The 111631-nt window shown below is 63.1% G+C and carries 107 protein-coding genes and 4 rRNA genes (2 of these 111 only partly in view); 48 read left to right on the top strand and 63 right to left on the bottom strand.

Annotation, left to right across the window (positions count from 1 at the left end; all coding sequences use genetic code 11):
• Window positions 1–283: ribosomal RNA gene (locus N5P29_RS00840) — 16S ribosomal RNA — on the bottom strand (it extends 1237 nt beyond the left edge of the window).
• Between the two features lie 470 nt (window positions 284–753).
• Here N5P29_RS00840 and N5P29_RS00835 point away from each other — a divergent pair.
• A complete protein-coding gene (locus tag N5P29_RS00835) occupies window positions 754–1347 on the top strand; it encodes an HhH-GPD-type base excision DNA repair protein (RefSeq protein WP_262276823.1) in 594 nt (197 codons plus the stop codon).
• 283 nt (window positions 1348–1630) lie between these two features.
• Here the strand turns inward: N5P29_RS00835 and rrf are convergent.
• From rrf to ftsH, 14 genes are all read right to left on the bottom strand, one after another.
• Window positions 1631–1747: ribosomal RNA gene (rrf, locus tag N5P29_RS00830) — 5S ribosomal RNA — on the bottom strand.
• Between the two features lie 150 nt (window positions 1748–1897).
• Window positions 1898–5044 (bottom strand): 23S ribosomal RNA (locus N5P29_RS00825).
• Window positions 5045–5559: 515 nt separating this feature from the next.
• Window positions 5560–7076: ribosomal RNA gene (locus tag N5P29_RS00820) — 16S ribosomal RNA — on the bottom strand.
• The 16S, 23S and 5S rRNA genes sit together here, the layout of an rRNA operon.
• Window positions 7077–7905: 829 nt before the next feature.
• Window positions 7906–9399 carry a DHA2 family efflux MFS transporter permease subunit gene (locus N5P29_RS00815; protein ID WP_262276822.1) on the bottom strand — a complete coding sequence of 498 codons (1494 nt, stop codon included), beginning with the start codon at window positions 9397–9399 and terminating at the stop codon, window positions 7906–7908.
• 108 nt (window positions 9400–9507) lie between these two features.
• The gene (gene panC / locus N5P29_RS00810; RefSeq protein WP_262276821.1) at window positions 9508–10410 is read right to left on the bottom strand and encodes a pantoate--beta-alanine ligase; all 903 of its coding nucleotides are present in this window, start codon (window positions 10408–10410) and stop codon (window positions 9508–9510) included.
• Between the two features lie 5 nt (window positions 10411–10415).
• The gene (locus tag N5P29_RS00805) at window positions 10416–11324 is read right to left on the bottom strand and encodes a Rossmann-like and DUF2520 domain-containing protein (RefSeq protein WP_262276820.1); all 909 of its coding nucleotides are present in this window, start codon (window positions 11322–11324) and stop codon (window positions 10416–10418) included.
• A complete protein-coding gene (locus N5P29_RS00800) occupies window positions 11317–12828 on the bottom strand; it encodes a PH domain-containing protein (RefSeq protein ID WP_262278634.1) in 1512 nt (503 codons plus the stop codon). The genes N5P29_RS00805 and N5P29_RS00800 overlap by 8 nt, the downstream gene beginning before the upstream one ends.
• A 17-nt stretch (window positions 12829–12845) precedes the next feature.
• Window positions 12846–13358, bottom strand: a complete 513-nt coding sequence (locus N5P29_RS00795; protein ID WP_262276819.1) for a PH domain-containing protein — start codon at window positions 13356–13358, stop codon at window positions 12846–12848.
• Window positions 13339–13860: a DUF3180 domain-containing protein gene (locus tag N5P29_RS00790; RefSeq protein ID WP_262276818.1), complete on the bottom strand. Its 522-nt coding sequence runs from the start codon at window positions 13858–13860 to the stop codon at window positions 13339–13341. Before N5P29_RS00790 ends, N5P29_RS00795 begins: the two co-directional genes overlap by 20 nt.
• On the bottom strand, window positions 13857–14402 hold the full coding sequence (folK, locus tag N5P29_RS00785; protein WP_262276817.1) for a 2-amino-4-hydroxy-6-hydroxymethyldihydropteridine diphosphokinase: 546 nt from the start codon (window positions 14400–14402) through the stop codon (window positions 13857–13859). Before folK ends, N5P29_RS00790 begins: the two co-directional genes overlap by 4 nt.
• Window positions 14399–14758 (bottom strand): dihydroneopterin aldolase, encoded by a 360-nt coding sequence (folB, locus tag N5P29_RS00780; RefSeq protein ID WP_262276816.1) that lies wholly within the window; start codon window positions 14756–14758, stop codon window positions 14399–14401. The genes folK and folB overlap by 4 nt, the downstream gene beginning before the upstream one ends.
• Before the next feature lie 12 nt (window positions 14759–14770).
• A complete protein-coding gene (folP, locus tag N5P29_RS00775) occupies window positions 14771–15676 on the bottom strand; it encodes a dihydropteroate synthase (protein ID WP_262276815.1) in 906 nt (301 codons plus the stop codon).
• 5 nt (window positions 15677–15681) lie between these two features.
• Window positions 15682–16314 carry a GTP cyclohydrolase I FolE gene (folE, locus tag N5P29_RS00770; RefSeq protein ID WP_144663402.1) on the bottom strand — a complete coding sequence of 211 codons (633 nt, stop codon included), beginning with the start codon at window positions 16312–16314 and terminating at the stop codon, window positions 15682–15684.
• 10 nt (window positions 16315–16324) lie between these two features.
• Window positions 16325–18394, bottom strand: coding sequence for an ATP-dependent zinc metalloprotease FtsH (gene ftsH, locus N5P29_RS00765; protein ID WP_262276814.1), 2070 nt, complete (start codon window positions 18392–18394; stop codon window positions 16325–16327).
• A 408-nt stretch (window positions 18395–18802) separates the two neighbouring features.
• Here ftsH and N5P29_RS00760 point away from each other — a divergent pair, with 408 nt between their 5' ends.
• Window positions 18803–19780, top strand: a complete 978-nt coding sequence (locus tag N5P29_RS00760) for a type IV toxin-antitoxin system AbiEi family antitoxin domain-containing protein (protein WP_262276813.1) — start codon at window positions 18803–18805, stop codon at window positions 19778–19780.
• Window positions 19781–19864: 84 nt separating this feature from the next.
• Here N5P29_RS00760 and N5P29_RS00755 read toward each other — a convergent pair whose 3' ends face one another.
• The 5 genes from N5P29_RS00755 to dacB all read right to left on the bottom strand — a co-directional run bounded on the left by N5P29_RS00755 (window position 19865) and on the right by dacB (window position 25264).
• The gene (locus tag N5P29_RS00755) at window positions 19865–20662 is read right to left on the bottom strand and encodes a hypothetical protein (protein ID WP_315973370.1); all 798 of its coding nucleotides are present in this window, start codon (window positions 20660–20662) and stop codon (window positions 19865–19867) included.
• A 214-nt stretch (window positions 20663–20876) separates the two neighbouring features.
• The gene (gene hpt / locus N5P29_RS00750; protein WP_011772910.1) at window positions 20877–21428 is read right to left on the bottom strand and encodes a hypoxanthine phosphoribosyltransferase; all 552 of its coding nucleotides are present in this window, start codon (window positions 21426–21428) and stop codon (window positions 20877–20879) included.
• Window positions 21429–21459: 31 nt separating this feature from the next.
• The gene (tilS, locus tag N5P29_RS00745) at window positions 21460–22518 is read right to left on the bottom strand and encodes a tRNA lysidine(34) synthetase TilS (protein ID WP_315973394.1); all 1059 of its coding nucleotides are present in this window, start codon (window positions 22516–22518) and stop codon (window positions 21460–21462) included.
• Between the two features lie 92 nt (window positions 22519–22610).
• Window positions 22611–23732 carry an Rv3626c family coenzyme F420 biosynthesis-associated protein gene (locus N5P29_RS00740; RefSeq protein WP_262276810.1) on the bottom strand — a complete coding sequence of 374 codons (1122 nt, stop codon included), beginning with the start codon at window positions 23730–23732 and terminating at the stop codon, window positions 22611–22613.
• Between the two features lie 83 nt (window positions 23733–23815).
• Entirely contained in the window at window positions 23816–25264 is a 1449-nt protein-coding gene (gene dacB, locus N5P29_RS00735) for a D-alanyl-D-alanine carboxypeptidase/D-alanyl-D-alanine endopeptidase (protein ID WP_262276809.1), read from the bottom strand.
• Between the two features lie 194 nt (window positions 25265–25458).
• Here dacB and N5P29_RS00730 point away from each other — a divergent pair, with 194 nt between their 5' ends.
• From N5P29_RS00730 to N5P29_RS00705, 6 genes are all read left to right on the top strand, one after another.
• Window positions 25459–25947: an inorganic diphosphatase gene (locus tag N5P29_RS00730; RefSeq protein WP_144663396.1), complete on the top strand. Its 489-nt coding sequence runs from the start codon at window positions 25459–25461 to the stop codon at window positions 25945–25947.
• Between the two features lie 220 nt (window positions 25948–26167).
• Window positions 26168–27181, top strand: coding sequence for a hypothetical protein (locus N5P29_RS00725; RefSeq protein ID WP_262276808.1), 1014 nt, complete (start codon window positions 26168–26170; stop codon window positions 27179–27181).
• Window positions 27178–28002 (top strand): hypothetical protein, encoded by an 825-nt coding sequence (locus N5P29_RS00720; protein ID WP_262276807.1) that lies wholly within the window; start codon window positions 27178–27180, stop codon window positions 28000–28002. Before N5P29_RS00725 ends, N5P29_RS00720 begins: the two co-directional genes overlap by 4 nt.
• Before the next feature lie 46 nt (window positions 28003–28048).
• On the top strand, window positions 28049–28684 hold the full coding sequence (locus tag N5P29_RS00715; RefSeq protein ID WP_262276806.1) for a hypothetical protein: 636 nt from the start codon (window positions 28049–28051) through the stop codon (window positions 28682–28684).
• Window positions 28656–29315: a hypothetical protein gene (locus tag N5P29_RS00710; RefSeq protein WP_262276805.1), complete on the top strand. Its 660-nt coding sequence runs from the start codon at window positions 28656–28658 to the stop codon at window positions 29313–29315. Before N5P29_RS00715 ends, N5P29_RS00710 begins: the two co-directional genes overlap by 29 nt.
• Before the next feature lie 90 nt (window positions 29316–29405).
• Entirely contained in the window at window positions 29406–30005 is a 600-nt protein-coding gene (locus tag N5P29_RS00705; protein WP_262276804.1) for a hypothetical protein, read from the top strand.
• Between the two features lie 100 nt (window positions 30006–30105).
• Here N5P29_RS00705 and N5P29_RS00700 read toward each other — a convergent pair whose 3' ends face one another.
• Genes N5P29_RS00700 through N5P29_RS00690 form a run of 3 tightly spaced genes read right to left on the bottom strand, consistent with a single transcriptional unit; the run spans window position 30106 to window position 32086 of the window.
• Window positions 30106–30681, bottom strand: a complete 576-nt coding sequence (locus N5P29_RS00700) for a DUF3618 domain-containing protein (protein WP_262276803.1) — start codon at window positions 30679–30681, stop codon at window positions 30106–30108.
• Window positions 30678–31109 carry a phage holin family protein gene (locus N5P29_RS00695; protein WP_262276802.1) on the bottom strand — a complete coding sequence of 144 codons (432 nt, stop codon included), beginning with the start codon at window positions 31107–31109 and terminating at the stop codon, window positions 30678–30680. The genes N5P29_RS00700 and N5P29_RS00695 overlap by 4 nt, the downstream gene beginning before the upstream one ends.
• A complete protein-coding gene (locus tag N5P29_RS00690) occupies window positions 31106–32086 on the bottom strand; it encodes a hypothetical protein (protein WP_262276801.1) in 981 nt (326 codons plus the stop codon). Before N5P29_RS00690 ends, N5P29_RS00695 begins: the two co-directional genes overlap by 4 nt.
• A 185-nt stretch (window positions 32087–32271) precedes the next feature.
• Here N5P29_RS00690 and N5P29_RS00685 point away from each other — a divergent pair, with 185 nt between their 5' ends.
• Window positions 32272–33354 carry an FUSC family protein gene (locus N5P29_RS00685; protein WP_262276800.1) on the top strand — a complete coding sequence of 361 codons (1083 nt, stop codon included), beginning with the start codon at window positions 32272–32274 and terminating at the stop codon, window positions 33352–33354.
• A 3-nt stretch (window positions 33355–33357) separates the two neighbouring features.
• Here N5P29_RS00685 and N5P29_RS00680 read toward each other — a convergent pair whose 3' ends face one another.
• Together N5P29_RS00680 and rfaE2 are read right to left on the bottom strand one after the other, a co-directional pair.
• Entirely contained in the window at window positions 33358–34392 is a 1035-nt protein-coding gene (locus N5P29_RS00680) for an NAD-dependent epimerase/dehydratase family protein (RefSeq protein ID WP_262276799.1), read from the bottom strand.
• An 11-nt stretch (window positions 34393–34403) separates the two neighbouring features.
• Window positions 34404–35945 (bottom strand): D-glycero-beta-D-manno-heptose 1-phosphate adenylyltransferase, encoded by a 1542-nt coding sequence (gene rfaE2, locus N5P29_RS00675; protein ID WP_262276798.1) that lies wholly within the window; start codon window positions 35943–35945, stop codon window positions 34404–34406.
• Between the two features lie 91 nt (window positions 35946–36036).
• Here rfaE2 and N5P29_RS00670 point away from each other — a divergent pair, with 91 nt between their 5' ends.
• The gene (locus N5P29_RS00670) at window positions 36037–37209 is read left to right on the top strand and encodes a glycosyltransferase family 9 protein (protein ID WP_262276797.1); all 1173 of its coding nucleotides are present in this window, start codon (window positions 36037–36039) and stop codon (window positions 37207–37209) included.
• On the opposite strand, the gene N5P29_RS00665 is transcribed toward N5P29_RS00670, so the two are convergent.
• Genes N5P29_RS00665 through N5P29_RS00635 form a run of 7 tightly spaced genes read right to left on the bottom strand, consistent with a single transcriptional unit; the run spans window position 37178 to window position 43951 of the window.
• Complete coding sequence (locus N5P29_RS00665; RefSeq protein WP_144660030.1) at window positions 37178–37873, bottom strand: SDR family oxidoreductase; 696 nt, start codon at window positions 37871–37873, stop codon at window positions 37178–37180. The genes N5P29_RS00670 and N5P29_RS00665 overlap by 32 nt on opposite strands.
• Before the next feature lie 29 nt (window positions 37874–37902).
• Entirely contained in the window at window positions 37903–39309 is a 1407-nt protein-coding gene (locus tag N5P29_RS00660) for a PfkB family carbohydrate kinase (RefSeq protein ID WP_262276796.1), read from the bottom strand.
• A complete protein-coding gene (locus N5P29_RS00655; RefSeq protein ID WP_262276795.1) occupies window positions 39306–39983 on the bottom strand; it encodes a D-sedoheptulose-7-phosphate isomerase in 678 nt (225 codons plus the stop codon). Before N5P29_RS00655 ends, N5P29_RS00660 begins: the two co-directional genes overlap by 4 nt.
• A gap of 14 nt (window positions 39984–39997) precedes the next feature.
• Complete coding sequence (locus N5P29_RS00650) at window positions 39998–41266, bottom strand: glycosyltransferase (protein ID WP_262276794.1); 1269 nt, start codon at window positions 41264–41266, stop codon at window positions 39998–40000.
• On the bottom strand, window positions 41263–42297 hold the full coding sequence (locus N5P29_RS00645) for a glycosyltransferase (protein WP_262276793.1): 1035 nt from the start codon (window positions 42295–42297) through the stop codon (window positions 41263–41265). The genes N5P29_RS00650 and N5P29_RS00645 overlap by 4 nt, the downstream gene beginning before the upstream one ends.
• Window positions 42294–43382: a glycosyltransferase family 9 protein gene (locus tag N5P29_RS00640; protein WP_262276792.1), complete on the bottom strand. Its 1089-nt coding sequence runs from the start codon at window positions 43380–43382 to the stop codon at window positions 42294–42296. Before N5P29_RS00640 ends, N5P29_RS00645 begins: the two co-directional genes overlap by 4 nt.
• The gene (locus N5P29_RS00635; protein WP_262276791.1) at window positions 43379–43951 is read right to left on the bottom strand and encodes a D-glycero-alpha-D-manno-heptose-1,7-bisphosphate 7-phosphatase; all 573 of its coding nucleotides are present in this window, start codon (window positions 43949–43951) and stop codon (window positions 43379–43381) included. The genes N5P29_RS00640 and N5P29_RS00635 overlap by 4 nt, the downstream gene beginning before the upstream one ends.
• 86 nt (window positions 43952–44037) lie before the next feature.
• Between N5P29_RS00635 and N5P29_RS00630 the strand changes: the two genes are divergently transcribed.
• Window positions 44038–45000, top strand: a complete 963-nt coding sequence (locus N5P29_RS00630; protein WP_262276790.1) for a glycosyltransferase family 9 protein — start codon at window positions 44038–44040, stop codon at window positions 44998–45000.
• A gap of 1 nt (window position 45001) precedes the next feature.
• On the opposite strand, the gene N5P29_RS00625 is transcribed toward N5P29_RS00630, so the two are convergent.
• A complete protein-coding gene (locus N5P29_RS00625; RefSeq protein WP_262276789.1) occupies window positions 45002–45775 on the bottom strand; it encodes a sigma-70 family RNA polymerase sigma factor in 774 nt (257 codons plus the stop codon).
• A gap of 140 nt (window positions 45776–45915) precedes the next feature.
• Here N5P29_RS00625 and N5P29_RS00620 point away from each other — a divergent pair, with 140 nt between their 5' ends.
• Window positions 45916–46656, top strand: coding sequence for a GAF and ANTAR domain-containing protein (locus N5P29_RS00620; RefSeq protein WP_262276788.1), 741 nt, complete (start codon window positions 45916–45918; stop codon window positions 46654–46656).
• A 55-nt stretch (window positions 46657–46711) separates the two neighbouring features.
• Here the strand turns inward: N5P29_RS00620 and N5P29_RS00615 are convergent, their stop codons facing one another.
• From N5P29_RS00615 to helR, 3 genes are all read right to left on the bottom strand, one after another.
• Entirely contained in the window at window positions 46712–47020 is a 309-nt protein-coding gene (locus N5P29_RS00615; RefSeq protein ID WP_262276787.1) for a putative quinol monooxygenase, read from the bottom strand.
• Window positions 47021–47347: 327 nt separating this feature from the next.
• Window positions 47348–48193, bottom strand: coding sequence for an HAD family hydrolase (locus N5P29_RS00610; RefSeq protein ID WP_262276786.1), 846 nt, complete (start codon window positions 48191–48193; stop codon window positions 47348–47350).
• An 81-nt stretch (window positions 48194–48274) separates the two neighbouring features.
• A complete protein-coding gene (helR, locus tag N5P29_RS00605) occupies window positions 48275–50458 on the bottom strand; it encodes an RNA polymerase recycling motor ATPase HelR (RefSeq protein WP_262276785.1) in 2184 nt (727 codons plus the stop codon).
• A 180-nt stretch (window positions 50459–50638) separates the two neighbouring features.
• Here helR and N5P29_RS00600 point away from each other — a divergent pair, with 180 nt between their 5' ends.
• Window positions 50639–51379 (top strand): class I SAM-dependent methyltransferase, encoded by a 741-nt coding sequence (locus tag N5P29_RS00600; RefSeq protein ID WP_262276784.1) that lies wholly within the window; start codon window positions 50639–50641, stop codon window positions 51377–51379.
• Here N5P29_RS00600 and serS read toward each other — a convergent pair.
• A complete protein-coding gene (serS, locus tag N5P29_RS00595; RefSeq protein WP_262276783.1) occupies window positions 51376–52656 on the bottom strand; it encodes a serine--tRNA ligase in 1281 nt (426 codons plus the stop codon). The two genes, N5P29_RS00600 and serS, sit on opposite strands and share 4 nt — an antisense overlap.
• Before the next feature lie 32 nt (window positions 52657–52688).
• Between serS and N5P29_RS00590 the strand changes: the two genes are divergently transcribed.
• Window positions 52689–53750: a diacylglycerol/lipid kinase family protein gene (locus N5P29_RS00590; RefSeq protein ID WP_262276782.1), complete on the top strand. Its 1062-nt coding sequence runs from the start codon at window positions 52689–52691 to the stop codon at window positions 53748–53750.
• Here the strand turns inward: N5P29_RS00590 and N5P29_RS00585 are convergent.
• From N5P29_RS00585 to N5P29_RS00575, 3 genes are all read right to left on the bottom strand, one after another.
• The gene (locus tag N5P29_RS00585) at window positions 53747–53977 is read right to left on the bottom strand and encodes a hypothetical protein (protein ID WP_144660049.1); all 231 of its coding nucleotides are present in this window, start codon (window positions 53975–53977) and stop codon (window positions 53747–53749) included. The two genes, N5P29_RS00590 and N5P29_RS00585, sit on opposite strands and share 4 nt — an antisense overlap.
• 106 nt (window positions 53978–54083) lie before the next feature.
• Entirely contained in the window at window positions 54084–55016 is a 933-nt protein-coding gene (gene pheA, locus N5P29_RS00580) for a prephenate dehydratase (protein ID WP_262276781.1), read from the bottom strand.
• A 32-nt stretch (window positions 55017–55048) separates the two neighbouring features.
• Entirely contained in the window at window positions 55049–55375 is a 327-nt protein-coding gene (locus N5P29_RS00575; RefSeq protein WP_144660051.1) for a rhodanese-like domain-containing protein, read from the bottom strand.
• Between the two features lie 153 nt (window positions 55376–55528).
• On the opposite strand from N5P29_RS00575, the gene N5P29_RS00570 reads away from it, so the two are divergent.
• From N5P29_RS00570 to N5P29_RS00560, 3 genes are read left to right on the top strand one after another with little or no spacing between them, the layout of a single operon-like run.
• Window positions 55529–56272 (top strand): Type 1 glutamine amidotransferase-like domain-containing protein, encoded by a 744-nt coding sequence (locus tag N5P29_RS00570; RefSeq protein ID WP_262276780.1) that lies wholly within the window; start codon window positions 55529–55531, stop codon window positions 56270–56272.
• Window positions 56273–56279: 7 nt separating this feature from the next.
• Complete coding sequence (locus N5P29_RS00565; RefSeq protein ID WP_262278633.1) at window positions 56280–57713, top strand: amidase; 1434 nt, start codon at window positions 56280–56282, stop codon at window positions 57711–57713.
• Window positions 57714–57754: 41 nt separating this feature from the next.
• The gene (locus N5P29_RS00560) at window positions 57755–59254 is read left to right on the top strand and encodes a peptide MFS transporter (protein WP_262278632.1); all 1500 of its coding nucleotides are present in this window, start codon (window positions 57755–57757) and stop codon (window positions 59252–59254) included.
• A gap of 78 nt (window positions 59255–59332) precedes the next feature.
• Here N5P29_RS00560 and N5P29_RS00555 read toward each other — a convergent pair whose 3' ends face one another.
• Window positions 59333–59953 (bottom strand): DUF4190 domain-containing protein, encoded by a 621-nt coding sequence (locus N5P29_RS00555; RefSeq protein ID WP_262276779.1) that lies wholly within the window; start codon window positions 59951–59953, stop codon window positions 59333–59335.
• 245 nt (window positions 59954–60198) lie between these two features.
• Between N5P29_RS00555 and pgm the strand changes: the two genes are divergently transcribed.
• Window positions 60199–61860, top strand: a complete 1662-nt coding sequence (gene pgm / locus N5P29_RS00550) for a phosphoglucomutase (alpha-D-glucose-1,6-bisphosphate-dependent) (RefSeq protein ID WP_262276778.1) — start codon at window positions 60199–60201, stop codon at window positions 61858–61860.
• A gap of 145 nt (window positions 61861–62005) precedes the next feature.
• On the opposite strand, the gene N5P29_RS00545 is transcribed toward pgm, so the two are convergent.
• Window positions 62006–62611, bottom strand: coding sequence for a malonic semialdehyde reductase (locus N5P29_RS00545; RefSeq protein ID WP_262276777.1), 606 nt, complete (start codon window positions 62609–62611; stop codon window positions 62006–62008).
• Between the two features lie 205 nt (window positions 62612–62816).
• Between N5P29_RS00545 and opgC the strand changes: the two genes are divergently transcribed.
• Both opgC and N5P29_RS00535 read left to right on the top strand, forming a co-directional pair.
• A complete protein-coding gene (gene opgC, locus N5P29_RS00540) occupies window positions 62817–65288 on the top strand; it encodes an OpgC domain-containing protein (RefSeq protein ID WP_262276776.1) in 2472 nt (823 codons plus the stop codon).
• Window positions 65289–65370: 82 nt separating this feature from the next.
• Window positions 65371–66723, top strand: coding sequence for a uracil-xanthine permease family protein (locus N5P29_RS00535; RefSeq protein ID WP_262276775.1), 1353 nt, complete (start codon window positions 65371–65373; stop codon window positions 66721–66723).
• A gap of 15 nt (window positions 66724–66738) precedes the next feature.
• On the opposite strand, the gene N5P29_RS00530 is transcribed toward N5P29_RS00535, so the two are convergent.
• Genes N5P29_RS00530 through N5P29_RS00520 form a run of 3 tightly spaced genes read right to left on the bottom strand, consistent with a single transcriptional unit; the run spans window position 66739 to window position 69234 of the window.
• Window positions 66739–67518 (bottom strand): SDR family oxidoreductase, encoded by a 780-nt coding sequence (locus tag N5P29_RS00530; RefSeq protein ID WP_262276774.1) that lies wholly within the window; start codon window positions 67516–67518, stop codon window positions 66739–66741.
• On the bottom strand, window positions 67508–68413 hold the full coding sequence (locus tag N5P29_RS00525; protein ID WP_262276773.1) for an aldose 1-epimerase family protein: 906 nt from the start codon (window positions 68411–68413) through the stop codon (window positions 67508–67510). Before N5P29_RS00525 ends, N5P29_RS00530 begins: the two co-directional genes overlap by 11 nt.
• Complete coding sequence (locus N5P29_RS00520) at window positions 68410–69234, bottom strand: class II fructose-bisphosphate aldolase (protein ID WP_262276772.1); 825 nt, start codon at window positions 69232–69234, stop codon at window positions 68410–68412. The genes N5P29_RS00525 and N5P29_RS00520 overlap by 4 nt, the downstream gene beginning before the upstream one ends.
• Window positions 69235–69396: 162 nt before the next feature.
• Between N5P29_RS00520 and N5P29_RS00515 the strand changes: the two genes are divergently transcribed.
• The 13 genes from N5P29_RS00515 (at window position 69397) to N5P29_RS00455 (ending at window position 84068) form a co-directional block, all read left to right on the top strand.
• Window positions 69397–70767: an FGGY-family carbohydrate kinase gene (locus N5P29_RS00515; protein WP_262276771.1), complete on the top strand. Its 1371-nt coding sequence runs from the start codon at window positions 69397–69399 to the stop codon at window positions 70765–70767.
• Window positions 70764–71570, top strand: coding sequence for a DeoR/GlpR family DNA-binding transcription regulator (locus N5P29_RS00510; RefSeq protein WP_262276770.1), 807 nt, complete (start codon window positions 70764–70766; stop codon window positions 71568–71570). The genes N5P29_RS00515 and N5P29_RS00510 overlap by 4 nt, the downstream gene beginning before the upstream one ends.
• Window positions 71567–72538, top strand: a complete 972-nt coding sequence (locus N5P29_RS00505) for a 1-phosphofructokinase family hexose kinase (protein WP_262276769.1) — start codon at window positions 71567–71569, stop codon at window positions 72536–72538. The genes N5P29_RS00510 and N5P29_RS00505 overlap by 4 nt, the downstream gene beginning before the upstream one ends.
• Before the next feature lie 85 nt (window positions 72539–72623).
• A complete protein-coding gene (locus N5P29_RS00500) occupies window positions 72624–73697 on the top strand; it encodes a sugar ABC transporter substrate-binding protein (protein ID WP_262276768.1) in 1074 nt (357 codons plus the stop codon).
• A 13-nt stretch (window positions 73698–73710) separates the two neighbouring features.
• Window positions 73711–75255, top strand: a complete 1545-nt coding sequence (locus N5P29_RS00495) for a sugar ABC transporter ATP-binding protein (RefSeq protein ID WP_262276767.1) — start codon at window positions 73711–73713, stop codon at window positions 75253–75255.
• Window positions 75256–75288: 33 nt separating this feature from the next.
• Window positions 75289–76416 carry an ABC transporter permease gene (locus tag N5P29_RS00490; protein ID WP_262276766.1) on the top strand — a complete coding sequence of 376 codons (1128 nt, stop codon included), beginning with the start codon at window positions 75289–75291 and terminating at the stop codon, window positions 76414–76416.
• Entirely contained in the window at window positions 76403–76981 is a 579-nt protein-coding gene (locus N5P29_RS00485) for a gluconate 2-dehydrogenase subunit 3 family protein (protein WP_262276765.1), read from the top strand. The genes N5P29_RS00490 and N5P29_RS00485 overlap by 14 nt, the downstream gene beginning before the upstream one ends.
• Window positions 76974–78671 (top strand): GMC family oxidoreductase, encoded by a 1698-nt coding sequence (locus N5P29_RS00480; protein WP_262276764.1) that lies wholly within the window; start codon window positions 76974–76976, stop codon window positions 78669–78671. The genes N5P29_RS00485 and N5P29_RS00480 overlap by 8 nt, the downstream gene beginning before the upstream one ends.
• A gap of 100 nt (window positions 78672–78771) precedes the next feature.
• The gene (locus N5P29_RS00475; RefSeq protein WP_262276763.1) at window positions 78772–79860 is read left to right on the top strand and encodes a nitrilase-related carbon-nitrogen hydrolase; all 1089 of its coding nucleotides are present in this window, start codon (window positions 78772–78774) and stop codon (window positions 79858–79860) included.
• 97 nt (window positions 79861–79957) lie between these two features.
• Complete coding sequence (locus N5P29_RS00470) at window positions 79958–80971, top strand: zinc-dependent alcohol dehydrogenase family protein (RefSeq protein WP_262276762.1); 1014 nt, start codon at window positions 79958–79960, stop codon at window positions 80969–80971.
• A complete protein-coding gene (locus tag N5P29_RS00465) occupies window positions 80968–82059 on the top strand; it encodes a Gfo/Idh/MocA family protein (RefSeq protein ID WP_262276761.1) in 1092 nt (363 codons plus the stop codon). Before N5P29_RS00470 ends, N5P29_RS00465 begins: the two co-directional genes overlap by 4 nt.
• Window positions 82060–82148: 89 nt before the next feature.
• Window positions 82149–83090 carry an aldo/keto reductase gene (locus tag N5P29_RS00460; protein WP_262276760.1) on the top strand — a complete coding sequence of 314 codons (942 nt, stop codon included), beginning with the start codon at window positions 82149–82151 and terminating at the stop codon, window positions 83088–83090.
• Between the two features lie 171 nt (window positions 83091–83261).
• Window positions 83262–84068, top strand: coding sequence for a DeoR/GlpR family DNA-binding transcription regulator (locus N5P29_RS00455; RefSeq protein WP_262276759.1), 807 nt, complete (start codon window positions 83262–83264; stop codon window positions 84066–84068).
• Window positions 84069–84742: 674 nt separating this feature from the next.
• Here the strand turns inward: N5P29_RS00455 and N5P29_RS00450 are convergent.
• Window positions 84743–85798: an AraC family transcriptional regulator gene (locus tag N5P29_RS00450; RefSeq protein WP_262276758.1), complete on the bottom strand. Its 1056-nt coding sequence runs from the start codon at window positions 85796–85798 to the stop codon at window positions 84743–84745.
• A gap of 287 nt (window positions 85799–86085) precedes the next feature.
• Between N5P29_RS00450 and N5P29_RS00445 the strand changes: the two genes are divergently transcribed.
• Window positions 86086–86652: a type 1 glutamine amidotransferase domain-containing protein gene (locus tag N5P29_RS00445; RefSeq protein WP_262276757.1), complete on the top strand. Its 567-nt coding sequence runs from the start codon at window positions 86086–86088 to the stop codon at window positions 86650–86652.
• A gap of 559 nt (window positions 86653–87211) precedes the next feature.
• On the opposite strand, the gene N5P29_RS00440 is transcribed toward N5P29_RS00445, so the two are convergent.
• Window positions 87212–87550 (bottom strand): NUDIX hydrolase, encoded by a 339-nt coding sequence (locus tag N5P29_RS00440; RefSeq protein WP_262276756.1) that lies wholly within the window; start codon window positions 87548–87550, stop codon window positions 87212–87214.
• Window positions 87551–87982: 432 nt separating this feature from the next.
• Window positions 87983–88444 (bottom strand): DUF6188 family protein, encoded by a 462-nt coding sequence (locus N5P29_RS00435; protein ID WP_262276755.1) that lies wholly within the window; start codon window positions 88442–88444, stop codon window positions 87983–87985.
• A 140-nt stretch (window positions 88445–88584) separates the two neighbouring features.
• Between N5P29_RS00435 and N5P29_RS00430 the strand changes: the two genes are divergently transcribed.
• Window positions 88585–89100: a DUF4265 domain-containing protein gene (locus N5P29_RS00430; RefSeq protein ID WP_262276754.1), complete on the top strand. Its 516-nt coding sequence runs from the start codon at window positions 88585–88587 to the stop codon at window positions 89098–89100.
• A 395-nt stretch (window positions 89101–89495) separates the two neighbouring features.
• Here N5P29_RS00430 and N5P29_RS00425 read toward each other — a convergent pair whose 3' ends face one another.
• The 3 genes from N5P29_RS00425 to N5P29_RS00415 form a co-directional block, all read right to left on the bottom strand.
• Window positions 89496–89882, bottom strand: coding sequence for an Imm10 family immunity protein (locus tag N5P29_RS00425; RefSeq protein ID WP_262276753.1), 387 nt, complete (start codon window positions 89880–89882; stop codon window positions 89496–89498).
• Window positions 89883–90014: 132 nt separating this feature from the next.
• Window positions 90015–90494: a hypothetical protein gene (locus N5P29_RS00420; protein WP_262276752.1), complete on the bottom strand. Its 480-nt coding sequence runs from the start codon at window positions 90492–90494 to the stop codon at window positions 90015–90017.
• A gap of 48 nt (window positions 90495–90542) precedes the next feature.
• Complete coding sequence (locus tag N5P29_RS00415; protein ID WP_262276751.1) at window positions 90543–90890, bottom strand: hypothetical protein; 348 nt, start codon at window positions 90888–90890, stop codon at window positions 90543–90545.
• Window positions 90891–91005: 115 nt separating this feature from the next.
• On the opposite strand from N5P29_RS00415, the gene N5P29_RS00410 reads away from it, so the two are divergent.
• From N5P29_RS00410 to N5P29_RS00400, 3 genes are all read left to right on the top strand, one after another.
• Complete coding sequence (locus tag N5P29_RS00410) at window positions 91006–91521, top strand: hypothetical protein (RefSeq protein ID WP_262276750.1); 516 nt, start codon at window positions 91006–91008, stop codon at window positions 91519–91521.
• A gap of 112 nt (window positions 91522–91633) precedes the next feature.
• The gene (locus N5P29_RS00405) at window positions 91634–91933 is read left to right on the top strand and encodes a hypothetical protein (protein ID WP_262276749.1); all 300 of its coding nucleotides are present in this window, start codon (window positions 91634–91636) and stop codon (window positions 91931–91933) included.
• Window positions 91934–92171: 238 nt separating this feature from the next.
• Window positions 92172–92519 (top strand): hypothetical protein, encoded by a 348-nt coding sequence (locus N5P29_RS00400; protein ID WP_262276748.1) that lies wholly within the window; start codon window positions 92172–92174, stop codon window positions 92517–92519.
• Between the two features lie 78 nt (window positions 92520–92597).
• Here N5P29_RS00400 and N5P29_RS00395 read toward each other — a convergent pair whose 3' ends face one another.
• The 3 genes from N5P29_RS00395 to N5P29_RS00385 form a co-directional block, all read right to left on the bottom strand.
• Window positions 92598–92942: a hypothetical protein gene (locus N5P29_RS00395; protein WP_262276747.1), complete on the bottom strand. Its 345-nt coding sequence runs from the start codon at window positions 92940–92942 to the stop codon at window positions 92598–92600.
• 89 nt (window positions 92943–93031) lie between these two features.
• Window positions 93032–93556 (bottom strand): barstar family protein, encoded by a 525-nt coding sequence (locus N5P29_RS00390; protein ID WP_262276746.1) that lies wholly within the window; start codon window positions 93554–93556, stop codon window positions 93032–93034.
• A gap of 67 nt (window positions 93557–93623) precedes the next feature.
• Window positions 93624–93920, bottom strand: coding sequence for a hypothetical protein (locus N5P29_RS00385; protein ID WP_262276745.1), 297 nt, complete (start codon window positions 93918–93920; stop codon window positions 93624–93626).
• A 604-nt stretch (window positions 93921–94524) separates the two neighbouring features.
• On the opposite strand from N5P29_RS00385, the gene N5P29_RS00380 reads away from it, so the two are divergent.
• Both N5P29_RS00380 and N5P29_RS00375 read left to right on the top strand, forming a co-directional pair.
• The gene (locus tag N5P29_RS00380) at window positions 94525–94833 is read left to right on the top strand and encodes a hypothetical protein (RefSeq protein WP_262276744.1); all 309 of its coding nucleotides are present in this window, start codon (window positions 94525–94527) and stop codon (window positions 94831–94833) included.
• Between the two features lie 26 nt (window positions 94834–94859).
• A complete protein-coding gene (locus N5P29_RS00375; RefSeq protein WP_262276743.1) occupies window positions 94860–95411 on the top strand; it encodes a dihydrofolate reductase family protein in 552 nt (183 codons plus the stop codon).
• Between the two features lie 49 nt (window positions 95412–95460).
• Here N5P29_RS00375 and N5P29_RS00370 read toward each other — a convergent pair whose 3' ends face one another.
• On the bottom strand, window positions 95461–96414 hold the full coding sequence (locus tag N5P29_RS00370) for an ArsR/SmtB family transcription factor (protein ID WP_262276742.1): 954 nt from the start codon (window positions 96412–96414) through the stop codon (window positions 95461–95463).
• A 55-nt stretch (window positions 96415–96469) separates the two neighbouring features.
• Here N5P29_RS00370 and N5P29_RS00365 point away from each other — a divergent pair, with 55 nt between their 5' ends.
• Window positions 96470–97759, top strand: a complete 1290-nt coding sequence (locus N5P29_RS00365; protein WP_262276741.1) for an MFS transporter — start codon at window positions 96470–96472, stop codon at window positions 97757–97759.
• 435 nt (window positions 97760–98194) lie between these two features.
• Here N5P29_RS00365 and N5P29_RS00360 read toward each other — a convergent pair whose 3' ends face one another.
• Window positions 98195–98638: a YdeI/OmpD-associated family protein gene (locus tag N5P29_RS00360; RefSeq protein WP_262276740.1), complete on the bottom strand. Its 444-nt coding sequence runs from the start codon at window positions 98636–98638 to the stop codon at window positions 98195–98197.
• 94 nt (window positions 98639–98732) lie between these two features.
• Here N5P29_RS00360 and N5P29_RS00355 point away from each other — a divergent pair, with 94 nt between their 5' ends.
• Window positions 98733–98969, top strand: a complete 237-nt coding sequence (locus tag N5P29_RS00355; protein WP_262276739.1) for a DUF2630 family protein — start codon at window positions 98733–98735, stop codon at window positions 98967–98969.
• Between the two features lie 15 nt (window positions 98970–98984).
• Here N5P29_RS00355 and N5P29_RS00350 read toward each other — a convergent pair whose 3' ends face one another.
• On the bottom strand, window positions 98985–100127 hold the full coding sequence (locus tag N5P29_RS00350; protein WP_262276738.1) for a glycerate kinase: 1143 nt from the start codon (window positions 100125–100127) through the stop codon (window positions 98985–98987).
• 60 nt (window positions 100128–100187) lie between these two features.
• Window positions 100188–101150, bottom strand: coding sequence for a D-2-hydroxyacid dehydrogenase family protein (locus tag N5P29_RS00345; protein ID WP_262276737.1), 963 nt, complete (start codon window positions 101148–101150; stop codon window positions 100188–100190).
• A gap of 152 nt (window positions 101151–101302) precedes the next feature.
• Here N5P29_RS00345 and N5P29_RS00340 point away from each other — a divergent pair, with 152 nt between their 5' ends.
• A complete protein-coding gene (locus N5P29_RS00340) occupies window positions 101303–103129 on the top strand; it encodes a glycoside hydrolase family 2 protein (protein ID WP_262276736.1) in 1827 nt (608 codons plus the stop codon).
• Window positions 103130–103141: 12 nt separating this feature from the next.
• Here N5P29_RS00340 and N5P29_RS00335 read toward each other — a convergent pair whose 3' ends face one another.
• Both N5P29_RS00335 and N5P29_RS00330 read right to left on the bottom strand, forming a co-directional pair.
• Entirely contained in the window at window positions 103142–103939 is a 798-nt protein-coding gene (locus tag N5P29_RS00335; protein WP_262276735.1) for a glycerophosphodiester phosphodiesterase family protein, read from the bottom strand.
• Window positions 103940–103952: 13 nt separating this feature from the next.
• Window positions 103953–104222, bottom strand: coding sequence for a hypothetical protein (locus N5P29_RS00330; protein ID WP_262276734.1), 270 nt, complete (start codon window positions 104220–104222; stop codon window positions 103953–103955).
• A 136-nt stretch (window positions 104223–104358) separates the two neighbouring features.
• Here N5P29_RS00330 and N5P29_RS00325 point away from each other — a divergent pair, with 136 nt between their 5' ends.
• Complete coding sequence (locus tag N5P29_RS00325) at window positions 104359–105210, top strand: SDR family oxidoreductase (protein WP_262276733.1); 852 nt, start codon at window positions 104359–104361, stop codon at window positions 105208–105210.
• Window positions 105207–106103: a methyltransferase family protein gene (locus N5P29_RS00320; protein WP_262276732.1), complete on the top strand. Its 897-nt coding sequence runs from the start codon at window positions 105207–105209 to the stop codon at window positions 106101–106103. Before N5P29_RS00325 ends, N5P29_RS00320 begins: the two co-directional genes overlap by 4 nt.
• Here the strand turns inward: N5P29_RS00320 and N5P29_RS00315 are convergent.
• On the bottom strand, window positions 106100–106909 hold the full coding sequence (locus N5P29_RS00315) for an HAD family hydrolase (protein ID WP_262276731.1): 810 nt from the start codon (window positions 106907–106909) through the stop codon (window positions 106100–106102). The two genes, N5P29_RS00320 and N5P29_RS00315, sit on opposite strands and share 4 nt — an antisense overlap.
• An 81-nt stretch (window positions 106910–106990) precedes the next feature.
• On the opposite strand from N5P29_RS00315, the gene N5P29_RS00310 reads away from it, so the two are divergent.
• A complete protein-coding gene (locus N5P29_RS00310) occupies window positions 106991–108052 on the top strand; it encodes a glutathione S-transferase family protein (protein WP_262276730.1) in 1062 nt (353 codons plus the stop codon).
• On the opposite strand, the gene N5P29_RS00305 is transcribed toward N5P29_RS00310, so the two are convergent.
• Entirely contained in the window at window positions 108049–108984 is a 936-nt protein-coding gene (locus N5P29_RS00305; RefSeq protein WP_262276729.1) for a carbohydrate kinase family protein, read from the bottom strand. The two genes, N5P29_RS00310 and N5P29_RS00305, sit on opposite strands and share 4 nt — an antisense overlap.
• A gap of 40 nt (window positions 108985–109024) precedes the next feature.
• On the bottom strand, window positions 109025–109846 hold the full coding sequence (locus N5P29_RS00300; protein ID WP_144660094.1) for an alpha/beta hydrolase fold domain-containing protein: 822 nt from the start codon (window positions 109844–109846) through the stop codon (window positions 109025–109027).
• A 110-nt stretch (window positions 109847–109956) separates the two neighbouring features.
• On the opposite strand from N5P29_RS00300, the gene N5P29_RS00295 reads away from it, so the two are divergent.
• Together N5P29_RS00295 and N5P29_RS00290 are read left to right on the top strand one after the other, a co-directional pair.
• The gene (locus N5P29_RS00295; protein WP_262276728.1) at window positions 109957–111063 is read left to right on the top strand and encodes a GTP pyrophosphokinase; all 1107 of its coding nucleotides are present in this window, start codon (window positions 109957–109959) and stop codon (window positions 111061–111063) included.
• Window positions 111064–111087: 24 nt separating this feature from the next.
• Window positions 111088–111631, top strand: the start of a protein-coding gene (locus N5P29_RS00290) for a SulP family inorganic anion transporter (protein WP_262278631.1). 953 nt of this gene lie beyond the right edge of the window; the window shows 544 of its 1497 coding nt (coding positions 1–544); the start codon lies at window positions 111088–111090; its stop codon lies off the right edge, out of view.

Below are 111631 nucleotides of genomic sequence, written 5' to 3'. Positions count from 1 at the left end.
ACCCGTCGTCGCGCGCTTGGTAGGCCATTACCCCACCAACAAGCTGATAGGCCGCGAGTCCATCCAAAACCACAAAAGCTTTCCACCCCCACCATGCGATGAGGAGTCATATCCGGTATTAGACCCAGTTTCCCAGGCTTATCCCAGAGTCAAGGGCAGGTTACTCACGTGTTACTCACCCGTTCGCCACTAATCCCCCAGCAAGCTGGGATCATCGTTCGACTTGCATGTGTTAAGCACGCCGCCAGCGTTCATCCTGAGCCAGGATCAAACTCTCCGTTGAAGTAAAACAAATCAAACAGACACAACCACACCCACCGGAAATAACGGCAAGAACATGGCTGCACAAAATTCGAAACCAGCTGAAAACCAGACCACCACACACGGGGGTGCGCGACAGTACTGGCATAAATTTCAACCAATCAAAAAACAATCGGTATCAACAAACTTGGCACACTATTGAGTTCTCAAACAACAGACCCCCCAAAACATCACCCCGACCGGAACACCACACAAAGCAGCGCACCACAACAGGGCCATTGGAAAAGAAGAGTTATTTTTGGCCGCCTACCGAACCGTACACACCTTCCGGCTTTCCGTTTCGCACCCGGCGACTCAGAAAACAATACACGCCCCACAACCCCAACGCAAATCCACCACCCAACACCCACACACCCACCCCCAAAACCCCACCACACCGCCGTCGAACACCACCCCAACACTGCCGTGACTGGGCTGCCCACCGGTGGGAGGATGGGACGCATGGAACTGCACATCACCGGCGATGCCGCCGCGGATCAACTGCTCAGTGAAGACTCGTTTGCCCTGCTGACGGGCATGCTGCTGGATCAACAGGTCACCATGGAGTCCGCGTTTGCCGGTCCGGAAAAGATCCGCACCCGGCTCGGGACCCTGGAACCGCGCGTTGTCGCAGAGCAGGATCCGGCCGGCTTTGTTGAACTGTTCAAGGAGAGGCCGGCAGTGCATCGATTCCCCGGCTCGATGGCAGGAAGGGTCCAGGCCCTCGCGGCCGCGGTGGACAGCGACTGGGGCGGAGATGCGTCCGCGATCTGGACGAGGGGGAACCCCGACGGCCCGGAAGTGCTGCGCCGGCTCCGGTCCCTGCCAGGCTATGGCGAGCAGAAGGCCAAGATCTTCCTGGCGCTGCTGGGCAAGCAGTGCGGCCTCAGAGCTGCGGGATGGCAAGAAGCCGCCGGCCACTACGGTGAGGAAGGTTCCTACCTGTCCGTAGCCGACATCGTGGACCCGGGGTCCCTGGCCAAGGTGCGTGCCAGCAAGCAGGCAGCAAAGGCAGCCGCCAAAGCGGCAAAGGCCCCGGCCTCCTGATCAGGCTTCGGCCGGCCCTCAGTAACAGCTTCTCTTCAGGCCTTGCCTCGACGCCGGAGCGGGAGCCTTGCAGCACCGTTCACGGCAGATGCAGCGAGGCCTTCAGCCGGGAGAGCCTTAAATGCGTGAGGCCCCTACCTGCCTGGTTGGGGCCCTACGTGTGTATGGGGTCGTTAAATGCGTGTGGCCCCTGACCGGTGTGGTGGGGGGCCTTGTGCGTGTTTGTGGTCTTTTATGTGGGAGACCCCCCAACCGTGGGTTGGGGGGTCTCGACCTAATGGTTGTCCGGCGGTGTCCTACTCTCCCACACCCTCCCGGGTGCAGTACCATCGGCGCTGTGGGTCTTAGCTTCCGGGTTCGGAATGGGACCGGGCGTTTCCCCCACGCTATGACCGCCGTAACCTTGTTACCCGTTCCCCCGCTCTTGTGTGGTGGGGGTGGGAAGACTGTTGGTTACAACTGTGGTGTTGTTATTTAGTTGTTGGTTCCTGTTTCAACTGGTGGGTTGTTGGTTGGGAACCACATAGTGGACGCGTGCAGTGTGTTGTGTGTGGTGTAAGTTGTTGGCCTATTAGTACCGGTCAGCTTCACGAGTCGTTAGTCCTCGCTTCCACATCCGGCCTATCAACCCAGTGGTCTGGCTGGGGGCCTCTCACACAAATTGTGTGTATGGAAATCTCATCTTGAAGCGAGCTTCCCGCTTAGATGCTTTCAGCGGTTATCCCATCCGAACGTAGCTAATCAGCGGTGCACTTGGCAGTACAACTGACACACCAGAGGTTCGTCCGTCCCGGTCCTCTCGTACTAAGGACAGCCCTTCTCAAATTTCCTGCGCGCGCAGCGGATAGGGACCGAACTGTCTCACGACGTTCTAAACCCAGCTCGCGTACCGCTTTAATGGGCGAACAGCCCAACCCTTGGGACCTACTCCAGCCCCAGGATGCGACGAGCCGACATCGAGGTGCCAAACCATGCCGTCGATATGGACTCTTGGGCAAGATCAGCCTGTTATCCCCGAGGTACCTTTTATCCGTTGAGCGACGGCCATTCCACAATGTACCGCCGGATCACTAGTCCCGACTTTCGTCCCTGCTCGAGATGTCTCTCTCACAGTCAAGCTCCCTTGTGCACTTACACTCGACACCTGATTGCCAACCAGGCTGAGGGAACCTTTGGGCGCCTCCGTTACTTTTTAGGAGGCAACCGCCCCAGTTAAACTACCCATCAGGCACTGTCCCTGACCCGGATCACGGGCCGAAGTTAGATGTCCAAAGTGACCAGAGTGGTATTTCAACGATGACTCCACCCGAACTGGCGTCCGGGCTTCAACGTCTCCCACCTATCCTACACAAGCCACTCCGAACACCAATACCAAACTATAGTAAAGGTCTCGGGGTCTTTCCGTCCTGCTGCGCGTAACGAGCATCTTTACTCGTACTGCAATTTCGCCGAGTTTATGGTTGAGACAGCGGGGAAGTCGTTACTCCATTCGTGCAGGTCGGAACTTACCCGACAAGGAATTTCGCTACCTTAGGATGGTTATAGTTACCACCGCCGTTTACTGGGGCTTAAATTCTCAGCTTCGCTCCGAAGAGCTAACCGGTCCTCTTAACCTTCCAGCACCGGGCAGGAGTCAGTCCGTATACATCGTCTTGCGACTTCGCACGGACCTGTGTTTTTAGTAAACAGTCGCTTCCCCCTGGTCTCTGCGGCCCACACCCGCTCACGGAGAGCAAGTCTCCATCACGGGGCAGGCCCCCCTTCTCCCGAAGTTACGGGGGCATTTTGCCGAGTTCCTTAACCATAATTCTCTCGATCGCCTTGGTATTCTCTACCTGATCACCTGTGTCGGTTTGGGGTACGGGCGGCTAAAACCTCGCGTCGATGCTTTTCTAGGCAGCATAGGATCACCGGATCCCCCCGAACGGGGGTCCCATCAGATCTCAGGATCGTGCTCGAAACACACAGGAACGGATTTGCCTATCCCTGACCCTACATCCTTAGACCGGGGCAACCATCGCCCGGCCCGGCTACCTTCCTGCGTCACACCTGTTAATACGCTTACCTCCCGGGATCAGGTCCCGCGCTCGGCCAAAACCCACAACACCACAAGGGTGAGCGGGCAGGCTCCGGGCGGTTAGTATCCCCCGCTTGGCATGGGCGGTTTTTCGCCGGTACGGGAATATCAACCCGTTGTCCATCGACTACGCCTGTCGGCCTCGCCTTAGGTCCCGACTTACCCAGGGCAGATTAGCTTGACCCTGGAACCCTTGATCATTCGGCGGACGGGTTTCTCACCCGTCTTTCGCTACTCATGCCTGCATTCTCACTCGTGTAGGCTCCACCGCTGGTTTCCACCGCGACTTCACTGCCCACACGACGCTCCCCTACCACTCCACACCCCTGAACCACGAAGGCTAGGGTACTGTGTGAAATCCACAACTTCGGCGGTGTACTTGAGCCCCGCTACATTGTCGGCGCGGAATCACTTGACCAGTGAGCTATTACGCACTCTTTCAAGGATGGCTGCTTCTAAGCCAACCTCCTGGTTGTCTTCGCAACTCCACATCCTTTCCCACTTAGCACACGCTTAGGGGCCTTAGTTGGTGGTCTGGGCTGTTTCCCTCTCGACTATGAAGCTTATCCCCCACAGTCTCACTGCTGCGCTCTGACTTACCGGCATTCGGAGTTTGGCTGACGTCAGTAACCTTGTAGGGCCCATCGGCCATCCAGTAGCTCTACCTCCGGCAAGAAACACGCAACGCTGCACCTAAATGCATTTCGGGGAGAACCAGCTATCACGGAGTTTGATTGGCCTTTCACCCCTACCCACAGCTCATCCCCTCCATTTTCAACTGAAGTGGGTTCGGTCCTCCACGACGTCTTACCGTCGCTTCAACCTGGCCATGGGTAGATCACTCCGCTTCGGGTCTAGATCACGCCACTACACTCGCCCTGTTCAGACTCGCTTTCGCTACGGCTACCCCACACGGGTTAACCTCGCGACGTAACACTAACTCGCAGGCTCATTCTTCAAAAGGCACGCCGTCACAACTACAAAGGCTGCTCCGACGGATTGTAAGCACACGGTTTCAGGTACTGTTTCACTCCCCTCCCGGGGTACTTTTCACCTTTCCCTCACGGTACTGGTCCGCTATCGGTCATTAGGAAGTATTTAGGCTTATCAGGTGGTCCTGACAGATTCGCACGGGATTTCTCGGGCCCCGTGCTACTTGGGATACTCTCCAGGCGGCACACAACATTACGGTTACGGGGCTCACACCCTCTCTGGCCGGCCTTTCAAGACCGTTCACCTATGCACGCACTCTCACCTCACTGGCCCGGCAGAACCAGAACGGAAAGTCCCACAACCCCGCCCATGCAACGCCCGCCGGCTATCACACATGGAAACGGTTTAGCCTGATCCGCGTTCGCTCGCCACTACTAACGGAATCACTCTTGTTTTCTCTTCCTGCGGGTACTGAGATGTTTCACTTCCCCGCGTTCCCCCCACGCACCCTATGTGTTCAGATGCGGGTCACACAATCACCTTGCAGCGTTGTGCGGGGTTTCCCCATTCGGACATCCTGGGATCAACGCTCGGTTATCAACTCCCCCAGGCTTATCGCAGATTCCTACGTCCTTCTTCGGCTCCTAATGCCAAGGCATCCACCGTGTGCCCTTAAAAAACTTGACCACACACATCGAACAAAACGCCCGATCATGATGCATCAACTACTCGAGAGAACCACGACCACAAAAGGCCAGGTTCATCAAAAAGAAATTGCTGTAGAAACACACACACAAGTGCGTGTGTCTCAGATGCTCGCGTCCACTATGTAGTTCTCAAACAACAACCCCATCAACCAGACCACCACACCCCCAACAAGGGAACACGGCAGTACCGGAAGCAGGAACAAAAGAAACACCAGTCTCCAATGCATTGCTGCAAAAAGGTCCTGTTGCCTCAGGACCCAACAGTGCGCCAAACACAACCCCCACAACCAACACCCCGGACACGTTCCCAACAACCCCGAAGGACCGCCGTACTAGCACCAGGACACCACCGCAAAGGCCATGCCAAAAAAATGATTCGTTGATATTCCACCCATGAGCACCCACCGCAGAACAAACGCCTGCGCAATGGGCAACACTGACAACCACACCCCCACCCATGCAGGCAGGGACAACAGATTGTAAGCAGCTCCTTAGAAAGGAGGTGATCCAGCCGCACCTTCCGGTACGGCTACCTTGTTACGACTTAGTCCCAATCGCCGGTCCCACCTTCGACGGCTCCCCCACAAGGGTTAGGCCACCGGCTTCGGGTGTTACCAACTTTCGTGACTTGACGGGCGGTGTGTACAAGGCCCGGGAACGTATTCACCGCAGCGTTGCTGATCTGCGATTACTAGCGACTCCGACTTCATGGGGTCGAGTTGCAGACCCCAATCCGAACTGAGACCGGCTTTTTGGGATTAGCTCCACCTCACAGTATCGCAACCCTTTGTACCGGCCATTGTAGCATGCGTGAAGCCCAAGACATAAGGGGCATGATGATTTGACGTCGTCCCCACCTTCCTCCGAGTTGACCCCGGCAGTCTCCTATGAGTCCCCGGCCGAACCGCTGGCAACATAGAACGAGGGTTGCGCTCGTTGCGGGACTTAACCCAACATCTCACGACACGAGCTGACGACAACCATGCACCACCTGTAAACCGACCGCAAGCGGGGCACCTGTTTCCAGGTATTACCGGTTCATGTCAAGCCTTGGTAAGGTTCTTCGCGTTGCATCGAATTAATCCGCATGCTCCGCCGCTTGTGCGGGCCCCCGTCAATTCCTTTGAGTTTTAGCCTTGCGGCCGTACTCCCCAGGCGGGGCACTTAATGCGTTAGCTACGGCGCGGAAAACGTGGAATGTCCCCCACACCTAGTGCCCAACGTTTACGGCATGGACTACCAGGGTATCTAATCCTGTTCGCTCCCCATGCTTTCGCTCCTCAGCGTCAGTTACAGCCCAGAGACCTGCCTTCGCCATCGGTGTTCCTCCTGATATCTGCGCATTTCACCGCTACACCAGGAATTCCAGTCTCCCCTACTGCACTCTAGTCTGCCCGTACCCACTGCAGAACCGGAGTTGAGCCCCGGTCTTTCACAGCAGACGCGACAAACCGCCTACGAGCTCTTTACGCCCAATAATTCCGGATAACGCTTGCGCCCTACGTATTACCGCGGCTGCTGGCACGTAGTTAGCCGGCGCTTCTTCTGCAGGTACCGTCACTTACGCTTCTTCCCTACTGAAAGAGGTTTACAACCCGAAGGCCGTCATCCCTCACGCGGCGTCGCTGCATCAGGCTTTCGCCCATTGTGCAATATTCCCCACTGCTGCCTCCCGTAGGAGTCTGGGCCGTGTCTCAGTCCCAGTGTGGCCGGTCACCCTCTCAGGCCGGCTACCCGTCGTCGCCTTGGTAGGCCATTACCCCACCAACAAGCTGATAGGCCGCGAGTCCATCCAAAACCACAAAAGCTTTCCACCCCCACCATGCGATGAGGAGTCATATCCGGTATTAGACCCAGTTTCCCAGGCTTATCCCAGAGTCAAGGGCAGGTTACTCACGTGTTACTCACCCGTTCGCCACTAATCCCCCAGCAAGCTGGGATCATCGTTCGACTTGCATGTGTTAAGCACGCCGCCAGCGTTCATCCTGAGCCAGGATCAAACTCTCCGTTGAAGTAAAACAAATCAAACAGACACAACCACACCCACCGGAAATAACGGCAAGAACGCGGCTGCACAAAATTCGAAACCAGCTGAAAACCAGACCACCACACACGGGGGTGCGCGACAGTACTGGCATAAATTTCAACCAATCAAAAAACAATCGGTATCAACAAACTTGGCACACTATTGAGTTCTCAAACAACAGACACTACCGGCACCACCACCAACCCCACAGGGCCACTGGATCGCTCCGAAGCAACTTTTCAAACTTACCCGAACCGGCCGCTCAAAGCAAACCAAACCCCGGGCCTCCCCCACCAACCAGAAGCACACAAAAGCACCACCGGAACCGGTAATTTGAAGGGAGTCGGTCGCCATCATCCCGCATCAGCGGCGGCGACTCGAATAACTTTACACGCGCCCCACCCCCACACCAAATCCACCCCAACCCCACCCAAAAACCCCGCAAACACAAGGAAAACCCGCCAAAACAACCAACCAAACCCCCCAAAACACCCACAAACCACCCAAGTGAAGCCCATCACACACCCCAACCACCCGCCGTCGAACACCCAACCGAGCGAGCGAACCCACCAAACCCCGGGAACGTGAGCGAGCGACCCCACCAAACCCCCGGGGATGTGAGCGAGCATCGGTATCCGGCCTGGGACTTGGAGCAACCCCGAAAGCAACAACGCTCCCCCACCGACAAGGTGAGAGAGCGTTGAGGTGAAACGGTTGTTATGTGAGCGAGCGACCGGACCCAACCCATGGGATGTGAGCGAGGGGCCGGGCCAAACGGGAGGGATGTGAGAGAGGGTTGCAGACGCGCAAGGACGTCAGTGGCCTCCGTGGGCTCCGGCGCCTTCGGTCTTCCGCATCATGGCGCTGAGCACCACGGCGATTACTGCGATCACCGTGGCGGCCAGGAACGCTGCCTGCATGCCGGCAACAAGTCCGGACGATGCAGAGACCACGGCGTAAATGGACACCAGCAGTGCGGTGCCGGCTGCGCCCGAAACCTGCTGGGCCGTGCTGATGATCGCCGAACCATGCGAATAGAGATGCGGCGGCAGCGGGTTCAGTCCGGTGGTGAACGCGGGCGTGAACAGCAGCGCCAAGCCAAAGCTCAAGGCTACGTGGAGGGCAATCACCCAACCGAGCGCACTTCCCTCGTCGAGCCGGGAGAACTGCCATAGCGTCAGGACCATCAGGATGGAGCCGGACAGGGTCAGGGGCAGGGGGCCAACCTTGTCGAAGATCCTGCCGATGACAGGGCCCAGCAGACCCATGGCCAATCCACCGGGCAACAATGCCAGGCCGGTCTCCAGTGGCTGCAGGTGCAGGGTGTTCTGCAGGTACAGCGGCAGCAGGATCACTCCGCCGAAGAGGGCCATCATCGCTACCACCATCAACAGCGTGGACACGGTGAACATACGGAACTTGAAGGCACGCAGATCCAGCAGCGGAGCGTCCGACTTCTGGAGCTTGAGCTGCCGGAAGACAAACAAGGCCAGGCACAGGAGTCCGACCACCAGCGCGATCACCGGAACAACACCTGCGTTGGAGCCACCGATCTGGCTGAGCCCATAGACCAGGCCACCGAACGCAGGGACAGTGAGGATCACGGAGGTCAGGTCAAGAGTGGTCTTTTCCCGCTCACCCACGTTGGTCAGGTACTTGGCACCAATCGCGAAAGCGGCCAAGGCAACGGGCAGCACGAATACGAACATGAAACGCCAGGAAAAGTGGTCAAGGATGATGCCCGAGACAGTCGGGCCCATCGCCGGTGCCACTGAAATGGCGATGCTCACGTTGCCCATCACCGCTCCGCGCCTGGACAAGGGAACCAGGGTCAGGATGGTGGTCATCAACAACGGAAGCATGATCGCCGTGCCGCCGGCCTGAACGATACGGGCGAGCAGCAGGACCAGGAATCCCGGTGCAAGCGCTGCCAGCAGGGTGCCACCGCTGAAGAGTCCCATGGCCAGCATGAAGGCCCCGCGGGTACTCATGCGCTGCAGGATGAAGCCAGTGGTGGGAATGACCACAGCCATGGTGAGCATAAAGCCGGTAGCCAGCCACTGCACCGTGGAGGCACTCACCTGAAGGTCCGTCATCAACCGCTGCAGCGCAACGTTCATGATGGTTTCGTTGAGGATCACCACAAAGGTCGCCACCAGCAGCGTGACGATGACCGTCACGGACTCGCGGGACATCTTGTCAGAGCCCCGCGCCTCAGAGGCCGCCGCCTGCGTGGACGTTGTCCCTGCCGAGGCGGGCGCTCCGGAGCCGGGCTTGCCGTTTGCGTCGGACGTGACGTCGGTAGACATGAAGGTTCCCCAAGGTGGTTTGGCTGTGATGTCCGGCGGTCAGTGCCGGTGAAGACTAGAACAGTCTAGACGCCAGGCCAATTCCCGTCACCGGAAAAAAATCAAACCTTAGGAAAACAATGGCGCGTTGTCGATGAGCCGCACAGGACCCACCTTCGCAGCGATGATCGCCAGCCCTTCGCCCCGGAACGGAGTTTCCTTGCAGTTCTCGGCGAGCGGTTCCAGCGTGGCGGGATCGACGACGTCGAAATAGTCCAGTTCTACCAGCGGCTGGGACTCAACAAGCGCGACGGCGGACTCCAAGTCGAGCGGCTCGTGCGCCTTTGCGCGGGTCTCGATAAGGCGCAGGGCCCGCGACAATACGAGGGCGGCCTCGTGCTCCTCGGCTGACAGAAAACGGTTCCGGCTTGAAAGGGCCAATCCGTCCTCACTGCGGACGATCGGCACGGGAACAATCTCCACAGGGAAGTTCAGGTCCGAGACCATCCGCTTCACAAGGGCCAACTGCTGCGCGTCCTTCTGGCCAAAGTAGGCCCGGTAGGCCGCCGTCGTGCCGTCCGCTGCAGCACCTCCAGGCAGGCCGTAATGCAGCAGCTTGGCCACCACGGTGAGGGCGCCGTCGAAATGCCCGGGGCGTGACGCTCCTTCCCACTTTTCGCCCAGCGGCCCGGACGTGACGCGAACCAGCGGCTGCCCGCCCGGATAGACCTCGTCCACCGACGGGGCAAAGACGAGGTCCACGCCTTCGGCATCCAGCAGTGCCATATCGGCATCCAAGGTGCGGGGGTACCGGTCCAGATCCACGGCGTCGCCGAACTGCAGCGGGTTCACGAAGATGGTTGCGACCACAACGTCGTTCTCAGCTACCGCCGTCCTGGCCAAGGCAGCATGGCCCTGGTGCAGGGCGCCCATCGTGGGGACGAGGCCCTGGGAACTCCCGCGCTTTTCAGCAAGCAGCCGGGCGCTTTCGGCGCGCAACTCCGCCGCGGTGGTCACGAGTTTGATGGCCATGTGGTTCAGTTTCCTTCCGTCGCTTTGGGTTCGGCATCCAAAGCCGCGTCAATATCCGTCAGTTGTTCGGGGCGCAGGAGGCCGCGGTTTCCGGCCCTGCGCGCTGTTGCCCGCGCCATCGCCTGGTAGGCGGCAAGGACGTCGCCGCCCGCGCCGGCGTCGTACTCTTTCAACGCCTGGGCGTGCGCAGTAACAGTACCCACATCTCCGCGGGCCACCGGCCCGGTCAGCGCGGATTCGCCCGATGCAAGGGCGTTTTCAAGCGTCGCCCGCAACAGCGGACCCAGCATCGACTCAGGACTTTCGACGCCGATCTCCCGCAGCAGCTGTGACGCCTGGGCCACCAGGGTGACCATGTGGTTGGAGCTGTGCGCCAAGGCTGCGTGGTACAGGGTGCGATCGGCTTCGGCGATGGCGACGGGCTCGGCGCCCATTTCCACCACGAGTGCCTGCGCGATCGGAAGCATGGCTGCGTCCGCGGTGACGCCGAAAGTGCAATCCATGAGGCGGCTCAGGTCAAGGCTCATGCCGGTGAAGGTCATGGCCGGGTGCAGGGCCAGCGGAATCGCTCCTGCGGCCCGCACGGGATTGAGAATGCCGACGCCATACCGGCCCGACGTGTGCGCCACGAGTTGCCCCGGTTGCCAGGCGCCCAAGGTGGCCAACCCCGTCACGAGTTCACCGAGTGCGTCATCCGGCACGGCCAACAGCACCAGCTCCGAACGTTCCACGATGTCCTGGATCTCGAGGATCGGGACGCCGGGTAGCAGGTTTTCGGCCCGCTCGCGGCTCGCTTCGGACACGGCGGAAACCCCGACGACGGCGTGCTCGGCCGCGCGCAAAGCCGCGCCCAAGACGGCGCCCACCTTGCCGGCGCCGACGATTCCGACTCCGAGTCGTCCTGGCTTAGCCATCCTGTCGGTCCTCCTGGTTGGTGTGTTGGGGTCGGGCTGCCGCCGCAACTTCGGGAGCCTGCGGCGCTACCTGCGCCAGCCACTGCTCACTGGTCTGCCGCTTGCGTGCCTCCCGGGCACGGGCCGCCTGCTGGTCGAAAAGTTCCACTGCCTGCGGCACTCCCGCTTGGAACACCCTTGGCATGACTGGACCCGCCGTGGTGTGCAGGACAAGATCGGCCACGCCGAAATGGCGGGCCAGGGGACCTTGTTGCAAGGCCATGGATTGGGTGCGCTGATGCGGAACCACCACCAGGGTGCGCCACCACCGGCCGGACCGGATCAGCAGCGCCGTACCTGTGGCGAGGAAGCCGTTCCGGCGCCACCCCAGCGGAGCCAGCAGCCAGGCGCGACGCGGCGTAGTGACGAATCCGTCGGTACCGGAAGCGCTGCCAGAGGCCGGCGCGAGACCCTCCAATCCGGTGACAAACACTTCCTCGGGGTTATCAATGCCGGGATCCGGCAAAACCAACGACAGCATCCGCAGGGCGTCGGACTTCAAGCCCACAGGGAGCAACATGGTCCGCGCTGCGCCCTCGCCGGTGCCCGCCGCACCGTAACCGGCCACGTTCACGTGCATGCGGTACCAGCCGAAAATCCTCCAGATGGGTGGCTGCCTCACCATCACGGCCTGGATACGGCCGGGAGGCAACGTCTGCGCCTGCGTATCCAGCAGACCGTAGCGGAGCCGGATGCCGTCCGGGGAGATGGCGGCGGTGAAGTTGTAGCCCTTGTTGAACGCATTCCAATATGAGGCGCCAATGCCCAGAATGGCAGGAATGAGGGCCAGGAAAATCGCGGTGTTATCCAGCAGGACAGACGTGGACACCACAGCTGCGGCTCCGAGGAGGATGCCCACGGTCTGTTCGCTCAGCAACAGCGAACCGAGCAGGCGTCCGGGCGGGACCGATAACACCACATGTTCGGGCGCTTCCGGGACTTCCTGGGGCGAGCCGGGTTCGCTGACCACACCGGCCGCACGGGCCAGTATGGTGGCGCGCAACTGCTTGGCCTGCTCCACCGGAAGGTAAGCCAGCCGCACCGCCGACTCACCGGCGTCGGCCACTTCGAACTTGAGTTCAGCGAGACCGAAAATCCGCGCCAAAAGGGGCTGCACGATGTCGATGGCCTGCACGCGGTCCAGGCGGGCCTGCCGCTGCTGCTTGAACAGGAAGCCGGTGTTCACGCGGACGAAGCCCTCGGCCACCTGGTATCGCGTGAAGTACCAGCTGAGGATGAAGCCACCCACCGTCAGCAGCAGCACAACACCGCCTCCAGCAAGCAGCCAAGGGGCCCTGCCGCTCAACGCCGGGTCAACAAAGTCCCGCCCCTGCAGCAGGCGCTCGAAGGCATCGCGCCCAAAGAAGAAGCCGACGGCGGCCAGGGCCACCCAGCCGCGCACGAAAGGTGAGGCAGGATGGACGCGCTTCCACCCGCCGTCGACGGCCTGGTCCGGCAACACCATCACAGGCTCTCCAGGGCTCACAGCCCGGCCAGCCTGGCTTCTCCGCGGGCCGAAAGCTGCTCACGCAGGCGGGCGCCTTCCTGTGCCGGAAGACCGGGGAGATGGGCGTTTGTTCCTGTCGAAGCGGTGTGCAGCTTCAGGGTGCACAGCCCCAGGCTGCGCTCAACAGGCCCGACGGCAACATCGACGTATTGCATCCGGCCGTAAGGAACCACCATGGTGCGCTGGAAGAAGATGCCACGGCGGATGAGCAGATCATCGTCGCGTTCTGCGTAACCGATGGCCCGTACTTGCCGCGGAATCAGCACCAAGCGCCACAGCGCCAACACCAACATCACCGCGGGCACGGCGATGGCCAGCCAGAGCGGCGGCCAACGCCACCAGCCCAAAAGCACGAACACAAGCGGCAGGCTAAGCGCGGCCAGCATCACCAGGTTGCCGATGGCCCACTCCACCAAGCGGACAGTGACGTACTTCGGGGAAACCCGCAGCCACTGGACGCCGGGAGGGTCAATCGCCTCGGTATGCATACTCGCCTTCGCCTTTGGTCTCTCCGCGGCGGGTTTCCGGACCGGAAGTGCCGCCCTCGATGTCCTCCGGCGGAATGCGGCAAAAACGCTCCACCACCAGGCCGACAACAATCATCACTACGCCGCCTCCGCCCATGAGGAGCGCGTTCCACAAAATGCCTTCACCGCTGCGAAGGGTGCCGATCCGCAGGAGGTCCACAGCAATTCCGGCATGCCAGCCAAGGAGGAGTGTTCCCGCGTAGGCGCACGCCTGGGCAAGGATCAGCGTCCGGGCAGCAAGGATCGGATTCAGCAGGTTCTTCTTCTTGCCGTTCCGCCAGCGCAGGACCCGTACGCCCATGACAAGCGTGAGTCCGGCAATGACGCCCATGGTGACCAGGGCCGACGTCGGCAGGACCGGGGTGGGCATGCTGAAGCGGTTGGTGCTCAACGTCGCCAACCAACCAACAACGGCAGCAATGACCGCGATGAGCACCAAAACCACTGGGCGCATGGCTTTCACGGCTGCTCCACCGCCCCCGTCGCCGGGATGCCGGCGACATCGCCGTATCCGTCAAACCTGCGGATGTCAGGCATGTCAGCCGCGACGGCAGCCAGTTCAGCCACGCCCCGGCCGTTCAGCTGTGCGTGCGGTTCAAGCAGCGACCACGGGTACAACACGAACGCCCGCTCTGCTGCCCTGGGGTGCGGAAGGGTAAGGACGGGGTCGTCGCTCACAACGTCTCCGAACACGATGATGTCCACGTCCAGCGTCCGTGGACCCCAGCGCACTTCACGCGTACGGTGATGCTTTTCTTCCACCTCGTTGCAGTGCTTGAGGAGCTCCAGCGGCGTAAGCGTGGTTTCCACCGCCATGACCATGTTCAAAAAATCAGGCTGGCCCTCCGGCCCACCGACGGGCTTGGTCTGAACCACCGGCGAAACCCCCAGGAGGCGGACCTCCGGCGGGTCAACCAGATCCGCGACAGCAGTGGACAGGGTGTCGTTGCGCTCCCCCAGGTTGCTGCCCAACGCCAAAATGGCCTTGGTATAGCCAGAGGTCATGACCGCTCCCGGTGGACGCTGACAGTCACATCGCCGAACGGCACCTCAATCGGCGCCTTGGGCTTGTGGACAGTGACGTCGACGGCGGCCACGTTGTAGTTCTCGAGGATGCCCTCGGCGATCCTCACGGCCAAGCCTTCAATCAGGTTCAAGGGCTCGCCCTCGATGTGCTTGGTGATCAGCTCCGCGACCTGGCCGTAATGCGCTGTGTACTGCAGATCATCAGTCTCGGCAGCCCGGGTGAAATCCGTGTGCAGCACGGCATCCACCACAAAGGGCTGCCCGTCCCGGCGCTCGAAATCGAACACTCCGTGATAACCGACGGCGGTGACGCCGGTCAGCGTGATCCTGTCCACAGCTTTATCCAATCAACGGGCGATACGGGCGGCAACCTTGACGGCGTCAAGGCTGGGACCGACGTCGTGGACGCGGACAGCCCAGGCGCCCTTGGCTGCGCTCAAAGCGGTGATGGCGGCGGTAGCGGCGTCGCGTTCCAAGGGAGCAGCCGACTTGCCGGCCACGGTAAGAAGCGAACCCAGGAAGCGCTTGCGGGAAGCGGCCACCATCACCTTGTGGCCAAGCGTGAAGAGCTGGTCCAGGTTCTTCAGCAGCTCCCAGTTCTGGTCCTCGTTCTTGGAGAACCCGATGCCGGGATCGACGATGATCTGCTCCGGAGCAACGCCTGCGGCATACAGTTTGTCGCGGACGCCGCTGAGTTCGGCCACCACGTCCTCGGTTACGTTCTCGTAGTCCGTCAAGCTGTCCATGGTCCGGGCGTCCCCACGGCGGTGCGTGAGGATGTACGGGACCTTGGTGCGTGCCACGAGCTCCGGCATGCCGGGTTCGATGGTCAGGCCGGACACATCGTTGATGATGGCGGCTCCGGCCTCGACAGCTGCCGCGGCAGTGGAGGTGTGCATCGTGTCGATGCTGACCAGGGCCCCGGCCTTCACCAGCGCCTGGACCACCGGCAGGACACGGCGTTGTTCTTCTTCGGGGTCCACGGGCTCAGCGCCCGACCGCGTCGACTCGCCGCCGACGTCGATGATGTCAGCTCCGGCGTAGAACATCCGCAGGCCCAGCGCTATTGCCGAGTCGGGCGTGCGGTGGTTGCCGCCGTCGCTGAAGGAATCCGGGGTGACGTTGAGGATTCCCATGACGAGCGTGCGGTCCGTTGGCAGGTCCTCGAACCTGGCCGCCGGCCGCGGCTTACGGAGAACCGGCAGCGGGCTCGTAGCCGGGCCGGTTCCGGGTGCTGCAGCGAGGGAGTCCATAATGCTTACCTTCCGATGATGAGGCTCATGGCCTCGGCGCGGGTGGCCGGGTCATGGAGCTGACCGCGCACCGCGCTGGTGACGGTCTTGGCGCCCGGCTTGCGGATGCCGCGCATGGACATGCACATGTGTTCACATTCGACGACGACAATCGCCCCGCGCGGGTTGAGGTGCTGCACCAGGGCCTCCACGATCTGCGTGGTGAGGCGTTCCTGCACCTGCGGCCGGCGTGCGTAGATGTCCACCAGCCGTGCCAGCTTGCTGAGGCCGGTCACCTTGCCGTCATGTGACGGAATGTAACCGACGTGGGCTACTCCGTGGAACGGCACCAGGTGGTGTTCGCACGTGGAGTAGAAGGGGATGTCCTTCACCAGGACAAGCTCTTCATGGTCGAGGTCGAACGTGGTGGACAGGACATCAGCCGGGTGCTGGTGGAGCCCGGCGAAGACCTCCGCGTAGGCCTTGGCCACGCGCTTGGGCGTGTCCTGGAGGCCGCCACGGTCAGGGTCTTCGCCAATGGCCAGAAGGATTTCCCGGACAGCCGCTTCGATGCGCGGGCGGTCCACTTTGGAGTGGGCCTTGGAGCCCGCGGCGGAACCGTGGGCGGCGGCGAGGTCGTCGTCGTCGAAATGAGTCACAGCAGAAAGCTTAGCCGTGATGCGGGTGGTCGTTGCCGCCGTCGGGCTGCGGGGCCTGGAAGGATTCCTGGCTGCTGACACCTTGGGCGTGCGGAGCTACGACGTCCAGCGGCTCGTCCAAACGGGCCTTCTTGGCTTCCTCCTGGGCTTCGCGCTCGGCCTTTTCTGCCCGGGTTTCCACCGGCGGAATCGACTGGACCGGCCGGGATTCCTTGGACAGCCAGATCTCGCGGAAGTCGCGCTTGCGGATGTCGTGGAAGATCTCGGCGATCTCGGCCTGGTTCAGGGTTTCCCGCTCAAGCAGTTCCAGCGCCAGACGGTCCAGGATGTCCCGGTTTTCCGTGAGGATGGCATAGGCCTCGTCGTGGGCCTGGTCGATCAGGCGACGAACTTCTTCGTCCACGACATATGCGATCTGGTCAGAGAAGTTCCGCTCCTGGGCAGCGTCACGTCCAAGGAACGGCTCGCCGCCGCCTTGTCCCAGTTTCACGGCACCAACGCGTTCGCTCATGCCGTACTGGGTGACCATCTTGCGGGCCGTGGAGGTGGCCTTTTCGATGTCGTTGGACGCACCCGTGGAGGGGTCGTGGAAGACGATTTCCTCGGCGACGCGGCCGCCCATGGCATAGGCCATCTGGTCCAGCAGTTCGTTGCGGGTGACCGAGTACTTGTCGTCCTCGGGGATCACCATGGTGTAGCCGAGGGCACGGCCGCGGGGAAGGATGGTGATCTTGGTGACCGGAGCGGAGTTCCGCAGTGCCGCTGCCACCAGCGCGTGGCCACCTTCGTGGTACGCCGTGATCTTGCGCTCGAGTTCCTTCATCACGCGGCTGCGCTTCTGGGGGCCGGCCATGACGCGGTCGATGGCCTCGTCCAGTGCGCGGTCGTCGATCAGGTTGGCGTTTGAACGTGCAGTCAGCAGCGCGGCCTCGTTCAGGACGTTGGCCAGGTCGGCACCGGTGTAGCCCGGGGTCTTCTTGGCAACAGCCCTGAGGTCGATGCCGGGAGCCATGGGCTTGCCCTTGGCATGGACATTGAGGATCTGTTCGCGGCCGATCATGTCCGGAGCTTCCACGGTGATCTGGCGGTCAAAACGGCCCGGGCGCAACAGTGCGGGGTCCAGGACGTCGGGACGGTTGGTGGCTGCGATCAGGATGACGTTGGTCTTGACGTCAAAGCCGTCCATCTCCACAAGGAGCTGGTTCAGGGTTTGCTCGCGCTCGTCGTTACCGCCACCGATGCCGGCGCCACGGTGACGGCCTACGGCGTCGATCTCGTCCACGAAGATGATGGCGGGCGAACTTGCCTTGGCCTGCTCAAAGAGGTCGCGGACACGGGACGCACCCACACCGACGAACATTTCAACGAAGTCCGAGCCCGAAATGGAGAAGAAGGGAACACCGGCTTCACCGGCCACGGCGCGGGCCAGCAACGTCTTACCGGTACCTGGAGGGCCGTAGAGCAGCACGCCCTTGGGGATCTTTGCGCCAACGGCCTGGAACTTGGACGGTTCCTGGAGGAACTCCTTGATTTCCTGGAGTTCTTCCACAGCCTCGTCGGCGCCGGCGACATCGGCGAACGTCACCTGGGGCATGTCTTTGTTGACCAGCTTGGCCTTGGACTTGCCGAACTGCATCACCTTGGAGCCGCCACCCTGCATACGGGAGAGCAGGAACCAGAAGAGCACACCCAGCAGCAGCACCGGAATGAGGAGCGAGAACAGGCCGGAGAACCAGTTGTTCTCGACGGGCTGGTCAGTGAAGCCCTTGTCCGGGTTGGCGTTGGTGACAGCCTTCACGACGTCCGGACCGCGGTCCGTGACGTAGAAGAACTGGACGTTCTTGCCCTTGTCCTGGCCATCGAGGTTCAGGTTGTCCTTGAGCACCAGGTCAACACGGTTCTCGGCGTCGAAAATCTTGGCCTGTTCCACCTTCCCGCTCTGGGAAAGGAGGTCAAGTCCGTCCTTGGTGTCAATGCGTGTGGAACCGCCCGGAGCCAGTGTTGCGAATGCCACCAGGAGCAAGCCAACGACGACAACAATCCAGATGCCCGGGCCCTTGAAGAAACTCTTAGCTTTCATCTGATCGGGGTTTTGCCCCGTCCCTCCTGGTAGTGCTGCAAGGCGCAACTTCTGCGCGCGAGTGGTGCTGCTTCGGTTTCAAGCTATACACCGTTCCCAGTAATTCACGCACTGGAAAGTCCAAAAGTTCCCTCTGGGCGTACACAGGATACTCGCGGCGGGCTTGCCGGGACAGGGTTGTTGGGCGCGTTTTCCAGGAGCGTTACTCAGGCCGCGCTCCGGACCGCCTTCCAGGACCGCGCACCCCTTCGCGCCAAACGCACCCGTAACCACTGGTGCGAACTGACGCAAGGGGCGCGGAGAGAGTGAACAAAGGGCGCGATTGGCGGAAAAGGCCGCGGTGGCGCTTTTCCACATAGACCATGCTGCAGCTTTCGGCCCGGGACGACTGGGGGAAGCGTAAGACCCATGGCCTTACAAGAACTCATACTCGCCACGGATGCGACTCGTATTGGACACGACCCTCGCCAACTCGCCAAGCGTGCCAAACGAGGCGAGCTTGTCCGCGTCCGACGAGGCACTTATGTCCGGGCGGCTTACTGGGCAGGGCTCAATAGCCGTCAGCGGCACGGGCTCCACGCAGCGGCACTGGTCAACACGGCAAGGTTAACGCCCGTTTTCAACCTGCAGACGGCGGCACTCCTCTGGGGGCTCGGCGTAGTGGGAGTTCCAAAGCACCTGTGCACCGTCACTGACGATCCCACAGGTGGTCGATCAAAACACGGGATCCGTAGAAGCTTCGGATCCCGTGACGTCGCCATCGCCAGGCTCGGCGACTTCCAGGTCACTGACAAAGTGCGCACGACGGCGGAGCTGGCTGCCACCCTGAATTTTGCCGAGGCATTGGCGGTTGTGGACTCCAGCAGACGGGAATCAGCACGGGGCAAAGCTCCCGACGTCGACGATTGGGACAAGGAAAGGGCCTGGGGTCAGCCATCGAGCGTTGACGAACTTGCTGACGGTATGGCCGTGCTCACGAGTCAGTCACGACGGCGTCGGGCCAGCACGGTCCTCGAATTGTCCACAGACAAGTCGGAGTCAGTAGGGGAATCCATGAGCCGGGCCCGGATGATCTTGCTCAACTTCCCCGTCCCCACTCTTCAAGGCTCTTTTACGTTGCGGAACGGACGAACAGCACGAACCGACTTCTGGTGGCCGGAACTCGACCTCGTGGGGGAATTTGACGGCAACGGCAAGTACCTGAGGAACAGACTGCGGGGAAACCAGACCATCCAGCAGGCAGTCATGGCCGAAAAGGCCCGCGAAAATGGTCTGCGGGCTCTGGGCTTGACCGTCATCCGGTGGGGCTGGGCAGAGATGATGGACCCCCGCGTGTTTGCGCGCATATTGAACGACGGCGGTCTCACGTCCTTGCGTCCTGCCTGACAAGGATTCTCGGGGCTGCGGCCCACCGCAGCTCAGCGCCTGTCAGACCAAGTTGCGGTTGGGTCGCGCCAGACTTCGGTTATCTCAGGCCGAAGCAACAGGGAGCACCAACAAGTAGCCGGCCGGCAAGCCGCTGCTCCATCGCCGGGGTTCCCGGATCACGAACTGCGTCGCCAGCTGAGCCGGGGTGAGCAGGCTGTTCGGTTCCGGGGACGGTCCCCATTGCCCGCTGCCGTAGGGGTAGAGCGGATCCATGACCCGGATGCCCGTGACCTGGAACTCCGGAAACACTCCGGGATCACCCATGGACTCAAATCCGCTCATGACCCAAGCGTGGCGGCCGCTCCACATGACCAGGCCCACCGGCCTCCCGGTATTGGCCATGGCTCCTGCCGCTGTTTGCAATGCGGCCTCATAGTTGGCGACGCTCACTACGGCGTATGGCCCCATCCCGGACTCGGTCAGCACCTGCGCCCAACCGAAAGGATTCGCTCCGTTGAAGGAGTCCGAGGACCGCGCCCGTGCCATCTCCCACAGCTGGCCCTGCTGCGCAGGATCAGTCCAGGAAGCACCGCCGGTGTCATCGATCAGGTTATGGGCCATTTGAATGCTCGCTGCCACGCACCAATCAAAGGTGTACTGAGGTACGAAGTCGCCCGTTTGGTACAGGTTCAGGGCAAATGGCTGGGGCGAGGCGGGGGGTGCCGGCACAGGCGGCGGCACAGCTTGCGGCTGCGCAGAAGTTTGTGTGGCACCACCCGTGGCCGGGATCGTGGCAACCCCGCCTGCAGTTGGCCCGTAGGAAGATGTCGCCACTGGTTGACCGACGTCGGTACCGGGACGGTCGACGGCGGGTGTGCAGGCCGTGAGCAGAGTCGCCATGACGGCAAGACTTGTCAAAACACGGGCAGAAGCACCGGTCATGGCTTAGTTTAGCCCCGGCGGATGGAGAGATGGCAGGTCCAGCGATCCCTTGGTTGCAACCACACACGCTCGGCGCACCCGTTAAGCAGCAACGCCGCACCACCTCCCGCCAAGCGCACCAGAGATCACGGGTGCAAACGGCGGAAAGGGGTGCGGCGAAGCGAAAAGCGGTTTACTCGTAAACGTGCGGAGCCAGGGTGCCCACGAAGTCGAGGTTGCGGTACTTCTCGGCGTAGTCCAGGCCATAGCCGACAACGAATTCGTTGGGGATGTCGTAGCCGACGTACTTGACGTCGATTTCAACCTTGGCGGCAGTCGGCTTGCGGAAGGCCGTGCAGATCTCCACGCTGGCCGTGCCACGGGACTCCAGGTTGGACTTCAACCAGGAAAGTGTGAGGCCGGAATCGATGATGTCCTCAACGATCAGGACGTCCTTGCCCATGAGGTCGGTGTCGAGGTCCTTGAGGATCCGGACAACACCGGAGGACTGGGTACCCGAGCCGTAGGACGAGACAGCCATCCAGTCCATGCTGACGTGGCTGTGGAGGGCACGGGCCAGGTCAGCCATGACCATGACCGCACCCTTCAGCACACCGACAATGAGGATGTCGCGGCCTTCGTAGTCCTTGTCGATCTGCGCCGCGAGTTCCGCGATACGCGTTTGGATCTGCTCTTTGGTGTAAAGAACGTGCTTGAGATCTGCCTGGACGTCGTTTGAATCCACCAATGGCTCCTGTTTTGATGCTCGGGTGCGGCTACTGCTGGGACGGTTTCTGGTGCCGGAATACTAGCTTCCCACAGCGTGCGGCTTCACGGGGAACGGCCTTGGCCGAATCACCAGTCGATGCGCCGGTCGCAATTGGCCGTTCCTGCGCCAAATCGCTTAGGGACAGGCGGGAAACGCTGACATGTCCGGGAAGCTGCACCGGACCCGCCGAGCCCTGCCGGCGAAGCAGCGCTTCGGCCGCCTGGAGCCGACCGTAGCCGGGTTGTTGACCGCCGACGTCGGCCGCAGCCTTCGCGATGACCCGGAACCTTAGCGCTGCGGGCAGCTCGCGGACGGCGCCTTCCGGCAACCAGGTGACGCCTTCCTCCCGCTGCACCAATGAGAGATAGGTCTCGTTGGCCAAATCCTCCAGGAAATCCGCATCCTGCTGCAGGATGGCCGCGGTCCGGGCCAGGGATTCAGCCACCCCGGGGCCCAGTTTTTCTTCCAGGACGGGCATGACTTCCACACGCGTCCTGGACCGGGCAAAGACGGGATCGGAGTTGCTGGGATCATGCCAGGGCTCCAGTTCCTCAACCTCGCAGATCTCCACCGTTTCTTCGCGACGGAGGCCCAGGAACGGCCGGAGCAATCGCCCACGGGCTGGCCTCATACCAGCAAGGGAACGGGTCCCCGAGCCGCGGGCCAACCCCAGCAGCACCTGTTCGGCCTGGTCATCCAGGGTATGGCCGAGGAGGATCGCATCGCAGCCAAGGTCATCGGCCGCCGACTCCAGCGCGGCATGGCGCGCGTCCCGGGCGGCAGCTTCCGGGCCGAAACCCGTGGAAGCGACGTCAACCGTTCGCACCTCCACTGGAGAAAGCCCCAGCTCACGCAACACCGACGCCGTCCTGGCAGCTACTTCTGCCGAACCGGCCTGCAGTTGGTGGTCCACGACGACGCCGGCGACCGACACCGGGTGCCCGTCCACGTGGCCGCGACGCCCGAAATAGCCAGCAATGGCAGCAAGCGCCAATGAATCCGGCCCGCCACTGCAGGCTACGAGCACCTTCGATGGGTAGCCCGCAGCGGCCAAGGCGTTCTGCAACTGTTTCCGCGCCTTGCCGACGACAGGCGCCAAGCGGCCTGGCCGTCGTCGTCCCTTGCCTGCTGAACCAGAACCGGATCCGGCGGGAAAGCTCAAAGGCCCATCCGCTCAAGCCACAGCCGGGAGTTGTGGATTTCTTCCTCCGTGGGCAGGTACTCCGCTGATTCCCATACCCTGTTGAAGCCCTCCATACCGGCCGCAGCAACAACTTCGCGGACGAATTTGGCGCCGTCGGTGTACTGGCGCATCTTGGCGTCCAAACCGAGAACACTGCGGATGAACTTCTCCACCACCCCGCGGTCCTTGCCGCGATCGTTGAAGCGCTGGCGAATGGTCTTCACGGACGGAACAATGCTGGAATCCACAGCGTCCATCACCACGTTGGCATGGCCCTCAAGGAGGCTCATGACCGCGGTGATGTGGGACAGGGACGCCTTTTCCTCGGGGTTCTGCAGGAGGTCCAGTATGGCGCCTCGGTTCGGGGTTTTCTCCGAAGGATTCCGGTCACGCAAGGACTTGGCCACCGCGCCGGCCCGCTCAACCAGCGAGTCCATGTTGCCCAGCAGGTTGCCGCTGAGTTTCTCGATTTCCTCGAGCATGTGGTGCCGCAGCCACGGCGCAGCCGCGAACTGCACGCGGTGGGTTTGCTCGTGCAGGCAGACCCAGAGGCGGAAGTCGTCCGGGTGGACGTTGAGTTCGCGCTCCACGGAGATGATGTTGGGGGCCACCAGGAGCAGCCGACCGCCCGGGGGAACGTTGGAGTTGGGGGCGAGGGCAGCGAAGGGATCGTACTGGCCAAGGACCTTGCTGGACAGGAAAGCAAGGACGGCGCCCAGCTGGGTCCCTGTAATGGCGCCGCTTGCCGCAGCCGCCCCCGGGCTCATGGCGCTCCCGCCGCGGCTTTCGAGCATCTTCGCCAGCGCAGGTTGCAGCATCACCGAGAAGCTTTGGGTGTTGGCCTTGGACCACGAGGCCCTGTCCACCACCAGGACGTGGGAATCACGCAGGTCCCGTGCGGCATCCAGTCCGGTGATGTCGTGCACGTGCGGAACGGAGACATCGGCGTTGAAGCGCAGGTTCTCCACCGCCTTGCCGATCTCCCCGGCGCTGAGTTCAGGGCCGGGAGGAGCAAGCCGGGCAGCCGTAGCGGCGGCCAGATCCCAATTGATCAGGGACTGGGCCCCTGCTGACGATTCGCGTGCAGATGACACCATACGGTCCATCACACCACACGTGACTGACAGTGAACCTTAAGTTCGCTCCACGCGGAGCACTCTGCGGAACACGCCGCGCCGCATCAACCCCGGCAGCCGCATGAGGCCAGCACGGACGCGGATCGGTCCATGGCCACTTTGTTGCCGGCTGCACCCGGATCCAGGCCATTGCCAATGAACGAAAACACCAACAGCCTGCCATCCGCGTCCACCACATATCCGCTCAGGGCGATGACTGTATTGAGCGTTCCGGTCTTGGCACGGACCAGTCCGGCACCTCCGGCAGTGCTCGGATCCACGTACCTGTCGTTCAGGGTGCCGCTCAGGCCGGCTATGGGGAAACCGTCCAGGGCGGCCCGCAGTGCCGGGTCCGGGCCGCTGGTGATGGCCCGGACGACGTCGGCGAACTGCCGGGCGCTGACCTGGTTCTCCAGTGCCAGGCCCGATACGTCAGCCAACAGCATCGAATCCGTGGCGATCCCCAACTCCCCCAGCCTTTGCCGCACGGCTGAAGTGGCGCCGTCGTACGTGGATTCCTTGCCGCTGGCGGCAGCGGTCATCCGCCCGAGAGCCTCCGCCAGGAAGTTATCGGAGGTCTGCAGCATCAGGTCCACCTGCTCGCTGACCGTGGCCGACTCCGCGGTGGCCAGCACTTTGGCGGGGAGGCCCTTGCCGCGCTCGGCGCCGGGACTCACCGCGACGCCGGCCGCCGCCAACTGGTCGGCAAACGCTTTGGCGGTGGTCATGGCGGAGTCCTGCGGCCGGGGGCCTGTCTCAACGCCGGGTGAGTAACGGCCGGAGTTCATGGCCAGCGAATACAAGGGGGCGGTCTCTCCGGCCGCGACGTCGTCGAGGCTCCAGGCCGGGTTCAGCGCCGGCCCGGTGAAGAGGGAGTCGTCAACCTGGACCGTGACGGGACCCTGCACGCCGCTGGAGGCCAAGGCTGCTGCGGTGTCCTTGGCCAGCGAAGCGAGTCCGGCGTGCCCAAGAACGGCGGCACGGTCGGAACCGGAAGCCCCCAACAGCACGTCCCCGCCGCCAGTCAGGACCACGGTGGAGGGTTTGTCGGATCCGAGCACCCGGGTAGTGAAACGCGATTCGGGACCCAGCGCCTTCAGTGAGGCAACGGCCGTCAGCAGTTTCATGTTCGAAGCCGGGATGCGGTTGGAGTTCGCGTCGCGGTCAAACAGGACTTGCCCAGTGGCGGCATCCAGCACCACGCCACTGATATTGCCTGACCCGTCCGGCTTGAGGTTGCCGTCAAGGAGCCGCGCCACTTCAACAGGCAGGGGGACGGGCGCCTTCGGATCCAAGGGAAGGAGCGCACTGGAACCGGACAACTGCGAAGGTTCCTGCTGCCAGGAAGGGATTGACGGTGCAGGCTTGGGCAAGCTGAGCAATCCGGGCATCATTCCCGAGGCCACGACCGCGGCCACGCACAGCAAGACCACCGCCAACAGCAACGGCCACGTCAAGCGCCCCCACGCCGTGGATCCCCTCTTCCGGGCACCCCCGTTTTTAACGCCCTTCATGCAGCTGCTTGGTCCTGTCAGTCCTGAAATGTCCCCGCCGGTTCAAGAAACCCGGGTCTCTCGCTATATCCTCAATAGTAGTCGGCGGCACCGGCTGTACTTCTGCCTGCCGCCAGCCCCGGGCCAAGCAGCCTGCCACCCGTGGCGGCCGCTTCTGCGGAGCGACGCCCCACCCACCCGTCAAGGAGCATTCCATGAAGCACGACGTGACCATTGAGATCCCCAAGGGATCGCGCGTCAAGTACGAAGTTGACCACGAAACCGGCCGTGTCCGCCTGGACCGCGTCCTGTTCACCTCCATGCAGTACCCCACGCACTACGGCTTCTTCGAGAACACGCTGGGTGAAGATGGCGATCCGCTGGACGCACTGGTGCTCCTGCAGGACTTCGACCTCCACCCGGGCGTCATCGTTGAGTCCCGCCCCATTGGCGTCTTCAACATGACCGACGACGGCGGCGGAGACGCCAAGGTTCTCTGCGTCCCGGTTGACGCACGCTTCGACCACATCCAGGAAGTCAGCGACGTCAGCGAATTCCTGATCAAGGAAATCGAGCACTTCTTCACCCGCTACAAGGACCTCGAGCCCGGCAAGTGGGTCAAGGCTGAGGGCTGGGGCGACCGTGCTGCCGCCGAGGCCGAGCTGGAAGCTTCCATCAAGCGTTTCTCGGCAGAAGGCCACTGACGCAGACCACGACGGCGGTTGGCGGAGTTCCCTTGGAACCCCACCAACCGCCGTCGTGCTTTAAAGCAACGCGGGGTCACTTATGGCCCATCCGGAAGTCGAACATGGGCCATAAGTGACCCCGCGTTGCGTTGATGGGCATGTCTCCCCATCGCGGCAGCACAGGTCTCCGCCTAGGCTGGGACGAGACTTTTCATTGCTTGTACACAGGGGGTTCCACATGGCTGGGTTCTACGGCGCCGATATCGCGCAGCTTCGCAGTCTGGCCGGCGTCATGGGCAAGGCCGCCGACGCCATCAGCCTGCAAAGTACGCAGCTGTCCAACGCGATCAATTCCACGGCTGCCTGGCAAGGCCGCGACGCCACCGTTTTCAAGGGCGACTGGAACAGCCAGCACCGGCAAAGCCTGGTCAAAGCCGCCAACATGTTGCGGGAGAACGCCAGCCAGCTGAAGAAGCACGCAAACCAGCAGGAGTTTGCCAGCCACAACGACGGATCGGGCTCGTCGGTGGGTGTGCTCAAGGACGTTTATGACACCGCGATGGGGGCCAAGGGCGTGGGTTCCCCGCTCTGGACGGCCTTCAAGTACCTCCTGCCGGTCAAGGCGGACGAAGCCGGAAATATCATCCCCCGGCACCTCCGCTACGGCCAGACCAAGGAGATCCTGACTGACTGGCGCGCCGGAGGCACGGTGCTCCGCGACGGCATCACGGCCCTGCGGAACGGCGAAAAGGTCACTGACGTAATCACCGACCTCAAAGCCAACATCCCCTACAGCACCGCGTTCCAGGAGGCGAGCAAGTTCTCCAAGGGGCTCCGCATCGCCGGTGCCGTGGCTGCACCGCTGAACATCGTCAGCGGCATCGGCGACATGATCAGCCCGGAACACGACGGTTGGCGAGGCACCGGCGACCGCGTGGCCGGCGGCCTTTCCGTGGTGGGCGGCGTCGGCAGCATCATGCTCATGACAGCCGGCGGCGCCGCCCTCCTGGGACCCATCGGTGCGCCGATCGTCATCGGCGCCGGACTGGTGGCAGGCGCCTGGGCCTTGGGCAACCTGGTGGCAGACAACTGGGATTCCATCACCAACTTCGCGCGCAACCCCGGCAGTTATATTGCCGACGGCGCCAAGGAGGTGGGCAATTTCGCCAAGGATGTAGGCAGTAAGGTGGCAGACGGAGTCAGTAACGCCGCCAAGTCGGTCGGAAACTTTGTCGGAGGGATATTCGGATGACAACGAGCACCATGAAATGGACCCAACGGGATGTTGAGGCTGCAGCCAAGGTTCTGGCATCGGCCAGCGCCGTTGGAGCGCCTCTGCCCACGCTGACCGACGAAGAAGTTGTGGCTTTGGACGGCGTCCAGCACGAACAGCTGGTGGCACTGCCCTGGCTCTCAACCCAGGACACCAACAATGAAATCCTGTGTGCTGTCGCCCTGCGTGGACTTCTCGCCAAGGAACTGGTGTACCCGGTGATCTTTGAAGGCGAAACCGAACCCTCCCGCCTGCACGCAACCGACGAAATCACCGGCGCCCTGACCTTGCGCCGCAGCGGCAAGAATGTTGTCTCCGTCGAACGCACGGTCTCCACCGGCAGGCGCTGGCTTTACGGCTACGTTCACGACGAAGGCGTCCTGCTCGAAGAAGTGGACGAGGGCGGACTTCACGGTTTTACCGTCATTACGCGGGACCAGTTGGTGCCGCGCCTGGCCGAATTCGTGGACCCCGAGCAGTCGGCCGCCCGCGACACGGACCCGACGGTGTACAGCGAAGCGGAGTTCGAGGCCCACGCGGCAACGGCCCTGGCCGACACCCAAGCGGCCAGCAATGTGGTGGCTTTCAATTCCGACACCAACGAGTTCCCCACCGTGACGGTCTACACCGGGCCCTCGGGAGTGCACGTCCTGACGCCGCGCGTTGAAGGTTCGTCCGACGCCGGCCTGCCGGAACAGGGTGGCGCTGTTTCCTTCGAGTTGAAGGAAACCTCGGCTCCTTCCCTGGCCCGGGTCCTGGGTGGCTTGGCCGGGTTGGGCGGTTCGGCCGGCCAGGCCTAAGCATTCGCACCCAAGCCGCAACCCGCCGTCGAACCGAAAGCCCCTCATGAGCACTTCGAATCCCAAGACCTCAACCGGCCTGGTCGACCCCCTCAACGGCCGCCCCGTACGCCGCCACCCTGATACCGGCGCGTACTTCGTCAAGGCTTCGGGAGCTGCCCATTTCTGGGGCCGTGTACTGGACGCGATTGTGTTCCTGGCGGGCTACTTCATCCTGGCGGCGATTGCGGCGGTGCTGCGTGAGTCCATGATGAACAGCGGCTCGGAGCTGGGATACAACGACGGGTTCTGGCTGGTCCTCTACGGTGTCCTGTGGTTTGTTGGCCTGTACGTCTACGGCATGATCTGGGGCACGGCCGGCAGTGTTGGCGACGCCGCTGCGGGCATGCGCTCGGTACGGATCAAGAACGGCACGACGGCGGGAGCCTGGCTGGGCGGCTGGCGCGCCATCTGCTGGTCCTTCTTCCCGTTCTTCGTTGTCATGGTCATTGCCTCGGCCCTCAGTGGCGGCGGAGATGACACGTGGGATCCGAAGTTTGTGGCCATCGACCGCCGTTCGGGCATCGCCAAGGGCCAGCAGCCCATCCCGGACCCCAAGGCCGTCGCAGCGGAGCAAGCCGCTGCGGCCCAACAGCAGAACCTGCCCAACCTCTATGGCCAGCACCCGGATGCGCGGCCGTAACTGGCTGGTTCGTCGGGTTGAGCGTCGGCTCAGCCCGGGCTTGGGACGGCTCCGATATGTAGCTTGCTCCCGGCGCATCTTTTGGAAGGCACTTCTCCCGTGCCTGGTGGTGGGCTTCGTGTTCGGGACCATCGCCGAGTTTGTCAGCCCCCTTCGCTCCACCAGGGAACCAGGACATTTCAGTGATCCCGGGCTGTTCGTCCTCGCCAGTACGCTGACGGGTTTGCTGCTGTGGTCCACGACCCTGCTGGGCAGCTACCGGAAACTGCTGGTTTTTGATGGCGGAATCGTGGCCAAGTACTCGCAGAAGCACACCCTGTTGGAGTTTCCCTGGCGTGATGTAGTGCCGGGGACACTCAGGGCTGTCACTACGAATGACCGCAGGGACCCCGACAGGCTGCTGGTTGCGCGGCATAAGGTCTCTCTTGGTGCCGGTGGCCACAACGCCGTGGTGTTCCAGGCCCGCGACACCTTTTGGGTATTTGCCGGCGATGAGGACCCGGCCCCGATGGTCAAAGCCATCCAGGGAGCCATGCGTGATTCCGGGCTGCCCGGCCCCGCCCTTGAGGCGGCAGGTGCGCTTCCCGCCGTCGTACTGACGGGGCCCACGGGGCTGGACCGATCCGCTTAACCGGTACCCCGGCGCCTTCCGTTACGTATCGAGTAACAGGCGAAACTTCCCCTTGCAGAGCCGCTACCAGCCGGTAGCATGTGATCCACGATGTTCACTCTCACCATCAACCAACGCGACAGCCGGCGCGACGGCGATCTTGTGCCGCAGCTGCTAAAAGACCTGCGGCACATTCCGGCGCGCCTGGATTTCGACCGGTCTGTCGAGGATGAGGTGCAGGGCATCGTCGAATCCAGCCATCAGGCCGTGGAGAGCGCCTTGATCGCGCTTCGTTCCGGCCAGTGGTATGTCGGGATCGGCGTCGGACCTATTAATGAGCCGCTGCCCAACCTGGTGAAGGACGCCTCGGGCCACGGCCTGGTATACGCCCGGCGGGCAGTGGACAGGCTGCGCAGCAGCAACGACCGGATCCCCGTCGCGGTGGATGGCCCTTTGGCGGTGCTGGCATCCGAGGCAGAAGCCGTGCTGCGCCTTCTCGGACACATTGTCCAGCACCGCAGTGCCGCAGAGTGGCGGGTGCTCGACCTTCTCACCCCTGGCGTCCGCGGCCAGCAAAAAGCAGTCGCCCAGGAACTGGGAATCAGCACGCAGGCAGTGAGCAAAGCGTTGGCCCGCGCACAGTGGGCGGAGGAGCACGCAGCGCGCCCGGCCGCTGCCCGGCTGCTGCAAATGATCCTCGAGGTTCGCTGACCCTATCCGGGACACAGCAAACCCAACTAGGGGACAGCAAACGTCGCAATGAGGGTTCAATGCGACAAGTGCTGTCCCCTAGTTGGGTCAGAAGGGGGCGTTACTGGTTGCTGATGTTGTCCTTGGCCGTGTTGGCACGGTCCTGTACATCGGCAGCTGCAGCCTGGCCCTCTTCCTTGACGTTGGAGGCAGCTTCAGTAGCAGTCTCCTTGACGTTCTGCACAGCTTCCTGCGCGGGTTCGCGCAGGTGCTCGGCAACTTCCTGGGCTGCGTGGCTCAGCTCTTCGGTCAACGGCTGCGCCGCTTCCTTCAGCGCCTGGGCTGCCTCGCGCTCCTTGTCCGACGGCGGGATCAAAGCCGAAACCAACAGGCCCGCGCCGAAGGCGATCAGGCCGGCAGCGATCGGGCTGCCCTGCGCCTTGCGGGTGATCACCTGCGGCGCGTCGCCGATGTCCGATACGACGCCGGACACGGCATCGTGCGCTTGGTGGGCCGCGTTGCCGGCGCGGTCCTGGGCCTCGTCACGCGCGCCGAAGACAGCTGCCTTGATCTTGTCGACCCGGCGGTTGACGATGTGCGAAGGCGTGACCTTGTCGGCCACGGCATCAACGTTGGTGCTAAGCCGCCGGCGGGTTTCTTCGATATCGGCGCGCAGGGCGTCGGGGTTCTGCGTCATCGTGTCTCCTCGGTGTTCGGTTTCAAAGCGGGGGGTATTTCCTTGACAGTCTCAGCGGTCCGCGGCAAGCCCTTGATGGCGTTCAGTTCCTTGCGGCCCATGACCGCCAGGACTGCCGCGATAATTCCCCAGATGACCGCGACGATCACGGCGGACCACCCGAGGCCAACCAGCTGGCCCAGTGCCCACCAAAGGGCGATGGACAGGAACAGCACGGTGATGTGGCCGGCCCACGCGGCGCCAGCCAACATGCCGGCGCCCTTTCCTGCTTTGGTGGCGGACTCCTTGAGCTCCACCTTGGCCAGCTCCACTTCCTGGCGCATCAACGTGGAGACGTCACGCGTCAGGTCGCTCAGCAGCTCCCCAAGGGGAAGGGTTTCCGCCTTTACGTGAGCCTCTGTGGGAGGCAGGTCGGCGGGACTGCTCATCGGTGACCTCCGTACTGGGGGTCGTCCGGATCAAGGGGTCCAGCGAGGGGATCACCCTGGGCTTTGACTCCACCTGCGTCGGTTTCCGGATACGGCAGCTTGGAGCCGTCGTAGCCGCCGGTGGTCCCGGCGTCGTATCCGGTCGTATCTGCGCCGTATCCGGCGGCGGCGGAACCCGTGGTGGCGCTGCCGTAGCCGGCCGTGGTGGTGGTCGGTCCCGGAAGGTCCACTGGCGGAGGCGTCACTGCGCCGCCCTGTGCCGGGTAGCCCTGCGTCGGGTAGTACGCGGCGCGAGGTGTCTCGGCAGTGGTCCGGTCGCTTCCGCCCGTGGTTCCACCAGCAGGTGAGTTGTCCGCCATACCCCGGCCAAGACGGCCTGCGAGGACACCCGCGCCGGCGGCCAGCAACAGGAACGTTCCCGGCTTGCGGCGGGCGAAGCCCTTGACCTCATCAAGGAGAGAACCCGGATCCCGGCCTTCCAGCCAGTGGGCCACAGCGGAGGAACGCTGGGCTGCCTGCTGGACCAGGTCCGTGGCAACTCCGCCATCCTGGCTTGAGTTTGCCATGGTGTGCAGTTCGTCGGAGATGGACCGCAAGCCCTCGGCGACGCGCTGTTGCTGCACCTGGGCCTGGTCGGCCAACTCACCCTTGGTCTGGGTGAGCAGTTGGCGCGCATTCACCTTCACTTCACGGGCCACGTGGCCGGCCTCGGACTTTGCCGTGTCAACAACACCACCGGCGGCGTCCGATACGGTTTCGGCAACACCCGCAGCTTCTTCCTTGGCGGTGTCTACCTTGCCGGAGCCTGCAGAGCCGGTTCCCGAGCCAGTGGGAGTTCCACCGATTCCAGTGGTTCCGGCGGTCCGGGCATCAACGTCCGAGTCGAGGTAGTTTCCGGCGAAAGGTTCGGTGCCTGCATGGGCACCAGTGGTTGGTGCCGCGAAGCTTCCGTCCTGCGGCGATTGGCTCTCAGTCATTGTCGCTCTCTTTCCACAGTTGGCAGGCTGCGGACAGCAGCCGGGATAGTAAGTATCGTTACTATCAAATGGGTGAGTACCCGGTTGTCCTGGTTCTAATCACACCTTTTTTCGAAAAGTGTGATGCCCCGCAATCCGGCGGCGGCAGCTCGACACAACACCGGATACCTGCAAACGTAGATTCCATGAGCCAACTGCCCACAAGGCGACGGCTGATTCCCGCGCTTCGTAAAACCGTGACCCGTCACCGCCTGCTCTTCGCCGCCAAAACAGCGGTGGCGGCAGGACTGGCCTGGTACCTTGCACCGTTCATGCCCGGCCCTGCCGCCGAGTACCCGTACTACGCACCGCTGGGCGCCCTGGTCAGCATGCACCCAACAGTGGCCGACTCCGCCAAGCACGGGCTCCAAAGCCTGGCCGGACTGGTCCTGGGGATCGGCATGGCCTTTGCCGTCACCACAGTTGCGGCACCCACAGTCCTTTCCGTGGCCGTAGTGGTGGGCCTGGGCGTGCTGATCGGCGGCCTTCCGCGACTGGGAAGTGCGTCCGAGTGGATCCCCATGGCGGCATTGTTCGTGCTGGTGCTGGGCGACTCAAATGCAGAAGGGTTCTCCTTCGCCTACGTTCTCCAGATGGCCCTGGGAGTCACAGTGGGTTTCGCGATCAACTGGCTGATCTTCCCGCCCCTGCACCTGGACGACATCGACCCGGCCATCGCGGGCCACCAAGGCGCGTTGTCCCGCCAGCTCAAGGACATGGCGCAGGCCATGAACGAGTCCTGGCCGCCGAACCATGAAGCCTGGGCCAGCCGCAGCGACGAACTGTCCATGACCGCGGCGGCCGTGCGGACTGCGGTGCACCAAGCGGAGCTAAGCGCCAAAGCGAACCCCAGGTCCCGGCGTCGTGCCACCCGCCTGCCGTCGGACCTTGCAGGTTTGCGAACCCTTGAGCGGCTGACGTTCCACGTCCAGGACGTCACCGACGTCCTGGCCAGCGCCATCTGGGAAGAAGGCGCCGGGACGGTCATTCCGGACACCGCGATCAAGCCGCTTTCCGACGCACTGGAGTCCGTGGCCGCCGTGGTGGACCACTGGCGCGACGAAGGATCCGGGGAGCTCTCGAACAGCCTGGCCCACGCCCAGGACAGCATCAACGCGCTCAGCGATGCCGTGACCGAAGCCGCCGCCCAACAGTCCCCGGTGAACGCACCGGCGTCGGTGGCCATGAGCCTGCGCCGGATTTTGACCGTGGTGATGACCGCGGAGTAGCCCTCAACGTGGCCTGAGTGGGGGCGAACCCCTCCGCCCCTTCCCCGCGCCGATTCCCTCCAGCATTTCCGCCAGGGACTCCAGCGAAGAGTGCTTCGGCGACCAGCCCAACAGGCTGTGCGCCCGCGCGCAATCCATGATCGGTGCGTTCGCCGCCATGTCCACCCAACCGCCGTCGGTCACCTGGAGGCGCAAGCGCCAGGAGACCTCGACGACGGCGCGGAGCACCGGAAGCGGGAACGGCAGCAAGCGCCTGGCCCTGAAGATCCAGGCGAGCGCGTTGGGATCGATGACCGGCTCCGCTGCAATGTTGAACGCACCTTCGGCCCTGTGTTGCAGCACTTTCCAATAGGCATCCGCGACGTCGGCGGTATGCACGCCCTGGAACACCAGCTCCTTGGGAACGGCCAGCACCGGAAGCCATGGTTTCCGCGGTACCAGCCTGGGCAGGATCCGGCCCAGGAAATAGCGTCCCACCTCGCTTCCGCCCCCTGAACTGAACATCAGTGCCGGGCGGAGACGGGCCACAACGATGTCCGGGTTCTCTTTGGCGAACTGGTCCAGGAGCCGTTCCTGTTCCGCTTTGTCCGCACTGTAATGCGATCTCTTGATCCCACCGGTCGGCCAGCCCTCCTTGGTCCGCTGGTCCTTGGGCGCAGGTGAGTAGGCGCCAACCGAGGACGCACATACAAAGTGCCGCACTCCGGCTTTGCGTGCTGCGGCCAGGACCTTCGCTGTTCCCTCCACGTTGGTCCGGTGCAGCAGTTCCCGGTTGTGGTTGGGCTGGATGAGCCACGCCAGATGCACCACGGCGTCGGCTCCGGCGAGCGCTGCTTCGAGGTCGGGCTGGTCTGTGGCGGCTCCGATGTCCAGGGTGTGCCACTCAACGCCGTGATAGGGCGCGGCGTCCGGGTCCGGCTCGCGGCGCACGACGCCCACAAGTTCCAGGTCCGCGCCCTCTTCCGAACGCGCCCGTTGAAGGCGTTTGAGCAGTTCAGTCCCGCCGTGCCCGGTGGCTCCAATGATCGCGACGCGCATAAGGTGCCTCCTCAGCCCTGCGGGGTCTCGCCGCTTGAACGGATGCGTTCCAGTACCGCGGTGGTTGAATGCTCCGGAACGTAGTCCAGGATGGTGACCGTGCCGCCGTACAGCTCGACCGCTTCGGTTTCCTGGAGCATTTCCGGCGTGTAGTCCCCGCCCTTGGCGTAGACATCGGGCTGCAGGAGCTCGATAAGCGGTATGGGCGTTGGGGTGTCGAAGATGGTCACGTGGTCGACGCAGCTCAGGGCGGCGATGACGGCGGCGCGGTCGGCTTCGTGGTTCACCGGGCGGTCCGGGCCTTTGAGTTGCCGGACCGACGAGTCGCTGTTGAGGGCAACCACCAAGACGTCCCCCAGTTGCTTGGCCTGATTCAGGTAGCGGGTATGGCCACGGTGCAGAACATCGAAGCACCCGTTGGTCAGCACGATCCTGCGCCCTTCACTGCGATGCTCCTGGATGTGCCTGGCCAGCTCCTTGTCCGTCAGTGCCGTATCTGCGAAGCCGCGGAGGTGCGTGGCCAGTTCCTCGGTGGTGCACACGGAGGTGCCCGGCCTGTGGACTACGACGTCGGCGGCGGCCTGAGCCAGATCCACGCTGGTGGTCAGCGGCAAGCCGGCGGCACGGGCAAGGGTCAGCGCGGCAACGAACGTGTCTCCGGCCCCCGAAGCCTGCTTCTCGGCCTGCGGCCGGGCCCAGGTTCTGTGGGTTGCGGCTTGCGGCGGGCTGCCCTGCGGACGGATGGTCAGCGTCCCCTCCCGGTCTAAGGTCACGACGACGGCGGCCGCACCCGAGGCGCGAAGGAGCTGGCCCGCGTGTGCCTCCACGAAGGGGCATCGGGCAGCACCGCCCGGGAAGTCCGTGCCGAGCAGTCTCGCTGCTTCCTGGGCGTTGGGCGTGGCGAGATCCGGTTGGAGACCGGCCCACCGGCCAGGGTGGTGGGCGTCCACCACAACCAGCATGTTCTGGCGGGACGCAGGCATTGCGCCGTCATCGCCTGGGCCCAAACGGTCAAGAATCGCGCTCCGGACGGGGCCTTCCAATGCCCCTGCGCCGTAATCACACAGCACCACGGCAGCGGAACCGCGCAGGGCTTCGGAGAGCGTCGCGGCCATGTCCGAGAGGCCTTCCCCGGGGACATCGTTGGCGGCGTCATCCAGACGCAGCATCACTTGGCCGCCGCTGCTGACCCGGAATTTGGTGGTGGTGGTCATGTCCGGGTGGGAGACCATGTGGGTGACGTCCACGCCTGCCGCTTCCAGTGCTTCTTTCAACGTTGTCGCGGCCTCGTCCTCACCCGTCAACGAGACGAAGCGGACGTCAGCGCCCAACGCCGCAAGGTTCATCGCTGTGTTGGCCGCCCCTCCGGGAGCAAAGTCCCGGCGCTGGACCTGGACTACGGGCGCCGGGGCTTCGCGACAGAAACGGTCAATGGTTCCATCCCACCAGCCGTCCAGGATTGAATCGCCGACTACCGTCACAACAGGACGTTCCTCGGCCAAGCGGCCAGGCAGCCAGTCGGCCAGGCCTTCTTGATTGGATAGGCGTGCCATGGGGTACCTTCCGGTTGGGCAACAATTCCTGTTCCCCTCAGGTACCCCGCGGATCGTGCTTCACACGCGTGCACCGGAAGGAAAAGTATCCATGGAAAAACCGCTGGTTGACCTGACGTCCGGCATAGGACCCGTGCTTGGAAAATTCAGTGACGTGCAGCGGATCGCGGTGCTCAGGGGCGGCGGTCTGGGCGATTTGATCTACACCTACCCGGCCTTGAACGCGCTGAAGAGGGCCTACCCGGGTGCCAGTCTGACGCTGCTCGGCGCGCCGGTTCACGCGGCACTGGTGGCGGCAACGGACGGTCCGGTGGACGACGTCGAACTTCTCCCGGTGGCGCGTGGCGTACATGACGGTCCCCGCAACGGCGAGCGCTTCGAAGATGATGCGCAAGACGTGGCGGCACAGGAAGCTTTCTTTGAGGCCATGCGGGCACGGAAGTTCGATATCGCAGTCCAAATGCATGGCGGCGGCCGGTACTCCAACCCTTTCCTGCTCCGGCTGGGGGCACGGCACACGGCAGGAACCCGCACCAGGGACGCCGAGCCGTTGGATCGGAATCTGGACTACGTCTACTACCAGAACGAGCCCGACCGCTGGCTGGAAGTGGCTGGCTTGGCTGGAGCTCCCACCATCATCTTCCCTCCCCTGCTCCCCAAGCCTGAGCACCAACAGGGCATCAAGGGGTTGAAGGACCCTGACCGCTCGTCGCTGGTGGTTGTCCACCCGGGTGCCACCGATCCGCGGAGGCGGTGGCCGGCGTCGTACTTTGCCGAAGCTGCGGCGGGCATAGCCGCCGAAGGTGCGCAGGTGCTGATCGTTGGGGACAGATCGGAAAAGGCCTTAGCACGGGAGGTCGCGGAGCTTGCCGGCCGCCATCTCCCGGAGGGACAGCGCCAGGCCGTACGGTCTGTAGCCGGAGAGCTGGAGATCGGTGAGCTGGCCGCTCTCCTGGCCGAGGCCACGGTGATGCTGGCCAGCGACAGCGGTCCCCGGCATTTGGCGCAGGCCATGGGAACTGCCACTGTGGGGATCTTCTGGGTGGGAAACGTGTTCAACGCAGGCCCACGCGGCCGCGGCTTTCACCGCATCCACATGTCCTGGCTGACCCGATGCCCGCGCTGCGGTGCGGACGTGACCCAGGTTGGCTGGACCGCTCCGCACTGCGGCCACGACGACACCCTCATCAAGGGCATCGCCGTGGCCGATGTTGTTCAGGACGTGCTGGACCTTACGGCCACGAGCCTTCTTCTGCGGGGGTGATGAGGAGTTCGCGGACCTCGCTGCCGAACGGCTGTGAGAGGGCGAACACCACGGCCTGCGCCACATTGGCGGGATCGTTGAGCTTGGAGTCGTCCTGCGGCTTGTATTGTTCGTCGCGGTCGTCGAAGAAGTGGGTCTTCATGCCACCCGGGATGATCGTAGTGACGCCAATGACCCCGCCCGTTTCCGCGGCCAGGGCACGGCTGAAGCCGATGACTCCGAACTTGGAGGCGCAGTAGGCCGTGGCGTCAGGGAGTGCCCGGAGCCCCAGTGTGGAGGCGATGGTGATGGCCCGGCCACGGGATCCCTTGAGGTACGGCAGTGCCGCACGGATGGTGGAAACGGTGCCCAGGAGGTTTACTCCGATGACCTTTTCCCATTCCTCGGCGGCGACGTCGCCCAGCTTGCCGCAGCGGTCGATGCCCGCGGCCGTCACAACCCCGTCAAGGCCGCCAAGGCTTTCCGCGGCTTCCTTCACTGCTGCTTCCACAGCCTCACGGTTGGAGACATCCACTTCCAGGGCTTTGGCGCCCGAGACGTTGCTGACGTCCCGGTCGAAAACGAATGGCGTGCCACCGGCGTCGCGGATGGCCTCCACGATCGCAGCGCCCAAGCCGGACCCGCCTCCGGTGACGATGACGCGTCCAGGTGTTTGCGTGTTCATGCGGTTCCTTTCGTTGATTCCAACAAGGTTCAGCTGACCTTGGCCAATGCTGCTGCCAGGCCGCTGGTGGAGCGTGCCGGGTGGAAGGGCACAGTGACGCATCGCCCTCCCCAACCCGCCAGGAGGCGGGCTTCCGGCAATTCTTCGGGGGTGTAGTCGCCGCCCTTGACCCAGATGTCGGGACTTATTTGGGTGAGGCAGGCTTCGGGGGTGTCCTCGCCAAAAATCACGACGGCGTCGACGCATTCGAGGGCGAGCAGCAACTCTGCGCGGTCTTCCACACTGACAATCGGTCGATGCGCGCCCTTGAGCCGGCGGACGGATTGGTCCGAGTTCAGGCACACGATCAGGCAATCGCCCATGCTGCGCGCTGCTGCCAGCGTCCGTGCGTGGCCTGCGTGCAGGAGGTCGAAACATCCTCCTGTGGCCACCACTGTCCCTCCGGACTCGCGGACGAAGCGGGCAAGTCGGACGCCGTCGGGGTGAAGGTCTGCGGTGTCCACCAGTTCCAGGCCTCTAAGTTCGACGACGGAACCTACTTCGGACGGGTCCGCCGGGTCCGCTCCGGCCAGTGCGGCAGCTCCCCCGGCGGCCAGGAACGCAGACGCGTCCTCCACAGCCCGGGCAGCGGCCTGTGCAAGGTCCAAGCCTGTGGCAAGGTGCACGGCGAGGCTGCCTGCGAGGCGGTCACCTGCCCCGCACAGATCGCTCACGTTGGTGGTGGGCGCGGGGATGCTCTCGGCTGAGCCGTCCGAGCACAACAGCAGCGCACCGTCCTCGCCCCTGGTGACCAGCACGGACGCACTTCCCCACTTGTCCAGGAGGTAGCGGCCGGCTTCTTCAGCCCCGGTGCCGGATCCGCCTGCCTTCGCGGACGCGGTGGCTTCGGCGAGGTTGGGCGTCACTACGGACACTCCTGCCACGGGATCGGAACCGGAAGGGTGCGGATCCCACACAACGGGGATGCGCCGGGCGGCATCCGTCAGGGCTGCCCGGATGTCGGTGTTGGCGGTGATCCCACGCCCATAATCGGCCACCACTACGGCGTCTGCCGATGTGATGGCGGCAAGCATCTCCCCCGTACTGGACGGGACCGGGGCCGCTGCGCACCCTTGATCGAAGCGGACCATCGGATGCGTCCCGATCCGAACACGGGTCTTGGTGGGCGTGTGAGCCAGCGGGGCTCCGGCGAGTACCGACACGCCGGCCAGTGCGCGCCTGAGGTGGCTTGCGCCGTCGTCGTCCGATACCGCGGTGACCAGCGAGACGTCGTGGCCGTCCCGCGCCAGTACGGTGGCGACCAGCCCGGCGCCGCCCGCCCGACGCCGGACATCACCGACGTCGACCACCGGCACAGGCGCGTCGGGACTGAGCCGGGTGGCGGTCCCGTTGATGTCGACGTCCAGGAGAAGGTCGCCAACTACCGTGATCCTCATGGCTGACCGCCCCCAAACAACCCCGGTCCCCTGTCGGTGCGCCTTGCAACCTCTGCATCAAAAGCGCGGCACACAGCGTGAATGGCGATCAAATGGCCTTCCTGGGCGTTGGCCGCGATGGCTTCGACGGTTATGGCTTGATCGCAGGCTTCGGACAGGGGATTGGGACCGGCGCCTGTCAGGGCCCACGTGATGACGCCGCGTTCCTTCGCAGCCCGGACAGCGTTGAGCAGGTTGGGGCTGCGCCCGCTGGTTGAGAGCAGCATGAGCACGTCGCCAGCCCGGCCATGCGCCCTGACTTGGCGGGCGAAGACCTCGTCGTAGCCGTAGTCGTTGGACAACGCTGTGACCGCGGAGGACTCGGAGTGCAATGAGATGGCCGAAAACGGGGCGCGTTCTTCGTCAAAACGGCCTACGAGTTCGGCCGTCAGGTGCTGCGCCTCGGCAGCCGAGCCGCCGTTGCCTGCCGCGAGCAGACGCTGCCCGGAGAGCAGTCTGGTGGCGAGCTCGGTTCCCCATGCGGACAACATGTGTGATTGCGAGCGCAGGGAATCAAGCGCCGGCAGGACGTTGTCCAGATGAGTGGTGACGGCGTCGTTGTGGGTGGGGCCTGATCCCCAACGCGCCGGCAGGGTATCCGGAATGAGGCCCGGCAGGGTGGTTTCGGTGGTCATGCGGCCTTGAATTGTCACAGCGCCGTTCCTTCCAATGGTTCCAAACCTTCGTCGGCCTGCCGGGACAATCCGGCGGCAAGAACGGACCTGTACGCTTTCTCGGTGTCAGCTGCGATGCGTTCCCAGGAGTACCGTGAGCGGGCCCGGCGGGAACCGGCCCGGCCCATGTCCGCGCGGAGTTCCGGGTCTGCCAGCAGTTTCTGCAACGCTTCGGCAAGGGCTTCCGGGTCACGGGGCGGGACGTGGAGCCCCGTCTTCTGGTCCACTACGGTTTCCCGCAGTCCACCTACCGCCGCCGCCACCACGGGCACACCGCACGCCATCGCCTCAAGCGGGACGATGCCGAAGGGCTCATACCAAGGCGTGCAGACCACGGCGTCAGCGCTGCGGAAAATCGCGGGCATGGCATCACGCGGGACCTGTCCACGCATGGTCACCCTGTCCTCAACGCCGAGCTCCTTGGACAAGGACCTGAGCCGTTGGGCTTCCGGATCTTCTTCCAGGTTGAGCGCGTCACCGGAACCGCCAACAATCAGCAGCTCCACGTCGTCGAAGCCGGCCTCCGCCAGGAGCGGCAGTGCCCGGATGATCAGGTCCACGCCCTTGCGTTGCACGAGGCGCCCGACGCTGAGTATCCGATGCGTGCGGGACTTGGGCTCGGCGTCGGCCGTTCCCGGGAAGAGGTCGAGGTCCACACCGCAGGGGGCTATGGAGATCTTCGACCTGCTGATGCCCAGGGCCTTGAGTTCGAAGACCTCATCCGGGCAGGTCGCGATGACCCAGTCCGCGGCGCGGCCGACCCATGGTTCCAGCCACTCGCGGGCAGGCGGGCTGGTGTCCGCGGCGCCTTGGTGCCTGCGCTTGACCGATCCCAGGGCGTGGAAGGTCTGGACCACTGGCACGGGGTTGGCGGCGCCGGCCCTGCGCGAGGCCTGGATGGCTGCGAGGCCGGACATCCAGAAGTGTGCGTGGACCACGTCCGGCAGTTGACCGGCCCAGTCCGCGCAGATTCCGTCCGCCAGCTCACCCATGTACGGCAGAAGCTCATCCTTGGGGACCCTTCGGGCCGGACCCGCATCCACGTGGACCACGGTGAGCCCTGGACCAACCTTGACCCTGGTCGGCAAGTCGGGGTCATCGCGCCGCGTGTACACAGTGACCTGGTGGCCACGGTCTGCCAGCGCGGAGGACAGCGCGGCAACGTGGACGTTCTGCCCTCCGGCGTCAACGCCTCCCAATGCAGCCAGCGGACTGGCGTGTTCGGAAACCATGGAGATCTTCATGGGTGTGCCCTCTCAGTGTCATGGTTTGCTGGAGCATTGCCGGCAGGAACCCGCGCGGCCGGAAGGTCGGCCAGCAGTTCGTCCCAGGCACGGAGGAACTTGTCCAGCCCGTATCGTTCCAGCGCGGCCTCACGCGCCACCATGCCCATGGCAAAGGCGTCATCGGGATCGTCCAGCAGGCGCTTGGCGAACCTTTGGAGATCGTCGACGTCGTTGGACACCAAGCCGGCGCCGTGCGGTATGGCGCGGGTTGCCTCGGTGGTGGCCAGGGCCAGTACGGGCATGCCAAGGTGCATGGCTTCGAGCAAAGCCAACCCCAGCGACGTCCACCTCAGGGGGTGGAGGTAGAGTCGGCAACGGGCCAATTGCTGGTGCATTTGCGGGGCGGGCACATCACCGGCGATGCGGAGCCTTTCATCGCTAAGGCCCAGGCCCCTCAGGTTCAGGGCTTGCGCCAGCGCTTCCGTTCCCATGCCGAACACCCGCAACGGCCCCACCCCGGCGAATCCGGGCAGCAGGTCCGTCCCCGTGACCCGGCCACGCCGAACGGGTTCGTTGACCACCACGCCCATCTCTTCGTGTTCACCGGTGTAGAGCCGGCCTGGGTCAGGGATGCCGTGTTCAATGACCGTGGTGCCCGCCGAGCCGGTGTCCCAGAAAAGCTGGTTGAAATGGGTCACGTGGACCACGGGAATGGAGCTTTGGTCCGCCATGGGGTGCAGCGTGAAGGGAACGTCGCCTTTTGGCGTGTTGTGTTCGAGGTAGACGGCCGGCAGGTCGACACCGGGCCGCCGTCCCAGAGCCCGGGCAACTGCCGCGATTTCCTCGGGCCTTTGGAGCAGCACTGCGTCGACGCTCTCGGGGTCCAGGGTGTCCAGGTCCACTTCCTGCGCCGCGGCAGGCCAGTCACGGCCACCGCGCCCCAAACCCCAGGCGCCGCCGTCGGGCGTTTTCGGGAGCAAGTATTCATGCCGGCCGCGGACGAAGGCCTCCATCCACCCGCCGTGCACGTGCCACACCAGAATCCTCATGGTTTCCACACCTTTCGTCGGGTTGCCAGGGAGGAAACGCCTCCGATGAGCCTTTCGACCGCTTCCACCACCTGTTCCGGGGTTACCGAACTGAGGCAGGGATGGCCGGGGACGGGGCAAACGCGTGCCCGGGAGTTTTTGCAGGGCGCTTCCTGATCGCCGAGCAGTTCCAGGGGGACCCCGTACGGAGCCCAGCGGATGGCCGGGACGACGGGTGCGAACAGACACACCACGGGCGTGCCTACCGCTGCCGCGAGGTGGGCGGGTCCGGTATTGCCGGTAACCACGACGGCGGCCCCGGCCAGTACCGCTGCCAGCGTCCGAAGGTCCGTGCCACCGCCGAGGTTCCGGGCGGAGGGGCCGGCGACCGTGGCCGTGAGGGACGCTTCGCTGGGCCCCCCTGTGACCACAACCCGATGCCCGTAGGCTTCCAGCAGCTCCACAGCCGCTGCGTGGTGGAGGGCGGGCCACGCCCTGGCCGGCACCGCGGCGCCCGGGTGGACCACGATGTACGGTCCCTCTTCGGCAAGTTCATCGGCCGGGCCATCAGGGTCCTGGCCAGGGGCGACGCGTAGTTTTCCGTCGTCGCCGTTGGGCAGGACGTACCCGCCTGCCTCAGCAATGGTGAGGGCACGCACCGCTTCCGGTTGGTCTTCGGGAAAGTCCTCGCCCGGTTTGAGGCGGACGTCCAGGAGCGAGCCCGCGTAATCCGTCGATGCCCCGGTGATCTTCCGGACGCCGGCCAGCCGCAGGAGCAGCGCCAGCGGAAGCGGGGATTGGTGGAAGGACGTGAGGATCACGGCCTCCTCGATACGGGAACTCCGGACGAAGTTGACCAGTCCGTTGGTCGTTTCCTCCGTGACCTGTGGGGCAGGATTCACTATCCATGGGGAGGCCCAGGTGTGCACTTGGGTTACCCCGGGCAGCATCTCCGCCGCGGCTGCACCTTCGGGGCCGCACAGGAGAACGACGTCGTTGGAGCGGCTTCCGTCGGGCCGGTTTCCGTTCGCCACTGCACGAACAGCGGGCCCTGAGAGCAGGACATCTCCCATGCTGTCCAAGCGGGCTACCAGGACGCGGCTCATGCAGGGGCTTCCTGTCCGGCGGTGGTCTTTTCCGGCGCGATGTGGCCTCGGAGCAGGAGTTCCACGGCATGGCTGAGGTCCCGAGCCACTACGTCAGCTGAGTCGATTTCCTCTTGCCTGGTAACGGGCGTGGGCACCAGCACGGCACGGGAGCCGGCCGCCGTCGCAGCCTCAACGTCGGCGCCGATATCGCCCACGAAAGCAGTTTCCTCCGGCGCGATGCCCAACGTTTCGCAGGCGGACAGGATCATTCCGGGAGCGGGCTTGCGGCATGCGCAGCCGTCTGCCGGTCCATGCGGGCAGACTTCCCACACATCGAACGGCCCCAACAACTGATCCACCCGCCGGTTCACGGATGCCACTTGGTCCAGGGTCAACAGCCCACGAGCCACGCCCGACTGGTTGCTCACCACTCCCGTAGCCAACCCGGCCTTCCGGACTTTCCGCAGCGCCGCAACAGCGCCGTCCATGGGCCGCACCAGCTGCGGATCGCCGTTGTATGGCGCGTCAACAACGAGTGTTCCATCGCGGTCAAACAGGACCGCCTTCAACGTTCCGGTTCCTCCCATACCCGCAACGTTCCCCAGTTCTCCGGACGCTAAACAACGCGGCCGTGAGAAGTTTCATGCCGCTAGACTCTCAGCGGGAGGCCACTATGGACACAGCATTGAACAGCCAGGACCACCAGGACCAACCCCTGTTGCTCGCCCTGCGCGCCCTGAAACTCGGCGATCTTTTGGTCGCGGTTCCGGCGCTGCGGGGCTTGCGGAGGGCGTTTCCGAAGCACCGGATTGTGTACGCTGGGCCGGCGTGGATCGCCGAGGCACTTGAGTTGGTTGGCGGAATCGGCCACTTGCCCACGCCTGGGCTCGATGACCCCCTGAAGGTGCCTCACGGCGCCGTGGACGTGGCGGTCAACCTGCACGGAAACGGGCCTGAGAGCCGGCTCCGGATCAAGGAACTGGGCGCCAACCGGGTGATCGCGCACGCTTCCGACGGCCTCGACGGGCCTTCGTGGATCACGGGCGTTAACGAACGCGAACGGTGGACCCGGCTGCTCAATTGGCATGGAATCGACGCCGATCCCCTGAACTACCGCCTCAACCGCCCGGCGGTTTCCCCGCCGCGTCCCGGAGCCACCGTGATCCATGTGGGTGCCGCCTACGGCAGCAGGCTGTGGCCCGTGGAACGGTTCGCGGACGTTGCCGTCCAGCTCGCGGCTGCCGGTCACGACATCGTCCTCACCGGGGGCACCTCGGAGCGCGCCCGGGCGGAGGAGACAGCCGCCTTGGCGAAACTCAAGGGAGCAAACCTCGACGACGGCGTGCTGGCCGGGCGGCAAAGCCTCGCCGAATTCGCGGCAACCATCGCCGAAGCCCGCCTGGTGATTTCGGCCGATACGGGCGCGGCGCATCTGGCCTCCGCATATGAGCGCCCATCCGTGGTCTTGTTCGGTCCCGCACCTGCGGAAGAGTGGGGACCGCCGCCCGGACCGCACGTGGTGCTGACCGCCGTCGAACTCCGCCGCGGTGATGTGTTCTCAGCCGAGCCCGACCCGGCACTGATGGCCGTTACCGTCCACGATGTCCTGGAGGCCGTGGAGCAGCTCGGCTGCTAGGTCAGTGGACCGCCCAGTCCTGTTGATGGGCTTCGTCGTCCAGCAACTGGGTTTGGAGCGAGACCAGGATCTTGGAGAGCTTCCGCGAAACCTGCATCTGGGAGACACCCAGGGCCTCGGCGATGGTGGACTGCGTCTCTTCCCGGTAGTAGCGCCGGTACAGCAGGTGCCGGTCCTCGGCGTTCAGCCCTCGGATGGCGTTCCGCAGGGCCAGCACATCTTCAAGCCGGTCCGTCGGGCAGCCGAAGGCGGACAAGGAGCCTTGCAGGCCGTCACGGCCTTCCCCCGCCGGAGCGTCCAGGGAATCGGGGCGCTTGCTGGTGCCTGCCATGAGTGCTTCGCGGACCTGACCTGGTTCCAGGCTCAGATCCTCCGCTACTTCTTCCGCCGAGGGCGTCCGTTGCAGCGATTGGGTCAGTTCCTCCGTCCGCGCCAGTACTTGGCGCCGGACGTCCTGGATAGTCCTGGGCGGCCGGACCACCCAGCAATGATCACGAAGGTAGCGCTTGACTTCGCCGGCAATGGTTGGGGCGGCATAGGCCGGGAAGCTGACGCCCCGTGACTCGTCAAAGCCGCGGGAAGCCTTGATGAGGCCCATGTACGCGACTTGCCTGACGTCGTCGAGATCGTGGGTGTGGGCGGAATATCTGGCCGCAATCGACTTGGCCAGATTGAGATGGTCCAGGACGAGGCCGTCCTGGAAACTCTGTCTGATGCTGCCCTCCGGCGCGCACGTGGGCGCAAAATGGATGGCGAGGGACCGGGTTTGACGCATGGGCTTCAATCCTTAACCGGCTGGTGAGGGTGAGCCCACGGCAAGACTCCTTAAAAAGAGAAGCACACTTACTATTAGCTTTCAACGGGTCCCCGGGGTTAGTCTCGAAGAGTAGTCATAACCATGGATCGGAGTTCCTCATGGAAGACCCGCTTACTGCCGGGCCGACAACAGTGGTGGCCGACATCCAGGATTTGTTGCTCGATACCCCCGACGTTGAGGTGTTCCTGGAGGAACTGGCCAGGCACTCCGCCGCCATGTTCAGCACGCCCGGCAACGAGGTTTTCTGCGGCATCACCCTCATGCGTCGCCGCTCCGCCGGCACCGTGGCCAGCAGCGGCGAGCGAGCCCGGATGCTCGATGAACTGCAGTACAACTTCGACGACGGCCCCTGCCTTCGCGCCTGCCGCGAAATAACGCAGGTCCACATTCCGGATTTCGCCAAAGACAACACTTGGCCGGAGTACAACGAACTGGTCACCAAGCACGGAATACGGTCCGTGCTGGCCGTCCCCTTCCCCTTGAGAGACTCCGCCGCAACCGCCGGACTCAACCTCTACTCAGAACACCCGAACGCGTTCGACCAGTCAGCCGTTCAGCGCGCCAACGATTACGTGGAACAGTCGTCCAAGGGACTTCGCCTTGCCGTGCGCATCGCCGAACATATGCAGACAGCCGCCAATCTCCGGGCCGCCATGGAGTCACGCACAGTCATAGACGTGGCGACCGGAATCATCATCGCCCAGAACCGGTGCACGCAGGAAGACGCCATCGAGCTCATCAAGAAGGCCTCCAGCAACCGGAACGTCAAGCTCCGGGCGGTGGCGCAGGCAATCGTTGAGTCGGCCGGTGGCGGGCAGATTCAGACCTACTTTAAGTAGACCTGGAACTGCGTGGCGCCAACATGGTGTGTTGGCGCCAGTCAGCGGTTCCAGATCAGCTTTCACCTGGCAGCTTGAACGCAAGTACCTCGACGTTTTGTATGCTCGGTTCTACGCTGAACAGTTCTGCTCCCTGGGCGGCAAGAGCTTGCCCGACGCCGCCTTCGAGGTGGGTCCGGCGGGCTTCCTCATCAGGGAAGACATCGAAGACACCGAAAGTCGAGTCGTCAAACTGAAGCGCGAACCAGGCACGCGTTCCTTCTTCCTGTTCAACAATGGAGCGCGCACTGCGGAGGAAATCGGCGACTTCCTGTTCCTTGCCGGGGTTGGCTTTCAGAGTCACCAACAATGCAACCTTGATCATGCTCCCTCTGCCTCCCGGATTCCATACTGCACGACGGCGTTCATGGCGAGCCTCCTTGGAACGATATTGCTGCGAAGGTGATGCGGACCGAGCCCGCCTCGTGGCCTCCTCAAGCTATCGAGGGAGCGGCGTGACGATCTGCCCAGTGTGGCAGTGATCGCGGGTCGCCACAAGAGACGATTTCTTCTGCCATGCAAGGGGATGAAAGCGGCGGCACGGCATCATGGCAGCCGGGCCGAAACAACCGCGACCGAGGCGTCTCGTCGGCTGGCGGCGCATTGGTCGCCCAATCCCGCCAGTTCCGGCGAGAGCCGTGCCGAGCGGCACCTACAGCAGGCCGCGCAGAACCAAGGCGGCGCCGTCGTCGAGCACTGACGCGGTGACCTCGTCCGCAACGGCGAGCACCTCATCGGGAGCCTGGCCCATGGCGATGCCGCGGCCGGCCCACGTGAGCATCTCGATGTCGTTGCGGCCGTCGCCCACGGCCACTGTGTTGGCCCGGTCCGCGCCGAGCCGACGGCGGAGGGCCTCCAAGGCGCTGGCCTTGGTGACGCCTTCAGCGGCGATGTCCAGCCACGCCGTCCAGCCCACGGAGTAGGTGACCCCGGAGAGCCCGATGTGGCTGATGGCCTCGTTGAACTCATCCGATGTGTTCTCGCTGCTGAAGACCACCACGCGGACGGCCACGGAATCCAGCATTGTTTGGAAATCGACGCCGATGGATTCCACGCCGAAGCTGGCGTCCTGGAAGCGCTCCGTGGAAAGGAAGTTGCCGTCCTCGTCCTCAAGCGCGTACTTGGCGTTGGGCAGCCGCTCCCGCAGCGCTTTCAACGCTGGAGCGGGATCGAACGTGGCCTTGTGGATGATCTCGTAGCCGGTCTCAAGGGTGGGATCCAGCCGGAGGGTGACGCCGCCGTTGCAGCACACCGCATACCCACGTTCCATGCCGATTTTTTCGATGATGGGCAAGGTGGCGTTAAGGGAACGTCCGGTGGCGATCATGACGTCGTGTCCCTTGGCCACCACTGCTTGGGCGGCTGAGCGGACCTCCGGAGTCATGTGGCCATCGTGGTCAACCAACGTGCCATCGACGTCCAGGGCGATCATGAGCTTGTTGTTCTTATTGGGCTGGTCCTCGATGCCAGCAACTGGAGTATCAGTCAAAATAGTCATGCTTCCAGTAGACCAGACACCTCCGACGCTGAACTAGGACCGGCGCCACAGCGGAGGATTAACGGCGCATGAATACTGTCCTCAGGGCGTACTCGTGAGGATGACCAGCTGCTGGGTTGCCCGCGTCATCGCCACATACCGGTCCACGGCCCCTTCGATCCCTGCGCCGAAATCGTCAGGGTCGAGGAGCACCACAAGATCGAACTCAAGGCCCTTGGCCAACTCCGGAGTGAGGAGGCTGACCCGGTCCCGCTGCGAACCCGCTTCCAGCGCCGGCTGGCTGATGACGCAGGCTGTGCCTTCACTGTGCGCCTTAAGCCACGTCTCCAGGATCGCTGCCAGGTCCCGCTTGGCCCCGTGGATCACGGGGACCCCGCTGCTCCGCACCGAGCTTGGAACGTTGGCGTCCGGGAGGGCGGCCCTGATCACCGGCTCGGCCTCCAACATGACCTCTTCGGGTGTGCGGTAGTTGATGCTGAGGCTGGCCAGGGACACGTTGTCCATTCCCACGCGGTGAAGGCGTTCTTCCCACGATTCCGTGAAGCCGTGCCGGGCCTGCGCCCGGTCCCCCACCACCGTGAAGCTACGAGACGGGCAGCGCAGCAGGAGCATTCGCCACTCCGCGTCCGTCAGTTCCTGGGCCTCATCCACCACGATGTGCGCGAAAGGTCCGGCCAGAACGTCCGGATCGGGCATTTCCACAACGTCCTGCCCGGTCAGCTTCTCCCTCATGTCGTCGCCGCGCAGCATGTACATTTCCAGGTTCTCGGAGTCATCAGCTGCAATGAGATCATCCACCACCCGGTCCATAAGCTCACGCTCCGCCGCAAGGACTGCCGCCTGCCGCCGCCGCCGTGTGGATGCCTCTGGATCGCCCAGGCGCAGCCGCGCCGCATCCAACAGAGGGAGGTCGTCAGTGGTCCACGCTTCCGGATTTTCGCGGCGAAGCAGATCCCTTTCGGCCGGTTGCAGGTGTGGAGCGCACAGCCGCAGGTACGCCGGCACACGCCACAAGTCGGCTACCAGCGCCGCGTAGTCGAGCAGCGGCCACGCCCTGTTGAAGGCCGACTGCAGCTCCGCACTCCGGCTCAACGCCCTGCGCCGCATGGTCTCCGGAACATCGTGCTCACCCAGCTTGTCCGCCAGGATTTCAAGCAACGCATCCCAGACATCGTCACGGGCTTCATTGTGCGGGGTTCCGGGCTCGGCGGCGTCGAAGGCCTCCGCCCAATCGTCGCTGCCCAGCCAGATGTCGGCGTAGGGCGTCTCCACCTCCATGCCCTCGGTTGGTGGTTCTTCGTAGAACCTCACGGCGCGTTCCACCGCTTTGACCATTTCGACCGAGGATTTGAGCCGCGTCACCTCAGCATCACGTTCGACGGCGGCCGCGGCACCTTCCGGGACGAGGTCCCGCAGGGTGCACGTCTGAACACCTTCCTCCCCAAGGCTTGGAAGGACATCAGCCACATACGCCAAATAGGGCTGGTGCGGGCCGACGAAGAGGACATCGCTGCGCCTGTCGTTGTTGCGGTGGCTGAGCCGGGGATCGGAATACAGAAGATAGGCCGTTCGGTGCAGGGCGACCACCGTCTTACCGGTTCCGGGGCCGCCGTCGACCACCAATGCCCCACGCGAGCCGGCGCGGATGATCCGGTCCTGGTCGGCCTGGATGGTTCCCAGGACATCCCGCATTCGAGGCGAGCGGCTGCTGCCCAGGCTCGCGATGAAGGCGGACTGGTCATCCAGCGCGGAATTTCCCACCATACCTTCGGCGGTGAACACTTCGTCCCAGTAGTCCGTTACGCGGCCGCGTGTCCAGCGATACCTGCGCCGGCTCACCAGTCCCATGGGATTGGCGTGCGTTGCCCCGAAGAATGGCTCGGCCGCTGGTGACCGCCAATCGATCAGGAGCCGCTTCCCCTGGCTGTCCGTGAGGCCCAGCCTGCCCACGTACACGGGTTCAGGGTTCCCCTCAGCAACCATGCGCCCGAGGCACAAATCCATCCCGAAACGGCGCAGTGCCCGCAGCCGCGACGTAAGCCTGTGGATCTCCTGATCGCGGTCCAAGGCCGCTTGTCCCCTGCCGCCGGGCAGTTTGCGGGTGGCCTCCAGCCGGTTGGACTGCTCAGCGATGGCTTCCTCGAGGCTGGCTGCAATAGCATCGAACTGTCTCTCATCGGCGCCGATCAGCTGCGAATCGGCTTTGCGTTCCAAGTGCTCCGGCAAGTCAAAAACACTGGTTCCCAAGCGGCTTTTTTCAGGCATCCCACGACTCCCTTTTGACATTGGTGATGGGGTTCGAGGATCAATTGTTCGGCACCAGGGGGGCCTTGCCGCAAGCCCCGGGGTGGGTTATACATTGAGTATGGAAGGGATAATTCCCTTCCTTTTTTTGTGCCCGGTTTGTCGGATCGGGAGTCTCCGGACAAGGGGTAGGGTGGGCGGATGCGTCCAGGATTGAGCCCCGCCCAACTCGCCGCACTTTACGACGCCGAAAACCAATGGGCAGAGGACGACGACTTCTTCCTGGGATTCGTGAACGAACAAGCAAACCGGCGTGTTCTGGACCTCGGTTGCGGGACGGGCAGGATCAGCCTGGCGGTAGCCGCCCACGCACACACCGTGGTGGGCATCGACCCCAATCCTGGCTCGCTGGAGGCCGCCAGCGGGAAAACCGGCGCGGAAGGTGTCACGTGGGTCGAGGGCACATCGTCACGGATCCCTGAAAATACAGTTTTCGACGTCGCCATCATGACGGCGCACGTCGCCCAAGCGATTTACGACGACGGCGAATGGTCCCGCACGCTTGCCGACGTACACCGGGCGCTTGCACCCGGCGGCCGTTTGGCCTTCGATTCCCGCGACCCCGCAGCCCGGGCTTGGCAGCGCTGGACTCCGACGGAGACGCAGCGCCGGCACATCCTTCCCGACGGCACCGCGGTGGAAACCTGGATGGACAGCCATCGGCCTGCCGCGGGACTCGTTACCCTCACCGAATACCGTGTCCATGACGAAGGCAGCGTCGAGACAGAGACCTCAGTGCTTGCGTTCCGCACGGAGGCGCAACTGCGCCGGGATCTGGGCGCAGCCGGCTTCACAGTGGAACGCATCCTCGGCGGCTGGGCCGGCGAAAGCGTGGGCAGCGGGCAGGGCGAGTTGATCGCCGTCGCCCGCAAGCCCTTCTAGAGAACCGGCAGGACCTCAAGGCCGCCGAGGTACTTCTGCAGCGCCTTGGGCACGTTGACGGAACCATCCGGGTTCTGGTGGTGCTCAAGGATGGCGACGATCCAACGGGTCGTGGCCAGGGTGCCATTCAGCGTTGCCACTGCCCGGGTTCCCTTGGCTACACCTTCGTCGTTGATCACGCGTTCGCGGATGTTCAGGCGGCGGGCCTGGAAGGTGGTGCAGTTGGATGTGGACGTGAGCTCGCGGTAGGCGTTCTGGGTGGGAACCCAGGCTTCGCAGTCGAACTTACGGGCTGCGGACATGCCGAGATCGCCGGCAGCAGTGTCAATAACGCGGTACGGAAGCTCGCACTTGGCCAGCATCTCCTCTTCCCAGGCAAGCAGGCGCTCGTGCTCGGCAGCAGCGTCTTCAACCGTGGTGTAGATGAACATCTCCACCTTGTTGAACTGGTGCACGCGGATGATGCCGCGGGTGTCCTTGCCGTGCGAACCGGCCTCACGGCGGTAGCAGGAGCTCTGGCCGGCGTAACGGATGGGGCCGGCAGAGAGATCCAGGATCTCGTCGGCGTGGTACCCGGCGAGGGCCACCTCCGAGGTTCCCACGAGGTAAAGGTCGTCTTCAGCGAGACGGTAGATCTCGGCGTCGTGCTTTACATCGAAACCGGTGCCCTGCATGGTCTCGGGGCGCACCAAAGTGGGGGTGATCATGGGCACGAAGCCGGCTTCGATCGCCTGGTCCATGGCCATCTGCAGCAGAGCCATTTCCAAGCGGGCACCGACGCCACGGAGGAAGTAGAACCGTGAGCCGGAGACCTTTGCGCCGCGCTCCATGTCGATCGCGCCAATAAGTTCGCCGATTTCCAGGTGGTCCTTGGGTTCAAAGTCCGTGAATTCGCGCGGAGTGCCAACGGTCTTGACCACCACGTAGTCGTCCTCGCCGCCCTCGGGGACGCCGTCCACCACAAGGTTCGGAATGACACGCAGCAGTTCATCCTGTTTGGCCTGGGCAGCGGAGGCTTCCGCGGACGCAGCCTTCACCGAGTTAGCGAGCTCCTTGACCTCAGCCAGCAGGGCCTGCTTCTCCTCACCCTTGGCCTGGGCCACCTTCTTGCCGAAAGCGTTCTGTTCGGCACGGAGGGTTTCGTGGCGAACCAGTGCAGCACGGCGATCGGAGTCAGCGGAAATGATCGCGTCCACAACAGACTCGTCGGCGCCACGGGCGCGCTGGCTGGCACGGAACTTGTCCGGATTTTCGGTGAGGTCTTTTACGTCGATCACCACACAAGAGTATCGAATAGTGTTGAAGCACAATGAACGACTGGATCCTGTATGTGATTCTCGCTGGGGGCGTGGCTTTTGCCGTCTCGAGCTGGTGGGGTGTGCGCCGGTTGAAAGCCAGGCATATCAGGAGCGCGGTCCGCGAGGACGCCCACAAGCCCGGCCCGGGGGACCAGAAGGTCGCCGTGATCCTCAATCCCGTGAAGAACAACGCTGAGGTGGCACGCCAGGCCATCATCGACGCCTGCGACCTTGCGGGCTGGGACGCCCCGAAATTCTTCGAAACCACCGTGGAAGATCCCGGTTACGGACAGTCGCGCCAGGCACTGGCGTACGGGGCCGACGTCGTTCTTGCGTGCGGTGGCGACGGTACCGTGCGCGTGGTGGCTGAGTCGCTGGCGCACAAGAACGTGGCCATGGGCTTGATTCCGCTGGGCACAGGAAATCTCCTGGCCCGCAACGTGGATCTGGACGTCACAAACCTCGCCGAATGCATCCAGACGGCTCTGTTCGGCCATCAGCGCTACATCGACACCGCCACCATGGGGATCGAAAACGACATCACAGGAGTCTCCGGCCAACACACGTTCCTGGTCATCGCCGGCATGGGCCTGGACGCCGAGGTTGTTGGCGACACCAAAGAAGACCTGAAGAAAAGCGTCGGCTGGCTGGCCTATACGGAGGCCGGTGTCCGGCACCTTCCCGGTAGGCGAAAACGCGTCACCATCACCTTGGATGACGAGCCGGAGCAGGCCCGTAAGATTCGCAGTGTCCTGTTCGCCAACTGCGGCCTGATCCCCGGGGGCATCGACTTCATCCCCCAGGCCATGATCGACGACGGGATGCTGGACATCGTGGTGATGAGCCCACGCAGTGCATTCGGCTGGCTCGCGATGTACGCAAAAATCCTGTTCAAGCACAACAGGAACCTGCCCATGATGAGCTTCTACCGCTCCGGGAGGGTTGTCATCCGCAGCCAGGAACCCATGGCGACACAGCTCGACGGCGATCCGTCGGGTGAAGCGACGACGGTCACCGTCCAGGTGGAGCCAGGGTCACTGCTGGTACGGGTACCTAAGGTGCAGATCGCCTAGATCGAGCCCACGTCGGGCTCGGCAGCGTTTTCTTCGGCTTCTTCAGTAGCGGCTTTGGCAGCCGCACGGGCCTCGGCCTGCTCTTTGATCATTGCTTGTTCTTCTTCAAAGCGGAGCCGGTCCGCACGATCGGCCTCATCGCCATTCCAGTCGTCCTGGTTCTCGCCTGAGGGCTTCGGATTGACGATCATGCCCTGGCCGTCTTTGTCATCCCGGTGGACAGACATGACCGCTCCTTTCGTTGACGCATTCATCCATCGTTTATGGATCAGGCAAGCATACGCACAGAACCATCAAGGGGAAAGTAGGCCAGCCGCGCCCTGTGGAGAAGGGCTAGGAACCCTTCAGGATCGCGTCCACCCAGGCATGTGCCGAGGCGAACGCGGCGTCCGACGTGTGCGGAGCCACCACAGCCTCCTGCTTGTCCGCGCGGGCATAGGAGCCCAGGAAGCGCGTCGCTGGGCTGATCCGGTGCAGCCCTGCCAAGGCATCGGCCACCCGCGAATCCGAGGCGTGGCCGTCGGCGTCGATGCTGAAGAAGTAGTGGCCCAAGTACTGCCCGGTAGGCCTTGATTCGATGCGGCTGAGGTTCACGCCGCGGGAGGCGAACTGGTCCAGGATCTCCATGAGCGCACCTGGGTGGTCTTCCGGGAGAGGAACAACAACGGTGGTCTTGTCGGCTCCGGTCCTTTCCGGCAGCGCACCGGGCCGGCTGACCAGGATGAACCGCGTCACGGCGTCCGGGTTATCCCCGATGTCCGTCGCCAGGATGTTGAGTCCGGGCTGGTCGGCGGCGATCAGCGGGCCGCAGATGGCAGCCTCGTAGTGGGCGTCATCCTCCAGGAGTCCCATGGCTGCCGCCGCCGTCGACGAACCCGGCACGTAGTCCACCCCGGGCAGGTTCGCGTCCACCCACAAGCGGCACTGAGCCCAGGCGTGGCCGTGCGTCGAGACGCGCTTGATGTCGGAAAGTTCGACGCCGGGCCTCGCCACCAGCACGAAGGTAATGGGAACCAGGGCCTCCCGGATGATCCGGAGTTCCTGTCCCGTGGCGATCGCATCCAGGGTAGCCGTGACGCCACCCTCCACCGAGTTTTCGATGGGAACCATGGCTGCGTCTGCTTTGCCGACGCGAACGCGTTCCAGCGCCGTATTGACGTTGGTGCACGGAATGCGGGTTGCCTCAGCAGCGCCCGGAACCTGCAGGAGGGCCGCTTCAGTGAACGTGCCCTCAGGTCCGAGGAAGGTGTACGTGGCTGCTGACATCGAGTATTCCTTGCTGGTTATATACGTGGAGACTAAAGGACTACCGGCTTGAGGCCGTTGTCCGAAACCATTGGCTTGCCCGCTTCAAACCACATATCCATGCCCCCGGCCACGTTCACGGCCGAGTAACCCTGGCCCACCAGCCACTGCACTGCACGGAACGACCGGCCACCCGTCCGGCAGATCACGAAGAAGTCCTCGTCCGGATCAAGTTCATCCAGACGTGCCGGCAATTGGTCCATGGGAATGTGGCGTGCACCTTCCGCGTGGCCGGCCACCCACTCGTAGTCCTCGCGGACGTCCAGGATGCTGGCATCGGCCGGAATGTCGCCCACGGGCACGGTATCGAAGTCACTCATAGTGGATCCTTCCCATCGATTGAAGTCAGCATCCAGCCTAGTCGCATGGACCTGCCGCAGGCACGGGGCTGCTGTCTTCGCTTGCACACAGTGGCCTTGGCGTTAAGACTGGGTTTCAAGCACACCCCCGAGACCGGCTACTAGGAGCAACCCATGGCTGCTGGGCAACCCACGATTCTGGCTACATCCGGCGGCTACAAGCCGGGTGCCAGGACCCGGATCGAGTTCAACCATCTGGTGCACTACGCGGTGGAACTCTCCGGAGTGACCGGCCGCGCGCCCAAGGTGACGCACATTGGCACGGCCTCCGGCGATCAGCGGTGGTGGGCTGCGGAAATGGACCAGGCCGCGCGCATTGCCGGGTTCGACTTCAGCCACCTCAACCTCTTCACCATTCCGAACATCGAGGATCCCGAAGCCCATCTCCTGGAGCAGGACGTCGTCTGGGTCAATGGCGGATCCGTGGTTAACCTGTTGGCTGTGTGGCGTGCCCACGGGCTGGACCGGATCCTGCGCAAGGCCTGGGAGGGCGGCGTCGTGCTGGCCGGAGTTTCGGCCGGATCCATCTGTTGGTACCAGGGCGGCGTGACCGATTCCTATGGCCCCGAGCTGCGCCCCGTCACGGATTCCCTGGGCTTCCTCCCCTACGGCAACGGGGTCCACTACGATTCGGAGCTCCGCCGCGCACCCGCCATCCACAAGCTGGTGGCCAACGGCACGCTCGGCGAGACCCACTGCACGGACGACGGCGTGGGGCTGGTTTACCGGGGTACGGAACTCGTAGAGGTGGTGTCCGAGGTCAAGAACAAGGCCGCTTTCCGTGTGACGGCCGGAGCCGGCGAGAGCGTGGACGCTGTTGCTGTGGAGGAACGGTTGGAGTCTCGTTTCCTTGGCTGATCCATCGATGCAGGACCTTTCCAAGCAAACTGCCGTCCAGCTCCGTGATGCCATGGCCAGCGGCGAGCTCTCGGCCAGGGAGGCCGCAACGCATTTCATCTCAGCAATAGAGGCACGAAACCCTCAGCTCGGCGCCTTCATCACCGTCACCGCGGATCAGGCCCTCATGGACGCCCGAACCGCCGATACCCGCCATGCCCGGCTGTCCAAGGAAGGTCGCCTGGAGGAGCTGCCGCTGCTGCACGGGCTGCCCACAGCATTCAAGGACCTCACCGATGTTGCCGGCGTCCCGACCACCCACGGCAGCGCGGCCTTGGAACACAAACCAGCACCCGAAGACGGGGCTTTGGCATCAACCCTGAAGGCGCAGGGCGTGATCTCGCTGGGCAAGACCCAGGTCCCGGAGTTCGGGCTGACGGCCTACAGCGAAAACCGCATCGCACCGCCGTCGCGCAATCCGCATTCCTTGGCTCGAAGCTCCGGCGGGTCCTCGGGTGGCAGCGCTGCCGCGGTGGCTGCGGGGCTCGTGCCGTTCGCGCCCGGGACCGACGGCGGCGGGTCCATCCGGATTCCCGCCGGAGCCTGCGGCTTGGTGGGGCTGAAGCCGGGACGGGGGCTGGTCCCCGCGGGGGCGAGCGCCGGAGACGCGGCCAAGTTGGTGGTGGCCGGGCCACTCGCGCGAAACGCGTCGGACGCAGCGTTGCTGTTGGACGCGCTGGTCCCCCGGGATCAAGCGCCCGACGGCGGCTACCTCGCCAACGTTGGCCGGGCGCCGGAGCCCCTGAGAATCGGCGTAAGCCTGGACAGCCCATGGGCTCGCGTCTACCCCTTCGGGATCGAGCAAGATGCACTGGACGCCTTGGACCTGGGCATAAAGGTGTTGTCGGAAGCCGGTCACAGTGTTGGCGAGGCCGAAATCCGCTACGACAACCGTTATCCGGAAGCCTTCACCGCGGCCTGGACTGCCGGCGTCGGAAATGCCCGTATAGCACCCCAGCGCGAGCCCTTGCTGACGCCCCTCACCAGGACATTCAGGCGCAGGGCGCAACAGCGAAGCGTCTTGAAGGTGGATGAAGCTCTGGGGTTCCTTCGGCAATTCGAGCACGACACCATTGCCCAGTACGCGCAGTGGGACCTGATCCTGATGCCTACCCTGGCGCAGACGCCCCGGCCCATCGGATGGTTCACCGGCGGAGGGCACAGCGGCGATCCTTGGCCGAGCGCGTGGGCAGGCGACGCGGATGAGGACTACAAACGTCAATGCCAGTACGCGCCGTGGAGTTCCATGGTGAACGTGTGCGGATTGCCCGCCATCAGCATTCCGGTCCACACCACCGCAGCGGGCTTGCCCATGGGAATCCAGCTCATCGGGCCAGCTGGTTCTGAGCTGCGGCTTCTCCAAATTGCCCGCTCCCTGGAGGCTGCGACGGAGGCTGTCTAGCATATGGAAGGTGCTTGCCTGGGGCATTCATCGATGTGACAATGCCCGCAGTCAGTGCCAGCATTAAGAAAATGAGCACACCCCAAACCACGGCTGAGCCCGTTAAACCAGCGGGCGATACGTCATTTTTCGGCCACCCAAAGATGTTGGCCAGCCTCTTCTCCGTGGAAATGTGGGAGCGATTCTCCTTCTACGGCATGCAGGGCATCCTGCTGTACTACATGTACTTCACCGCCGAACAGGGCGGACTGGCCATTGACCAAGGACTCGCCGCTGGTTTGGTGGGCGCTTACGGTGGCGGCGTCTACCTGTCCACGATCCTCGGCGCCTGGCTGGCCGACCGCCTCTTCGGTTCCGAGAAGGTCCTCTTCGGCTCGGCCATCATGATCATGGCCGGCCACATCGCACTGGCCCTGCTCCCGGGCATTCCGGGCCTGATTGCCGGCCTGGTTCTGGTGGGTGTCGGTTCCGGCGGCCTGAAAGCCAACGCAACAGCCTTGGTCGGCAGCCTGTACGGCGAAAAAGACGAGCGCCGCGATGCCGGCTTCTCCATCTTCTACATGGGCATCAACATCGGCGGTCTCATCGGCCCGCTGGTCACAGGTTTCCTGCAGACCAGCTTCGGCTTCCACGTTGGCTTCGGCGCTGCAGCTGTGGGCATGGCAATCGGCCTGGTCATCTACTCGCTGGGCCGCAAACGGCTGCCCGAGGAAGCACACCGCGTTCCCAACCCGCTGCCGGGCAAGGACCGGACACGTTACGGGCTCATTTTCCTGGGCATCCTGATCGTCATCGGCGCGCTGCTGGGCACTGGTATCGTCAACGCCAACAACCTCGCCCGCAGCATGGCATACGCGGCCATTGGCGCCTCGGTGATCTACCTGTTCCTGATCTTCCGCAGCCCTCTGGTCACCCGTGTGGAGCGCAAGCGCGTTGTCGCGTTCATCCCGCTGTACATTGCGTCGGCGGCGTTCTGGGCACTGTTCCAGCAGCAGTTCACGTTCATTGCCGTCTACTCGCAGGAAAAGCTGGACCGCAACCTGTTTGGTTGGGAAATGCCTGCCGCGTGGGTGCAGTCCATCAACCCGGTCTTCATCATCATCTTCGCCGGGGTCATGGCCGCGCTGTGGACCAAGCTGGGCTCCAAGCAGCCGAGTTCGCCCCTCAAGTTCGCCATGGGCCTGTTCATCATGGGCCTGGCGTTCCTGGCGTTTATCCCGCTCGCTGGTGAAGGCAAGACGCCGCTGCTGGCACTCGTGGGAATCCTGTTCCTGTTCACCCTCGCGGAACTGTGCCTCTCCCCCATCGGCCTGTCGGTGAGCACCAAGCTGGCCCCGCAAGCCTTCCACACGCAGATGGTTGCGCTGTTCTTCCTGTCGGTCTCGCTCGGCACAACTCTCGCCGGCATCCTGGCCGGCCTGTACAACCCGGCCGACGAGCTCCCGTACTTCCTGGGCATCGGCGGCGTCGCAGTGGTCCTGGCCGTTGCCTTGGCTGCAGCTACTCCGGCGATCAAGAAGTTGATGGGCGGCGTCCGCTAGGAACCGCGTTAATCGACGACAGCGCCCCTTGCGTCAGGTGGGAATCCGGCCTGAGGCAAGGGGCGCCGTCGTGCGTTTCTAGTAGCCGTACCGGCTGCTGGTACTTGCTGCGCCGATGCCGATGATGATGATGATGCCGAAAATCACGGTCAGCAGGATGCCCAGATAGCCCATCACCAGACCGGCGATCGCCATGCCCTTGCCCGCGGGTTCGCGCTTCAGCGCGAGGTGGCCGAGTACTACTGCCGCGATCTGCGGAACGATGATGAAGCCGAAGCCGACGTAGATGGCGATTCCGCAGACCAGGCTCGCAATGCTCAGGCCCTTGGGCTGGGCGGGCATGGCGTAGTAGGCAGGCTGGCCGTAGGGAGACTGCGGCTGGCCGTAGGGCTGCTGACCGAAAGCCTGCTGCTGGTAAGGACTCGGCGGCTGGCCATAGGGCGAGGCGGGCTGCTGGCTGTAGTCACCCGGGGTGTACGGCTCCTGCGCGGGCGGCTGGCCATAGGAGCTCTGCTGGCCGTAGGAGTTCTGCTCGTACGGCGGGATCGGCTGCGTGGCATTGCCCTGGTCGTACGACGGCGGAACGGGAGCGCTCGGCTGGCTCTGCTCGGGAGCGCTGAACTGGGCCGGCGGAACGTACTGCGGCGGCTCGTACCCGGCCGGCTTGTCCTCGTTGCCCTTGGCTGGCTGATCTGTCATAGGAATCCCCCTGAAAAGTGGTCTTTGATCCCAACACTACCGCCGTGGGCGCCTGCATATAAGGCAGCGCGCTTGCCGAGTGTGGACAAGCAATGCAGAGGCAATGAGTCACTAAGGTCACTGATGGTAAACGCGAAGTGAACCTTTGGGCGAAATCTCCACGGATGTCCGCCATTCGGCGTCACAGGGGCCGGATCACGGACATTTCGTGTCAGCCGGGCCTCTGGTCTGGCATGCTGGACCCCATGGCTAGCCGAGCGGGCACAGTTGCCCTTCCCCAGGACCTTGTTGACATCACAGCCCTGCTGGACGCGTATTTCGACGTAGCTCCGGACTTGGGCGATCCCGCGCAACGCGTGGCGTTTGGAACGTCAGGGCACCGCGGATCCAGTTTGAAGGCCTCCTTCAACGAGGCCCATATCCTCGCGATCACCCAGGCGATCGTTGAATACCGTGGCCGTCAGGGCATCACCGGGCCGTTGTTCATCGGACGCGACACCCACGCCCTGAGTGAGCCGGCGCAGAACTCCGCCCTGGAGGTGCTGGCCGCCAACGGCGTCACCGTACTGGTTGATGCCCGCCACGGCTACACACCCACACCCGCATTGAGCCACGCAATCCTCAAGTACAACCGCGAGGCAGCCCCCGGCACTCCGCAGGCCGATGGCATCGTGGTCACTCCAAGCCACAACCCTCCCGCTGACGGCGGCTTCAAGTACAACCCCCCGCACGGCGGGCCGGCCGACACGGATGCCACCGGATGGATTGCCGATCGCGCCAACCAGCTGCTGGAGAATGGGCTGCGCGGCGTCAAGCGCATGCCGCTCAACGATGCCCTGGCTGCTGACACCACCGGCAAGTTCGACTTCCTCAGCAGCTACGTGGACGACCTCCCGTCCGTGCTGAACCTCAACGCCATCCGCGACGCCGGCGTCCGCATTGGCGCCGACCCCATGGGCGGCGCATCCGTGGACTACTGGGGCGAGATCGGCGAGCGCCACCAGCTCAACCTCACCGTGGTAAACCCCACCGTCGACCCGCAGTGGGCCTTCATGACCCTCGACTGGGACGAGAAGATCCGCATGGACTGCTCCTCGCCGTCGGCCATGGCATCGCTGATCAAGCGCATGTCCGCAGGTGGTTCCGGCGGGGCCGCGTACGACGTCGCCACCGGTAACGACGCCGACGCCGACCGCCACGGCATCGTGACGCCCGACGGTGGCCTCATGAACCCGAACCATTACCTCGCCGTCGCCATCGACTACCTGTACCGGAACCGCAGCGGCTGGAACCCGGAGTCCGTGGTGGGCAAGACGCTGGTTTCGTCCTCGATCATCGACCGCGTAGCCGCGGGCCTTGGCCGGAAGCTCGTTGAGGTGCCCGTGGGCTTCAAGTGGTTCGTGCCCGGCCTGCTCTCCGGCGAAGGTGCTTTCGGTGGCGAGGAGTCAGCCGGTGCCTCGTTCAACAAGCTCGACGGCAGCGTCTGGACAACTGACAAGGACGGCATCCTGCTGGCCCTCCTTGCTTCGGAGATCACGGCTGTCACGGGATCTTCTCCCTCGCAGCTGTACAAGGGGCTGACGGACCAGTTCGGGGCACCGGTGTACGCCCGCATCGACGCCGCCGCCACGCGCGAGCAGAAGTCCAAGCTGGGCAAGCTCTCTGCAGCGGATGTCACCGCCACTTCCCTTGCCGGCGAGGAAATCACCGCCAAGCTCACCGAGGCTCCCGGCAACGGTGCGTCCATTGGCGGGCTCAAGGTTGTCACCGAGAACGCCTGGTTCGCGGCACGCCCCTCAGGCACCGAGGACGTCTACAAGATCTACGCCGAGTCCTTCAAGGGCGCGGACCACCTGGCACAGGTCCAGCAGGAGGCCAAGGCCCTGGTGGACGGCGTCATCGCCTAACCGCGCGGGATGTGATCGAGCGTTCCCGTTCAAACCCCGGGACGTGAGAGAGCGTGCAACACCCCCCACGCTCTCTCACATCCCAACCGCTTAAACCACAACGCTCCTGCACTCAAGTGCAGGAGCGTTGTGAGGATTGCGAGGGTCAGACCGTGCGGACAACGTCCTCGTAAGCGAACTTCGGCTTGGCTTCGCCCCAGGCGTCCGGGCCGGGCTGGCCGATGTTGACGATGAGGAAGCTCTTCTGGTCCCCGTTCGGGAAGAACTCGGCGTCGATGGCGGCGAAGTCGGCGCCGGTCATCGGGCCGGCAGCGAATCCGAGGGAGCGCACGGCCAGGATGAAGTAGCCGGCCTGCAGGTGGGCGTTGTTGTTGCCCGTAGCAGCGGCGAGTTCGGCGTTCTCGTCATACATGGCCTTGGGGGCGCCGTAGGCGGGGAGGAACTTGTTCCACTGGCCCTGCCAGTCGGTGTCGTAAGAGAGGATGGCGACCAGCGGAGCGGAGGCGGTCTTGGCCTGGTTGCCGCGGGACAGGTGGTCGACCAGCTTGGCGCGGGCCTCGTCCGAGCGGACGTAGGTCACGCGGAGGGGCTGGGAGTTGAAGGCGGTGGGGCCGAACTTCGTGAGTTCGTAGATGGCCCGTGCCTGCTCTTCGGTGACCTCACCGGAGAAGCTGTTGGCGGTACGGGCTTCGGCAAAAATGGCGTCGACTGCTGCGGCGTCAATGACTGCTTCTTCGTGGGCGATCGTCATTCGTGAACCTTTCGCTGGGCCCTGACACTGAGCCGGCCGGGCACTTCTGCTTTCCATGGTTGCAACTTCAACTTCCGCTGTCCTCTTCCCATGACGGTGCGTGACATTGGGCACAGCGGGAAAGTCGGTACCATCGTGCCTGTGGGCTGCCGCGGAACTGTGCGGACGCCGCAGCCGTGGGAATGACGACACCAGAAGGGGCCTGATGCCTACCTTTCCCCTAGCGGCCCCTCGACGGGCGCTGATGGTTGTCATCCTGATGCTCTTGGCGTTCCTCCTTCCGTCCACGCATGCCTGGGGCTCGGTGGGGCAGCAGGACGACGATCCCGACAAGCGGTACTTCGGCGCATTGCTGGACTGGAACAAGGACTCAGCTGCCGATTACGCACAGCGGTTGGGAGCCCCCGCGGCCCTCTACGGGCAGAACGTGGCCCTCCCCGAGGACGACGGCGGCCGCGAATACCTCAAGGGCTACTTCGCGCAGGTGGCCGACCAAGGCTCACATGCGCTCCTGACCGTCCGCCCGGGCATCCCCTTGCAGGACATTACCGACGACGTCGCCACCACTTTTGCGCGTCAAATTACGACGGCGGCAGCCGGCTTCAGGGGGAAGGTGTTCGTCCGTTTCGGTCCGGACATGAACACGCCCTGGGTGGGCTGGGGCCAGGAACCGGACGCCTACCGGGCCGCGTTCGGCCGGGTTGCTGTTGCCCTCCGGGGCAGCCTGGCCGATCCCGTGATGGTGTGGTCTCCGACAGCTGAGAAGGACTACCCCTTCCGGTCGGCTACTTCCACCCCGCCCAAGGGAGTTCCCCTGGGTTCGTTGGACACCAACGGCAACGGGATCTGGGACATGGACGACTCGGCTTTTGACCCGTACTACCCCGGTGATGACGTTGTGGACTGGATCGGCCTGTCGATTTACCACGACACCACAGGAGCCGGAGCCGCCAACAACACCGTCCCCGACGCCGGCGAGTTCAATGACGCCCTGCATGCCTCCAGTGGCGGCACAGGAACGGACAACTTTTATGGAAGCTATGTCCAGGCCAGGAACAAGCCGCTCCTGATTGAGACCGGCGCGTTCTACTCCCCCGGGGCCGGGGGCGCGGCCGAGATTGAAGTCAAGCAAACGTGGTGGCACCAGGTCTTCGCTTCCGTAGCTCAGCCCGAAAACGGTGCCGTCCGCGCAGTGGTCTGGAACGAAACTACCGATGCCCGCGATCAGAGCAAGGTTTCCATCGACTGGCGTGCCACCACGCAACCATCCCTGGCTTCTCCCTTCAGGTCTTCCCTGGACACCTCGGGCCTGGCAGTGGGTCCTGTCACCGAAAAGGGCTTGAAGGACGTTCCGGGCCTTGAGGCACCACAAGCGAAGTCCGGAACAACTCTCCGGGGGTGGGCTGCATGGGCGACTGCAGGGTCTGTCCTGGTGGCAGTGGCCGCGTTATGGCTTCTCTCCTCGAGGGCTGCGCCGAACAGGTGGTCCTACACCGGGTCCGGAAAGCGTGACGCCCGGATCGACATGCTTCGTGGTTTGGCCATCGTCTTTGTGGTGGTGAATCACGTGGGCATCAACTCTGTCTTCCAGTTGCTGAGCCAGGAGACCATTGGCGTCGTCTCCGGGGCGGAGCTCTTCGTCATGCTTTCAGGAGCGGTGCTGGGCATGGTCTACGGGCCACGCATCGCCACGGAACTGGGAGATGTGGTGGACGGGACCACCAAGCGCGCTTCGAAACTGTACTTCACCGCGTTGGCGGTCGTCCTGATCGTGTATGTCTTGAGTCTGCTCCCCTTCATCAACGCGGCGGCAGTGACCACTTTCACGGATCAAGGAACGGGTGCTGCAGGGCATTCAGCGGCCGGTACGACCTACGACCTGTATGCCGGGATGGAGGGCTTGCTGCAATTCCCGGTTCCACAGGGCTTGATTCCCGCCCTGCTGTTGTTGCAGGTTGGCCCGTGGCAGTTCAACATCATGGGCCTGTACGTGGTTTTGTTATTGATCAGTCCTTTGATCCTGGTGGCTCTCTCCCGGGGACTGACGTGGCTGGTGCTCACCATCAGCGCGGCCCTGTACATCGCCGGGTCGGTCTTCCGGTTCCGGCTGCTCCCCTCGCAGTTCGAGGATTCCTTTCCCCTGCTTGTGTGGCAGGTCCTGTTTGTCCTCGGCATGACGGCAGGCTTCCACCGCCAACGGATCATCGATTGGTTCGCGCACCCGCGTCAGCGGATTCTTCTTGGGGTGTGCATCTTCTTGGCTGCTGCATGCGCGATCTTCTCCTGGAGCGGCCCCTACCTGACCAACCAGCTCGACGTGCGGCTCGCGCTCATCCCCGACGCCACCTTCAGGTACCTCTACGACACCCACTTCAGCCGCACTTATCTCGGCATAGGACGCGTGTTGAACGTCATTCTCATCACCATCGCCCTCTATGCGCTGCTGAGTGCATTCTGGAAGCCGCTCTCACGCGCTGTGGGCTGGTTTTTCGTGCCACTCGGGCAAGCCACGCTGTATGTGTTCATCATGCATGTTTTCTTCATCGTGGCCATCGCCAACATCCCGGCCCTCCGGGATGGCAACCTCTGGCTGAACACCGCTGTCTACGTCGCACTGCTCGCGATTCTCTGGGTGATGGTGAAAACGAAGTTCCTCTTCAGGCTGGTTCCGAGGTAGCGCAGTCTGCGCGCGGCGATTGTGTCTGGTTTGGCGGTAATGTTGCACCGAATCCCATTACTCTTCTGAGGAAGGCCCCGCCATGAGCATGCTCGGCACCAAATGGAAGCTCCACGGCAACGGCAAGTCCATCCGCCCAGGCCACGTGGTGGCCCCTGATGAGCGGCTTGCCTGGCCACTGACCATCGGCATCGGCATGCAGCACGTTGTGGCGATGTTCGGCGCGACGTTCCTTGTCCCCATCATCACGGGCATGCCGCCGGCCACCACCCTGTTCTTCTCCGGCATCGGCACGCTGCTGTTCCTGGTCATCACCAAGGGCCGCGTACCCAGCTACCTGGGATCGAGCTTCGCCTTCATCGCACCGATCATGGCGTCCCAGCAGCAGTACGGCGTTGCCGGCGCCTTGGGCGGCGTGGTGCTTGCCGGCGTCGTACTGGCGCTTATAGGTGCGATCGTCCAGAAGTTCGGCGCCGAATGGATCAACCGGCTGATGCCGCCGATCGTTACCGGCGCGATCGTCGCGCTGATCGGCTTGAACCTGGCGCCGGCGGCGAAGAACAACTTCGACGCCGCCCCCGTCACCGCACTCATCACTTTGGTCACGATCATCCTGGTATCCGTCCTGTTCCGCGGAATCCTGGGGCGCCTCAGCATTCTGGTGGGCGTTGTGGTGGGGTACCTCGTTGCGATGATCCGCGGCGAGGTTTCCTACGAAAAGATGGACGCCGCGGCCTGGGTTGGCCTGCCCACTTTCCAGACGCCTGAGTTCCACCTCGGCGTCGTAGGCCTGTTCGTTCCGGTGGTGCTGGTGCTGGTGGCTGAGAACGTCGGGCACGTGAAGTCGGTAGCCGCGATGACCGGCCAAAACCTCGACGGCGTCTCCGGCCGCGCGCTGATGGCCGACGGCGCCGCGACGGTACTTGCCGGGCTCGGCGGCGGTTCCGGTACCACCACTTACGCGGAAAACATCGGTGTCATGGCTGCCACCAAGGTCTATTCGACGGCGGCCTACTGGGTGGCCGGTATCTTCGCCATCCTACTGAGCTTCTCGCCGAAGTTCGGCGAACTGATCGCGACCGTCCCGCCCGGTGTGCTGGGAGGCGCGGCCACGATGCTGTACGGCATGATCGGTGTCCTCGGCGTGAAGATCTGGGTCCAGAACAAGGTCAACTTCTCCAACCCCATCAACCTGACCACGGCTGCTGTTGCCTTGATCATCGGCATCGCGGACTACACATGGACCATTGGCGAGCTGAAGTTCACGGGTATCGCCCTGGGGTCAGCCGCCGCCCTGGTGATCTACCACGGCATGAAGGGCCTGGCCCGTTGGCGCGGAACAGTTGCCGAGCCGGAGACCGAGACGGCGGGGCTGCCGCCTGCGGTGAAGTCGGCGATGAATGCTGCGGCGAAGCGGGGCGGGAAGAAGAAGTAGGGGCAGGCGGCGCAACTATCCCCAGGATTGTTCAGACATGTGCCTGAAAGCGACCTCAAGGATCCTCAGGTGTCTCGGCCTGGAGAGCGCGAAGAGGACGACTTCGGCTACGTCATCGGGGGTCATCATGTTCTCCAGCTCCGGCATTCCTGGCCGCCTAAGGCCTCGTCCCATGCCAAAGTTGCTCGCTACTCCTCCCGGGCAAATGTTGGTGCAACGGATACCGCTGGTTCTGAGCTCGTGGTCCAGTGAACGCGTGAATCCGACCTGGGCGAACTTTGTGGCAACGTAGACGGATTCGTCGGGCAGACCGCGACGGCCTGCCTCCGATGCTACGGTGACGATGTCCCCTGCGCCCCGCTCTTTAAGGTACGGAAGGGCAGCGCCCACCGTGTTGAAGAGACCGGTCACGTTGACGTCTGTCATTTCCTCCACGTCGCTGTCCAAGGTCTCGCTAAAGGGTGCCCAGGAACCCACGCCGGCGTTGCCTATGACGATGTCAATACCGCCAAAGTGCTCCGCCGTTCTCTCTGCGGCAAACTTCATGGCTCGGCGGTCCCGGACATCGGCTGCCACAGCCAGGCTGTTGGGAAGTACGGGTCCCAGTCCTGAACGCGAAACCATCGAGACTGCGACTCCCGCTCTGGACAGGGCTTCAGCGATGGCCGCACCAATCCCGCCGCTGGCTCCTGTGATGAAGGCCGTCTTGCCCGATAGCTGGTGGGCATTGGTCTGTGGTTCGGCTGGGGCTTGTGGCGGCGCACCGCACGAGGAACCCGTTGTTTCATAGCGCATGAATGCTCCATTCCGCCGTGTGGGCCTTCCCCGGGGACAACACCACAAGATCTTCGCCTGAGTTGAACGCGTTTGGTGGGCAGGTCATCGGCTCCACTGCCAAACCGATCCGGTGCCGTTCCGGAATGACATGGTCCGCGGTGTGAACCTGGACCCATGGGCAGGACTTTCCCCACGTCATCCCAACTCCGGTGCCGGCCGGATCCCAAACCCTTATCCGACGGCCTCCATCAGCAGTGGCAATGAGATCAGTAAACGCGTGGTCTATTGCCGTCCTTCCCAAGGGCCGGGGTTGGCGGTAATCGAATGCCGTGCCGTCAACTGACATGCGCTGGAGCGGGATGAGCCGGTCCGGTGTGACGTCGAGAAACGTTGCCGCACCCAACTCCAAGTGCCAGTCGTCCAGGGGTGAGCTTCCGGCAACCAGGTACGGGTGCGGGCAAGTCCCGTAGGGTGCCGGGTTTTCGCCGGTGTTGATGGCAGTAACGACCGTATGTAACCCAGCCTGGTCCGCGGTATAGGCAACATCGAGTACCAACTCGAAGGGATATCCCTCGCTCTTAGCCAAGATGCACCGCAGCCGGATGCTCCTCTCGTCATGGTGGTAGACGGACCATGGAACGTGTGACACCAGACCATGCAGTGCTGCCGCCCTGGAGGGTTCGTTGATTGGCACTGTCCGTTTAACGCCATCGAAGCTGTAACGTCCATCAGGAATGCGGTTGGGCCAAGGGGCAACAATGGCACCTCGGTAATCAGGCATCGGCTCTCCGGAAGCGAAGGGAACGATCAGGTCACGGCCCTCGTGGGTGAGCCTGCGAACGGCAGCCCCCTCCGGCACGATGACGGCACTGTACCCCCCTGATGAAATTCCGTAATCGGGATGCGAGCTCATAGGACAGCGGCCCGACGCGTGGAGACGACGCCGAGTAAGCGATTTACGACTCGTGCAGTTTCCAGCCGCGCTGGAGCAAGGTATCGGCGGGGATCCACTACATCCGTCCCGGTCAGGGCGGACCGGACTCCGCCCGTAAAGGCGATGTTCAGAATGGTGCCCAGGTTGATCTTCACCATCCCTGACTCCACTGCCACGGCCAGCTCATCCTCCGGCACCCCCGAGGAGCCGTGCAGCACCAACGGCACCGCCACTTCTGCCTTGATGCGAGCTATAAGTTCGTGGTCCAGCCGCGCTGTCCGCGCCGTCATGGCATGGGAACTGCCGACAGCGACGGCGAGTGAATCAACGCCGGTCGCTGCGGCGAAGCTGGCTGCCTCGGCGGGATCAGTGCGTACCCCCGGCGCGTGGGCGCCCTCTTTTCCGCCGATTTCTCCGAGCTCTGCTTCGACATGCCATCCGCGGGCCTGGGCCCAACGGGCGGCCTTGCGTGTGGCTGCAACGTTGTCCTCGTACCCCAGCCGGGAGGCGTCCACCATGACGGACGTGATTGGACCCGAGGCCGCCTGCGTGAGGATCTCCTGATCTTCAACGTGATCCAGGTGCAGGGAAACCCGTCCAGTGGAGGACTCTGCCAGTGCCGCAAGTCCACTGAGCAGTGGCGTAAGCCGGCCGCCATGGAACTTGATGCAGTTCTCGCTGATCTGCATCACCGCCGGTAAGCCGGTATCTTCGACGGCCTCAATGATGGCTTCCCCGTGCTCAAGGCTGATGACGTTGAAGGCCGCAAGGCCAACGCCCTTTTCGACCGCATCGCTCATGAGCTCACCAGTGTGTGCCAGGGCCAAATTGACCTCCCGTTGCTTTTGGTTGGAACTATCCACGTCTTGAATCAAGGACTTTGAATGTGAGCTTGACAACATCCCCAATGAAAAACAACAATATCCAATAACTTCCAATCAACCAATAGTCAGGACGCAAAGGTGCTTCTCGTAGGACTCGACATCGGAACGACGGCGGTCAAGGCCGTCGTCTACGACGAGGACGGCGCTGCCCTCGCCGAGGGACGGTCCGCGACCCCTTGGTCCGTCTCGGACGAAGGGACCCAGCTGGAAGCTCCCGAGCTTCTCGAGGCTGCGGCCTCGGCGCTGACCAGCGCACTGTCCGCAGCGCCGAGCGGTGCAGCCGCATCCATTGGCATCACCAGCATGGGCGAATCCGGCGTGCTGATCGGCCGGGACGGCAAAGCTTTGGGACCGGTTATCGCCTGGCATGACCGGCGGGATCTTGCCGAACTGGAAAGCCTGCGCACGGCAATCGAGGAGGACCTATTTGCCGCCCGTACCGGCCTGCCCCTGCGCGAGCAATGGTCCCTGACCAAGCACCGCTGGCTCTTGGCCCACGTACCGGAGACCCGGAAGGCGATGCTGCGCCTCAACATCGCGGAGTGGATGGCCTTCGCACTGGGAGGAGCTCCCGTTTCCGAGCTCTCGCTCGCGTCCCGTACAGGCTGGATGGATCTCACTACCCGCAACTGGTGGAGCGAAACCCTCGAATGGACAGGGGCCGCTCAGGCGCTGATGCCCGAACTTGCGACGGCAGGGACCAACCTCGGTACAGTGAGCGCCGGAGCGGGCATAAGCCGCCTCACCGGAGCAGCAATCACAGTGGCGGGTCATGACCACCAGGCAGCTGTCGTTGGAGCGGGGGCCCACCTTCCCGGTGACGTCCTTGACTCCTGCGGAACCGCCGAAGCCCTGGTACGGATCGTCGACCCGGCCGTTTCCGAATCAGCGCTGCTGGAGCTGACATCCACCGGAATTACTGCGGGGTGGTCCGTCCTCGATCAGAAGTGGACACTCCTGGGCGGAACCCAGGCCGGGCTGGTCCTCCGGAACGCATTGAAGATGCTTGGCCTCGACACCACGGACATCGCCCGGCTTGACGCTGAGGCCTCCCATAGCGCCAGTGCCCTGTACGCCACGATCCATGCCGGGCAGGAACTCGTGTTCCACGGCTCCACGAATTCAAGCAGCCAGGCAGACATTTGGCACGCAGCCCTGGACGCCGTGACCCAACAGGCCCTGGATGTCCACTCCCGGATGACCCAGGCTGCCGGTACCCACTCCCGGATGGTGGTCACGGGCGGCTGGTCGCTCAGCAAGGGCCTCTTGGAGAACAAGGAAAGGGTGTTCGGCCCGCTGACCGTGTCTCCGGCCAAAGAAGCCGGGGCACGGGGGGCTGCCCTTTTTGGAGGCCTCGCTGCCGGCATCTACAGATCGGTTGAGGAGTTTCCGTTGGGCACAAGCCAGCGCGCCCATACCACCCATCGAGCAGAAGGGGCCCTGCTGTGAACCACGTCCCGGACCGCAATCAGGCCCGTTCTGATTCCCGCGTCCCTTTCCCGGAGCAGCGACGCGGGCTCATTCTTGAGCGTCTCCGCACAGAAGGCCGCGCCGATGCGGCCGCCATCTCAGAGGAACTCGGCGTCACCGGCGAAACCTTGCGCAAGGACCTAATGGCCCTGGAGCAACTGGGCCTCTTGCGCCGGGTTCATGGCGGAGCCGTCCCGGTGGGACGACTGACCTACGAGCCGGCGGTATCGACGCGGACCGGCTTCCGTGACGAAAAGACCCGCATCGCCAAGGCAGCACTGCGCCACCTGCCCAGCGGAGGTTCGCTGCTGCTCGACGCCGGATCAACAACAGCCAGGCTGGCCGCCATGTTCCCGTATGACAAGGAGTTGACCGTGTATACGAACACGCTGAGTATTGCCACCAGCCTTCTGGACAGACCGTTGCTCACGGTTCACACGCTCGGTGGCCGGGTCCGGCCGCTCACGGAGGCCGAGGTGGATGACTGGGCATCGCGGTCGCTTGCTGAAATAAACGTCGATGTTGCCTTCCTCGGAGCGAACGCCATTTCAGTAGACAGGGGCCTCACAACCCCCGATCCCGCCGAAGCCGCGGTAAAAAGGCTCATGCTGCAAAGCGCCAGGCGACGCGTCCTCCTGGCCGATCACAGCAAATTCGGGTGCGTGAGCAACTGCAAACACGCAGACCTGGCTGACATTGACCTCATCATCACCGACTCGGACCTTGACGACCGGGAGCTCAAGGCCATCCAGGCTGCAGGGGTGGAGGTGGAACTGGCATGATCGTGACCGTTTCACCGAATCCGAGCCTTGACCGGACCATGTCAATTGACCGGCTGGACCACGGAGATGTTGTCCGCAGTCCCCGGAGTTACAACGAACCCAGCGGCAAAGGGGTCAACGTCGCCGTCGCGCTGCATGCGAACGCCATCGACGTCGTCACTGTCCTGCCCGCTGGCGGCTTTACCGGGGTGCAGGTCACCGGCATGCTCTCGGAGCTGGGTGTCCCCCACATCGCGGTGCCGATCGCGGAAGAGATCCGAAGCAATGTCAGCTTGGTGGAACCTGACGCGACCGTCACCAAGATTAACGAGGTAGGCCCCACCTTGGACGCCGCGGAGGCCACGTCCCTTGTCGAAAAAGCCCTGGAGCAGATCAAGGCTCATGACTGGCTCGTCCTTTGCGGGACGCTGCCGGAGGGCGCGGTGGAAAGTTTGTACATCGACCTCGTGAAGGGGGGCCACGGACGGACCGCCCGGGTGGCCGTCGACACTTCGGGAGAACCCCTGCGGAGCGTCCTTCCGCATGGGCCTGACCTGGTCAAACCCAATGCCGGCGAGCTCGCGGAACTCACTGGACGTGCGTTGGAGACCTTGGGTGACGTCGTGGACGCCGCCCAGGAAATTCGACAACTGGGAGCCCGGGCCGTTCTGGCCAGCCTCGGATCAGACGGAGCGATCCTCCTCGACGATTCCGGATGCCTTTTCGGCCAGGCACGGGTTGACCGCGTCGTCAGCACCGTCGGTGCTGGGGATGCACTGCTTGCCGGCTTCCTTGCCGGCGGCGCAAACGGACGCCAAGCCCTTCACGAGGGATTGGCCTGGGCGGCGGACGCCGTCCAAAACGAGGGCACTCTGTACCGCGGCTGCAGGCCGCAGATAAGAGTGGACATCAGCGACGATCTCGACCGGAACCGAGCCCTCCAGGAACCCTGCACCGCAGCAGGCCTTCCGGCGGGGAGCATGGCCTAAGCCTCTCCTCACCCCGTCACACACCTGAGCCTCGCGCTCCGAGGCCCATGCCTGGCTACACCCAACCCATTTTCAAAGGAGAACCATGATTACCAAGCGAACAGCGCGGCTCGCACTTGTCTCATCTCTCTCTGCTGCAACCCTGATCGGCCTCACGGCCTGCGGAGGCTCGGCTCCGGCCAGCTCGTCCTCCGATGAGAAGGGCCTGATCGGGATTTCCATGCGGTTTATCGCCGGAAACTCCTGGTTGAGCACCATGTCCGACGGCGCCGTGAAGTCCGGAACCGCCAAGGGCTGGACCATGGAAGCCGTCGACGCCCAAGGCAGCGCCCAAACCCAGATCCAGCAGATGAGGACCTTCATCAACAAAGGTGCCAAGGCGATCATCATCGAACCGGTAGGCGACCGCAACGTTGCCAGCGGCATTGAAGCGGCAAAGGCCGCCGGCGTCCCCGTAATCGTGGTCAACGACCGCGTCTCGGAGGAACTCGCCAAGAAAGTGGCCTGCAACGTACACGACGACGGCGAAGCGACCGCCGAGTTGGTAGGCGAGAAGGCCGCGGCGGCCGCCGTCGCCAAGAAGGGTGAAAACTCCTCCGTCAACCTCTACATCCAAGCCCTGTTCCCGCAGGAGCTCGTTACAGAAAGCCGCGAAAACGGCTTCATGGCCGGCTGGAACAAGTACATGGAGCAGCACCCGACGGTGAAAACCAAGCGAATCCCCAACAACTACGGGGAAGCGCTGCCGGACAAAACACTGACTGCGATGCGAAACGTGCTGTCAGGAAACCCCGACATCGATGTGGTGTTCAACCAGACCGACGTCGTGATGCCGGCCGTGATCGAAGCTCTCAAGGGCGCAGGCCGCATGGACCAGAGCGGCAAAACCGACGTCATCCTCGCCGGGTTTGACGGTGGAATGGACGTTATCAAGTCGATGGCAAAGGATCCCGCCTCCCCCGTGGTCGCAGACGGCCTGAACCAACCCGCGCTCCAGGCCGCCTACGCCGTGGACGAGGCGATCGCCGCCGTGACCGGCGCCCCTACCGGCAAGTGTGAGGGCTCCCCCGCTACCCGGATTCTGCCAGCCTTGGCCGTCACCCCCGAGAACGCCGGGCAGTACATCAGCGACGACCTCGCCTTCGCCGGCGCCGAATAGGCAGGACCCAATCATGACTGCACCCGCTGGGCCCAAGTTGCGCCCACTGATCGCCGTATCGGGAGTGTCCAAGGCCTACCCGGGAACCCAGGCCCTGGCCGGCGTGGACCTCGAAGTCATGCCTGGAGAAATCCACGGCATCGCCGGACAGAACGGCGCCGGGAAATCCACCCTCGTGCGGATCCTCTCGGGGGTCGAGAAGCCTGATTCCGGCCGTGTCCTGATTGACGGGGAGGCCGTCACGCTGGATAACCCGCAGGCGGCCCAGCGGGCGCGGATCATGACCGTCCACCAGGAACTCAGCCTCGTCCCCCACCTCTCCGTCGCGGAAAACATCTACGTCGGAGAACTGCCCCGCACCACCGTCGGCACAATCCACTGGTCCAAGGTGCGCAACCAGGCCCGGGAACAGCTGCTGCGTCTCGGGTTCGACATCGACGTCCGGGCCACCGTGGCGTCCCTGCCGATCGCCCACCGGCAGGCCGTGGAGATCGCCAAGGCGCTTACTCGGGATGCCCGGGTCCTCATCCTCGACGAACCCACAGCCACCTTGCCCCGGCATGATGTCAACCAATTGTTCGACCTGCTGAACCAACTCAAGAAGCTGGGCCTTGCCATCATCTACATCTCACACCACTTCGATGAGATGTACGCGATCTGCGACCGGATCTCCGTCTTTCGGGACGGCGAGCGCGTGGCGCTTCATGACAGCGACGAAAAACAGCATGACGCCATCCTGCAATCCATGCTCGGGGGCATCAGCCCCGAGCGGTCAGCCAAACTTCAGGTGGGACAAGGCGACCTGCCAAGGCTCGGCACCGGCCGGACCGCTAGCGAGGTAGCGCTGTCAGTCCGCGGCCTCCGAGATGGCCACGACCTGCACGGTGTGGATCTGGACCTTCACAAAGGAGAGGTGCTCGGCATAGCAGGACTGTCCGGTAACGGCCAAAGCCAGCTTGCCGCCGCCCTGTTCGGTGCTGAGAAATCCCAGCACGAGCGCTTCCTGGTCAACGGGCGCGAGCGGCGCAGACAGGATCCGGCACATTCGATCGCCCTGGGCATCGGCCTCCTCCCCGAGGAACGCAAGACGCAGGGGCTGATCCTGGGCATGTCCATCACCCGCAACATCACGATGGCCTCCCTGCCGCGATTCTCACCGGGATACTTCCTCAGCAAGAGCAAAGAACATAAAGCGGCTGTAGCCATGCGTGACGCCTTGGCGATCAAGACCGCACACGTCGGCGAAGCAGTGGGGAACCTCAGCGGCGGCAACCAGCAAAAAGTCGCACTTGCGAAATGGCTGGTCAGCGGCGTCAGCACACTGATCATCGTCGAACCCACCCGGGGCGTGGACGTCGGGGCAAAACTCGAAATCTACGAACTCATCCGTACGTTCTCCGACCAGGGCGGCAGCATCATCCTGATCACGTCCGAAATCGACGAGGCATTGATGTGCGACCGGGTGCTCATCCTCAGTCGGGGCCGGACCGTCGGCACCGTAAGCCGCAGCGACATCGAGCAGCGCGGGGAGGCCGCGATCCTCGACCGCTTCAACTGACCTTCCCCAAACCAAACAATGGAGTTCAAACCCGTGGCTACCAATACCACTCCCCCGCCGACAGCACGGAAGCCATTCCGGAGTCTGCCGGGCGCCGTTACCTCGCTCCGCACCTTCGTCTCTTCGCTCGGCTCAAAGGGATACCTGCCGGCCGTGGGCGCCATCGTCCTTCTGGTCGGTAGCGCCCTCTCCCAGCACTTCATGACCTCACGGAACCTCATATCGGTCCTGATCACCGCATCTGTGGTGTCCATCCTTGCCGTCGGGCAGTACCTCGTCATTGTCACCGGTGGCATCGACCTCTCGGTAGGCGCTGTTGCCGCAGTATCATCGGTGATCGTCGGGCTGGCCCTTCAACAGGGCACACCTTGGCCAGTCGCCCTCCTCCTGGCGCTCCTCACTGCCGGCCTGATCGGAATATTCAATGGCCTCATGATCGTCTACGGCGGCATCACGCCATTCATCGTGACGCTTGCCATGATGAGCATCGCCCGGGGCGTGGCCTACATGCTCCAGACGGGCAGGCAGGTAGCCATCGAAGACCAAGGTTTTCTAGCCGCCTTCACCGCCAACCTCGGCCCGATGCCCGCACCGGTCATGATCGCCCTTCTTGTGACCATCGTCTTCGCGGTGGTCATGGCCCAGACACGCTTCGGTCGAAGGCTGTTCGCCTTGGGTGGGAACGCAGAAGCGGCCCGGCTGTCCGGGCTTCCCATCAAGCGGGACATCATCGGCGCCTACTGCCTGTCCTCCCTTCTGGCCGGTCTGGGCGGCGTGATGATCGCCGCACAGCTCACCGAGGGAAGCGCCATCATCGGTGAGGGCTACGAGCTCAACGCAATTGCCGCCGTCGTAGTTGGCGGGGCCTCGCTCTTTGGCGGGACCGGCGACCCCATCAGCGCCGTCCTGGGAGGCCTGATCATCGCGGTGATCCTGAACATCATGGACCTGCTGGGCATCCAGGCCCAGCCCCAACTGATTGTCAAGGGCGCTGTAATCCTCCTGGCGGTCCTGTTTACCAGTGGGGTGGGTAACAAATTGCCCGGAGCCTTACGAAAAGTTCTCTTCCAGCAGCGCTACACAGGCCTGCCCGCACACGAAGCAACGCCGGCCGGCGCTGAAACCGCAAACCAGAAGGAGGACGCGAATGCCCGCCACTAACGAAGCCACGAAAGTGCGCTGGGTTTTCCTCACGGAAACTGAAGCCGAAACCGTTGACGCGGTCTGCGCACGCATCTTTCCCAGCGGGGACGGAAAGCCCGGCGCCAGGGAAACCAAAGTCATCACCTACATAGACAGGACCGTAGCTGACGAGGACGAAGCCCTTCGCCGTTGCTACCGCGACGGAGTCGAAGCCCTGAATGTCCTCACGTTGGACCTCTATGGGCAACGGTTCGCGGAGCTATCGGACGAACGCAAGGACGACGTGCTGGAACGCATCGAGGCGAACACAGCGAATGAATCCACGGCGGCCCCGCAGGATTCCCCGGACGAGGGCCTCTTGTCCACTTTCTTTGCGCTCGTCTGGGAGCACACCATCCAGGGCATGTTCTGCGATCCCCAATACGGCGGAAACCATGAGGCCCTGGGATGGCAATTGGTCGGCTTCCCGGGAGCCCAGTGGGGCTACGACGCCGAGCAAATGCGGCCCGGTTTCGACTCCAAGACCATCCCCATCAAGACCCTTGAAGATCTACGCAGAGAGTTGAGGCGCGCAGATGACTGAGACTGCAGAGGCCATCGTCGTCGGGCTGGGAGCATCCGGCGGGATTATCGCCGAACAGTTGACCAAGGCCGGGATCCGGGTGCTGGCCCTCGACAAAGGTCCCGTGCACACAACCGAGGAATTCACCTTCAAGCAGGATGAAGTCAAGTACTACTCGCGCGGCTCCCTTGTCCCGCAACTGGCAACCGACCCCGTCACTTGGCGGCCGGACGAGAAGTCCACGGCACGCCTGCTCCCCTGGGCTGCAGGGGTACGGGGTAACAGCGAACCACTCCACTTGCCGCCTTCCATAGGTCCGGGCGGCGGAACCCTGCACTGGGGCGGCGCCTCCTGGCGCCACCGGGATGCGGACTTCCGGATGAAATCCCTGATCGAGGAACGGTTTGGACCAGATGCCCTCGATGAGGACTCCACCATGGTGGACTGGCCGATCGGCTACGAGGACCTCGAACCCTACTACGACCGCGTGGAGTGGGAACTTGGAGTCTCGGGCCGGGCAGGCAACGTCAAGGGTGCGCCGGACCCGGAAGGCAACCCCTACGAATCCCCCCGTGAGCGGGGCTTCCCAATGCCCCCGCTGCGCACTGCGCCGGCCGACGACCGGTTCAAGGCGGCCTGCCAGCGCCTCGGGTACCGCCCCTTCCAGCAGCCGGCGGCCGTAGCATCCACCGACTACAAGTCGCTCAAGGGCTGCGAGTACTGCGGTTTCTGCCACGGCTTCCTGTGCCACGTCAACGCCAAGCAGTCGAGCCGCATCACGTCAGTCGAGGCCGCGCTGCAGACAGGCAACCTGGAAATCCGCTCCAACTCGCGGGCCTTCAGGCTGGACCGTGACCCCTCCGGCCGCCGGATTACCGGAGTTTCCTACTTCGATGCCGAGGGCAACGTCCACCAAGTGCGATCCAATCTGGTGGTAGTGGCGTGCTACGCCCTGGAAAACAGCCGCCTGCTGCTCGCCTCCGGCATCAACGCCAACGGACAAGTGGGCCGGAACTTCATGACGCACAGTTTCGGCTGGTGCAGTGTGGTCCTGCCGGAGTTCAGCAACCCCTTCATGGCACCCTTGGTTGCCGCCAGTGTCGTGGACGACCTGAACTGCGACGGAGTGCCTGACAACGATGAAGGTGTGCTGTGGGGATCGGTTCTCACCAGCATTCCCGGGGACCTCCAACCCATTGAGGCTGCCCACAACCTTCCGCCCGGCATGCGCCGCTGGGGCCAGGGATTCAAGGATTGGTTCTCCGAGAACTACCGCCGCCTCATGGGCATCCACAACCAAGTACCCAGCTTCCCGTCCAAGAAGTACTACTGCGACCTTGATCCGGTAGTGAAGGACAAGTTCGGCCAGCCGGCCCTGCGTATTACGCATGACTGGTCCGAGCACGATCTGGCCTCCTTGAGGTACTTCGAGAAGGTCAAGCGTGCCATTGCCGACGAAATGGGCGCCACGCAGTTCTGGTCGGAACCAACACCCCCGGCCTACCACCTGTCCACCCACGAAGTGGGAACACATCGGATGGGCGAGAATCCCGCGGATTCCGTCGTCGACATTTTCGGTGAATCCCACGAATGCAAGGGTCTGTACGTCGTGGGAGGCGGCCAGTTCCCCACCCTGTCCGGATACAACCCGACCCAGACCCTCCAGGCCCTGGCCTATCTCAGCGCCGATCACATCCTCGAGAAAGTCTGACCCGGCCGTACCGGCATCTCTGACCACCCGAAAGACCACCGATAGAACACCCGCTGCCTGATCCCCAGGCGGCGCCGCGAAAAAGAAAGAGAAACAACAAATGGTTGACCCGTATGCCGTCGTGGCATTGTCCAACACCGTACACACCATCAAGAAGCGCGAAGACGCCATCGAAAACACCAAGCGGATCTGTGACTTCATGGACCCGGCCGTTATGGTGGCGGCAACCGATGGTGCGCCCGTGAAGCTCGTTGTCCTGCCGGAGATGGCCATCCAGGGCATGCTTCCGGACTTCAAAGCAGGCAACCGCGAGGCCCACGAAGCTTTCGCCATGACCATCCCGGGCCCGGAAACAGAGATCCTCGGGCAGAAGGCCCGCCAGCTCAACACCTACATCGCCGCGGAACTCTACTTGGTCCGCGACGACGACTTCCCCGGCCACCTCTTCAACGTAGCCTTCATCATCGACCCCAACGGCGACGTCATCTACAAGCGTTACAAGTCCACGTCCGACGCTTACGAAGGCGGCGCCTTGGGCACCACCAACCCGCACGACATCTGGGATGAATTCATTCAGAAGCGCGGCAACGGCAGCCTTCTGGATGCGTTCTTCCCGGTCGCCAAGACCGAAATCGGCAACATCGGCTACATCATCTGCCACGAGGGCGCCTACCCGGAGACCTCACGTGGCCTTGCGATGAACGGAGCCGAACTCATCATCCGCGGCACGCTCATCGAACCGCAGGTCGGAATGGGTATGTGGGAGCTGCAGAACCGCGCCCACGCCATGTTCAACCAGGCCGTGGTGATCGCCCCGAACCTTGGACCACAGCGCAACGACGATGGCAGCCTCTTCGACCTCTTCGGCGGGCAGTCGATGATTGTTGACCACAAGGGCCGGGTGCTGGTGAAGAACGAAGGCGTCAGCGGCGGTGACTCCTTCGTGAGCACCGTAGTCGACCTGGAGGCGCTGCGACGCTCCCGGGCCGCCAATGGCGTCACCAACTGGTTCAAGGATCTGCGCACCGAGATGTACGCCGGGATTTACGAACAGCCGATTTACCAGAAGAACCAATACCTCAACGAGCTTCCGGCCGAAGGCTGGCTTGCCCGCGAGGCCAAGCGCCGTGGCATGAACATTCAGAACCTCATGGACCGCGGGCTCCTCACCGCGCCATCGAGCAACTAGCCACAACTCCCTGCAGAGGGAGAACACTGCGGGCGTCCGGCCCAGGCCGGACGCCCGCTACTCCAACACGAAGACTTATAGTTCGAAAGGTAGACGCATGTACGCCGCCCTCCTCCGGGTCCCCGGCCCCATCGAGAACCATCCGCTGGAGTACAGCGAGGTCCCCGAACCCGTTCCGGGACCCGGGGAAGTTGCGATCAGTGTGCTCGAATGCGGGGTCTGCCGGTCCAACCTGCACATGATCGAAGGCGAATGGTTGCCGGGCACGCCCGCCGCGCTGCCCATCATCCCCGGCCACGAAGTCATCGGCCGGGTGAAGGCCCTGGGTCCCGGCGTGTCCAACCTCGCGGTGGGCGACCGGATCGGCGTCCAGCCCATCTGGTCTACCTGCGGCAGCTGTGAACACTGCTTCGGTGGCCATGAACAGCGTTGTCGACGGCGCCAAATCACCGGAGAGACACGCGACGGAGGATACGCCGAAGTCATGCTGGCCAAGGCCAACTTCGCGTGCAAGATCCCCGATTCTCTTTCCGATACCGAAGCAGCGCCATTACTGTGCCCTGGCATCACGGCCTACGGCGCCTTGAAAAAGGCACGTTTGCGTCCCGGCCGGAACGTGGCTGTATTCGGCATCGGCGGAGTTGGCCATCTGGCGCTGCAAATGGCTGCCATCACCGGCGCCCGCGTCAACGCCGTATCCCGCAGGCCCAAGGCCCGTGCACTCGCCGAAGAACTCGGCGCCCATGGAAGCTATGTGCCCTCCGGCAGCGAAGGAGGTTTGGTGCTTCGGGACGGATCGCAGGACGCAGCTATCGTGTTCGCGCCGTCGGACCAGGCCGTGGCCGAAGCGCTGCGTGTCATCAAACCCGGGGGCCGCGTGATCCTCGGGGTGTCCCAATCAGTGGGCGGCATGGACATCGGTGACGAGAAGACCATCGTGGGAACGGTCCTGGGAACCCGCCAGGACATGGCGGACGTACTCGACTTGGCAGTGGACGGCAAGCTCCATGCCGTCCACGAAGACTTCCCCCTCAGCGAGGCCAACCTGGTTCTGCAAAGACTGAAGAACGGCCAGTTGCAGGGGCGGGCAGTACTGGTCCCGGGGGCATGAACGCCATGACAGACCGGGCACCGCGCCGCTTCATCATCGTTGGCAGGGGCTGGCGTGCTGATTTCTACCTTCGTATTGCCCGGTGCCTTCCTCACCTCTTCACCTGCGTGGGTGCCGTCACCCGCACGGCAGAAGCCGGGATGGAGATGGAACAGCAGTGGGGCATTCCCACGTACCGCACCATTGAGCATGCAGTAGACGACCTCAACCCGGAGCTGGCCGTCACTTGCGTCCCCCGGGAGGCCAATCCGGACGTTATCCGTACGCTCGTTGGACTGAACATTCCTGTCCTTTCGGAAACACCACCCGCGGCAGATCTCCCGTCCCTGCGCGCGCTGTGGCAGGACGTCGGCGCCACCGGGTTGGTACAAGTCGCAGAGCAGCACCCATACCTTCCCGTCTTCCAGGCCGTTCGCTGCCTCCTTGACTCCGGTAAATTCGGGGAGGTCAGCTCGGCGGCAATGTCGTGGACCCACGACTACCATGCCATCGCCGTGCTGCGCTCTGTGCTGGCCCTGGGACACGGGCAGGTTCAGATTCTGGCGACGTCCCAACCCGTCCCGCTCATGAGTGGCCCGGACCGGCAGGGCAAACCGGATCGAACAAAGCTTGAGGACGTTATTGCCACGTTCGCACTCTTGAGCTCAGGCTCGAAAACAGCTTTGTACGACTTCACCGACACCCAGTGGTTCAACCCCCTGCGGGGGCGCCACTTCCAACTCCGGGGGAGTCACGCCGAACTCACGGGCAACCGGCTGACTTGGTTGAACGACGACGGCGACCCGGTCAGCGCGTCCGTCGAACGGCGCCAGTCCGGCATTGACGGAAACCTTGAAGGCGCCGATCTGGAAACCCTCAGCACAGCCGGTGAAATCCTTTACGTGAACCCCTTCCGAGGAGCCCGGCTCTCCGACGAGGAGATCGCCATAGCCACCTGTCTCAGCAACACACTCCCGGAAAACCGCCATCTGGGCTACTCCCTCGCTGACGCCTGCCAAGATCATTACCTTTCGCTCCTCATCCATGAAGCAGCTGGCTCCGGAGGGACAACCAACTCCACGTCACAGCCCTGGCATCCCAGCCATTAATGCCCCCACCGTCCATCAGCCAGGACCAACAGGCCCCTTCAAGGGCCTGGAAGCAACCAGATAACACCGATTCAAAGGAACCACACAACATGCAAAACCGCACCCTGGGACGCACCGGGCTCTCTGTCTCCTCCGTTTGCGTGGGAACAAGTGCCTTGGGCAGCCACCCCACCCAGTACGGCTATGAGGTCAGCCACGAAACAGCAGTACAGACCATCCGCAGGGTGTTCGAAGGACCGTTCAACTTCATCGACACTTCCAACGAATACGGCCACGGCGGAGACAGCGAGCGCCGGATCGGCGAAGCCATCAAGGAAGTTGGCGGCCTGCCTGAGGGCATCGTCCTCGCCACCAAGGTGGACCCGATCGTCGGCACCACCGACTTCTCAGGCGACCGGGTACGCAAGTCCGTCGAGGAAAGTCTTGAACGCCTGGGATTGGACACGCTGCAGCTTGTCTATTTTCACGATCCCGAAAAGATCTCATTCGAGGAAGGAACAGAGGCCGGTGGCCCCCTTGAAGCTCTCGTGGATTTGAAGAATCAGGGCGTTATTAAGCACTTGGGTGTCGCTGGCGGCCCCATTGACCTCGAACTGAAGTACCTGGCCACCGACGCCTTTGATGTGGTCATCAGCCACAACCGCTACACCCTTGTCGACCAAACCGCTGAACCCCTGATCCAGGACGCGGCGGCCCGTGGCGTTGCATTCGTCAATGCCGCACCATTCGGCGGCGGCATGCTGGTCAAGGGTACGGACGCAGTTCCCAACTACTGCTACCGCCCCGCCAGCCAGGCAATCGTGGAAAGGGTCCGGAAGATGGAACAGCTGTGCAAGGCATACGACGTGCCGCTGGCTGCTGCGGCGCTCCAGTTCTCCATCAGGGACTCCCGCGTGGCATCCACCATCGTAGGTATGTCCGAGCCTCGCCGGGTTGCCCAGACCGCCGATCTTGCCGAGTGGGACATTCCCGCGGAACTGTGGGAACAGTTGCTCCCCCTTGCCCACGCCGGATCCGGCGAACTGGAATAAGCCGACCTGCCGAAAGCAGTGTGAATGCCTCCGCCAAATTCCTCGGGAATCTGGCGGAGGCATTCCGGCGCCAACCGGCTGGCCCTATTCCGAATTCTTCTCGGCTAGGATTTCATGACACCGTTAGGGAGGTATCAGCAGGCCGGCTGAACCGCTCAGCAGGAGGTAACCGTGACCCCAGCCGCAGGACAAGTAAGCGGGCGCCCGGACACGCGCGCTCCCTATGCGGACCAAAGAAGAGAATTTATCCTTTCCACGCTCCGGGCCAGCGGCCGCGCGGATGCCGCTGACATCGCTCTCGAACTTGGTGTAACGAACGAAACCGTCCGCAAGGACCTTGTGGCGCTCGAGCAGCTTGGCCTCCTCCGCCGGGTCCACGGAGGCGCCATTCCCGTGGGTCGCATAACCTACGAGCCTCCGGTAGCAGCGAGAACGGCCCGCGTCGAAGAAAAAGAACGCATAGCGCGGGCGGCCCTCCGGCACCTTCCGAGCAATGGCTCAGTGCTGATCGACGGCGGGTCCACCACCGCGAAGCTGGCCGAAATACTGCCGCGGGACCGTGCGTTGAGGGTCTATACCAATACCCTCTCCATTGCCGTGGCACTCATGGACGCCCCTTTGCTGACCGTCTATACCCTCGGGGGCCGCGTCCGCCCGGTCACCTCCGCGGAAGTGGACGATTGGGCGGCCAGGGCGCTGGCCGAAATCAACGTTGACGTTGCATTTCTTGGAACAACCGCCGTCTCCCTTGACCGCGGTCTCACCACCCACGATGCATCCGAAGCGGCCGTCAAACGACTCATGCATGCAAGCGCCCGGCGGAGCATTCTGCTTGCCGACCACAGTAAGTTTGGCAAGGTCAGCAGCTGCAAACATGCAGATCTGACGGACATGGACCTTGTTATTACAGATGACGGCCTCAACGCCCGGATGCTGACGTCATTGCGTTCAAAGGGCCTCGAGGTGGAGCTGGTCTGATCGGCTGAGCGTTCCCTCAGTCACTTGGACCCCTGAGTGGGTCGTTGCTCCATTCTGGATGGCGAAAGCCGTTGCCGCTCTGCTGTGCGTCCAACCGCTGAAGGACCAGGCTGGAAATCGTCCCCGCACAATGTTGGTTCCGTGCATGGAGCCTACGGGTCCGTGGTCAGCCTGCCAATGCCCGTTGAAATCGTAGGTCAGGGCGCCCGTCGGTACCCCCTTATGGAATTCGATACAGCAGTGGCGAATATCCGCGCGGCTCCCCACTGACATCTCGATACCCATGATGAAGGCCCCCATACAGGGAAGCTCTCCGTCGTACTGGAACTCAAGAAGGCAGTCGGGACCAGACCTGGAGATGGAGGCCCTGACCAGTTGGGGCGAATGTAGGCAGATTTCGCTGTTGGCATGAGTACACATGGTGACTCCTAGTACACGGGTCCGCCTGAGTTGTGCTGGACCCAAACCGCTGGGAACCGATTCCTGCTGTGTGCTCACCCCATCATCGCCGGCGGAAATCGACTGAAACCTATCACCGGCCGGAGTTCCCCGTGAAGGCCCGGAAACGCCTCCAAGCGCCAAAGCGTCAATAAGCGCCAGGAATGGACCTCAAAAGTATCAAACAGTGCAGCACCAGCAATCTTGCGAAGCTCAAACACCGCGCCGGTGCCAGTTCAAGGAGACAATGATTCCCGCAGCTTGACGATGCTCGTGCGCGCCAATGACTCGTGCTGACGGGCCTCCCTGATGGTGAGCCCCGTAGTCTCCTTCAACGCCCGGCGCATTGACTGGAGACCTGAGAACCCGCTTGCGTTCGCAATGTCGGACAAGGGAATTTTCCTGGAGCCGGGGTCAGTGAGAAGCTGCAGCGCCATCACCGTCCTCAGCAACCGGACATAGCTGAATAAGGACATGGACTCATTCTCGAAATGGTGGAATAGGGTGCGGCGGGAAATCCTGAAATGCACTGCAATCCCGTCGGGGTCCAAATCCCGGTTCCGAAAATTGGCTTTCACATACTGCCTAATCGCCAGTCGCCTCCCGGGCTCCAAAAGTGAACCATCAGCCGGCGCCTGAAGCAGGGAACTGACCAAGGCCGTGACCACGGACGTAAAGATGTCGGCCACACCCTCAGCTTCACTGGCAAGACCGGGTTGTTTCCAGTTCATCAGGGACGGCACTACGAAGCCCTTCACCAGTGGATGACGGCTCAGATCCTGATGCTGCAGCAAGCGAGCGTATGACCGTTCATCGAGATCCAGCCGTGACCGGTTGATGTTGACCTGGAACGCATGCAACCCTGCCGGCGCGTCGAAGCCTCCGTTGCGTGCAACATCGAGGAAGCCCACGTAGCCCGACTGGACCGGCAAGGGGTCAGGAGCGCAGAGTGTCACTGAGGGGGCGCGCCTGAAATACACCAGCCTCACATCATGCGAGCTTGGATTCCCGCCCCAAAACCCCGCCGCAGGCTCGTTCCGAACCTCGATAAGGCTGACATCGGGAACTCCAAAACTGGTAGCGGTGGGGCTGAAGGATGGACCGGGCTGCCCGCCCCGCCGCTCAAGCCTCATAGGGGTTTCCACTGCACTTCCATACCAATCGCGCCAGTGATCGAACTTCTGCTCGGCCGTCAGATCGTGGGGTACGTTGTATTGCGTCAATCGGCCTGCACCATCATCTTGAATGGCGGTCACGGCGCAATCTCCGCCCCGACTGGACGGGATGGCCATGTCCACTGCTTACGGCTGAAAGATCTTCTGATGGTGAGTCTCCGCAGATGAAGTATTCATAATCTTGCTCCCAGGCCCGCACGCCGCCCGGACATAGGCCTATTTTATTCGGCCTCGCAGCGCCCGGCTGCATCCGGCAAACGAAGGACGGCAATGGAGCACCGCCCAAGAAATAGTCAGCTTGCTTACTACTTTGACTTTTCCTATGCTGGATCAAGTCAGACAAACAACTCTCAGAGCAGCAGCGTGTGCCCAGAAGGCCTATGCCGCACAACGGAGGAGGAACAATGTCAGAACACAACATCACCGGCAAGAAGGTCGCATTCCTGTTGACGGACGGCGTGGAGCAGGTGGAACTCACCAGCCCATGGCAGGCCGTGAAGGACGCAGGTGGCGAACCCACGCTGATCGCTCCCGAAAAGGGCAAGCTCCAGGGCTTCAACGGCGTGGAGAAGGGTGACACCTTCGACGTCGACCTCGCAGTCGCGGACGCCGACGCCTCGGACTTTGACGCGCTGGTCCTGCCCGGCGGCGTCGTCAACGCGGATCACCTCCGCGTGGACAAGGACGCCCAGAACTTCACGCGCGCTTTCTTTGAGCAGCACAAGCCAGTGGCATCAATCTGCCACGGGCCGTGGATTCTCATCGAGGCCGGCGTGATCAAGGGCCGCAACGTCACCTCGTACCACACGCTCCAGACGGACCTGAAGAACGTGGGCGCCAACTGGACGGACGAGGAAGTCGTCGTGGACCAGGGCTTGGTCACCAGCCGAAACCCGGACGACCTCCCCGCCTTCAACGCCAAGGTGGTCGAGGAAATCTCCGAGGGCCAGCACGCAGGCCAGACCGCCTAGCGTTCAGCCCCGGAACAAACGGCAAGTGCCGCCGTCGTACTTTCACAAGAAGTACGACGGCGGCACTTGCGTTTCGCGGGTCGGCGGGACTTGACGTCGCTGCCGTCCCGGCATGCCTACTGCCTGAGCACAGCAGCGGCTGGCATGGGTTCTTGCGGGCGGGTGGGAACAGTAAACAAGGGCATTAGCCACTGAATCAACGGCCCAATCAGAAACGCTTCAACCAGATAAAGGTCAGCTGATATTGCGGAGAGTTGCTGGTCTGTAGCCCGCGACGCGGCCCCAGCCGACCGAGTCAGGTCCGATACGTCGAATGAGCACTAGGCGAGAGATCCGGAGGAAGAAGCCAACTCCTACGGCATCAACCCTGACCGCCGAAGAGAAGAGAGCTGTATCTCTGGGCGGTCGGGGATCTGTCGCTAAACACCGAGAAGGCCCTTCGCCGTAGCGCTCTGCCAAGCAATGAGGAGAGACGGATCAACAAGCTCGCCCGCCGCGATCATTTCCCCGATATGGGACTTCCTAACGCGCCGACCTGCTACCCGTTCCCAAGGGTCGTCTAGGGGAGCCAGACCTTCCTCGGCGACTTTGGCAAGAAACAAATAGACCGGCCAGGATTTGGGAAGAAGTGTTGAAGGGCCACTATGGAATCAATTCTTAGTCCAAGCTCTTCCTGCACTTCACGGCGCGCGGCAACCTCAGGAAGTTCTCCTACTTCCCCGGCACCTCCCGGTAAGTCAAAAATCCAGGCGTTTAGAGGGAAACGGTACTGGCGGGTCAAAAGTATTTCATCGTCTTGCTCGATCAGCACGGCCACAGCGAAGGGGATGCTTTCGTCAACTTCGTAATGGCCCAACTCCCCGCTGGGCAGGCGAACGAGGTAGTCGGTTAACTTCATGCGACCTGCGTACGCCCTGGTCGCCTCCGGCCGGCCCAATGAGCTTCATTCATAGGTCTTCTTCTTTCATTAGAGCATCGACGTGGAGGAACGTTTCTTGGGGTGTCTCGACCGACACAACATTCGTACCACTACTAAGGAAGTGGGCCAGGCCGTCTGAAAGTTTCGTCTTTTGTCCGGGGGATGCCAGGAGGATGGGGTGGAGACTTCCAGTCAACACCCCACCCGGAGGCTTCTTCTTCAGCGGTCGGGTGGCCGTTAGGCAGGTAGAACGGAGAAGATAACTCGACTCGGAGCACCTGATCCGAGCTCTATCTGCTGATTTGCCGTGACTGCTGAACATGTGTCGGCGGCAAGCGAGCCGGTATTCAGATTTCTACCCATCGTGGGTGCCAGCTTACGTCCGGTAAGGGATCCATTAGCGGGGCAGCACTAGGGGGCAGGTGTCGGCGCCCAGCACGCGACGTAATCACCGCCGGGCGAGCAAACAATCAGCAAGCCTCGGGGTCCTCTGACTTGCCATGCCTCGTAAAGAGGGTGCGGCGAAACCGTCAGCATCACCTGGCCGAGGGTGAGACGTAATGTGCCATCTTTGCCGATCGTGGCTTCCGATACCGTCTTCAAGGTGACGGGTGCGAGGGCACCCGCGGCCTCTGTCGTCAATGGATCGCCGGTCCACCGCATCTCGCCAGCTTTAAGGGTGAATTCCGCCTCGATGGTGATCTCGAAGTCGTTTCCCAATTCAAGGTGGACCCCGTAGCCTATGCGGAATTGTACAAGTTGGTACCCGAGGACAGCCCGGATGAGACCATTGGCGATTGTCATCTCCTGATCGTCTCTTCTTCCGTGGCTGACCCCGGTTTTGGCCCGGGTGAACGGCCTGTCTTCGGTCATTTTGCCTCGCGCGATTGCTCGTTTGTGGAACGTCCTTTGCTGCCCGGGCAGCGCCTTCCGGGATCCTCTACCGGACACCACATAGTAAACCTGTCCGCCTAAGCGATGTCGTGGCTGTATTCGTTGGATAGTCTCAGCTGGTGACTGACTACCGGCAACATCCCAGCGTCGTGGCGCACTGGCGCCATGACTCACTCCAGCCCCTTCCAGAAGCACAGGATGCGGAAGAGACCATATGGTTTGCTGTGTCCCCTGAGCCAGATGCGGAACAGATGTGGGAGGGTCTTCGGGGTCGGCTGGAGAAGGACGGCACAGCGACTGTTCTTGGTATCCCCGCATATCTCTATGACCTTAATTTCGGTGATCGTGTGAGCGTCATGCGATCGGCGGAGAACGCGCTCGTTGCCACCGGGGTGGAGCACGATGCCCGGAACTTCACCTTCAGAGTCCTGCTGAAATCTGACCACCCCACCGCGTGGCAGCCCCTAGGATCTGAGCTCGCCGAGCGCGGCTGCCTTCTTGATCTCATGTCTCCGCGGTTCTTCGCCGTATCTTCCAGCGAGGCCCAGTCACAGGAAATCGCCGACAGATTGTTCGCGTTACAACACGAGGGCGTTCTGCATTATGAGACTGGTCGAACTCGGCAGCCGGGATAGGCGCCAACGGACCGAGCCGCCCGTGCTAGGAAGGGCTTAGGGTGACCGGAGCATGTTGACTCACCTTGCTCATCTGTTCTGTGCCCATGCCGTCCATCTCGGTTTGAGCCCGGGTAATAGCGCACGGAGTTACGCTTTAGCTTGCCCGTCACTGGTGAGTGGCCGAGCCATGGCGTTCCTCGTCGTGTCGCATCAGGGCATCGAACACCTCCCGCAATTCTTGGGTTGTGAAACTCGTTGGATGGTCGGTCATTGAGGTCCTTCGTTCATCCACAAATCTTCGGCGAGCTGTGAGTCTTTAGATCGAACAAGACACCAATCGTCCTCGACCATGATGTGAGCTCGTATTGCCCGTTGAAGGATCGGCTTACCGCCACACTGACGGAATCCATCGCTCAATCGAGCGCCGGTGGGTTGCTGTCTCTCCCGAGAACGGACCGGAGCCCCCTCTTCAGATCATTTACTTGATAGGCGTCCAGATCGAGTGACAGCGTCAGCTGCGATGATTCCAACCCTAATTTTTGGGCACCGTCCTCCGAGAAGACCATGCACAGTCTGCCCTCCTCGACCAGGGCAGACGAAAGGCACTCATAAGCGCAGGCTCCGTTGGCCAAGGTTATGCAGTAAGAGTCCATTCCTTGGGCCACATCCTGCTCGTCGGGGTCAAGCGATCGCTGGAATTCCACCTGCCATTCCGGGGCAAGATCCTGATCGGCCAGAACAAGGGCTTCGAAACCCATCTCTTCATCGCGGAAGTGACTAACGGCCCTAACTGTCATCATGGGGCAACAACACCACCCATCTCCGCCCAAACCAAACCCGCACGGTAAAGGATCCTTGCCGGGCACCGCGCCATAGGGGGCTCCGTGCGCTAATGAGTCAGCGCAAGCTGCCGTACTGCAATCGCGTAGTCGTTACGAATCGATGATCTCGACCAAGTTGGTCCCGGATACTTCGAAGCGGTATTCCAACGAGTCGACGTCTCTGACAATCACAATGTGGCCATCAAAGGATGCTTCCTCAACTACTTCTCTGAAGTGAGACTGACCAGTTTCGCCGTCGGGCCCAATCAGCCGGACGGAGGTTTCGCACACCAGTAACCAACATGAGCCAGCAACAAAAACGACAATGAGATCTTCCTCATCAAAGGGGATAACTTTGGGGTCGGCATGCTTATGTGACGGAAGAACGATTATGCTTCTTGCCGCCCATACGTAGGCGATCTCACCGCTGATGCCGACAGATACATCTCGCCAGCCCGGGACCACGTAGTCCCAACTACGGGACCCGATCAAACTGATGGTCAGTTCCGTCCGCCTAATGTCAGATGTCGGTGTCTGGACGAGTGCAAAAACCCGGCCGTCCGCCACGAATCTAGAGATCGTTGGTTTCATTTTCGCTCCGTCCTTTAGCCGATCCTTTACCGGGCGTCCACATGGCTGCTAGGTATGCAGAAGTGTGTCGTGAACCGCCACGTGCTCACCGACCCGCACGATCAATTCGCCACCGATTCCTTCCCATCGGGACCAAACGTGGAACTCAATGACGCCGTGCTCGTTTCGGACGCTGATCTTCACCGGCGTCTCTCGTTCGATGACAAGGCGCACGTCGTCACCGCTGGTCCAGCGGATCCTCGCTGACCCAGCGATCTCGTCCCAGGTAAGAGTTACGGTGCTTCCGTCCTGCGCCCACGCGACCAGAGAGACCCCCCAAGGCTGATCAGACGGCTCGACCATAATTCCGATATCACTCAGGTCTTCAAGCCTAGGAACTTCAAGCTGTGCGCTCATAACCAAATGCTGTCATACCAACCCGCCACAAAGCTTGGGGCCAGATGAACGCTAAAGGATCGCTTATCGGGGCCGGTGATCCACTAGATCGCGGTCCCGTGGCAAAGTCCTGCGTATGCCCATTGATTTTTCGTCTGTACCTTTTGAGATTGATCGCGGCTGGCCCATTGTCATACCGGGCAGCACTGTGGTTGCGTGTGAAGCCGGGATACTCCTGGGCAGCATCCTTCTCAGCGATCAGTCGTGGGCGTCATTCCCGGGAAGAGGCATTCTGAGTCTTCGCATAGATGAAACTCCACCTCCAAGTAATGGCTTCGTTGTCCCCACCAGTCCCATCCACGTGCCGGATTCTGCCCTCGCAAACAACGCCGCCTTTTGCGATTGGGTGTTGGACACCCACGGCGGCATTGGCCGCCTCTTGCTCTGGGATGAGGAAACGGACTGGTGGCTAGTTAATGACGCTGATCTCGAGCTAGCCCTCATCTGCTCCCAGCTTTCCCGCTTCAGCACAGAATTTGAGGAATGTGGCGATAGGCCATTCGAATGGGTGGATAAGGATTTCTGGACGGACGCGGGCATACGTACCGTCCAAGCACTAGCCCAAAGATACGCCCTCAACTGGAACCCATAGCCGCAGGCAACCGGACCAGCTCAAAGCCCCTCATTGGCGCACGGTAAAGGATCCCTCAACGTGCAACTCTGTACCCCTCACACTCAGCTGGATCCAATGGAACAATCGCGGTATGACACATGTGATCGTTCGGGCTACTGCGATGCGATGGGCAGACGAGCACTTCCCGGGATGGATCGAGGTTGACCTTGCTGACGCGGAGGGTCGGACTCATCGGATCGTGGAAAAGGTCCCCGTTCTCGCTGAGGCCGACATCACCGCCACGTCGACATTCCCGATTGAACTTTGGATAGAGGCTGAGTTCGAGCGCATGAACGGAGGCTCTGTCTTGGTACGGTTTGCCCATGGCGTAGAAACCACCGATGGCCTGCACCTGATCGGAATGGACAGGCAGGACGTCCGCTGGCTGTAAGAGTTACTCGCCCTGCGCTCCAAGGCCTGAAACTAAAGTGAGGATCATGGATCCGTCCGGTAGCGCTCCGAGCCGAGCTTCGTTCACTAACGCGAAGGGCGGCCCCAAAAGTCCCCTCACAGGAAAGCCTGTGAAGGCTCCGTTCGGATTCGGTAGTGAGGACGCGAAAGCGTACGTCCGGTATCGAACCCATGTAACCCTTGGCCCATAAGCCATAAGAACTGATCTTGAAGGGAAAATGATGACCTCTGACCCGGCAAATCTGGTTGGGACGTTCGTTGTTGAGGTTGGGACCAGACAGGCGTGGCCCTTCATCGGCTTTTGCGATGACAGGGGAATCAAGGCGACGGAGTTCAGACTCTATATAGATGCCTCTTGGACCATAGGAGACACAACCGGAGACGCGGATTCGGACGACACGTGGATGATGTCCGCCCTTGAAATCAACAACCGTACCGTGTCAAACGTCCGGGTGGATGCCGGATCAAACCTGCGTATCGACTTTCTCCACGCACCGAGCCTCACGGTTTCAGGAGAACCGACCGCTACCACAGCCGGCGACCCGTGGTGGTTAGGGGACCCATGAGGTGAGGCCCTGCTAGGACTGCGCCCGTAAGCCGATCCCCTAACGGAAATTATGGGGTCCCCCTTGAGAGCCCGACCGTTAGTTCAGCCGCAACCCGAGGGTAACGGCCACCTCATCGGCGGGTCCACAAACCTCGGGCGTAGAAAGCTGGAAGAGTGCGTCCGCCAGGAAATCGCGGTCCTGGGGATTCAGTGCAATGTCTTCGCGGCCCTGGAGCTGCTCCGCCCAGGCGCGAAGATCATCTGCACTAATCTTCCCGGCCCAGAACTCGTCAAGTGCATGGCCGATATCCTGAGCAAAAGCAGTGGCCAATTCCTCTTGAGAGAACCATTCAAACGACGACAATCGAGCCGAGGACTCGCCTAATGGGCGACGCAACTGTATGAGGTCATAGAACGCTTCTCGTCTTTGATCATGCGGCACCAGGAAGTTTCTCCTTCGGTCCAATAACCACGGAAAGTAACCCAACTCACTAGAAGTCTGTCACGTACTAGTGTCCGGTGAGGGATCCTTTACCGGGCGCTGAGGAATTCGCGATGATTCCAAGCAACGGAAAGGCCACCAACCGGAGGGAACCGCAGCTCTGGGTCCCCGGTTCTGACCAGACACACCATGCGGTGGCCGAACAGAGAGGCGTATGCTGCCTGCCTCGCGAAGATGTCTAACAGGCGATGGGCGGAGGATGCGTCCTTCTTTTCGAAGGTCTCATACCCGTCAATTACGAGAACTAGCCCGGTGTCCGCGGCCGTCCATCCATAGGATTGAACAGCTACGTCGCGGAGGCAATCGTTGAGCGCATCAAAGTTCGAGCCGTAGTAATCCGGGAAATTCAAGGCTAGGGCAACGTCCCGGTGTAGGTCAGCCTGAGTCTGCCAGGCAGCAGCATCAACCTGAACGACTTGGTAGCGGTGGTTCCACAACCACAACGTTGCCTCGTGGAGAATCGCGTGCTGATGAAACAGATTGATGAAGCCGTTCTGTATCAACAGAAAATCAAGCGGATGATTCAGCTCGTCGCTCAGGTCCCAAGTTGCCATGAGTGAAACTGTATTGCCCCTCGGCTCCCTTCATACAGATGCCGTTGAACCTAGACTGAGGGATCATTTACCAAGTAATCAGGACCCACTCGCCAGGAAGATCTTCATGGTTGAGAACGGACAGGGCAAAGACGCGGGCTTCTTCCACGTCGGATCCTGTGTAAGTCGACCACGGTACCTCGATGAATGTGCCGTCACTTTGGTAGTCCCTAATATCCAGACCCAAGATAAGACGACCGGAGCCTGCAAGGGCTTCGATGGCATCTGAAGCTTGGAATATCGGCCAACTCACTTCTCCATTCGGGTCGCATCGGGCGCCATTCTGAAGATCGTCAGACAGGAACGAAAGGTCCGCAAGAGTCATAGCTGGATCATACGTTCCTGTCGCGCGGAGTCGACTTAGAAAGTGCCCGTAAGCCGGTCCCCCACCGGCCGCCGCTACCTTGCGCCAAACGTCCCCGCGGTTTCAGGACTCCCGGATTCCCGTAAGACCCGCCCGCAAAACTGCCCGGTGAGGGTGCCCTAAACGCTACACAGTTTTCTGTCCCACTTCCTTGGAACTGGGACACTCCCGGTGGGACACTCCCCACTCGGGGACTCAGCCGCTGGCGGCACTCAGAACGCCGCGTGATGCCGCGCCGAACCCTTGGAGCATCCTCTAACGTGCTTGTTGCGCAGACGGCTGTGGGCACTCATTCAGGCACAATCGAGGATCGATGAAATCCACGCTCAGCGTCCACGTAACATTGCAGTCCCATATGTTTGTTGTCCCAAAACATCCCCTGCAAACAGCTGTCACAAAGACAACTTCCGGGACAGTTGGATTTCTGGCCCAGGTGGTCACATCGACGCCTGCGAAAACAGTGACTGGCGGCCAGCGCCCCTCGCCACAATGTTGCGCAGGTCACACATGGCACATACGCTGGGGTGCGCTGCAGCGTGGCAGCAACCTTATGAAAGGCAGCACATTGACCAGCGAGAAGCTCTCCGTAGTTGTTCGAGTCGACGTTGACGGCGAACAGATCCAGATTGCGGCAACCGGTCACGTCACCACCGCGAGCGTGCAGGGCCTGTACCCGGTGGTGCAGCGAACCAAGAGCCTCGGCGGCGGCCTGAACGTCGAAATGGACCTTTCGGAAGCCACCGTTGATAACGACGCCTTGGGCGAATTGCAGGTCTACGCTGAGCTCTACGAAGTTCCCGTCCGCCTGAACACTGAATCGAGCAACGTCACTGAACTGCCGTCCCGTCGTCGCCTGGCAACGGCTGCGGCCTAAACGAGACCGACCTGGAAGGAGAAGCTATGCGCAAGGTAACCGCCGGCCTGTTCCACTCCGTGGATGGCGTTGTCCAGGACCCATTCAAGTTCCAGTTCGACAGCTTCGACGAGGACCTGGGCAAGGGCCTGACCAAGATGATCAACACCGTGGACACCGTCGTCCTGGGCCGGGTCAGCTACCAGGAGTGGGCCAGCTACTGGCCGAACGCAACCCAGGATGATGAGTTTGCCGCCTTCATTAATCCTGTGGAGAAGTTCGTCGCCTCCCGCACGTTGCCCGAGCCGCTGGAGTGGCAAAACTCCCACCTCATCAACGGTCCGTTGGAGGACTTCGTCACCGAGCTTAAGAACCGCGACGGCGGCGAGATCGCCGTATGCGGCAGCATCTCCCTGGTACGCCAACTACTGTTCGCAGGCGTCCTGGATGAGCTGACACTGATGACCCACCCCGTGATCGCCGGGACAGGTCGGCGGCTCTTCGAGGACGGGGACCCCCTTAACCGGCTGGCCCTGGAGGACCAGTACGCCACCAGCAAGGGCAACGTCGTCAGCACCTACAGCCTGCGCAAGAACTGAAAACGCCGGACGGCGGGTCCCGCCAGAGGCGCCTGACTCGCCGGATTGCTCATCCCAGGAGCAGCGCGTCACCCAGCTCGCTCCGAAAGTAGAGCACGCTGTGGCCGTAGCGCGTGGACGTCACGAGCCCGGCATTCCGGAGCACCCTGAGATGCTGGTTGACCGCGGACGTGGTCACGCCAAAGCGCACTCCCAGCTCGGTGGATGAGGCAGGCGCAGCGAGCGCCGTCAGTAGGGCAGTTCGGACCTCGCCGAGCACTGCCACAACAGCGTCAGGGCTTCTCACTTGCTCCGCCTCCCACATGGCTCCTTGTCCGCGGGCCGGGTACATCAGCATCGGCGGGTCACCATGGTTCACGGGAGCAGAGGCCCTGCGGGTGAACATGGTGGGTACGAGGGTCAGCCCCAGGCCATCAGTCTTCTCGGTCCGTGACGCAGGGTTCTTCAACCGCACGGAGATGACTTGGCCGTCGAATTCCACGGCACCGGACAAATCGTTCAGCATTGTGAACAGCCCGCCCTGGGCGAGTTGCCTGCCGCGGTAGACAATGTCTGCTTCCAGGATGGTGCGCATGCGCAGCCAGTGCGGTGCGAAGCACGTGGCCCAAAAGTCCTGGAGGATCTGCACGAGGCGCCGGATCGCCGGGCCAACGGGTCCGGCAAAGACTGCGGGCACTTCGCCATGCACCCGGATCAGGTCGCCGTGGAACTGCTCTGCTGAAATCCCCTCCAATGCCGCGAACTCGTCGTCGATCCTGGTGAGAGGGGAATCAGGCCTGGGGTTCAGGAAGTCCGGCGTCCAGAGCCGGTGGTCAACCAGCGACAGCAGACCATCCAGATCCAGGCGGGAACGGGCTTCCTCCGTGCGGCGCAACCACGGCAACTGAAGAGGATACTGGCTGGGATCACGGATGGCCCTCAGGGAGAGCCCCAGTTCACACATGGGCGAGATGCCGAAGCGCACCCCGCCCAGGTCGGCGCCGGACAGTACGTACTTCAACATGAAGCATAACGCTACATCACTACCGGCCAACCTCGGCGGGTGACAGAACTAGGGGGTGACCAAAATTCCGGCAGACACCACTACCCCTCCCCGGCACGGCCTCCGCGCCGCCCTTTCTGATCCCAGCCTTAAGATCCTCGCTTCGGCCATTCTGGTCTCCACGGTGGGTCGAGGCATCTTCCTCACCCTGACAGTTTTGTACTTCAGCCGCTTCGTCGGACTCAGCGCCGTGGAAATCGCCGTCATCCTCTCTGTTTCCAGCGGGGTCGGCGTCGCGACGTCCTACATTGGCGGCCGCCTTGCGGACCACCTATCCGCGCGCCGACTGCTGGTGGCGATGGTCGCCGTCGAAGGTCTCGCTATCGCAAGCTATACGTTCGCAGGTAACTTCGGCACCGCCGTCGTGATTGCCTGCATTACGGTAGGCGTGGACCGCGCCGCGAACGCCACGCGCTCAGCGATCATCGCGCGGGCCTTCGAAGGCCCCAACCGGGTCAACGCACGCGCGGTCCTCCGCACCATCACCAACCTGGGCATCGCGACGGGTGGCATGATCGCCGGACTGGCGTTGCTGGCCGGGACGGCCGACGCGTTCCGCGTGATGATGATCAGCGCCGGCGTCGTCTATGTTCTCAGCGCACTGCACCTCCGCCGCCTTCCCAGCCGCGTCGACGCGCCGCGTCACGATCCCGGCAACCCTGCGCCGAAGCGGGGCATCTCCCCCTTCAAGGATCGCCGCTACGTTCTGTTGACGGTGCTGTCCGGTATTTTCGGCATGCAGTTCGGACTCGCCGAGATGGGTGTTCCGCTGTGGATTTCCCAGGACACCAGCGCGCCGGATGTGCTGATATCGGTGGTCCTGGTCATCAACACTGTGTGCGTCGTCCTGCTGCAGGTGCCACTCTCCCGCGGCACCGATCATCCTGCCCGTGCCGGGAAGATCGTGCTGACCGGCGGGGTGCTCATGGCCGCGGCTTGCGCGCTCTACGCACTGGCGGGCGGAGTGCCGGTGGTCGCCGCCATCATTGTCCTATGCGGTGCCGCACTCCTGCACTCGTTGGCGGAAATCCTTTCGCAAGCGGGGGCGTGGGGCCTCAGCTTCGAACTCGCCAATCCGCTCCAGGCCGGCGCTTACCAGGGAATGTTCGGCATGGGATCCGCCCTGGGGGCCATGCTCGCACCTCTCGTGGTGACCGCAACCGTCGTCGAGCGTGGCACGCTGGGTTGGGCGATCCTGGGGTCAGTTTTTGTTGCCTCGGCGGCGGGCGTCGCGCTGATAGCGCGGAAAGCCACGACGACGGCGGTACTCGCCGAATCGCGTGGAAGAAGGGGCCAAAGCGCGTGAGAGCTATCCGGGCAGACTGGGCATCCATAACGGCGGCGGGCAACACCACCACCAACACCCCTGGAACCCTGATCGGCGCCGTTATCGCGCCGTTCAGGATGAGCAGCAGTTCGAGTGACCCGGGAAGGGCGTGTGGCCGGCTCGAGGGGGGGTCTGCTTTCGGGCCGGCCACACTGTCCGCTCGGGCAAGCGGACGAGCGCACCCCTAGGCGGTTAATAGCACCCGCCCGGGTTTGTTGCGCCGTGACCGGCCGAGGAGGGGGTCTCAACACCTCGTAGGCCGTGGCTGCTGTTCTGCATCCGGAGTGCGCTCGGCAACCTGTCACTACTTAGTAGTGGGGTGAGCACCCGGAACGTGTCGTGGTCCACGTCATTTTCTTCGGGACGTTTCCCTGGCCGTGGCCATCGCAAGGGCGAACAGCCCCGCCTGAGACGCTACTTTTTCCCGGCCTTCAGGTCAGAAACAACCTTCGCGATACGTCTCGCGCGGGTTTCCTCGGTCTTGGCATCGCCGATCGGCTCCACGTAGCGTCGCTGGGCACTGTAGTTGAGGGTCCCGTAGAAGGCTTTCGCGTCCGGTTCAGCTTCCAGGGCCGCGGCAAGATCAGCCGGGACCTCCACGACGCGCGGCTGGGTATCAACCTCGAGACCCACCTGCACAGTGTCCCCCGCGGCAACGCCGGTGAGCTCGCGGTTCGCCGCACTTATGCCCACCATGTATTTTCCGCCCATCACCGCGATGCTGCTGCGATAGCTCCGGTGGTTGATGGTCACCACCACAGGCGGCTTTTTCCCGGCCCCGAGCGCATCCACCACGTCGGAGGGAACTTCGATGCCGGCCTTATTGCCATCGCCCACGATGGTGGTTGTAAATTGCATGACCCAAGTATGCCGTCATGCACCAGTAGACGCACCCGCTCAGCAAGACTAGGTTTCATATAACGCCCCGACACCAACCCCAAGGAGACAGATCATGGATGAGCAGGATCTTCTGGAACGAATCCAGTCATTGGTGGAGGAGGAGCATCACCTCCGCGACACTTCCGCGGACAGCAGCGACGACAACCGCGCGCGCCTGGCCCACCTTGAGGCGCAGCTGGACCAGTGCTGGGACTTGTTGCGCCAACGGCGTGCCAAGAAAAAGGTCGGAGAGAACCCCAACGACGCCGAGGCCCGCCCCATCAGCGAAGTAGAGGGCTACAGGCAATAGCCCGGCAGGAACTTACTAGGCGCCCTCAAGCACTTGGCTGGTAGCCCACGCCAGGTACTTGGCGGCGTTGGCTACGGCGTCAGCCACATCCGGGACGCCATTCTTGCGCTGCGCGACATCCAGCAACTGCGCCGCGGCCACGATCCCGTGCTTCGCCAGCTCTTCCGGGGTTACGGTGATGCGCCCGGCCACCGCGACCACGGGGATGCCGTGCACGCTCGCGGCGTCGGCCAATGCGATGGGAGCCTTCCCGGTGAGCGACTGCTCATCCATGGACCCCTCGCCGGTAATCACCAAGTCGGCCTCAGCAAGGTGCTTGGCCAAACCCGTGAGGCCGGCGACCAGCTCGAATCCGCCTTCCAGCGTGGCATCCGTGAAGGCAAGGAACGACGCCGGGAACCCGCCCGCCGCTCCCGCGCCTGGAACGTTGACATCGCGGCCGCTCGCTTCCCGGAGGAGCGATGCCCAGTTGCGGAGACCGGCGTCGAGCTTTTCAACGGCGTCCTCATCCGCGCCCTTCTGCGGACCGAAAACATGCGCGGCGCCGTCAGCGCCGTACAGCGGGTTTTGGACGTCGACGGCGATGCGGAACTTCACGGCCGAGAGCCGCGGATCCAGCCCGGAGACGTCCAAAGCCACGACGTCGGCCAAGGAACCTCCGCCGAGGGGCACCACATTCCCGGCCGCATCAAGGGGTTTGAGCCCCAAGGCGCGCAAGGCCCCGCTGCCGCCGTCGGACATTGCGGAGCCGCCTACGCCCAACACGATCTCGGTGGCACCGGCCTCAAGGGCCGCGGCGATGAGCTGGCCGCAACCGTAGCTGTGCGCGCGCAGGGCGTTCTCCGGGGTTGGCTCCATATGTGCCAGTCCGGAAGCCATGGCCGTTTCGATAACGGCCGTCGCTCCGCCGAAGGAGTCCTTCCGGATCGCCCACGACGCACCCACCGGCTTGAGGATGGGCCCGACCACGGCGTTGTTACGCTCCTCGTAACCGGCGGAAATGGCAGCATCCAGGGTGCCCTCGCCGCCGTCGGCCACCGGGAATTGCGTGGCCACGGCGTCGGGATAGACGCGGAGAGCGCCTTCGGCCATGGCTGACGCGGCTTCGGCGGCGGTCAGGGATCCCTTGAACTTGTCCGGGGCGATGAGGATACGCATGGGTCCATCTTGCCAGCTTTCCCTGGAAAGCGCTTGCCCACGCAACAATCCGCGCGAGTATTACCCGCCGAGGACGCGCACAGGCTCCCCGGCCAGCCAGGCCTTCACGTCCTCGAAAGCCTCGCCGTAGAACTTCCGGTAGCTTTCGTGCGTCACATATCCGACGTGCGGCGTGAGCACGGTCCGCGGAGCGTGCAGCAGCGCATGACCGGCGGGCAGGGGCTCTTCCTCGAAGACGTCCAGGGCCGCACCGCGGATCCAGCCTTCCTCGAGCGCGCGGATCAGGGCCGCTTCGTCAACCAAGGGACCCCTGGCTGTATTGACCAGCAGCCCGTCGGGGCCCAATAGCCGCAGTTCCTCCGAGCCTACGATTCCCTCGGTTCGTTCGGACAGCCGGAGATGCAGCGTCACGATGTCCGACTCGCTGAACAGTTCCTCCTTACTGACCAAACGGGCACCCGCGGCCTCAGCAGCGTCGGCCGTGAGGTTTTGGCTCCAGGCCAGCACGTCCATGCCGAACGCCGCGGCATACCCGGCGATGCGCTTGCCGATCTTGCCAAGGCCCACGATCCCGAGCGTCTTGCCTTCAAGTTCGAATCCGACGCCGGTCTGCCACTCCCCCGCGCGCAGCGAGTTCTCCTCCACAGGCAGATTCCGCGCGAAGGCCAGCAGCAAGGCCCAGGTCAGTTCCGGCGCCGCGGCCGGCGATCCTCCTGTCCCGCACACCACGATTCCCCGCTCCGAGGCCGCCTCGAGGTCGATCGCCGCATTGGCCATGCCGGTGGTCACCAGCAGCTTCAGGTCCGGCAACGAATCGAGGACGCTCTGTGGAAACCGGGTTCGCTCGCGCATCGCCGCGATGATGTCGAACGGCGCCAAGGCGGCCACAGCTTGCTCTTCCGAGACGAAAGGTGCACTGAAGACGGTGACCTTCACGCCGCCGTCGAGCAGTGACTCCCAGGGCGCATAGTCGCTGGAAACCTGCTGGTAATCGTCAAGAATGGCCAAACGGTACTCGGTCACGGGAATCTCCTCAGCTCGCATGCTGGACGCGTAGGTCCAGCCTCTCACGTCATGCATCTTTGACGGAGTGAATTCCGCCCAGCTATCGCATCGGGAAGAGAAAGATTCTAACGTTGTAAAGAACACACTGTTCCCGTGCCGTAGGAGACACCTTGACCGATTCATCGATCCCCAAGCCCGAACACCCCCGCCCGCAACTTGTCCGCGACACCTGGCTCAACCTGAACGGCACCTGGGATTTCGAGATCGACGCCGGGGACTCCGGTTTGGAGCGAGGACTCACCAACCGCGAACTGAACAGCCGGATACTGGTTCCGTTCGCCCCCGAATCGGCCCTTTCGGGCGTCGAGCACGTGGATTTCATGGAAGCCGTTTGGTACCGCCGGACGGTGACCATTCCACAGGACTGGGCAGGGCTGAAAGTCCTCCTGCATTTCGGAGCAGTGGACCACGATGCCACAGTGTGGGTCAACGGCGTCGAAGTCGCTCTGCACCGGGGCGGCTTCACGCCGTTCACCGCTGACCTCAGCGACGTCGCCGAACCCGGAACGGATGCAGTCGTTGTGGTGCGGGCCCGCGACTCCCGGCACGACATGCAGGCGCGGGGCAAGCAGGCCACTTGGTACAACAACACCCACTGCCAGTACACGCGCACCACTGGCATCTGGCAGACGGTGTGGATGGAGGCAGTCCCGGAGATCCACATCAAGCGCCTCCGGATAACCCCCAACTTTGCCGACTCCAGCCTGACGGTAGAGGTGCCGCTTTCCCGCAACCGCGGTGGTGACACGGTGACAGCGACCCTTCGGACCAGCACAGACACAGTGGCGCACGCCGAGGCTCGGGCAGACCTCGATCTGGCCCCGTCACTCCGTTTGGCAATACCGGCGGAGCAGCTCCGGCCGTGGTCTCCCGAGGACCCGTTCCTGTACGACCTGGACGTGGCCATCATAGACCCCAGCGGGGACACTGTGGATAAGGTCACCAGCTACGCCGCGATCCGCTCCGTGGCCCTGGACGGCAAAGTGGTCCGTATCAACGGCAAAGCCGTCTTCCAGCGGTTGGTCCTCGACCAGGGTTACTGGCCGGAATCGCTCATGACTTCCCCGGACGACTCCGCCCTGGTCAAGGACATCGAGCTGTCCATGGCTGCCGGCTTCAACGGCGCCCGGCTGCACCAGAAAGTCTTCGAGGAGCGCTTCCTGTTCCATGCAGACCGCCTCGGCTACCTTGTATGGGGCGAGTTCGGGGACTGGGGTGTCTCCGGCGGCGGCACTATCGGTCATAACCAGAAGCCCACCGCCAGCTTCGTCGCCCAATGGCTGGAAGTCCTCCAGCGCGACTACAACCACCCCAGCATCATCGGCTGGTGCCCGCTCAATGAAACACACCAGCACCTCCACGACAGGATCACCGTCCTGGACGACGTCACCCAGGCCATGTTCCTTGCCACCAAACTGGCCGACCCCACGCGGCCGGTCATCGATGCGTCCGGATACTCGCACAGGGTCAGGGACACCGACATCTACGACTCCCACTCCTATGAACAGGACCCTGACAAGTTCCGGCTGGAACAGGAAGGCCTCGCCGAAGGCAAACCGTTCCTCAACCGCGCACACGATGGCGTGGACTACTCCGTCCCCTACAACGGCCAGCCCTTCTTCGTCTCGGAATTCGGCGGGATCTGGTGGAACGAGGCCGAGGCGAGGCAGGCTGCGGAAGCCGCGGGCACCGACGTCGAAAGCTCCTGGGGCTACGGCCAGCGGGTGGCCAGTGAGGAAGAGTTCTACGAGCGGTTCGAAGGCCTATGCGCCGTGCTGCTGGATAACCCGGACATGTTCGGCTACTGCTACACGCAGCTGACGGACGTCTTCCAGGAGAAGAACGGCATCTTCAACTTCGACCGCAGCGACAAGTTGGACCTCGAAAGGATCCGGGCCGTCCAACAACGCCAGGCCGCCATCGAATCCCAGGAGTAGCCCCCCGCGGAGTCAGACCCACTCGCCTCGACGAACCAGCACTTCCTTGAGCAGATCCAGCCGGTCCGAGACGATACCGTCCACGCCCAGGTCAAGAAGCCGTTCCATCTCCGTCGGCTCGTTGATGGTCCACACGTGCACCTGCCTCCCAAGCCGATGTGCACGCCGGATGAACCCGGCAGTCACCACCGGCAAGCGGCCGTAGCGGACAGGTACTTGGAAAACGTCGACGCCGGCAAGCAGCTTGCGTGCCAACCGCACCGGCAGCACGGGGCCAAGGAGGACAAACAGCGCGGTCAATGAGCTGCCGGCCGAGGACGCTACGCGGCCCGAGAGCTTGGACAGGACAGCCCGACGACGCCTGTCCGAGAAGCTGGTGACCAGGACGCGGTCATGGATTCCATGTTTTTCGATGGCCGCGGCCAGCGGGCCCACGGAGTTCCAGTCCTTGACGTCGAGATTCAGCCGGGCTTCCGGAAAAGCCTCCACCAGCTCATCAAACGTGGGCACCGGTTCTACTCCGCCGATCCTGGCCCTGGCCACCTCGGCGGCAGTCAGCTCCGAAATCCTCCCCGCCGAGTCCGTGACGCGATCCAAGGATGAGTCATGGAAGACCAGCAAAACGCCGTCGGACGTGGTGTGTACGTCGGTTTCCAGATGTGCGGTTCCCAGTTCCACGGCGGCCCTGAACGCAGCCATGGAATTCTCCAGCCCCTCCCGGGAAAAGCCGCGATGAGCGAAGGCCAAGGGACCCACCGAACCGTCTTTGCGGAGGAAATAAGGCAGCGTCACTCCCGTAGCGTAGCCCATCGCAAAGGTGGGGTTAGCTCTCCTGCTGGACTGCCGCCGTCGTTTGCGGAACGATTTCCACGCCGTCGCTGACGTGGACCAACGTCCGGCCGCGGCCGCCGTCGAGCTCCACCCAGACGGCGGTGGCATCGCCGGTAACAGCGTCGACCACACCGGCCGATTCGTAGCCCGGCGTCAGCGTGACACTGACGCGGTCGCCCTGGCGCAGCGAGCGCCAATGGTGATTGGGTTCCACTCGGCGCAAAGGCGCCGTGTTGAAGTCGTTGATCCGACGCTTAGCCATGATTCCCCCTGCAAATTCAACCGAACAGATGAGCCGTGCGAACGGGCCTTGGCTGGAAGCCTACGGGCGCAAGTTGAACGCCGGTTGTATGGAGGCTGGGAACTCGGTGACACTCCGGGACTGACAAACTAGGGGCATGACTGTGTTGATTGCCGGCTGCGGCGACCTCGGAACCGAAGTTGGGCTGCGTTTCGCGGCTGCCGGGCACCACGTGGTGGGCTTGCGCCGCTCCCCCGAAAAGCTCCCGCCGGAGATCCACGGCATCCGGGCGGACCTCTCCGGGCATGTCCCGGAATTGCCTGGCGACGTGGACATCGTGGTGATTGCAGTCGCGGCGGATGCCTCGACGGAAGAGGCGTACCGTGCGGCCTACCTGAACGGCGTGAAGAACGTGCTGGATGCCCTGGAGCGGCAGTCGATCCGGCCGCGGCGCATCCTGTTCGTCTCCTCCACCGCCGTATATAGGGACTCTGGCGGGGCTGTTGTGGACGAGTCGACACCTGCAGAACCCACGCGGTTCAGCGGAAGGATCCTTCTGGAAGCCGAGGATTTGATGTTCGCCAGGACTGCCGGCACCCGCGCCATTTCCGTGCGCCTGGGCGGCATCTACGGCCCCGGCCGCACCCGCCTGATCGACCAAGTGCGCAGCGGCAAGGCCAGGATTCCTGCCCAGTCCAAACACACCAACCGCATCCACCGTGACGATGCCGCAGCCATGATCGTGCACCTGGCCACCATGGAGCAAGAGCCCGAGGCCGTGTACCTGGGCATCGATGACGATCCGGCCGAGTACGGCGACGTCCTGCGCTTCCTCGCGGCCGAGCTGCAGTTGCCGGAGCCTCCCCCAGGCCCGGCGTCCGACGGCGGTGCAGGCGACAAACGCTGTTCGAACCGGCGGCTAAGGTCCACCGGCTTCACGTTCACGTTCCCCAGCTACAAGGAGGGCTACCGGTCGATCCTGGCCGGGGAGGGTGTCCGCCACCCATGAAAGCCGCTCTTTGGGGGAGGGCCTATTTTGCCGCGCAGGCCTTGGCGGGTGCCGGCTGGTGGCTTGGGGTTTTTCTCTTGCCGCCTGTCCGGGAGGCCACTCTTGGGCAGCTGGATCCCGTGGCTGTGGCGATCTTCGATGTGCCTTTGTTTGTTGTGGCTTCGGCCCTGGCTGCCTTCGGTTTCCGGTCCGCAGCCGTGGTGGCTACTGCGTGGACCGCGCTGGTCACCCTGGCTCTGGCTGTCTTCGCCACCATCACCACGCAGGCGGGATGGGGAGTCCTGGCGATGGTGGCGGCTGCAGCCTGCTCGGTGGCCGCTCTATGCCTGGTCCTCCTGGGCCGGATACCTACCGAGTGGGTCCTGCGAGGTCCGTTCGCCTTCCGGCCGGCAGCCCAGCGGCCAACGTCAGGGCACGTGGCTGCAACGTTCCGTCAGCTGGTCGTTTTTTGGGGCCTGTTCCTGGGAGTGATCCCTCTGGCCATCCATGCGCTGGAAGATCGCTGGGGCCTCTCCTTCCCGCTGCCCACGCTTGTTCCCGGGCTCGTTTTGCTGCTGCTCGCCAGCGCCCTGGGCATCTGCTCGGCCACAGCCATGTCAACCAAGGGGAACGGGACGCCCTTGCCGTCGGCAATGCCCAACACCCTGGTCATTGCCGGACCCTACCGCTGGGTCCGGAATCCCATGGCCCTTGCCGGCATCCTGCAGGGCGCCGCCGTCGGCCTGATGCTGGGTTCGTGGCTGGTGGTGGCGTACGCAGTGGCAGGCTCACTCGTGTGGAATTACGTGGTCAGGCCGCTGGAGGAGGCCGACCTCAGGCTTCGATTCGGCGCCGAGTTCGAACGTTACTGCCAAAGGGTCCGCTGCTGGATACCCCGGCTCGGTGCCGACTAGACCCGCTGTTCGGTGAGTTTCGCTTCGAGAACCTGGGCCACGCCGTCGTCGTCGAAGTGCGGGGCCTGCTGCCCGGCGGCGAGGATCGCTTCCGGATGCCCGCTCGCCATGGCGTAACCGTGGCCGGCCCAGCGGAGCATCTCGATGTCATTGGGCATATCGCCGAACGCAACCACGTCCGCCGCGTCGATTCCCAGCGACTCGGCGTACTTGGCGAGCGTGACGGCCTTGTTGATGCCCGGGACCGACATCTCCAACATTGCGGTCTTCGGAGCTGAGTGCGTGGTGGACACCAAGTGCGCAACAGCCGGCTGCACCTCGGCAAGGAATTCGTCCGGCGTACCTTTGCGGGTAATGGCCAGGAACTTCACGACGGCGTCATCCGCAGTGAGCGTCTCGGCCAACGGTTTAGGGGTGAATTCGGCGAGCAATTCGCTGGTTTCGTTCTCGATGAAACCGGGCTCCAGCTGAAAACCGGTCAGGGTTTCGACAGCGAACAACGCGTCCGGCCTGATGGACTTGATGATCCGGCGGGCTTCAAAGACGGACTCCGCGTCCAGAACGCACGAGGACAGGGCCTTCTCTGTTTCCAGATCCCACACCACGGCCCCGTTGGAACAGATGACGATCCCGCTGTGTCCCAGTTGCTCCTGGAGGGGGTAGAGCCAGCGCGGCGGACGGCCCGTGACGAAGACGAGTTCCACCCCTGCATCGCGGCACGCCTGGAACGCCTTGATGGTCCGGTCACTGATTTTTCCGTCGTGACCGAGGATGGTGCCGTCAATATCGCTTGCTACGAGCCGCATCATGCCAGTCTACGTTGGTGGGAACGGGCGGGGGCTCGGCCAATCTCCCCTACGGCTGCAACAAGCGCATAGGCTGGGTTGATGAGTGAGAAGACCAGCACAGTCGAAGAACACAGCACCCGGGGTGCCTACGTCACAGGTGGCGAGTTCAACCGGGACACCAACTACATCGAAGACCGGATCACCCGCGACGGTGCCGCCGGGCCAAACGGAGAACCCGGCTGGCCTGTGGAGCCCGGACGGTACAGATTGATCGCAGCCCGCGCCTGCCCATGGGCCAACCGGACAGTGATCGTCCGGCGGCTCCTGGGATTGGAAGACGTCATCAGCCTGGGTCAGCCCGGACCCACCCACGACGCCCGCTCCTGGACCTTTGACCTCGATCCCGACGGCAAGGACCCTGTCCTGGGAATCGAGCGTCTCCAGGAAGCGTTCTTCCGCCGCTTCCCCGACTATCCGCGCGGCATTACCGTCCCGGCCATCGTCGATATCCCCAGCGGAGAAGTAGTCACCAACAACTTCCCGCAGATCACCCTCGACTTCTCCACGGAATGGACAGAGTTCCACCGCCCCGGAGCGCCGAACCTGTATCCGGAACATCTTCGCGAGGAGATCGACCAAGTCAACAAGCGCGTCTTTACCGAGGTCAACAACGGCGTCTACAGATGCGAATTCGCAGGATCACAGGAAGCCTACGACGCCGCCTACACCCGGCTGTGGAACGCGCTGGATTGGCTGGAGGAACGGCTTACAACGCAGCGCTACCTGGTGGGCGACTCCATCACCGAAGCCGACGTTCGGCTTTTCACCACCTTGGCCCGCTTCGACGCCGTCTATCACGGGCACTTCAAGTGCAACCGCAACAAACTCAGCGAAATGCCCGCATTATGGGGCTATGCCCGGGACCTGTTCCAGACGCCCGGCTTTGGAGACACCATCGACTTCGTGCAGATTAAACAGCACTACTACATCGTCCACGAGGACATCAATCCCACGCAGATCGTCCCCGCAGGCCCGGATCTTTCGGGCTGGCTGACGCCTCACGGACGCGAATCCCTGGGTGGGCGGCCCTTCGGCGACGGCACTCCGCCGGGACCGGTCAAGGCAGGCGAAGAAGTAGCCCCGGGCCACGGAGCAGGCTAGGCCAGTCCGTGGTTCAGCTCGGACCGCGTGGGCGGGTTGGCTCCGGCGCGCGACACGGTGATGGCGGCCGCGCGGGTGGCGTGATCCATGATCGCCGCGAGCGTTTCAGCCGGCATGGCGCGCAGTTCCTCACGGTTCTGTGCGCCATCCAGCCCGTGATCCACGATCGCGGACAACAGCCCGGCCATGAACGAATCCCCCGCGCCCACGGTGTCCACAACGTCCACTGAAGGAGCCGGGACCTGGGTCTCCCCTGCACGGGTGATGCCCCACGGGCCGAGCGAACCACGCGTGACCACCACCAACGCCGGACCGCCCTCGCCGCCCAGCGTCAACCAGCGACGGGCGGATTCCGTCGGATCAACGCCCGGGTACAGCCATTCAAGGTCCTCGTCGGACGCCTTAACGACGTCGGACAGCGCCACGAAGCGCTCGGCCTGCGTCCGCGCGTACTCAACGTCCGTGATGATGCTCGGGCGGCAGTTGGGGTCAAAGCTGATGGTGCTGCTCGGGTGGGCATGCTCGACGGCGGCAAGAACCTCCGCAGCGCCCGGCTCCAGGAAGGTGGCAATGGAGCCGGTGTGCAGCAAGGTGGCAGCCTGCAGCATGAGGGGCAGCCGGCCGGCGAGTCCGGGCAGTTCCCAGGTGAGGTCGAAAGCGTAAGTGGCAGCGCCGTCGTCGTCTATCCGTGCGGTTGCCACGCTGGTTGGCTTGTCGTCAGGCGGCAGCGGAACCATCACGGAACTGGACCGCAGGTGCGCAGCGACCGAGTCGCCGTAGGCGTCCTTGCCGAAGCGGCCGATGAACTGAACCGGGTGGTCCAGCCTGGCCAAACCGACGGCAACATTGAGCGGGCTGCCGCCAACGTGCGCTTCAATTCCAGAGGAGCGTTGAACTACGTCTACCAGGGCCTCGCCAATGACTGTCAGCATGGGACCACTCTGCCAGAGGACAACCGCCGCAGCACAACAATTACGAGAGCAGCCGCTGCACCAGTTCCCGGCACTTCTTGTACGCGACGGCTTTGGGGTCGATGAGGTCGAAGTGATCGCCCGGGACCCGCAGCAACTGGGCCGAACTTCCCGCTGCCGTAGCCGCTGCGACGAAGGCCTCGGACTGGCTCGCGGGAACGTCCTCATCTTCTGTGGCGTGCACGGCATATACGGGGACGTCGATCGGCAGCAGGCTCATGGGGTCTGCGTATTTATGCCGTTTGGGGAATCTAGCGGAATCGCCACCCATGAGGTTGCACACCGCGCCGTTGCTCAGATTCAGTTTCTCCGCGGCCGCAAGGTTGAGGAGCCCCGACTGGCTCACCACCCCTGTCAGGTGCACTGCGTTGTCCTCGGGCGACCGCACGAGTTGGCGGTCGGCGTCGGGCGTTCCGATGGCCGAAAGCCGCTGCCGGCCGGCCGCCCAGACGGCCAAGTGTCCGCCGGCCGAGTGGCCCAGCGCTACGACTTTATCGAGTTTGAGATCGTGGTTACCTGCGATTTCAGAGAGGTGGTCGATGCCGGCCAGGATGTCCTCGAACGTGTGCGGCCATCCGCCGCCGTTCCCGGCCCTCCGGTATTCAAGGTTCCAGGCGGTAATTCCGTGGGCTGCGAGGTCCCGCGCCAGGGGCTCGCCGAGCTCAGCGCCATACTGCGAGCGCCAGTAGCCGCCATGGATCACGACGGCGACTCCACCGGCCACAGCCGATGCGCCGCGATGGTTTCCGTTGTTCGGTTCAGGTATGAAGAGTTCGCCCCACTGACTGGGGTGTTCGCCGTAGCTGTACTTGTGCCGCAACATTGCGCCCTCCTTTGTACTGAGCCTATCGCGAGGGTTCCGGGGTTTGGCTAGAGGCGCCCCGACGGCGATTGGCCCGGTTCAGTGTCGCACCCGCACCGTAAGCTGGGGGCATGGCAAGCAATTGGGACAGCCTGGACCAGGCTCAGCGGGATGCAGTGGACGCGAATGTGGCCCTCTATGAGCGTGTCCGCCCTGCGTTGAAGCGGGTCACGCGCGATGTCCTGCTGACGCTGCGGGACATGTTGAACGATGCCGAGGTCACGCCGTTGTTTGTCACGGGCCGGACCAAGACCGTTGAGTCGTTCCGCGAAAAAATTTCCCGCACAGATGACCCCATTGAGCCGGGCGGCCCCCGCGTGCTCAAGTTCCCGGATCCCTTCCGCACCCTGAACGACATGGTGGGAATCCGCGTCATCACCAAGCTGCCGGCGGAAAACGCAGCGGTTGCCAACATCATCAAACGCCAGCGTCAACTGTTCGATTGCCGTGGCGACCGCGAGAAGGACATTGGTTCCATCGAGTCCGGGACCTACGGCTACTCCAGCCGGCACCTCATCCTGCGCACCATCCAGAATGAAACGGTCAAGGAGTACCAGCACGTCTTCAACCCGGACATGCCGGCCAACGGCAGCTACTTCTTCGAGTGCCAGATCCGCACCGTATTCGCCCACGCCTGGAGCGAGATCGAGCATGACATCCGCTTCAAGGCCGAGGATCCCCGCGCCTGGACGCCGCATTTCGACCGCCAATTCACGGCCACGGCAGCCATGTTGGAGACTGTGGAGAGCGCTTTTGCTGATCTCCACGAACGGTACGAACAAGTCCGCGGCTACTGGGACCTCGAAGGTGAAGGCGCCTCACCGTTGACCCCCAACCGGGTACGTGACGTCTGGCGTACGCTCCTTCCGCACGTTGACCGTAAAGTTGATGACGACTGGGGGTGGGCCGCCGAACTCCTTGCCGCCCACGGACTGACCAAGACCGTGGAACTGGCCGGGCTTCTCAGCGCCAACCGGATAACCGAAGTCCGCAAGGCCCTCGACCACCGCTACTCCCCCGGTCCCGACCGCCTCCTGGACGACCTCCTGCTGTGGCAGTACGGAACCGAACACATTGATCTCACCGCTGAGGCGCCCGACGTCGTTCCGCACCCGCGGCGCGACAGCCTCCAGCGGCGCCTTAAGCAGATTGAGCGTTACCGCCAGACTGCACTGTAAGGACCCATGACACCCGCGCCAACCATGACACCTGAGCAACTCATGTCGCTGCGGGCGACCTTCCGTTCGCCCCGCCGCCTGTTGACTGAATCCCTCGCAGGGTTGGTGGTGGCGCTGGCCTTGATTCCAGAGGCCATAGCGTTCTCCGTGATCGCGGGGGTGGATCCGCGGATCGGATTGTTCGCGTCCTTCACCATGGGCGTGGTGACCGCTCTTGTGGGCGGACGTCCAGCCATGATTTCGGCAGCAACGGGTGCCGTTGCACTGGTGGTCGCTCCGGTGATGAAGGAGCACGGGCTCGACTACCTGATTGCGACGATCATCCTCGCGGGCGTTTTCCAGATCATTCTCGCCGCCCTGGGGGTTACCCGGTTGATGCGCTTCATCCCGCGGTCGGTGATGATCGGTTTCGTGAACGCGCTGGCCATCTTGGTGTTCATGTCCCAGATGCCCGAACTCTTCAACGTTCCTTGGATGGTCTATCCAATTGTTGCCGTGGGCCTGGCGATCGTTTTTCTGCTGCCACGGGTGACCACGGCTGTTCCGGCCCCCTTGGTGGCCATCGTGC

The sequence above is a fragment of the Paenarthrobacter sp. JL.01a genome (assembly GCF_025452095.1).
Classification (GTDB): Bacteria; Actinomycetota; Actinomycetes; order Actinomycetales; family Micrococcaceae; genus Arthrobacter.
Note: the sequence above shows the minus strand (reverse complement) of the source record. Positions and strands in the feature narration are given on the sequence as shown.

What these genes read in the sequence shown, in the direction of transcription:
- N5P29_RS00610 (WP_262276786.1), bottom strand. Translation starts at nt 48,193, where the DNA reads ATGACTATTTTGACTGATACTCCAGTTGCTGGCATCGAGGACCAGCCC.
- N5P29_RS00640 (WP_262276792.1), bottom strand. Translation starts at nt 43,382, where the DNA reads ATGAGCCGCGTCCTGGTAGCCCGCTTGGACAGCATGGGAGATGTCCTG.
- N5P29_RS00625 (WP_262276789.1), bottom strand. Translation starts at nt 45,775, where the DNA reads ATGCGTCAAACCCGGTCCCTCGCCATCCATTTTGCGCCCACGTGCGCG.
- folP (WP_262276815.1), bottom strand. Translation starts at nt 15,676, where the DNA reads ATGGACTCCCTCGCTGCAGCACCCGGAACCGGCCCGGCTACGAGCCCG.
- N5P29_RS00525 (WP_262276773.1), bottom strand. Translation starts at nt 68,413, where the DNA reads ATGAGCTCGCATCCCGATTACGGAATTTCATCAGGGGGGTACAGTGCC.
- N5P29_RS00535 (WP_262276775.1), top strand. Translation starts at nt 65,371, where the DNA reads ATGAGCATGCTCGGCACCAAATGGAAGCTCCACGGCAACGGCAAGTCC.
- N5P29_RS00470 (WP_262276762.1), top strand. Translation starts at nt 79,958, where the DNA reads ATGTACGCCGCCCTCCTCCGGGTCCCCGGCCCCATCGAGAACCATCCG.
- pgm (WP_262276778.1), top strand. Translation starts at nt 60,199, where the DNA reads ATGGCTAGCCGAGCGGGCACAGTTGCCCTTCCCCAGGACCTTGTTGAC.
- N5P29_RS00410 (WP_262276750.1), top strand. Translation starts at nt 91,006, where the DNA reads ATGCCCATTGATTTTTCGTCTGTACCTTTTGAGATTGATCGCGGCTGG.
- N5P29_RS00370 (WP_262276742.1), bottom strand. Translation starts at nt 96,414, where the DNA reads ATGTTGAAGTACGTACTGTCCGGCGCCGACCTGGGCGGGGTGCGCTTC.
- N5P29_RS00570 (WP_262276780.1), top strand. Translation starts at nt 55,529, where the DNA reads ATGGCTGCTGGGCAACCCACGATTCTGGCTACATCCGGCGGCTACAAG.
- N5P29_RS00445 (WP_262276757.1), top strand. Translation starts at nt 86,086, where the DNA reads ATGTCAGAACACAACATCACCGGCAAGAAGGTCGCATTCCTGTTGACG.
- N5P29_RS00835 (WP_262276823.1), top strand. Translation starts at nt 754, where the DNA reads ATGGGACGCATGGAACTGCACATCACCGGCGATGCCGCCGCGGATCAA.
- N5P29_RS00615 (WP_262276787.1), bottom strand. Translation starts at nt 47,020, where the DNA reads ATGATCAAGGTTGCATTGTTGGTGACTCTGAAAGCCAACCCCGGCAAG.
- N5P29_RS00545 (WP_262276777.1), bottom strand. Translation starts at nt 62,611, where the DNA reads ATGACGATCGCCCACGAAGAAGCAGTCATTGACGCCGCAGCAGTCGAC.
- N5P29_RS00330 (WP_262276734.1), bottom strand. Translation starts at nt 104,222, where the DNA reads ATGGCTAAGCGTCGGATCAACGACTTCAACACGGCGCCTTTGCGCCGA.
- N5P29_RS00460 (WP_262276760.1), top strand. Translation starts at nt 82,149, where the DNA reads ATGCAAAACCGCACCCTGGGACGCACCGGGCTCTCTGTCTCCTCCGTT.
- N5P29_RS00720 (WP_262276807.1), top strand. Translation starts at nt 27,178, where the DNA reads ATGACAACGAGCACCATGAAATGGACCCAACGGGATGTTGAGGCTGCA.
- N5P29_RS00385 (WP_262276745.1), bottom strand. Translation starts at nt 93,920, where the DNA reads ATGACTCTTGCGGACCTTTCGTTCCTGTCTGACGATCTTCAGAATGGC.
- N5P29_RS00690 (WP_262276801.1), bottom strand. Translation starts at nt 32,086, where the DNA reads ATGACTGAGAGCCAATCGCCGCAGGACGGAAGCTTCGCGGCACCAACC.
- N5P29_RS00405 (WP_262276749.1), top strand. Translation starts at nt 91,634, where the DNA reads ATGACACATGTGATCGTTCGGGCTACTGCGATGCGATGGGCAGACGAG.
- N5P29_RS00390 (WP_262276746.1), bottom strand. Translation starts at nt 93,556, where the DNA reads ATGGCAACTTGGGACCTGAGCGACGAGCTGAATCATCCGCTTGATTTT.
- N5P29_RS00635 (WP_262276791.1), bottom strand. Translation starts at nt 43,951, where the DNA reads ATGGGAGGAACCGGAACGTTGAAGGCGGTCCTGTTTGACCGCGATGGA.
- N5P29_RS00685 (WP_262276800.1), top strand. Translation starts at nt 32,272, where the DNA reads ATGAGCCAACTGCCCACAAGGCGACGGCTGATTCCCGCGCTTCGTAAA.
- opgC (WP_262276776.1), top strand. Translation starts at nt 62,817, where the DNA reads ATGCCTACCTTTCCCCTAGCGGCCCCTCGACGGGCGCTGATGGTTGTC.
- N5P29_RS00795 (WP_262276819.1), bottom strand. Translation starts at nt 13,358, where the DNA reads ATGCATACCGAGGCGATTGACCCTCCCGGCGTCCAGTGGCTGCGGGTT.
- N5P29_RS00655 (WP_262276795.1), bottom strand. Translation starts at nt 39,983, where the DNA reads ATGACCACCGAAACCACCCTGCCGGGCCTCATTCCGGATACCCTGCCG.
- N5P29_RS00295 (WP_262276728.1), top strand. Translation starts at nt 109,957, where the DNA reads ATGGCAAGCAATTGGGACAGCCTGGACCAGGCTCAGCGGGATGCAGTG.
- N5P29_RS00300 (WP_144660094.1), bottom strand. Translation starts at nt 109,846, where the DNA reads ATGTTGCGGCACAAGTACAGCTACGGCGAACACCCCAGTCAGTGGGGC.
- N5P29_RS00800 (WP_262278634.1), bottom strand. Translation starts at nt 12,828, where the DNA reads ATGGTGTTGCCGGACCAGGCCGTCGACGGCGGGTGGAAGCGCGTCCAT.
- N5P29_RS00325 (WP_262276733.1), top strand. Translation starts at nt 104,359, where the DNA reads ATGACTGTGTTGATTGCCGGCTGCGGCGACCTCGGAACCGAAGTTGGG.
- N5P29_RS00375 (WP_262276743.1), top strand. Translation starts at nt 94,860, where the DNA reads ATGCGCAAGGTAACCGCCGGCCTGTTCCACTCCGTGGATGGCGTTGTC.
- N5P29_RS00560 (WP_262278632.1), top strand. Translation starts at nt 57,755, where the DNA reads ATGCCCGCAGTCAGTGCCAGCATTAAGAAAATGAGCACACCCCAAACC.
- N5P29_RS00530 (WP_262276774.1), bottom strand. Translation starts at nt 67,518, where the DNA reads ATGCGCTATGAAACAACGGGTTCCTCGTGCGGTGCGCCGCCACAAGCC.
- N5P29_RS00465 (WP_262276761.1), top strand. Translation starts at nt 80,968, where the DNA reads ATGAACGCCATGACAGACCGGGCACCGCGCCGCTTCATCATCGTTGGC.
- N5P29_RS00305 (WP_262276729.1), bottom strand. Translation starts at nt 108,984, where the DNA reads ATGCTGACAGTCATTGGCGAGGCCCTGGTAGACGTAGTTCAACGCTCC.
- N5P29_RS00695 (WP_262276802.1), bottom strand. Translation starts at nt 31,109, where the DNA reads ATGAGCAGTCCCGCCGACCTGCCTCCCACAGAGGCTCACGTAAAGGCG.
- N5P29_RS00415 (WP_262276751.1), bottom strand. Translation starts at nt 90,890, where the DNA reads ATGAGCGCACAGCTTGAAGTTCCTAGGCTTGAAGACCTGAGTGATATC.
- N5P29_RS00630 (WP_262276790.1), top strand. Translation starts at nt 44,038, where the DNA reads ATGGACACAGCATTGAACAGCCAGGACCACCAGGACCAACCCCTGTTG.
- N5P29_RS00475 (WP_262276763.1), top strand. Translation starts at nt 78,772, where the DNA reads ATGGTTGACCCGTATGCCGTCGTGGCATTGTCCAACACCGTACACACC.
- N5P29_RS00495 (WP_262276767.1), top strand. Translation starts at nt 73,711, where the DNA reads ATGACTGCACCCGCTGGGCCCAAGTTGCGCCCACTGATCGCCGTATCG.
- N5P29_RS00725 (WP_262276808.1), top strand. Translation starts at nt 26,168, where the DNA reads ATGGCTGGGTTCTACGGCGCCGATATCGCGCAGCTTCGCAGTCTGGCC.
- N5P29_RS00815 (WP_262276822.1), bottom strand. Translation starts at nt 9,399, where the DNA reads ATGTCTACCGACGTCACGTCCGACGCAAACGGCAAGCCCGGCTCCGGA.
- N5P29_RS00600 (WP_262276784.1), top strand. Translation starts at nt 50,639, where the DNA reads ATGCGTCCAGGATTGAGCCCCGCCCAACTCGCCGCACTTTACGACGCC.
- N5P29_RS00520 (WP_262276772.1), bottom strand. Translation starts at nt 69,234, where the DNA reads ATGAGCGATGCGGTCGAAAAGGGCGTTGGCCTTGCGGCCTTCAACGTC.
- N5P29_RS00555 (WP_262276779.1), bottom strand. Translation starts at nt 59,953, where the DNA reads ATGACAGATCAGCCAGCCAAGGGCAACGAGGACAAGCCGGCCGGGTAC.
- rfaE2 (WP_262276798.1), bottom strand. Translation starts at nt 35,945, where the DNA reads ATGGCACGCCTATCCAATCAAGAAGGCCTGGCCGACTGGCTGCCTGGC.
- N5P29_RS00705 (WP_262276804.1), top strand. Translation starts at nt 29,406, where the DNA reads ATGTTCACTCTCACCATCAACCAACGCGACAGCCGGCGCGACGGCGAT.
- N5P29_RS00650 (WP_262276794.1), bottom strand. Translation starts at nt 41,266, where the DNA reads ATGAAGATCTCCATGGTTTCCGAACACGCCAGTCCGCTGGCTGCATTG.
- N5P29_RS00565 (WP_262278633.1), top strand. Translation starts at nt 56,280, where the DNA reads ATGCAGGACCTTTCCAAGCAAACTGCCGTCCAGCTCCGTGATGCCATG.
- panC (WP_262276821.1), bottom strand. Translation starts at nt 10,410, where the DNA reads ATGGCCATCAAACTCGTGACCACCGCGGCGGAGTTGCGCGCCGAAAGC.
- dacB (WP_262276809.1), bottom strand. Translation starts at nt 25,264, where the DNA reads ATGAAGGGCGTTAAAAACGGGGGTGCCCGGAAGAGGGGATCCACGGCG.
- N5P29_RS00440 (WP_262276756.1), bottom strand. Translation starts at nt 87,550, where the DNA reads ATGAAGTTAACCGACTACCTCGTTCGCCTGCCCAGCGGGGAGTTGGGC.
- N5P29_RS00755 (WP_315973370.1), bottom strand. Translation starts at nt 20,662, where the DNA reads ATGGCGACTCTGCTCACGGCCTGCACACCCGCCGTCGACCGTCCCGGT.
- N5P29_RS00400 (WP_262276748.1), top strand. Translation starts at nt 92,172, where the DNA reads ATGATGACCTCTGACCCGGCAAATCTGGTTGGGACGTTCGTTGTTGAG.
- N5P29_RS00710 (WP_262276805.1), top strand. Translation starts at nt 28,656, where the DNA reads ATGGCCAGCACCCGGATGCGCGGCCGTAACTGGCTGGTTCGTCGGGTT.
- N5P29_RS00730 (WP_144663396.1), top strand. Translation starts at nt 25,459, where the DNA reads ATGAAGCACGACGTGACCATTGAGATCCCCAAGGGATCGCGCGTCAAG.
- N5P29_RS00310 (WP_262276730.1), top strand. Translation starts at nt 106,991, where the DNA reads ATGAGTGAGAAGACCAGCACAGTCGAAGAACACAGCACCCGGGGTGCC.
- N5P29_RS00665 (WP_144660030.1), bottom strand. Translation starts at nt 37,873, where the DNA reads ATGAACACGCAAACACCTGGACGCGTCATCGTCACCGGAGGCGGGTCC.
- N5P29_RS00420 (WP_262276752.1), bottom strand. Translation starts at nt 90,494, where the DNA reads ATGAAACCAACGATCTCTAGATTCGTGGCGGACGGCCGGGTTTTTGCA.
- N5P29_RS00700 (WP_262276803.1), bottom strand. Translation starts at nt 30,681, where the DNA reads ATGACGCAGAACCCCGACGCCCTGCGCGCCGATATCGAAGAAACCCGC.
- N5P29_RS00350 (WP_262276738.1), bottom strand. Translation starts at nt 100,127, where the DNA reads ATGCGTATCCTCATCGCCCCGGACAAGTTCAAGGGATCCCTGACCGCC.
- N5P29_RS00335 (WP_262276735.1), bottom strand. Translation starts at nt 103,939, where the DNA reads ATGGGCTACGCTACGGGAGTGACGCTGCCTTATTTCCTCCGCAAAGAC.
- ftsH (WP_262276814.1), bottom strand. Translation starts at nt 18,394, where the DNA reads ATGAAAGCTAAGAGTTTCTTCAAGGGCCCGGGCATCTGGATTGTTGTC.
- N5P29_RS00715 (WP_262276806.1), top strand. Translation starts at nt 28,049, where the DNA reads ATGAGCACTTCGAATCCCAAGACCTCAACCGGCCTGGTCGACCCCCTC.
- N5P29_RS00620 (WP_262276788.1), top strand. Translation starts at nt 45,916, where the DNA reads ATGGAAGACCCGCTTACTGCCGGGCCGACAACAGTGGTGGCCGACATC.
- N5P29_RS00435 (WP_262276755.1), bottom strand. Translation starts at nt 88,444, where the DNA reads ATGACCGAAGACAGGCCGTTCACCCGGGCCAAAACCGGGGTCAGCCAC.
- N5P29_RS00320 (WP_262276732.1), top strand. Translation starts at nt 105,207, where the DNA reads ATGAAAGCCGCTCTTTGGGGGAGGGCCTATTTTGCCGCGCAGGCCTTG.
- N5P29_RS00585 (WP_144660049.1), bottom strand. Translation starts at nt 53,977, where the DNA reads ATGTCTGTCCACCGGGATGACAAAGACGGCCAGGGCATGATCGTCAAT.
- N5P29_RS00485 (WP_262276765.1), top strand. Translation starts at nt 76,403, where the DNA reads ATGCCCGCCACTAACGAAGCCACGAAAGTGCGCTGGGTTTTCCTCACG.
- N5P29_RS00575 (WP_144660051.1), bottom strand. Translation starts at nt 55,375, where the DNA reads ATGAGTGACTTCGATACCGTGCCCGTGGGCGACATTCCGGCCGATGCC.
- helR (WP_262276785.1), bottom strand. Translation starts at nt 50,458, where the DNA reads ATGCCTGAAAAAAGCCGCTTGGGAACCAGTGTTTTTGACTTGCCGGAG.
- N5P29_RS00760 (WP_262276813.1), top strand. Translation starts at nt 18,803, where the DNA reads ATGGCCTTACAAGAACTCATACTCGCCACGGATGCGACTCGTATTGGA.
- N5P29_RS00740 (WP_262276810.1), bottom strand. Translation starts at nt 23,732, where the DNA reads ATGGTGTCATCTGCACGCGAATCGTCAGCAGGGGCCCAGTCCCTGATC.
- N5P29_RS00355 (WP_262276739.1), top strand. Translation starts at nt 98,733, where the DNA reads ATGGATGAGCAGGATCTTCTGGAACGAATCCAGTCATTGGTGGAGGAG.
- N5P29_RS00590 (WP_262276782.1), top strand. Translation starts at nt 52,689, where the DNA reads ATGAACGACTGGATCCTGTATGTGATTCTCGCTGGGGGCGTGGCTTTT.
- N5P29_RS00645 (WP_262276793.1), bottom strand. Translation starts at nt 42,297, where the DNA reads ATGAGGATTCTGGTGTGGCACGTGCACGGCGGGTGGATGGAGGCCTTC.
- N5P29_RS00315 (WP_262276731.1), bottom strand. Translation starts at nt 106,909, where the DNA reads ATGCGGCTCGTAGCAAGCGATATTGACGGCACCATCCTCGGTCACGAC.
- N5P29_RS00425 (WP_262276753.1), bottom strand. Translation starts at nt 89,882, where the DNA reads ATGATGACAGTTAGGGCCGTTAGTCACTTCCGCGATGAAGAGATGGGT.
- N5P29_RS00450 (WP_262276758.1), bottom strand. Translation starts at nt 85,798, where the DNA reads ATGGCCATCCCGTCCAGTCGGGGCGGAGATTGCGCCGTGACCGCCATT.
- N5P29_RS00500 (WP_262276768.1), top strand. Translation starts at nt 72,624, where the DNA reads ATGATTACCAAGCGAACAGCGCGGCTCGCACTTGTCTCATCTCTCTCT.
- N5P29_RS00660 (WP_262276796.1), bottom strand. Translation starts at nt 39,309, where the DNA reads ATGAGGATCACGGTAGTTGGCGACCTTCTCCTGGACGTCGACATCAAC.
- folK (WP_262276817.1), bottom strand. Translation starts at nt 14,402, where the DNA reads ATGACCTCTGGCTATACCAAGGCCATTTTGGCGTTGGGCAGCAACCTG.
- N5P29_RS00805 (WP_262276820.1), bottom strand. Translation starts at nt 11,324, where the DNA reads ATGGCTAAGCCAGGACGACTCGGAGTCGGAATCGTCGGCGCCGGCAAG.
- N5P29_RS00680 (WP_262276799.1), bottom strand. Translation starts at nt 34,392, where the DNA reads ATGCGCGTCGCGATCATTGGAGCCACCGGGCACGGCGGGACTGAACTG.
- N5P29_RS00480 (WP_262276764.1), top strand. Translation starts at nt 76,974, where the DNA reads ATGACTGAGACTGCAGAGGCCATCGTCGTCGGGCTGGGAGCATCCGGC.
- N5P29_RS00505 (WP_262276769.1), top strand. Translation starts at nt 71,567, where the DNA reads ATGATCGTGACCGTTTCACCGAATCCGAGCCTTGACCGGACCATGTCA.
- pheA (WP_262276781.1), bottom strand. Translation starts at nt 55,016, where the DNA reads ATGTCAGCAGCCACGTACACCTTCCTCGGACCTGAGGGCACGTTCACT.
- N5P29_RS00670 (WP_262276797.1), top strand. Translation starts at nt 36,037, where the DNA reads ATGGAAAAACCGCTGGTTGACCTGACGTCCGGCATAGGACCCGTGCTT.
- N5P29_RS00360 (WP_262276740.1), bottom strand. Translation starts at nt 98,638, where the DNA reads ATGCAATTTACAACCACCATCGTGGGCGATGGCAATAAGGCCGGCATC.